Genomic DNA, 112,391 nt, shown 5'->3' with positions numbered 1-112,391 from the left:
GCAGTCCACGCTGATGTCGATGTTCGTCTTTTGCATGCAGCACGGCATGTTGTGGGTGGGCAACCCGATTCTTCCCGAGCAACACGATGGCGTTCCTTATGACGAAGCCGCCAATCGCTTGGGCTCCTGGTCCGGCCTGATGGCCCAGGCAGAAAAATCCTCTACCGGCGATGCCTTTGCGCCAGGAGATATCAAGACCGCCAGGATGTTCGGCAAGAACTTCGCTGCGACGCTCATGCGTCTGGACGCCGCGCAGTGCCCGGCGGAGGTCGGGTAGTCGAGATCCTGGTTCAGCTCACGATCTCATTGGCGTGTCTGGGAGTGGGAGGGCTCCGCGCCTGCGATGAGTGGCTGTTTGGCCGAAACGGGCAGTCCAATCGGTCCCGTCTCAATGCTGTCCGTCACTATCGAAGACGATCGGCCGGGCGGCATGACTGCCAACGCGGGCAGGGACGTCGCCCGAAAGCAAATTCGCCAACCTTTGCTTCACTACCTGCAGCAGCTTTGCCCCGATCCTTGAACGCTGTGCCTGGAAAGGACGGATGGGGCGGCTGCGCCGGGAGTTTCAACAGCCTCATCGGGGCTCCATGCCCTCATCAGCACAGCGTCCATCAAGGGAGAAACAGCCATGAACTACCAGGAAGTGGTGCAAGCGCTCGACGCCATCCTCACCGCAAAGAAACGCGAGATCGAAGGCTTCAGCCAGTACTCCGGTGGTTGGGAGAACTGGCTGAAGATCGAAATGACCGGCAAGTGGTCCTTTGGCCAGGTGTTTCCGGAACAGCATGTCTGGGACGATAAGCGCCAAATCGACCTGTGGTTCCCCGACACCCGCTTCGGCGTCGAGCTCAAGTGCCTTGGCCTCAATCGCATTGCGCACAAGGAACACATCATCAGCGAGATCGCCTCCACATACAGGTCGTTTTGCCAGGACGCGCTGGTGGACGTCGAAAAGGTCAGGACCATTCCGCAGGGCGGCACGGGCATGGCTGTGGTGATCATCCCGACCTGGGTGCCGGAGGATCGATTGGTCACGCTCAAGAGCGAGCTGAGCGGCGTGACCTATGCCTGGAGCTACATGGGCAATGGCGGCTTTGTCGTGGGGATCCATCGCAGCCACTATCTCTAGGTGGCTGCGGCCAAGGGAGTGGCGGCTATCGGCCAATTGCGGACACTGGGTTAACGAACTATCTCTGTGAAATTTGCATGCTGGCTGGCCAGGCAATCACGAATGAACTTCCCGGGCCAGCCGGTCGGCATATCGCATGACCGCCATGACCCTCTGCGATGGCTTTGACCACGGCGAGTCCTAGGCCGCTGCCACCATTCTTTCGAGAGCGCGAAGGATCTCCACGACGAAAGGCCTCGAAGATCTCGCTGGTCAGTTCGCTATCAATGCCGGGGCCATCGTCTTCCACGCTCAACTGACAGTCGTCGCCGACCTGTTCCAGACGCACTCGCAGGTTGCCTGGGTCGGCATGGCGCAGGGCGTTCTCCAGCAGCGCCATCAGCGCCTGGCGGATGCGCAGCGCGTCGCACTCCACCAGCAAGTTGGCATCCAGTTCGTCGTGCAGGTGAAAGCCCTTGGACGCCAGCGGCTCGGCGAAGGCCCTCAGCACGACGCTGAGTTCATCGGCCAGGCGGACCCTGGTGCGCTGTATGTCCAGGTGGCCACTGTCCCTGAGACTCAGCACGCGCAAGTCTTCGATCAAGCGGTTCAGTCCCCCCACCTGGCGCAGCAGCCCCTCGAACAGCTCGTTGCTGGGATCGAACACGCCTTCTGCCAGACCCTGCAGGCGACCGCGCAGTATGGTCACCGGCGTGCGCAGCTCGTGGGCGATGGCGGCGTTCCAGAACTCGCGCTCACGGGTCATGCTCTGCAGGCGCTCAGCCATGACGTTGAAGTCGCGTACCAGTTGGGCCGTCTCGCCGGTGGCCTGTTCGTCCAGCGGTGCGCGTGCCGTGAGATTGCCCTGGGCCACTTCGCGCAGGCTGTGTGCCACCGAGTTCAGCGGGGTGATCAGGCGTCGCGACAGGCGAATGGCGACAAACACCGACATAGCCAGTGCGGTGGCAATGGTGCAGCCAATCCAGATCATCTCTACCCGCGAGGGTATCCAGGTTTCTGAGATGCTGCCCGGCATGTAAGCCGATGCGATGGCGTAGAACGCGTAGGAGCCGAATACGGCGATGAAGATGATGCTCAGCCCCATCACCGCCAGGGACTGGATGAACTGCCGGCGCAGGCCCGGTGTTGGTTTCATTGCTCGACGCCAAAGCGATAGCCCACGCCCCAGACACTGGCCGGCACGCCCTGGATATCGAGCGCTTCAAGCTTCTTGCGCAGTTTGCTGATGTGGCTGTCCACGGTGCGTTCCTGGGTGTCACCTTCGGGCAGGCAGCTCTCCAGGAGTTCGGCGCGGCTGAACGCTCGTTTCGGTGCGCGCATCAGGCACGCCAGCAGTTTGAACTCGGTCAGGGTCAGCTCTAGCGCGTGTGTTTGGCCATGCTGCTGCACGCTGGCTTCATGGCTGTCCAGGTCGATCTGGAAGGCGCCGACGCGCAGCATCTGGGTCGCGACGGGTGCGCTCGCCCGCGTGCGCCGCAGCACCGCCTGAACACGTGCCACCACCTCAGCCGGGTTGAAGGGTTTGACCACGTAGTCGTCGGCGCCCAGGCGCAGACCCATGAGCTTGTCGATGTCCTGGTCGAGCGCGGTGAGCATGATCACCGGAGTGTCGCCGCGGGAGCGGATTTCACTCAGCACCTTCCAGCCATCGAGCACAGGCATCTGCACGTCGAGCAGCAACAGATCCGGCTTGAGTGCCTGGTGCAGGGCCAATGCCTGCTGGCCGTCACTGGCGTGCTGGGTGCGCAGGCCGTTGCGTTGCAGGTAGGCAATGAGGATGTCGGCGATCTCGGCCTCGTCCTCGGCGATCAGCACCAGTGCCGAGGCGTGGGAGGTAGGGCTGGTGCGCGCATTGAGATCGGACATGGACAGCCTCGCGGACGGTGGCGCTGAATTTTATAGCGCCCTCCATGCTTTCTCCACAAAGCCTCGAATCATTCGCAATAGCCACACCTCAGACTTCAGCCTCGATCAGCCCCCGGTCGACATCAGGTCACCTGGGCGTAGCGTGCAACGAGGAGTGGGTTATGGGCAGTAAACAGCGGCCTCTGGGCGTCGTGTTCGCAGGACTTGCCGTACTGGCACTGGCAGGTTGTGATGCGGCGCCACAGGAAGCCGAAGCTCCGCCGCCTGTTGCGGTGTCGGTACTGACACTGCAAGCGCACGAACTGGCGATCAGCGAGGTTCTGCCCGCGCGGGTGGCCGCCGTGCGCAGCGCCGAGATTCGCGCGCAGATCGGCGGCATCGTGCAGCGTCGCCTGTTCGAGCAGGGTGCCGAGATCGCGGCCGGTGCCGTGCTGTTCCAGATCAACCCGGCGCCGTTCAAGGCCGAGGTCGACAGCGCCGCCGCAGCGCTGCAGCGTACCGAGGCGGTTCTGGCACGGGCGCGCGTGCAGGTCGAGCGGCTCACCCCGCTGGTGCAGGCCGAGGCGGTCAGCCGCCAGGTGTATGACGATGCTGTGGCGCTGCGCGAGCAGGCCGCCGCCGATGTGGCTCAGGCCAAGGCGGCGCTGGCGCGGCGCAAACTGGACCTGCAGTTCGCCAGCGTCGAGGCACCGATTGCCGGGAGGATCGACCAGGCGCTGGTCAGCGAAGGTGCACTGGTGTCGCCGAGCGATGCCACGCCCATGGCGCGCATTCAGCAGATCGACCAGGTGTACGTCGACGTACGCCAGTCCGCTTCAGTGCTGGACGCGCTGCGTCAGCAGGCCGGCGCAGCGGCGCCGGAGCTGGGCGTGGACATCCTCGGCAGCGACGGTAAACCGCTGGGCATGCGCGGGCGCGTCCTGTTTTCCGGCGTCGAGGTGGATGCCGGCACCGGCGACGTTCTGTTGCGGGTGCTGGTGGACAACCCGCAACGCCGCCTGCTGCCGGGTCTCTACGTGCAGGCGCGGATTCCGCGAGCACATTACTCCGCCGCTCTCCGCGTGCCGCAGCAGGCGGTGACCCGCAGCGCGGGCCACACCAGCGTGTGGGTGGTGGATGCTCAGGGCCGGGTAAGCCCGGTGCCCATCGAACTCGGTGAACTGGTCGAGCGCCACTACCGCGTCGTGTCCGGGCTCAGCGTCGGACAGCAGGTGGTGGTCGAGGGCATCGAACGCCTGAGTCCCGACGCCCAGGTCGCCACGCGCCCCTGGCAACCCGCCGTCAACGGCGAACAACTTAGCGCCGTCGCGCGCTGAGTCCGGAGAAGCCGTCATGCCGCAGTTTTTCATCAACCGCCCGGTGTTTGCCTGGGTGATCGCCCTGTTCATCGTGCTGGGCGGCATCATCGCCATCCCGCAATTGCCCATCGCCCGATATCCGTCGGTGGCGCCGCCGTCGGTGACCCTCTACGCCAGCTATCCGGGGGCCACCCCGCAGACGCTCAACGACTCGGTGGTGAGTTTGGTCGAGCGCGAGCTGTCGGGGGTGAAGAACCTGTTGTACTTCGAGTCCTCGGTGGATACCTCAGGCTCCGCGCAGATCACGGCCACCTTCAAGCCGGGCACCGATACGGAGCTGGCCCAGGTGGACGTGCAGAACCGCGTCAAGGCCGTCGAACCGCGCCTGCCCCAGGCCGTAAGGCAGAACGGCCTGCAGGTGGAGTCCGCCGCCTCGAGCTTTCTGATGATGGTCGGTCTGACCTCGCCCAACGGTCAGTTCGATGAGGTCGCCCTGAACGACTACCTGGCGCGCAACATTGTCCAGGAGCTGCGGCGTATCGACGGCGTGGGGCGTGTGCAACTGTTCGGCGCAGAGCAGGCCATGCGCGTCTGGGTCGACCCGAACAAGCTCACCGCCTACGGCCTGACCATGAACGAGCTGGCCCAGGCCATCGAGCAGCAGAACGCGCAGATCGCCCCCGGCCGCATAGGTGACGAGCCTGCATTGCCCGGCCAACGCCTGACCGTACCGCTGACCGTGCAAGGGCAACTGACCACGCCGGAGCAGTTCGCTGCCATCGTACTGCGCGCGGGCGCCGACGGTGCCAGGGTGGTGCTCGGTGACGTGGCGCGGATCGAACTGGGCGCCGAGTCCTACGCCTTCTCCAACCGCGAGAACGGCTTGGCGGCGACCAGTGCCGCCATCCAGTTGTCGCCCGGTGCCAACGCCGTGCGCACCGCTTCGGCGGTGCGCGAACGCCTGGCTGAACTGGCGCCGAGCATGCCGGCCGGCATGGCCTACTCGGTACCGTTCGACACCGCGCCCTTCGTCAAGGTGTCCATCGAGAAGGTGATCCACACCCTGTTCGAGGCCATGGTGCTGGTGTTCCTGGTGATGTTCCTGTTCCTGCAGAACCTGCGCTACACCCTGATTCCGGCCATCGTCGCGCCCATCGCACTGCTCGGCACCTTCGCGGTGATGCTGCTGGCCGGGTTCTCGATCAACTCGCTGACCATGTTCGGCATGGTGCTGGCCATCGGCATCATCGTCGACGACGCCATCGTGGTGGTGGAGAACGTCGAACGGCTGATGGCCACCCAGGGGCTGTCGCCGAAAGAAGCCACCTCACGGGCGATGCAGGAAATCACCGGCGCGGTGATCGGCATCACCCTGGTGCTCACCGCCGTGTTCATCCCCATGGCCTTTGGCAGTGGCTCGGTGGGGGTGATCTACCAGCAGTTCAGCCTGTCGATGGCGGTGTCGATCCTGTTCTCGGCCTTCCTCGCCCTGAGCCTGACGCCGGCACTCTGCGCCACGCTGCTGCGCCCGGTGAACGCCGACCATCATGCAAAACGCGGCTTCTTCGGCGCCTTCAACCGCGGCTTCGAACGCCTCACCGCGAGCTATGGCGCGCAGGTGGCACGCCTGGTCGGGCGCAGCGGACGAATGATGGCGGCCTTCGCCGTGCTTTGCGCGGTGCTGGCCGTCGCGGCCGCGCAGTTGCCGTCGTCGTTCCTGCCCGAGGAGGATCAGGGCTACTTCATGACTTCCATCCAGCTGCCCACCGGCGCTACCAGCGAGCGCACGCTGGACGTGGTCAAGGCCTACGAGGCGCACGTCGCCTCGCGCCCAGGACTGGACGCCAACCTGGTGGTGCTGGGCTTCAGCTTCGCGGGCTCCGGCCCCAACGCGGCCATGGCCTTCACCATGCTCAAGGACTGGGATCAGCGTGATGGCGCCACGGCCGCCGAAGAAGCCGCGCTGGCGCAGCAGGCCATGGCCGACAACGTCGAGGGCACGGTGATGAGCCTGATGCCTCCGGCCATCGACGAGTTGGGCACGTCCTCCGGTTTCACCATGATCCTGCAGGATCGCGCCAATCGTGGCGAAGCCGCCTTGCAGGCCGCGCAGGCACAACTGCTGGAACTGGCCGCGCAGAGCAGCGTCGTCAGCGACGTCTACCCGGATGGCCTGCCGCCCGGCGAGAGCATCCGTCTGGAGATCGACCGGCAGAAGGCCGAGGCCATGGGCCTGTCCTTCGCGGCCGTGAGCAGCACGTTGTCGGCGGCCATGGGCTCGTTGTACGTCAACGATTTCCCCAACACCGGACGCCTGCAGCAGGTCATCCTGCAGGCCGACGCCTCCGCGCGCATGCAACTGGACGACGTGCTCGGCCTGCGTGTGCGCAACGCCAGCGGCGGCATGGTGCCGCTGCGCGAGGTGGTGACGCCGGTGTGGAGCGAATCACCGCAACAGATGCTGCGTTACCAGGGCTTCCCGGCGGTGCGTATTTCCGGAGGAGCAGCGCCCGGCGTGTCCAGTGGAGCAGCGATGGCTGAAATGGAACGTCTGGTCGCGCAGTTGCCCAAGGGCTATGCCGCAGCCTGGACGGGCGTGTCATTGCAGGAACGCCAGTCGGCGGCGCAGGCACCGCTGCTGATGCTGCTGTCGGCGCTGGTGGTGTTTCTGGTGCTGTCGGCGCTGTACGAGAGCTGGTCGATCCCGCTATCGGTAATGCTGGTGGTGCCGTTGGGCCTGCTCGGTGCGGTGGCGGCGGTGATGTTGCGCGGCATGCCCAATGACGTGTTCTTCAAGGTGGGGATGATCACCCTTATCGGCCTGTCGGCGAAGAACGCCATCCTCATCGTCGAGTTCGCCCGCCAGTTGCACGGTGAGGGACGCACGCTGATCGACGCCGCCGTGACCGCTGCGCGTCTGCGCCTGCGCCCGATCCTGATGACCTCGCTGGCGTTCACCCTCGGCGTGGTGCCGCTGATGCTCGCTTCTGGCGCCAGCGCGGAAACCCAGCACGCCATCGGCACCGGGGTGTTCGGCGGCATGCTTAGCGGCACCCTGTTGGCGGTTTTCTTCGTGCCGGCCTTTTTTGTCTTCGTCATCGGCACGCAGGAGCGATTCAGCGCCTGGCGTGCTCGGCGTGGCACTGCTGCGCTGACTCGGGAGAACCCGTGATGCGCCTGTTACTGACCCTGTCCCTACTCGGCTGCCTGAGCGCCTGCTCGATGACACCAACTCTGCAACGCACGGCCGCGCCGGTGCCGCCGAGCTTTCCCGTGGCCGCCGCAACACCGGCTTCGGCGTCGCCGGCCAGCGCACTCGGCTGGCGTACGATGTTTGGCGATCCGCGCCTGCGACGGCTGATCGACCTGGCCCTGAGCAATAACCGCGACCTGCGCCTGGCCACCCTCAACGTCGAGGCGGCGCAGGCGCAGGGGAACATCCAGCGCGCCGCGCGCCTGCCGGCCGTGGGGCTGGAGGCGACGCGCACGCGTGAACGCAGCGTGAGTGGTGATGGACACAGCCAGGCCAGCCGCGAGGTCAGCCAGCAGAGCGGCGTGAACGTCGCGCTCAGCGCCTTCGAGCTGGACCTGTTCGGCCGTGTGCGGGCGCTGTCCGATGCGGCATTTAACCGTTACCTGGCCAGCGAGCACGGGCGTGATGCGGCGCAGATCGCCCTGGTCGGCGCGGTAGCCGAGGCGTACTTCGCCCAGCGTCTGGCCGGCGAGCAACTGCAACTGACCGAGCGCACCCTGGCCGACTGGCGGCAGTCGCTGGAACTGGCGCGCCTGCTCAAGCAGGCCGAGCAGAGCAGCAGCCTGGACGTGGCCCAGGCCGAAGCGCAGGTAGCCCTGGCCGAAGCCGATCTCGAAGCACGCCGGCGTGCCCTGGCACAGGCGGATAACGCCCTGCAGCTGCTGGTGGGCAGCGAACTGCCGAGCGATCTGCCCGCCGCTTTGCCATTGCAGCGCCAGGTGGTGATCGCGCAGCTGCCGGCCGGGCTACCGGCCGACCTGCTGCTGAGCCGGCCAGACCTGCGCCAGGCCGAGCAGCTGCTGGTGGCCGCCAATGCCGATATCGGCGCGGCGCGGGCGGCGTTCTTCCCGCAGATTTCCCTGACTGCGTCGTTCGGCTATGCCAGCACCTCGCTCGGCAGTTTGTTCGACCCGGCAAGGCGGGTCTGGCGTTTCGCCCCGCAGATTTCCCAGCCGCTGTTCCAGGGCGGGCGCCTGCGCGCTGAGCTGCGCCTGGCCGAGGTACGCAAAACCGAGGCAGTCGCGCAGTACGAGCGCGCCATCCAGACGGCCTTCCGCGAGGTGGCCGATGCCCTCGCCGGTACCGCCACCTTCGACCGTCAAATGGAGGCGCAACTTCGCGCGGTAACCGCTGCCGAGCGGCGTTTGCAACTGTCCGACTTGCGTTACCGCGCAGGAGTCGATGGGCGTCTGGAACTGCTGGATGCCCAGCGCCAGTTGCACGCCGCACGGCAAGCGCTGCTGGAGCTGCGCCGGGAGGAAATCGCCAACCGGGTGGCATTGTACAAATCGCTGGGTGGTGGTCTGCACGAGCGCGATCTCGCGGAGACTGCCGCTGTCAGAGCGGCTCAGTAGAGCTGGCCGTCAGACGGCGTCGCCCACTGCGATCATGGGGTCGGTGGAAGCCAGTAACGGTGGGGCGGAGGGCTCGCTGGAAGCCACTGCGTACGAGTTGGGAACAGGCCTCGGGATCACCTTCTTCGGCGTATTCATCTCCAATATATTTAGCCGCACGATCTCACTACCAGTGGATCTTGCGAATCGACTAACAGAACGTTCGAGGATTCCAGAATGGTCAAACTCCTGAAGGCTAACGTAGGCACTCTCAGCGAGTTTAAAACTGCTCTCCAGGACTCGTTCCGCGTGGCAGCAGAAGCTGACTCAGGTCAGCCGCTTGAAGAGCCCATTCCTTCTGATGAGGACATAGAGCAGTCCATCGCTGTTGATGGGGCTGCTATCTACTGGATCATGGAAAACGATCAGCGTGTCGGCGGCGCGATTATAGTAATTGATGAAATAAGCAATCTAAACTCATTGTCATTCTTCTTCATTTCAACCAGCCAGCAGAGTCGTGGGCTAGGGTTACAAGCCTGGAGGGCAATCGAGAACGAGTATCCAAACACCAATGTCTGGGAAACCGTAACCCCCTATTTTGAGAAGCGAAACATTCACTTTTATGTAAATAGGTGTGGCTTCAAAATTGTTGAGTTCTACAACAAATTTCATCCGGATCCAAACCAGGCTTCGGTTCAGGTCCATCAAGAACGGGAGGGCAATGAGATGTTCAGGTTTATGAAGGTTATGGGCCACAAGTAACTTCTACCCCAATCCTTAAACGGCTGCTTCTGGCTGTAACCAGCCAGTCAATTTGTTACATGCCAATCCTCGCGCCAGGCAGAACCCTGTCCGCCCATCTTCAGGCCATAAATCCCACAAAGCACTTCTTGAACTTGCCGCCAATTTCACACGGGCAGCGAACGTTGCGACCGGCTTTCAGCGACGCCATGGGGGCGAGATATTACCAGCGTCCGGTAAAGGTGACGTGGGCGCGGAAAAGCGTCCCCGGAGCCGCTTCTTGGCTTTTCACGTTCCGCTCGAGCCACCGACTCTGCCGGCTCCACTGTTTGATGTAGGTGCGATCGAGGGCGGCTTGCTGGGCGCGCAGGATGCTGGTTATTTCGTGATCTGTCCACGATGGTTAGACCAGCAGATAATCTCTTCATGGCGGCTGTCAGGTCAGCCGGAATCTGAGGAAAAGCAATGCTGGCCGATAGGGTTTCAGTATCAGCGTGAAAGAGCATCGCAAAGTAGATCAAAAACTATACGTATGCATCGAGCTGTGCGTAGCTCCCTGTGGGTAACCAGCCAGATCGGAAATGCTACTGGTGGCACGTCCTCAAGCACTTGGACAACACCTACGGTGTCATTAGCAATATCCTCAATTTGAGCACCTATTCCAAAGCCGTGGCGTACCATTTCCCAATGAGTCGCGGTGTTGTCTGCAAAGCAGCGGAAATTAGCAGCTGTTACAGGCAGACCATGAGCTTGCAAGAATGCCAGGTAATTTCCGGAACGGTCTGCGCCAATAAAATCATGTTGCGCGATATCGGCTGCCGTGCGTGGATGGCCATTTTCGCGCACCCAGCTCTCGGCAGCATAAAAGTATCCAGATGCATTGCGAACCAATCGGCCAATTAACTCAGGTTCCGTGGGAGAAACATGGCGGATCGCAATGTCTGCCTCACGGCGAAGCAAGTCACTGAGGCCATCCGTTGGAACAACCTCCACAAATATTCCAGGCGCGAACTTACGGAGCCGAAGCAAGATTTTGGGGAGCAAGTAGGATGCAATCCCGTCGCAAGCCGATACCGAAACAACGCCCTCTAGGGATTCCGAGCGACCTTTAGCAGAAAGCCCCAGGTCTCTAGCCGCAGCACCCATCAGACGTGCATGCACCAATAGATCACTGCCCGTTGACGTCAGCACCATGGCTTTGCCTACCCGCTCGAAAAGCGTCACCCCCAGACTCTGTTCAAGCGCGGCGACCTGACGACTGAGAGTGGGTTGCGTCTGCCCGAGCTTACGCGCTGCTGCTGACAACGAGCCGGCCTCTGCTGTCTCCAGAAAAGCTCGTAGCTGATTCCAGTCGACCTTATCCATGCGTAAATGCATATGTTCTCTGCAATTTATCTCAATACCGTCAGGTGATTGGCCGGGATAGTATCAGCACTGTTGTCGGGTTTCGCCATATCCATGCAAAGGACGCACGCCCATGTACTCACCTCTCATCTCCGCCAGCGGCCGAGGTTCTGAAGATGCAACCTCTGCTGTCATGGCCAGCAAAGCACGCTTCTGGAATCGAGTGGCACGCAAATATGCGAGTGATCCTATTGCTGACCTAGATGGTTATGAAAGGACGTTGCTGCGCGTAAAAGAAATGCTGTCGACGGAGTATGAGGTACTGGAGATCGGTTGTGGCACAGGATCAACCGCACTGCGGTTGGCTCCTGCCACGCGACGATTGGTGGCCACAGATATATCCGAACAGATGATTGCCATCGCTTGCGAGAAACTCGCCAGCCACCCTGTGCCCCAGCTAGAGTTCAGTCTGGCAGATGCTGATGGGGCTTTATCGGAAGATAATGCTTTCGATATTGTCTTGGCATTTAACATGCTGCATTTAGTGTCGAGTTTGTCGCAGACGCTAAAATCGTTAGTCAAGTCTCTGAAGCCAGGTGGCTTACTAATCTCAAAGACACCCTGCCTGAGCGAGATGAACCCCTTTATACCAAACATTGCCTTGCCGCTGATGCGAGTTGTAGGCAAAGCCCCGCCTGTACTGTGTTTCACTGCTGCACAGTTAAAAAGCGCCATGGAAAAAGTTGGTTTAGATATTGTTTCTGTAGAGCGCCATGGGAGTAAGGGCAGGGACTTTCGTATTTTTATAGTTGCGCGAAATGTTAATTTCTGAAGCTAATTGCTGATTCCCTAAGTCTAGAATAGGTCGGCTTGGCCTCCAGTCGAGTTCCCATATAGCACAAGAGAATTCCTTAACTGGAAGTTATTTCTTGAGGCTTCACTTTGTCAAAAAAAGGAGCTTTAAAATGAAAAAGCATGCTTTTGCCTTTATGTTTAGCGTTCAATTTGCTTTGGCTGGCTGCGCCAGTAACGGCAATCAGTTTGGTAGCCATGCGATTCTGTCTGAACAAGGGCAACAGTCGCGGTTGAATGAGGTACGTGCAGGATCATCAAATAATCCTGATACTGGGATGAGCGCGCGGGACACTGTGGAAACAGTCCAGGATATTACTCAAACTGCTCGTGAAGCCAAATCTACCGTGTATGAGGTAAGGCGAACCCTCGATGAGCTTAAAGGACTTATGGAGGGTTGGTGAGTTGAAGGCTCATTCGGTTTCATATTGCGCAGCGTTAATGGCTCTTGTGCTTTTCCCGTTTTATGCCCAGGCTCGCCCATGTGTAGAGGGTGTTTGCCTGGGGGATTCAATACACGCGGTTGAAGAGTTCAGGTACGAAACTGTCGAGTCATTTGGTCGTCAATTATCTCCTCGCAAGAAGCGGGAGTTGGATGCTACCTACCCAAGGTACCCGGCGGAGTTGGCTATGCCACTTTTACAGGGTCGATTTGATAATAAAATACTTATGATGTTGCCTGCGGTGAACAAAGCATGCTCACCCAGGAGCATGATCGGAAAGACGCTTGAGTCTGCAGGTGTGCAAACACAATTCACACTGCAACTTGATACCGCTGGGAGTTGGAAGGTTGTGGGAATTGCGCAGATTTTCCCATCTCTAACTCGCGATGAGTTGAGCAGGCTAGCTGTTGAGCTGGACAAAAAGTATGGGAAGTATTCAATTCACTCTGCAAATAAAGCGCCACATTATACGTATGTCTTCAATCCTAATCTGGCGCAACCCTATTTCGTGCTGGCTCAACCCATGCCAGACAAAAAAATGATGGAAAAATACAGGCGTAGTTGCGCTTGATTAATATCCGGCGCTATCTGCTTTGTCGGTTTTATGGATATTAATTTCTATCAGGCGTTCAGCTCTCATGTCTGAGTTTTTTGATTTTTATCCTGAGCTGGAAGGTGAAATGGCCAAATATATTGGCCCCGGCTTCGGGAATTCTGGCAATAGCAATTTCTGTTTATCTGGTTGTGCCGGTCTCTACGCTATATGGCTGCATTGTTGGCGTTGAGCTTGTCTATGCCGAGTTTGAAATAAAACGATTAGAAGTCGATGGGTTGGAAGCTGAGTTTCTTGAAAAGTGGGGACAGGCCACGAGTTAATTAGTTATTTCGTGGTCTGTCCCCGATGGCTTCACAGCGTCCGGTAGTCAAGGATTCTGCGCTAGGCCGCTTTGGACTCATTCAATGGAATCCGCACCGTAAAGGTCGTTCCGCTACCGGCGCTGGAGTCGACGTCGATACTGCCCATGTGCGCGTTGACGATCGCCGAGGCGATGTAGAGGCCAAGCCCCAGGCCGGCGCCATATTCGAGGTTGCCGCTTTGCAGGTGGCGGACCATTGGGTTGAACAGGCTGCTTTTCGCGCTTTCTTCGATGGGCATTCCTGCGTTGTGCACTGCCAGCACGGCGTGGCCGTCGTCGCTACTCAGGTTGACGGTGACGGTCGAGCCTGGCTCGCCGTGCTGCAGGGCATTGCCGATCAGGTTGGCGATCACCTGCTCCATGCGCGATCTGTCGAAGTGGCCGAGGAGGCTGGGTTCGGACTGCAGCACTATCTGCCGGTCCGGGTTGTAGGCCCTGGCTTCCTCGACCATGCCTTCGCAAGCCTGCGCCAGGTCATCGTCGACCATGCGTACCGGGATGCCGGCGCCGGAATGGGTGCGGGTGAAGTCGAGCAGGTCGCCGACGATCTTTATCGCGCGATTCACGCTGGTGTAGATGCGCGACACGTTCTTGGTCGGTTTGGGCGCTAGATCGCCCGCGCGCAGCAGTACTTCCGAACTGAGCAGGATGGCGCCCAGGGGGCTGCGCAGGTCATGCCCGAGAATGCCGAGAAACACGTTGCGGGCGGCGTCCACGGCATCGGTATAGCTGACTACCGACTCGGCAATTGCCTGGTCGATGGCTTCGTTGAAGCGAACGATGTCCGACACCTTCTGCTCGGGGGTCACCTTCGCCGAGGGCATCCACAGCATCAGCACGCTGGTGCGCAGCGCGCGGTATTCGGCGAGCATCTGGCCGATGGTGAAGCCCGAGAAGTGGCGCAGGTCCGCGTGCGTTTCGGCAGCGGTGGTTGCGCGCGAATCCGGCGCTTCGCCCTGGGATTTGGAGATCCGTGCCTTGACCGTCTGGGTGGTGCGCAGATCGGCGGCGATGGTGCACAGCATCTGTTCCGCGTGGTCGCGCAGTTCCGCGGAGTCCATCCCGGAGGCTCCGGGGGTCATGGTCTTGGCGAAGTCTTCCCAGTGCTGCAGGATGGGCTCGATGTTTTCCAAGATGAAGTCGGCCAGGCGCATGGTTGCTCCCCTTTGGGTGTGTAGGTAGACGGCGACGCACTGATCAGTGCAGAGGAGCGAGTGGCGAGACTACAGGTACAAGGGCGTACCGCGGAAACTATAGGTGTCGTGCGCGCACGTGCTGCGCGCGTGGCCGCGGCAGGGGATGCATGTCTCTATCGGCATGTGCGGCGTCTTGCTTCCAGGTCCGCCGCCTGAGTTACGCCTGTGCGGACGCCACAGTTGGCGTTGGGCGGGTGGAGGATGCGATCCTGGGCCTGGGCTTGCTCGGTGCCGATCTGCGTGGATGCCCTGTTCTTAGCCCAGATAAGGCGCGCAGCACTTCTTGAACTTGCCGCCATTACCGCACGGGCAGGGATCGTTGCGGCCGGCTTTCAGCGGTGCGGTGGGGTCGATGAAGTACCAGCGACCGGCGCTCTGGACGAAGGCCGAGCGTTCGCGGTGGGCATGTTCGCCGCCGGCGTCGCGCCAGCGGGCGATGAAGGTGACATGGGCGTGCAGGGCGTCGCCGGGCACCGCTTCTTCGCTTTCCACGTCGAGGCCAAGCCACTGGCTCTGCCGGCTCCACTGTTCGATGCCGGCGCGGTCCAACGCGGCCTGCTGGGCGGGCAGGGTGGTGGCGATCAGGTAGTCGATCAGACCCAGTGCGTAGGCGCTGTAGCGTGAGCGCATCAGTTCGGAAGCGCAGTTGGGCAGCGCGCCGGCATGCAGGCGGCCGCAGCACTGAGCCAGCGCTTGCTGGCTGCCGCAGGGGCACAGGTTCGGCTGCAAGGTCATGTGCGCCTCACCACCAGTACTTCCCAAAATTCTCCGGATTGGCCCAGAACTTGGCGTTGAGCCAGTCGGGCACCTGCTTGTAGTCGAGCAGATCGTAGGTGAACAGGGTCAGGGTCTGTTCGTCGCGCTGGAAACGTTCGCTGGCCTGCAGGGCGAGGGCGAAGAAGTCGGTTTCCTGCCAGGGGCAGGCGTCCAGGTCGGCCAGCACGGCAACGCGGTTGGTGTTGAGGTTGCGGATGCCGCCGAGCAGTTCCTGGGCGTCGCGCTTGGGCATGTGCTCCAGGCAGTCGACCAGCAGGGCAAGGTCGTAGCGCTCGCCCGCGTGGTCGGCGCTGAGGGCGGCGGCGGGGTTGTGCGTCAGTTGCGCGGACGGGTGGGCTTCCAGCCAGGCGCTGAGCGCCGGCAGTTCGCTGGCGCCGACCAGCAGCACACGCTGCGGTGCGTAGCGGGCGAGCAGGGCAGCCAGCGCCTGCTGCGGGGTGCGTTGGGAAAGCGGAGCGCTCATGGATGTTCCTCGTGAAGCCGGAAAAGGCGGTTCAGAAACTCGGGCGGGCGACGGCGACGAATACCAGTACCACGCCGACCAGCAGGTTGGCGCCGACCATGCGGCGGATATCGCCCAGCGCGGCGCCGCCGGCCGGCCAGTCGCCTGCTTCGACCGCGCGACGCAGCGGTGGCAGAAGCAGCAGTTGCACGCGCAGGAACAGTGACAGCATCACCAGGTACAGGCCGATCATCAGCTGCACATGGAAGGGCATCTGCGCAAAGCCGCCGAAACCCATGTGCAGCATGCCCACACCGCTGATCGGCAGGATCAGCACCGCGGCCCAGACCCAGAGGAAGAAGCGCGGGAAGACATCGAACCACAGGCGCAGGCGCTCGGGCGGTTGCAGGGCCGAGACGGCGGCCGGGCGCAGGATCATCCAGGCGAAGAACATGCCGCCGACCCAGACCAGCGCGGCGAGGTTGTGCAAGGCGAGAAGCGCGTGAAACGGGGACATTCGGCAAACTCCGCTGGCGGTCGAAAAAACGCGCGCTATGATAGCCGCCCGTTGCCGATACTGAAAATTTGTCCAGTGCTTAGCCCAGAACTCAAATCCCAGATCCAGGGTGCCTACAGCCGTTTTCTCGAGGCCAAGGAGCTCAAGCCGCGCTATGGCCAGCGCCTGATGATCGCCGAGATCGCCAAGGTGCTCGGCACGATCAAGGTGGACGAGGAAGGGCGCCGCGCCGGCGAGCCGGCAGTGGTGGCGGTCGAGGCGGGCACCGGGACCGGCAAGACGGTGGCCTACAGCCTGGCGACCATTCCGCTGGCCAAGGCCGCCGGCAAACGCCTGGTGATCGCTACCGCGACGGTGGCGCTGCAGGAGCAGATCGTGTTCAAGGATCTGCCAGATCTGATGCGCAACAGCGGGCTGAATTTCAGCTTCGCCCTGGCCAAGGGGCGTGGTCGCTACCTGTGTCTGTCGCGTCTGGATGCGCTGCTGCAGGAAGGTCAGGCGCAGAGCGCCACCGCGCAGATGTTCGAGGAGGAAGGCTTTCGTCTGGATGTCGACGAAGCCAGCCAGAAGCTCTACACCCAGATGGTCGAGAAACTCGCCGGCAACCGCTGGGATGGCGACCGCGACAGCTGGGCGCAGGAGCTGGACGATGCGGCCTGGTCGCGGCTGACCACCGATCACAGCCAATGCACCAACCGGCATTGTCCGAACTTCCAGCAGTGCGCCTTCTACAAGGCCCGCGAAGGCATGACCAAGGTCGATGTCATCGTCACCAATCACGACATGGTGCTGGCCGACCTGGCGCTGGGCGGCGGCGCGGTGCTGCCCGACCCGCGCGACACCCTGTATGTGTTCGACGAGGCGCATCACCTGCCGGACAAGGCCATCGGCCACTTCGCCCATTTCACTCGCCTGCGCTCCACCGCCGACTGGCTCGGCCAGGTGGAGAAGAACCTGACCAAGCTGCTCGCCCAGCATCCGCTGCCGGGCGACCTGGGGCGGCTGATCGAGAAGGTCCCGGAACTAGCGCGCGAGCTGCGTAGCCAGCAGCAGTTCATGTTCGCGGCCTGCGAGCAGTTGGCCGACTTCAAGGCCGGCGAGGACATGAGCGGTCGCGAGCGGCCGCGGCATCGCTTCGTCGGCGGGCTGGTGCCGGAGCATCTGAGCGAGATGGGCCTGGAACTGAAGAAGGGCTTCGCGCAACTGAACGACGTCTTCACCCGGCTGACCGAGCTGCTCAAGCAGGCAATGGATGGCGAAGGCAGCGTCGGCCTGGCCAGCCACCAGGCCGAGGAGTGGTATCCGCTGTTTGGTAGCCTGCTGGCCCGCGCCCAGGGCAACTGGGAGCTGTGGACCGCCTTCACTACTGAAGATCCCGAGGACAGCCCGCCGATGGCGCGCTGGCTGACCCTGGCCGAGTTCGGCGATATCGAGGTCAACGCCAGCCCGATCCTCGCCGCCGAGACCCTGCGGCGCAATCTGTGGAACGTCGCCTATGGTGCTCTGGCGACCTCGGCGACCCTGACCGCACTGGGCACCTTCGACCGCTACCGCATGCGCGCCGGCTTGCCGCGCAGCGCTGCCACCGCGGTGGTGCCCAGTCCGTTCCACCATGCCGAGGCGGGGGTGTTGCGGATTCCCGATCTCAAGGCCGATCCGCGTGACGTGCCGGCGCATACCGCGGCCATCGTCCGCGAGCTGCCACGCCTGGTCGAGGGCTCGCGCGGCACCCTGGTGCTGTTCTCCTCGCGCAAGCAGATGCAGGACGTCTTCGACGGTCTGGAGCGCGAGTGGCGCAAGCGCGTGCTGATCCAGGGCAACCTGTCCAAGCAGGAGACGCTGAACAAGCACAAGGCGCGGGTGGATGCCGGCGAGCCGGGGGTGCTGTTCGGCCTGGCCAGTTTTGCCGAGGGCGTCGACCTTCCCGGCGCCTATTGCGAGCACGTGGTGATCGCCAAGATTCCCTTTGCGGTGCCGGACGATCCGGTCGAGGCGGCGCTGGCCGAGTGGATCGAGGCGCGCGGCGGCAATCCCTTCATGGAAATCGCCGTGCCCGATGCCTCGCTACGCCTGGTGCAGGCCTGCGGCCGACTGCTGCGTACCGAGGCCGACCGCGGCAGCATTACCTTGCTCGACCGGCGCATGGTCACCCTGCGCTACGGCAAGGCAATCCTCAACGCGCTACCGCCGTTTCGCCGCGAGATCGAGTAGGGCAGGCGGGGGAGGGTTCAGGCCACTCGCCGGCACGTCCAAACCTGGCCAGGCCGAGCTCCCTGCTGGTCTCGGCATTCCTTATCCGATTCGGTGCCGGCGCAGGTTGGAGGTGGCAATCGTAGGGTGGATCGCGCTTTACCGATCCACCGTTTTTGGTGGATGAAAAAGGCGTCATCCACCCTACGTTCCTGCGCACCGAGGCGGACCGGGCCAGCATCACGCTGCTCGACCGGCGGATGGTCACCCAGCGCTACGGCAAGGCAATCCTCAACGCGCTACCGCCGCTTCGCCGCGAGATCGAGTAGGGCGGGCGGGGGAAGGTTCAGGCAACTCGCCGCCGCGTCCAGCCAGGCCACGCCGAGCTCCCTGCAGGCCACACCATCCCTCATCCGTCGCTGCGGGCCACCTTCTCCCGGAGGGAGAAGGACAGCTGCAGGGCGCTGGCGCGATGTGGTTCTGAAGAGCTGCGAGCATGCACGGCTTTTCCCTCTACCTCCGGGAGAGGGTGCCGAAGGCGGGTGAGGGATGGTTCAGGCAGCTCGCTGTCGGGTTGTTGCTGATCCATCGCGACTTTCCTGTGCGGCATCAGCGCTTCCTTATCCGACGCACCCATTGCCTGACGCAGTGCTTGGACGTCATTCAGCCGCTCGATGAAGGTGCGCAAGCGGGGTCGAGCGGTTCCCTTCGCCTCCGTGCGCTGGAACAATGAGCCCTCTCCGAGAACAACAAGACAGAGGACCAGCCGTGCAGATTCAGGGTTATTTCGATCTGAAGTTCGAACCGGTGCGCGACGCCTTTGCCGCGCTTTTCGACAACCCACAGGAGCGCGGCGCCGCGCTGTGCATCCAGGTCGGCGGTGAGACGGTGGTCGATCTCTGGGCGGGCACCAGCGACAAGGCCGGCGGGCAGGCCTGGCACAGCGACACCATCCTCAACGTGTTCTCCTGCACCAAGACCTTTACCGCGGTGGCCGCGCTGCAGCTGGTAGCCGAGGGCAAGCTGGAGCTGGATGCCCCCGTTGCGAAAATCTGGCCGGAGTTTGCCGCTGCCGGCAAGCAGGCTGTGACGCTGCGCCAGTTGCTCGCGCATACCGCGGGCGTCACCGGCGTGCGCCAGCCGCTGGCACCGGAAACCCTCTACGACTGGGATGCGATGTGCGCGGCGCTGGCCGCCGAGGCGCCCTGGTGGACGCCGGGCCAGGCGCATGGCTACTCGCCGATCAGCTATGGCTGGTTGATCGGCGAGCTGCTGCAGCGCGTCGACGGCCGCACTCCGGGGCGTTCGATCATCGCCCGCACCGCTGCGCCACTGGGGCTGGATTTCCATATCGGCCTGGCAGATGGGGAGTTCGTCCGGGTGGCGGAAATTGCCCGTGGCAAGGGCAGCCTGGGCGATGCAGCGGCGCAGCGGTTGCTTGGGGTGATGCTCGGGGAACCGCAGGCGCTGAGCACCCTGGCGTTCAACAATCCACCGTCGGTAATGACCAGCACCAACAAGCCCGAGTGGCGGCGCATGGAACAGCCGGCGGCGAATGGCCACGGCAACGCGCGCAGCCTGGCCGGGTTCTACGCCGGACTGCTCGATGGTCGTCTGCTTGATACGGCGCTGCTGGCGGAGATGACCCGCGAGCAGGCCGTCGGCGAGGATCGCACGCTGCTCACTCGTACCCGCTTCGGTCTGGGCTGCATGCTTGATCAGCCGGGCGATGCGGGCGGCGGCACCTTTGGCCTTGGTCCGCAGGCGTTCGGTCATCCGGGCGCTGGTGGCAGCCTGGGTTTTGCCGACCCGGAGCGCGCGCTGGCCTTCGGTTTCGTCACCAATACCCTGGGGCCTTATGTGTTGATGGACCCGCGGGCGCAGACGCTGGCCCGCGCCGCCGGTCGCTGTCTCGCCGGCAAGTGAGAACCGCTGGTCGATTTGCGCCTCACAGGCTTTGCGAATCAAGCTGTTGCGTACAGAATCCAGAACGCGCATCAGCAGTGACCGGCGAAGCCGGCGCCGCTGCCGATGTTCCGCATGCGGCCAGGCCGGTGGCTCGTCGTTGTTGATCAAGCAGTCAAGACAATGGAAAACCCCATGACCCTGTTGAAGTCCTTACCCCTGTTCGTTTGCCTTGGCTTGCTGGCCGCCTGCAGCAGCCGCGAAGTTGAGCCGGAAGTTCCGCAGATGCCGCCGCCGGAAGTCTCCCAGGCCTGGCTCGACGAGTACGAACCGAAGGTGAAGGAAGCCATCGTCGGCAGCGGTTTCGAACTGGAGCGCAAGGAAAACGTTCTGCTGGTGATCGCGCCGGCAGACCTGACCTTCAACAAGGACCGTCCGAGCATGCTGATGCCTTCCACCCTCGGCCCGTTCAGCAAGATGGCCAAGCTGGTGGAAGCCGACGAGCGCGTCGGTATCCTGATTCTCGGGCACGCCGACAGCAGCGGCGCCTACCAGCTCAATCGCGACCTGAGCCGCGACCGGGCTGCGTCGGTAACTGCCATCTTTCGCCTCAGTGGTCTGAAGCAGGACCGTCTGCTGCGCCAGGGGGTTGGTTCGGATATGCCGCGGGCGGCGAATGACAGCAAGGAAGGCCGGGCGCTGAACCGTCGCGTGGAGATCATCCTGACCCGCAAGGACACCCTGGTTGCACTCATCAGTCAGTACAACCGCCCCTCCCCGGCGGTTGCGGCCACGGTGGCGGTGCCTGCGCCAGACAAGCCGGCTGAACCTGCGAAGAGCACCGCCAAGCCGACGCCGCGCGTGGTTGCCGCCAAGGAGCAATAGGCACGCGTCGGTCGCCGCTCAACTAAGTTGCGGCAGGTCAAGCCGCCGACGTCGGCAATGGTTAAGCTTGCCGCTCCTGCTGCCTGGAGACTCGAGCAATGACCCGCACCCTGGCCGACATGCGCCGCGACTACACCCGTGACGGCCTGAGCGAAACTCAGGCCCCCAGCGAACCTTTCTCCCTGTTCCACCAGTGGTTTGCCGAGGCTGTCGATATCGAACAGCACCCGGTGGAGCCCAATGCAATGACCCTGGCCACGGTGGACGAGCAGGGCCGCCCGCATTGCCGGGTGCTGCTGCTCAAGGCGCTGGACGAGCGCGGCTTCACCTTCTTCACCAACTACGACAGTGCCAAGGGCGCCGAGCTGGCCGCGCGTCCGTTCGCCGCTATGACCTTCTTCTGGCCCAGCCTGGAGCGCCAGGTGCGTATCGAGGGGCGAGTGGAGAAGGTGTCGGCGCAGGAGTCCGATGCCTATTTCCAGGTGCGGCCGCTGGGCAGTCGGCTGGGTGCCTGGGCCTCGCCGCAGAGCAGGGTGATCGCAGACCGCCAGGAACTGGAGCGTCTGCTGGCGGAAACCGAACAGCGCTTCCTCGATACGGCTCCGCATTGCCCCGAGCATTGGGGCGGGTATCGCCTACTGCCGGAACGCATGGAGTTCTGGCAAGGCCGCGCCAGCCGCCTGCATGACCGCCTCAACTACCGTCTCGCCGAGAACGGCTGGCAGCGTGAGCGCCTGGCACCCTGAGCCGCGCTGACGGGTGGATTACGCCGCTACGCGGCTAATCCACCCTGCGCATTGCCCTCCTTCGACCCGCATGCCCCGAAGAGCGCAGCGCATTGCGCCGTGGTGCCGAGCACGCTGCGGGTGGTGGATTACGCCGCTGCCGCGGTTAATCCACCCTACGGTGGCCGGATGTCCTCCGGTGCTTCGCATGCTCCTGTAGGGCGCAATAAGCGCAGTGCATTGCGCCGTAGCGCCTGCTCGGACCGCCATCATTCCTGAATGAACTAAGGCTGGTGGATTACGCCGCTGTGCGGCTAATCCACCCTACGAGAGCACCTACCACGTCTGCCGCGCTTCGAGTGCTCCGGTAGGCGTAGTAAGCGGAGCGCACTGCGCTGGCGTTCGGCAAATCCAGCCCACAAAAAAGGGGGACGCTTGCGCATCCCCCTTTTTATGTTGCAGCGACTGCTTACTGCTGCGGCTTGGGCTCTTCACCCGCTACCGTGGCGCTGTCATCGCTCTCGCTCACGCGCTCGCTGATCGGCTCGACCGGAGTCGCTACCTCTTCAGCGGCCACCTGGGCCGGGGCGGGGACCGCTTCGCTGGCCTGGTCGGCGGCAACCTCGGCTTCAGCCGCTACCGGCTGTTCCTCGACTACGGCTGGTTGGGCCTGCGGATTCTCGGCGGCTTCGCGGGCAAGGCGCTCGGCCTCGCGCTGGCGGCGTCGAACTTCGCGCGGATCGTTGGGTGCCCGGCCGCCGCTGGCGACAGGTGCTTCCACGACCGGTGCCGGTTCCACTACTTCAGCAATTGCCTCAGGGGCCGGCGCCTCGCTGACTACCTGCGCAGCGGGCTGCGCGATCACCTCGGCTTCGACCGCTGCAACCGGCTCTGCCTGAGGCGCGACGACTGCTGCCGGCTGCTCGAACGTCTCGGCAGGCTGCGCGACCTGGGCGGCTGCGGCCTGAGCTTCGACCACCTGAACTTCGCTGGCGACGACCTCTTCGTTGCGCTCGGTGACCGCTTCGATTTCGTTGCTGTCAACGAAAGCAGCTTGCGGCTGTGTAGTCTCGGGTTGAGTAACCTCTGGCTGAACGGCTTCGGACGGCTGAGCGCTGGCCTGGTCGGCAGCAATGGCAACCGCTGCGACAACCGGAGCTACCGGAGTAGCGTTCTCGTCCGGTGCGCTGTCTTCTGCACTTTCGATCAGGTTGCCGTCGGCATCACGCTGGCGTTCGCGACGGTTGCTGCGGCGGCGCTGGCCACGCGAACGACGGCGCGGACGCTCGCCATTCTCGTTGCCTTCGTTGCCTTCTTCATCGTTGCCGGCTTCGTCGTTCAGCAGTTCTTCATCGCTGGCGGACTCGGCAGCGGCCGGGCGCGGCTGGCGCTCTTCACGCGGAGGACGCGGCTGGCGCTCTTCGCGCGGCTTGCGCTCGACACGCTCCTCGCTCTGAGTCTCGGCGTTGACGTCGGTCGGCGCTTCGGTCTGTGCATCGAGCGGCTCGCGCAGTTCACGCGGACGACGCTCTTCACGCGGCTCACGCGGCTTGCGGTCTTCGCGTGGCGGACGCTCGCGACGGGTGGCTTCCTGCCCCTCACGCGGCTCGCGCACTTCGCGCGGCTGACGCTCTTCACGTGGCTCGCGGGCTTCACGCGGTTGGCGATCCTCACGTGGCTCACGCGGTGCGCGCTCCTCGCGTGGTTTGCGCTCTTCGTCACGACGGTTGCCACGGCTGCGGTTCTGTTGACGGCCGTTACGACGCTCGTCACTGCGCGGCGAACGTTGGCCGGCGGGCTTCTTCTCCGGAACAGCGGGCTTGACCGGCTCTTCCTTGGAGGCGAACAGGCCGACCAGGGATTTGACCAGGCCCTTCAGCAGGCCGGTCTCAGGAGCCTTGTGGGCAACCGGCTGCGCCTCTTCGGCAGCGGCTGCCACGACCGGAGCGGGTCGGGTCGGGGCGGTCTTGATCGCGGCTTCCTGGCGCACCAGGGTACGGGTGGAGGCGACGGTCGGGGCTTCTTCGACTTCGGCGGCGGCGATCTCGTAGCTGGACAGGCCGGTGAGGACTTCCGGGCTGTCGTCGCGCAGACGCTGGACTTCGAAGTGCGGCGTTTCCAGATGATCGTTGGGGATGATCACGATGCGCGCACGGGTGCGCAGTTCAATCTTGGTGATGCTGTTGCGCTTCTCGTTGAGCAGGAAGGCGGCAACCGGAATCGGCACCTGGGCGCGAACCTCGGCGGTGCGATCCTTGAGGGCTTCTTCCTCGATCAGGCGCAGAATGGCCAGCGACAGCGATTCGACGTCACGGATGATGCCCTGACCGTTGCAACGCGGGCAGACGATGCCGCTGGTCTCGCCCAGCGAGGGGCGCAGACGCTGGCGGGACATCTCCAGCAGGCCGAAGCGCGAGATGCGGCCAACCTGGACGCGGGCGCGATCGGCTTCGAGGCTTTCGCGGACCTTTTCTTCCACGGCGCGCTGGTTCTTCGCCGGCGTCATGTCGATGAAGTCGATGACGATCAGGCCGCCAATATCGCGCAGGCGCAGCTGGCGGGCGATTTCCTCAGCCGCTTCCAGGTTGGTCTGCAGCGCGGTTTCTTCGATGTCGCTGCCTTTGGTGGCGCGCGCCGAGTTGATGTCGATGGACACCAGAGCTTCGGTCGGATCGATGACGATGGAGCCGCCCGACGGCAGCTTCACTTCACGCTGGAAGGCGGTTTCGATCTGGCTTTCGATCTGGAAGCGGTTGAACAGCGGGACGCTGTCCTCGTAGAGCTTGATCTTGCTGGCGTACTGCGGCATCACCTGCTGGATGAAGGACAGGGCTTCTTCCTGGGCTTCGACGCTGTCGATCAGCACTTCGCCGATGTCCTGGCGCAGGTAGTCGCGGATCGCGCGGATGATGACGTTGGATTCCTGATAGATCAGGAAAGGAGCGGCGCGCTCTTCCGAAGCGCTCTTGATCGCCGTCCACAGTTGCAGCAGGTAATCCAGGTCGGCCTGCATTTCCTCGCTGGAACGACCCATGCCGGCGGTACGCACGATCAGGCCCATGTCGGCCGGTGCGTTCAGGCCGTTGAGGGCCTCGCGCAGCTCGTTGCGTTCTTCGCCTTCGATACGGCGGGAGATGCCGCCGGCGCGGGGATTGTTCGGCATCAGCACCAGGTAACGACCGGCGAGGCTGATGAAGGTGGTCAGGGCTGCGCCCTTGTTGCCGCGCTCTTCCTTCTCGACCTGGACGATGACTTCCTGGCCTTCACGCAGCACTTCCTTGATGTTCACCCGGCCTTCGGGGGCCTTGCTGAAGTACTCGCGGGAGATTTCCTTGAGTGGCAGAAAGCCGTGGCGTTCGGAGCCGAAGTCGACGAAGGCGGCCTCGAGGCTGGGCTCTACGCGGGTGATCTTGCCCTTGTAGATGTTGGCTTTCTTCTGTTCACGGGCGCCGGACTCGATGTCCAGATCGTAGAGGCGTTGGCCTTCTACCAGGGCAACACGCAACTCTTCGGGTTGAGTTGCGTTAATCAGCATTCTCTTCATGTTGTACCAATGGTTTCCGGGGCTGCCGGAAGCCGCGTTCGGTACACACGACGTTCAGGTCGGTGTCAGGCGCGTCAGAAACGGTCGTAAATCGTTCCAATGTCTAGCGACGGTGGGCTCTTGGCCGGGGTCGCGACGGACGTCTCCTGCATTCTGTGATGACACAGAAGCAATAAATCAGGAGGAGGAATCAGGCGCATCGGCAGCGGACGAAATGAAGCGTCTTGGTGAATCTACGCTGCTCGGCTTCTGTGCATCTCCACCCTACACGCATCTCTGAAAATCGGGCACCGCTCGCAGAATCCGCAGCGGGTTGGCTTCATTGCCCACGCTCGGAAGCGCAGGCGTCAGTGGCTCAAGGCTTTGTTCGTAAAAGAGCGCTCAGATGACGTCACTCGTTTTGCAGGATGGCCTTGCATCCTTGATGTTGTGCACGCGGTGGAGAGAGCTTGTTGCGATCATCCCCGAACCGGGCCGATTTTGGCGGCCTCGGGACTATATCAGCAATCATTAAGTGCTTCAAATCAATAAAAAATTGTTATCATCGCCGGCATGACGAATCCCGCCCCGGCTGCCTCTGCCGTCCAGTTTCTCGAAGTCGAACCCGAACTGGCCGGTCAGCGTATCGACAATTTCCTGCGTACCCGTTTGAAGGGTGTGCCCAAGACGCTCATCTATCGCATTCTGCGCAAGGGCGAAGTGCGCGTGAACAAGGGGCGGATCAAGCCCGACTACAAGCTGCAGGCTGGTGATGTGGTGCGGGTTCCGCCGCTGCGCATGAGCGAGCCTGATGAGCCGGCGCCGCTGGCGCAGGGGCTGCTGGAACGGCTCGAGGCTGCCATCGTTTATGAGGACAAGGGGCTCATCGTGCTGAACAAGCCGGCCGGTATCGCCGTGCATGGCGGCAGCGGGTTGAGCTATGGCGTAATCGAGGCGTTCCGCCAGCTGCGTCCGGATGCCAAGGAGCTGGAGCTGGTACACCGGCTGGATCGCGATACCTCGGGCCTGCTGATGATCGCCAAGAAGCGCAGCATGCTGCGCCATCTGCACGAGGCGTTGCGCGGTGATGGCGTGGACAAGCGCTATCTGGCGCTGGTGCGCGGCAGCTGGCCGACGTCGAAGAAGCGCGTCAGTGCGCCGCTTTTGAAGAACACGCTGCGCTCGGGCGAGCGCATGGTGGAGGTCAATGACGAGGGCAAGGAGGCGCTGACGCTGTTTCGTGTGGTACGGCGCTTTGGCGAGTTCGCCACGCTGGTCGAGGCCAGTCCGATCACCGGGCGCACCCATCAGATTCGTGTGCATGCCCGGCATGCCGGGCACAGCATCGCAGGTGATCCGAAATATGGCGACGAGGCGTTCGATCGCGAAGTCCGCGATCTCGGCGGCAAGCGCCTGTTCCTGCATGCACACAGCCTGCGTCTGACCTTGCCGGACGGCACTGAGCTGACGGTCGAGGCGCCGGTCGATGAGCTCTGGTCTGCCACGCTGGAGCGCCTGAGTGCCTGACTACAAGCTGCTGATCTTCGATTGGGACGGCACCCTGGTGGATTCCATCGGTCGTATCGTCGATTCGATGCGTGCAGCCAGTGATGCCTGTGGTTTGCCGCGGCTCGGTGATGCGCGCATCAAGGGCATCATCGGCCTCGGTCTGCCCGAGGCGGTCGCCAGTCTCTATCCCGAGCTGGATGACGCACGATGCATCGAGCGTTTCCGTCATCACTACAGCGAGCACTATCTCACTCTGGAAAGCCAGCCTTCGCCACTGTTTTCGGGTGTCGCCGAGGCTTTGGAAGATTTTCGCGCGGCGGGCTATCTGCTGGCCGTTGCGACCGGCAAGAGTCGTGCGGGTCTGGATCGGGTGCTGCGCGGCCGGGATTGGCAGGATTTCTTCGATATCACTCGTTGTGCCGACGAGACTGCGAGCAAGCCTGAGCCGCTGATGCTCGAACAGATCATGGCGCACTGCGCTGTGGGGCCTGCACATTCGTTGATGGTGGGGGATTCGATCTTCGATCTGCAGATGGCGCGCAACGCTGGGGTGGACTCGGTGGCTGTAGGTTACGGTGCCCAGTCTTTGGATGAGTTGCATCGGCACGGTCCGCGCCTGGCGATCAATGAGTTTTCGCAATTGCGCACCTGGCTGGAATCGCCGGTGCGTCAGTCAATCGAGGTGAGTGAGCATGTCGGATGAGTGGAAGGCGTCGGCCGGCGATGACAAGAGCTGGAAGCTGCTCGAAAAAACCCTGCTGGCCAGCGTTCAGGAGCAACGTCGTTCGCGACGCTGGGGCATCTTCTTCAAGGTGCTGACCTTCGTGTACCTGTTCGGTGCGCTGCTGATCTTCTCGCCGGCGATGAAGATGCAGGGCGCTGCGACTTCCGGTGATGGGCATACCGCGATCATCGAGGTGCGCGGCATGATCGCGGATCGCGAGCTGGCCAGTGCGGACAATATCGTTGGCAGCCTGCGCAAGGCATTCGAGGATGAAAAGACCAAGGCGATCATCCTGCGTATCAACAGTCCGGGTGGAAGCCCGGTGCAGTCCGGCTATATCTATGACGAGATTCGCCGGCTGCGCGCAGAGCATAGCGAGATCAAGGTTTACGCGGTGATCACCGATCTGGGGGCTTCCGGGGCTTATTACATTGCCAGTGCCGCGGATGAGATCTATGCCGACAAGTCCAGCCTGGTCGGTTCCATCGGGGTGACCGCCGCCAGCTTCGGCTTCGTCGAGACCATGGAGAAGCTGGGTGTCGAAAGGCGCGTCTATACCTCCGGTGAGCACAAGGCGTTCCTCGATCCCTTCCAGCCGGAGAAGGAAGACGAGCGGGTGTTCTGGCAGGGGGTCCTGGAAGCCACGCATCGCCAGTTCATCGACAGCGTGAAGAAGGGTCGTGGTGAGCGCCTCAAGGATGCCGAGCATCCCGAGCTGTTCAGTGGCCTGGTCTGGTCTGGTGAACAGGCGCTCGCGTTGGGCCTGGTGGACGGGCTGGGTAGTACCAGCTACGTCGCCCGGGAGATTGTCGGTGAGGCCAATCTGGTTGATTTCAGCGTGCAGGAAACGCCCTTCGATCGCTTCACCAAGCGCCTTGGTGCCAGTGTCGCCGAGCATCTGGCGATGTGGATGGGCTTCCAGGGGCCGACGCTGCGCTGATGCTGAAGGCGTGTCGATCAGGGGATTTGCACGCCTTCGGCCAATAGCATGTCGACCAGGCGAATCAATGGCAGTCCGATCAGACTGGTGGCGTCCTCGCCCTCGGTGCGACGGAACAGGCTGATACCAAGACCTTCGGCCTTGAAGCTGCCGGCGCAGTCGTAGGGTTGCTCGGCGCGCAGGTAGCGCTCGATGCGATCCTCCTCCAGTTCGCGAAAGTCCACATTGAAGCGGATGTGGTCGACCTGGCAGTGGCCCGTCCGGCTGTTCAGCAGTGCCAGTCCGGTGAGAAAGCTGATGCGCCGTCCGCTGGCGGCGAGCAGCTGATTGCGAGCACGCTCGTGATTGCCGGGCTTGCCGAGAATGTAGCCGTCGAGAACGGCTACCTGATCGGAGCCGATGATCAGGTGCCCTGGATGGCTCGCCGCCAGCGCTGTGGCTTTGTTCCGTGCCAGACGTGTGACCAGATCCTCTGCGGCTTCCCCGGCGAGCGGGCTCTCGTCTATGTCCGGTGATGCCGTGGTGAAGGGCAGGCGCAGGCGCTCGAGGAGTTCGCGTCGGTAGCGGGAGCTGGAGGCCAGCAGCAGGGGTGGCATGGAAGTCCTACCTATATATAAAGGAAAGGAATTCTAGCCCCGGCGACTCATCCGGCACAGGCGGAAATTCCTTTGACAGGGGCGGGGTGCATCCCTAGAATGCGGCGCCTATGTTGAATGGGCCGATTCCACCTCATGTCGATCCGCGCAAGCTGGCTGATCGCGGCACCACCCTCAAGGGGGAGATGCCGCTAGCCGGTTTCACGCGGCTTTGCGAAGCGATTGCTGAAGGCTCCGGGACTGTACGTGCGGAGTTGGAGTTCGATCGCGACGAACAGCACACTGTGGTCATTCGCAGTTCGCTGGATGTCGATGTGAAGATGGAGTGCCAGCGTTGTCTGGAACTGGTCACGCTGCCGATCCACAGCGAATGCGAATACGCGGTGGTACGCGAGAGTGCCAATACCCAGTCGCTGCCGAAAGGCTACGACGTACTGGAAGTGGGAGAGGATCCTCTGGATCTTCTGGAGCTGATCGAGGAAGAGCTTCTGCTCGCCTTGCCCATCGTCCCTGCCCATGCTCCGGAAGATTGCCAGCAGCCGGCGGGTCTCGAAGAGCCCGAACCGAGCGAGGACGAGGTGACCCGGTCCAACCCGTTCAGTGTTTTGGCGCAGTTAAAGCGTGACCCAAACGTTTAGGAGTTAATAAATTATGGCTGTTCAGCAGAACAAAAAATCCCGTTCCGCTCGTGACATGCGTCGTTCCCACGATGCCCTCGAGGCCAGCGCACTGTCCGTCGAGAAGAGCACCGGTGAAGTTCATCTGCGCCACCACGTCTCCCCGGACGGCTTCTATCGTGGCCGCAAGGTGATCGACAAGGGCGCCGACGAGTAACCTTGTCAGCTCCGGTTATCGCTATCGATGCAATGGGTGGGGACTTCGGTCCCCACTGCATTGTTCCGGCCTGCCTTCAGAGCCTGGCCGAATTCCCCTCGCTGCATCTGGTGCTGGTTGGCCAGTCATCCCTCCTGGAAGAACTTGTTTCTGCCGAGCCTTCGGTGGATCGTTCCCGTCTGCGAATCCTGCACGCTGCTGACGTTATCGGCATGGCTGAACGTCCGTCGCAGGCGCTGCGCGCCAAGGCTGACTCGTCGATGCGGGTTGCTCTGCAGTTGGTTCGCGATGGTGAGGCGCAGGCCTGTGTCAGTGCCGGCAACACCGGCGCGCTGATGGCTTTGTCGCGCTACGTGCTGAAGACCCTCCCAGGTATCGACCGTCCCGCAATGGTCACCGCCATTCCCACCGAGGCCGGCCACACCCATCTGCTTGATCTGGGCGCAAACGTCGACTGCAGTGCTGAGCACCTCTATCAATTCGCCGTCATGGGGATGGTGGCCGCCGAGGCGCTGGGGATCGAGCGTCCGCGGATCGCGTTGCTGAACATCGGTACAGAAGACGTCAAGGGCAATCAGCAGGTAAAGCTTGCCGCCAGTCTCCTGCAGCAGGCGCCAGGGCTGAACTATGTCGGCTTCGTTGAGGGTGATGGTCTTTACCGCGGAGAGGCCGATGTGGTGGTCTGCGACGGCTTCGTTGGCAACATTCTGCTCAAGGCCAGTGAAGGACTTGCCGGGATGATTGCCGGGCGAATCCAGCGGCTGTTCTCGTCGAGCCTGCTGGCACGCCTTGCCGGTGTGGTGGCGATGCCACTGCTACGCGGGCTGCAGGCCGAGCTGAGTCCGGCTCGGCATAACGGTGCCAGCTTTCTAGGGTTGCAGGGCATCGTCGTCAAGAGCCATGGCTCGGCGGGTGTGGAGGCCTTCCGCAGCGCCATCCGCCTGGCTCATCGGGAAATTCGCGAGGACCTGCCGCAGCGCCTGCATGGACGGCTGGAGCATCTGTTGCTGTAGGATGTGACCCCTGTTTCAGGTCGGCCATCCAAGCGACAGTCTGATCAACGGTCACCCGGCTGATCTTTCATCGAGTTCACAGGGATTTTTCTGCATGTCCGCTTCCCTCGCATTTGTTTTCCCCGGTCAGGGGTCCCAGTCGCTCGGCATGCTCGCAGAGCACGGTGCCGGCAGTTCTCTCGTTCTGGATACCTTCTCTGAAGCGTCCGCCGCCCTGGGCTACGATCTCTGGGCGCTGACCCAGCAGGGTCCTGAAACGGCGTTGAATCAAACCGACAAGACCCAGCCGGCCATTCTCACGGCCTCCGTGGCCCTTTGGCGTCTCTGGCTGGCAGAGCAGGGCGCCGAGCCGGCCTTCGTCGCGGGCCACAGTCTTGGCGAATACTCCGCGCTGGTCGCTGCCGGCAGCCTGCCGTTTGCCGCTGCGGTCAAGTTGGTGGAGCTGCGCGGGCAACTGATGCAGCAGGCTGTGCCTGCAGGTCAGGGGGGTATGGCTGCGATTCTCGGTCTGGAAGATGCCGATGTGCGCGCTGCTTGCGATGAGGCAGCGCAGGGCGAGGTGGTGAGCGCGGTCAATTACAACGCACCCGGCCAGGTGGTGATCGCCGGTTCTGCCGCGGCAGTCGAGCGGGCGATCGAGGGCTGCAAGGCTCGTGGTGCCAAGCGTGCCATGCCGCTTCCGGTCAGCGTGCCGTCGCACTGTGCGCTGATGCGCCCGGCAGCCGAGCGCTTCGCCGAGGCGGTCACTGCCATCGACTGGCAGCAACCGAAAATTGCCCTGGTGCAGAACACCAGCGCTGCAGTGGTTAGCGATCTGGATACCCTCAAGCAGGATCTGCTGGCGCAGTTGTATAGCCCGGTTCGCTGGGTGGAGTCCATGGTTGCGCTGAGCGCGCGTGGGGTTACCGATCTGGTCGAGTGTGGGCCCGGCAAGGTCCTGTCTGGGCTCAACAAGCGCTGCGTCAAAGGTATCGGTACCCATAATCTGGATACTCCGGAAGCATTTTCAGCGGCCCGCGCCGCCCTGGTTTGAGCAAGGAGATACGCATGAGTCTGCAAGGCAAGGTGGCGCTGGTTACTGGCGCAAGTCGTGGTATCGGTCAGGCCATTGCGCTGGAACTGGGCCGTCAGGGCGCTATCGTCATTGGCACCGCAACCAGCCCGACGGGTGCCGAACGCATCGCCGAGACGCTCAAGGCAAATGGCATCGAAGGTGCCGGGCTGGTTCTGGATGTCGGTAACGACGAGTCCGTAGCCAGTACGCTGGAGCATATCCAGCAGCATCTCGGGCAGCCGCTGATCGTGGTCAACAATGCCGGTATTACCCGCGACAATCTGATGCTGCGGATGAAGGACGACGAGTGGTTCGATGTCATCAACACCAACCTGAACAGCCTGTATCGCCTTTCCAAGGCGGTGCTGCGCGGCATGACCAAGGCACGCTGGGGGCGGATCATCAACATCGGCTCGGTGGTCGGAGCCATGGGCAACGCCGGCCAGACCAACTATGCTGCCGCCAAAGCCGGGCTCGAGGGCTTCAGTCGCGCTCTGGCGCGCGAGGTCGGCTCGCGAGCCATCACCGTGAATGCGGTCGCGCCGGGTTTTATCGATACCGACATGACGCGCGAACTTCCCGACGCACAGCGTGACGCTCTGCTGGGGCAGATTCCGCTGGGTCGTCTGGGGCAGGCCGAGGAGATCGCCAAGGTCGTGGCTTTCCTGGCTTCTGACGGCGCAGCCTATGTCACTGGGGCGACCATCCCGGTGAATGGCGGCATGTACATGAGTTGAATGTGACGAAAGTCACCAGAAAGTTGTCATACAGCCCGTCTACAATTCGCCATCGAGCCGCATCTGGTTGAAGATGGATGCCTTGAGGGGCGCAGGGTGGCAGGCGAGCAGCTTGAAATGCTGAAAACCCTTTCTATACACTAACCCGCAGACCAGCTGCTGGACTGTCCACTAGGAGTGAAAACTAGGTATGAGCACCATCGAAGAACGCGTCAAGAAAATCGTTGCCGAGCAACTTGGCGTCAAGGAAGAGGAAGTGACCAACAGTGCTTCCTTCGTTGAAGACCTGGGTGCCGACTCCCTTGACACCGTTGAGCTGGTGATGGCTCTGGAAGAGGAATTCGAGACCGAAATTCCGGACGAGCAGGCCGAGAAGATCACCACTGTCCAGGAAGCCATCGACTACATCACTGCGCACGCGCAATAAGTAGTCGATTCCTGTACGAAGAAAGCCGCACTGCCTTCATTGGAGTGCGGTTTTTCTTTCCGCTGGAGAAAGTTGGCTCCGTCCTTCCTGGCTGCTTCCGGCAGCTTCGGGTAGTCCGACGTGCGAGCTGAATCGAGAGCTGCAATAAATATCTGGTTTTGAGGAGATTGCTGTGTCGCGTAGACGCGTCGTGGTCACCGGAATGGGCATGCTGTCGCCGTTGGGCACCGATGTCGCAAGCAGTTGGGACGGCATTCTTGCCGGGCGCAGTGGCATTGCCCCCATCGAGCATCTGGATCTGTCTGCCTTTTCCACCCGCTTCGGCGGATCGGTGCGCGGGTTCGATGTGGAGCAGTACCTCTCTGCCAAGGAAGCACGCAAGCTCGACCTGTTCATCCAGTACGGCCTGGCTGCGAGTATCCAGGCAGTGCGTGATTCGGGCCTAGAGGTCACCGACGCCAACCGTGAGCGCATTGGCGTGGCCATGGGCTCGGGCATCGGCGGCCTGACCAATATCGAAAGTAACTGCCGCTCGTTGCACGAGCAGGGCCCTCGGCGGATATCGCCGTTCTTCGTGCCTGGCTCGATCATCAACATGATTTCCGGGTTCCTGTCGATCCATCTCGGCCTGCAGGGTCCCAACTACGCCATCGCCACGGCGTGCACCACGGGTACTCACTGCATCGGCATGGCTGCCCGCAACATCATGTACGGCGAAGCTGACGTGATGGTGGCCGGCGGCGCCGAGATGGCCGCCTGTGGCATCGGCATGGGCGGCTTTGCTGCGTCCCGCGCACTTTCCACGCGCAACGACGAGCCGACCCGGGCCAGTCGCCCCTGGGATCGGGATCGCGACGGTTTCGTGCTCTCCGATGGTGCCGGTGCGTTGGTGCTGGAAGAGCTGGAGCATGCTCGTGCGCGTGGCGCCACCATTCACGCCGAAATCATCGGTTTCGGCATGAGCGGCGATGCCTACCACATGACGGCACCCCCGGAAGATGGCGCCGGCGCGGCACGTTGCATCGGCAATGCCCTGCGCGATGCTGGACTGAATCCGCAGCAGGTTCAGTACATCAACGCCCACGGCACCTCCACTGCAGCCGGTGATATCGCCGAGGTATCGGCCATCAAGTCGGTGTTCGGCGACAGTGCCAGGAGCGTAGCGGTCAGTTCGACCAAGTCGATGACCGGCCACCTGCTGGGTGCGGCAGGTGCAGTTGAGGCGATCTTCAGCATTCTCGCCATTCGTGATCGCGTGGCGCCACCGACTATCAACCTGGACAACCCCGGTGAAGGTTGCGACCTCGACTTCGTCCCCCACGAAGCGCGGGCCATGCCGGTGGACGTGGTGCTATCCAATTCCTTCGGGTTTGGCGGTACCAACGGTTCGCTGATCTTCCGTCGCTTCAACGGTTGATGCCCCACTGGGTCGATGGTCAGCCCGCTGAAAGCCTGCCCCTGGAAGACCGGGGGCTGGCCTACGGTGACGGGCTGTTCGAGACCCTGGCTGTTCGTCACGGCCAGCCGCTGCAGTTGGAGCGTCATCTGTCGCGGCTGGCTGAAGGCTGCGAGCGCCTGGCCATTGCGGTTGATCTCGAACAGGTGCGCGAGGAACTCGAACTGTTCTGTCGACAGCTGGGCGACGGCGTAGCCAAGCTGATCCTCACCCGTGGCGATGGCTTGCGTGGTTACGCTCCGCCATCTCTCGCACGCTCGCGTCGCATCATCATGGGCGCGTCACAGCCGATTTACCCCGTCGGCAATGCGCAGGACGGCATCGAGCTGTACGAGTGCCGCACGCGCCTGGCCGAGCAGCCGCTGTTGGCCGGCCTGAAGCATCTGAATCGGCTGGAGCAGGTCCTGGCCCGTGCCGAGTGGCAGGACATGCGCTACGCAGAAGGTCTGGTTTGCGATGTTTCGGGCCGGATTGTCGAAGCGGTTTTCAGTAACCTTTTCCTGATCCGTGAGGGTGTCCTGCAGACCCCGGCTCTGACCCGTTGCGGCGTGGCTGGGGTGATGCGCGCCGAGCTGCTGGAGCATGCTGAAAGCCTTGGCGTCCCCTGTGTCGTGGGCGACTACGAACGGGCCGATTTGTTGGGGGCCGACGAGATATTCGTCTGCAACAGCCTCTATGGTGTCTGGCCTGTGCGGCGCTTCGCGGGGCGCGACTGGCCGGTCGGTCCACTCACCCGTACACTGCAGGCCTTTGCCCGCAGGCTGACGGACGGTTGACGGTGATTCGCAAGTTCTTTTCCCTATTGCTGTTACTGATTGTGCTCTCTGCGATGGCGCTGGGATATGTCGCCTGGGCTGTCGGCAACAGCGTGCGTCAACCGCTGTTGATCGACCAGGAGCAGATGCTCGAAGTCGCACCGGGCGCCACCCCCGGTGGACTGATCAATCGCCTTGCGGCCGACGGAATCCTTCAGGATCCGCTGTGGCTGCGTCTCTACTGGCGCCTCAACCTGGCCCAGAGCAAGTTGCACAGTGGCGAGTATCGGCTGGAGCCGGGCATGACCGCCGGCGATCTGCTGGATTCCTGGCGCAGCGGTGACGTCGTGCAATACAGCCTGACGCTGGTCGAGGGCTGGAATTTTCGCCAGTTCCGCGCCGAGCTGGCACGTCATCCCAAGCTTGCGCAGGAGCTGGCCAGTGCCAGTGACGCAGAGGTAATGGCGGCACTGGGGCAGGCGGGCGTTCATCCGGAGGGGCGTTTCTTTCCGGACACCTATCGCTACGTCAAGGGCATGCGTGACCTCGACCTGTTGCGCCAGGCCCACGCCAGGATGCAGCAGGTGCTTGAGCAGGAGTGGGATTCGCGCGATGAGGGGCTGCCCTACGCTGACGCCTATCAGGCGTTGATCATGGCCTCGCTGATCGAGCGTGAGACCGGAGTGCCTGAGGAGCGGCGCGAGATCGCCGGAGTATTCGTGCGGCGGCTGCGCATCGGCATGCGCCTGCAGACCGATCCCACGGTCATCTACGGCATGGGCGAAGCCTACAATGGGCGCATCACTCGAGCCGATCTGCGTCGTCCGACGCCGTACAACACCTACGTGATCGACGGGATGCCGCCTACGCCGATCGCCATGCCGGGGCGTGAGGCAATTCACGCGGCGCTGCATCCCCTGGCCGGCAGAAGTCTGTACTTCGTGGCACGTGGTGACGGTAGTCACGTATTTTCCGCAACGCTCGACGCGCACAATCGTGCGGTGCGCGAGTATCAGTTGAAGCGTCGCTCGGACTATCGCTCGAGCCCTGCGCCTGCTGGCCGATGAAGCAACGGGAGCAACACATGTTCATCACCCTGGAAGGACCGGAAGGCGCCGGCAAGAGCACCAACCGCGAGTACCTTGCACAGCGTCTGCGTGAGCAGGGTGTGACGGTATGCCTGACCCGTGAGCCCGGTGGCACGCCATTGGCCGAGCGCATACGCGAACTGCTGCTGAGCCCCAGTGACGAACCCATGGCCGCGGATACCGAACTGCTGCTGGTGTTCGCGGCCAGAGCCCAGCACCTGCAGGAAGTCATCAAGCCTGCACTCGCGCGTGGTGAGTGGGTGCTCTGCGATCGCTTTACCGATGCGACCTACGCCTATCAGGGCGGTGGGCGCGGGCTGTCTTCCGCACGCATCGCCGAACTGGAGCGATTCGTCCAGGGTGATCTGCGCCCCGACCTGACGCTGGTGTTCGATCTGCCGGTCGAGGTGGGGCTCGCCCGAGCAGCGGCTCGCGGCCGGCTCGATCGCTTCGAGCAGGAGCAGCGGGGCTTCTTCGAGTCCGTGCGCACCACCTACCTGCGTCGTGCCAGCGCAGCGCCGGAGCGCTATCGCATTCTGGACGCGGCGCAGTCGCTCGAGGACGTGCAGGCGGCCATTGATCGGTTGCTGCCGGCGATGCTGGAGCATCGCGGTGGCTGACGTTTTCCCGTGGCAGCAGTCGCTCTGGCTGCAGTTGGCAAAACGTCCGCAGCACGCCCATGCCTACCTGCTGCACGGCCCGGCGGGCATCGGCAAGCGTGCGCTGGCAACGGCGCTGGCGCACTTTCTGCTGTGCCAGGATCGACAGGATCTGCATCCCTGTGGACGCTGCAAGGGCTGCCTGTTGCTGGCAGCGGGTACGCATCCTGATCTTTACGAGTTGAAACCTGCCGAAGACAAGAAGAGCGTGGGTGTCGACGATGTCCGCGCGCTGATCGACTTCATCGCCAAGACCGCGCAGATGGGCGGGCACAAGGTGGTACTGGTAGCCGAGCCGCCGGCCGAGGAGATGACCCTGGCCGCGTCCAACGCCTTGCTCAAGAGCCTGGAAGAGCCCTCGCGCGACACGGTGCTGCTGCTGCTCTGCGACCAGCCCAGCCGGCTGCTGCCGACGATCAAGAGCCGCTGCGTGCAGCAGGCATGTCCCCTGCCAGGCGAGGATGAGAGTCTCGCCTGGCTGAATAGCCAGTTGCCAGAGGCCGGCGAGCCGGAGTTGCGCGAGCTGCTGAGTCTCGCTGCTGGCTCCCCGCTGAAGGCGCTGGGTCTTTCTGCGCAAGGTGTCCGCGAACAACGTGCCCTGGTGGTGGAGGGGATCAAGAAGTTGCTCAAGCGCCAGGTTACCCCCAGTCAGCTCGCCGAGGCCTGGGCGCAGGTATCGCTGGTGATGCTGGTCGACTGGTTGTTCGACTGGAGCCATGCGATCCTGCGCTATCAATTGACCGGCGATGAGGAGACCCTGGGGCTGGAAGACATGCGCAAGGTGAACCAGTATCTGGCGCAGAAGAGCCGCAGGGACAAGGTGCTGCAGATTCAGGCCGAACTGCTGCAGCAGCGGCAGAAGGTTCTCGGCAAGTCCAACCTCAATCGTGCGCTGCTACTCGAGGCCCTGTTGGGCCAGTGGGCAAGCCTGCCCGGACCGGGCTAGAATCGGCCACTGGAAAAATCAGCAAGGACACTGCATGAACCTGCCTCCGAATCTGGGACCGCGTAACGGAATCCTGTCCCTGACCATCAAGGACAAGTCGGTGCTGTACGCCGCCTACATGCCTTTCATCAGGAACGGCGGCCTGTTCATTCCTACCAGCAAATCCTACAAGCTGGGCGATGAGGTCTTCATGCTGCTCAATCTGATGGATGAGCAGGAAAAGATCCCGGTTGCCGGCAAGGTCGTCTGGATTACTCCCAAGGGTGCCCAGGGCAACCGCGCCGCCGGTATCGGCGTGCAGTTCGGTGACGGCGACAATACCGCCCGCAACAAGATCGAGACCTACCTTGCCGGTGCGCTGAAGTCGGATCGACCGACCCACACCATGTAACGGCTGCAATCTGCGGCAAGTATCGAGAGCGCCCTGACCGGGCGCTTTGTCATTTCAGGAGACTGCGCAATGCTGGTCGATTCCCACTGTCATCTTGATCGTCTGGATCTGTCTGCCCATGGTGGCTCCCTGGATGCGGCGCTGGATGCCGCTCGGGCTGCAGGGGTGGGTCATTTTCTCTGTATCGGCGTCAGCGCCGAGAATGCCGATGCAGTGAAGGCGCTGGCCGAGCGTTACGAGGATGTCGATTGCTCCGTCGGCGTGCACCCGCTGGACCTGGCCGCTGATGCCGAGCCAGCGCTCGACTGGCTGTTGGAGTCGCTTGATCACCCGAGGGTCGTGGCCATCGGTGAGACCGGTCTCGACTACCACTACGAGCCCGAGGCGGCCGAGTTGCAGCAGCGTGCCTTTCGTCTGCATCTGCAGGCGGCGAAGGTCACCGCAAAGCCGGTGATAGTGCATACCCGCGAAGCGCGTGCCGACACCCTGGAGCTGCTGCGCGAGGCTGCGCTGACCCAGGCCGGCGTATTGCACTGCTTCACCGAGGACTGGCCGATGGCCAAGGCGGCTCTGGACATGGGCTTCTATATCTCGCTGTCGGGCATCGTTACCTTCCGCAACGCTGATGCCCTGCGGGATGTTGCCCGCAAGGTTCCGGCGGATCGGCTGCTGGTGGAAACCGATGCGCCTTATCTTGCCCCGGTGCCGCACAGGGGCAAGGCAAATCTGCCGCAGTACGTGCGCGAGGTGGCGCAGTTCATCGCCGAGGTCCGTGGTGAACGATTCGAGACGCTGGCGGAGCAGACCACGACGAACTTCCGCCGTCTTTTCCCTCTGTCACGAGCCTGAGTACGCCGCGTGGCGTGATTTTGCTGTGCATAAAAAAACCCGGACTCTGGGGGAGAGGAATCCGGGTCAAGACCATTAGGAGTAAATCGAGATACCGAGGTCCGGGGTATCTCGGCCGATGCGGCGCCCGGGGGAAGGCGCGGCGCATCAGTGATCTTGAGTATTGGCGAAGATCGGCAGATTTCCACCCCCGATCCGCCACTTTTTAAACGTATTTGGAATACCCCGGCCGCTGCTCAGAGCACTAGCGCGCCAGTCGGGTGATCAACGCCAGGCTCTCATCCAGGACCTGCGCGCTCGTGTAGAAGTGCGGCGAGAGACGGATGCCACCGCCGCGCGGAGCGCACACCACCTGCTCGGCCATGAGCTGGCGGTAAAGCTGCTGCGGGTCTTTGCCTGCAACCGAAAAGGTGACTATTCCAGCCCGCCTGGTGCGGTCGGCAGGGCTTCGTACGGTCACGCCGGGGATCGCTCGCAAGGCTTCGTCCAGCCAGTCGATACGCTGCTGCAACTGTGCCGCTACTTCGCCCATGCCGACCTCCTCGAGCAGCGACAGACTGGCGTCCAGGGCCATCGTCCCCAGCAGGTTCGGGCTGCCGCATTCGAAGCGCCTGGCGCTGGCGGCCGGTTGCCAGTCGCGGCGCTCGTAGTCGCCGGAGTGCTCCAGCATGTGCCAGCCGTACTCGTGCAGTTTCAACTGCTGACGCAGGTCGCTGCGACAGTAGAAGACGCCGAGCCCCTCCGGGCCGAGCAGCCACTTGTGCCCGTCGGCCATGGCGAAGGCGCAGTCGCATTCCTGTACATCAAACGGCAGGGCGCCGATCTGCTGGATGGCATCCACGCACAGCAGCACGCCCTTCTGGTTGCACAGGCGGCCGAGCCGCGGCAGATCCAGTCGCAGACCACTGGCGTACTGCACTGCACTGACCGATAGCACGCGGGTGCGTGCTGTGCAGGCACTGATCAGATCCAGCTCCGGATCCGCGCCATCGAGCGCGACGGCGATGACCGCTACGCCGCGGTCCTTCAGGGCTTCCCAGACCACCCTGTTGGAGGGGAACTCCTGGTCGCTGATCACCACCTGATCGCCGTCGCGCCAGTCGAGGCCGAAGGCGACGAAGGAGAGGGCTTCGGAGGTGTTCTTCACCAGCGCGATGTCATCGCTCGACGGCGCATTGAGCAGCCTTTGCAGGCGCTCACGCAGACGCTGTTCGGTTTTCAGCCACTGCGGGTAGTCGCGTGCACCGCTGCGACTGTTCTGCTCGGCGAAGGCGGCAACGGCCTGGGTGGCACGCAGCGGCCAGGGCGCAACCGCCGCGTGGTTGAGATATCTCAGTCCGACTTCGTGGGGGAATTCGTTTTCGATGTTGAACATTGGTCGGTGATCCGTGCATTTTGGGACTGGACAGGCATAATACGCCCCCTTGATATCCTGACCGTGCCGCCATCATGCAGAAAGAGTCCCGTAAAGTTCGCGAGTTTCGTCGCCGCGAGCAGGAAATCCTCGATACCGCGCTCAAGCTTTTCCTCGATCAGGGTGAAGACAGCGTAACCGTTGAGATGATTGCCGATGCGGTCGGCATCGGCAAAGGCACCATCTACAAGCATTTCAAGTCCAAGGCGGAGATCTATCTGCGTCTGATGCTCGACTATGAGCGAGACCTGAAGGCGCTGCTCGACTCGCCGGACGTTGACCGCGACAAGGAAGCCCTGTCGCGTGCCTATTTCGAGTTCCGCATGCGTGATCCGCAGCGTTATCGTCTGTTCGACCGCCTCGAGGAAAAGGTGGTCAAGAGCAGCCAGGTACCGGAGATGGTCGACCAGCTGCACAGCATCCGGGCGTCCAACTTCGAGCACCTGACTGCGCTGATCAAGGGGCGCATTGCCGAGGGCAAGCTCGAGGACGTGCCGCCGTACTTCCACTATTGCGCCGCCTGGGCGCTGGTGCACGGCGCGGTGGCGCTCTATCACTCGCCCTTCTGGCGCGATGTGCTCGAGGATCAGGACGGCTTCTTCCAGTTCCTCATGGATATCGGTGTGCGCATGGGCAACAAGCGCAAGCGTGACACCGATCCAGCTGCGCTCTGAGGGGGCGAGGGCGGCACGGCTCGGTGCACCAGAGGTCGCTGGCGTCGATATACTTCGGGTGTCTGCCTGCCGGAGCCGCACATGATCGTTGATCGCCAGGGCCGGCGCTTCCGCAATCTGCGGATCAGCCTGACCGCCGCCTGCAACTACGCCTGCACCTATTGCGTGCCCGACGGCAAACGCCTGGTGGCAGCGCAGGATGAACTGTCGGCAGAGGCCATGGGGCGCGCCGTTGCCTATCTCATCGAGGCGGCGGGTATCGAACGCTTGCGCATCACGGGCGGCGAGCCCCTGGTCAGTCCACGGCTCGAGCCTTTCCTGCGTGTCATAGCAGGATTGGGGTTGCAGGATGTCAGCCTGACCAGCAACGGCCAGCTGCTGGCGCGCAAGCTGCCTGTTCTGCTGGATGCCGGCATCCGCCGCATCAACGTTTCGCTGGATACCCTGGACGCGAATGCCTTTGGCCGCATCGCTCGCGGCGGTGATCTGGCGAGTGTTCTGGAGGGCCTGGAGCAGGCGAGCGCCGCCGGCATGCGGATCAAGCTGAACATGGTGCCGCTGCGCGATGCCAACCTGGATCAGGTCCTGCCGCTGCTCGAGTACTGCCTGGAGCGGGGCTTCGAGCTGCGCTTCATCGAACTGATGCGCATGGGGCATCTGGCGCGTGATGGCGCCGGTTTCCAGCGTCAGTTCGTCGGGCTGGCCGAGCTGCTCGAGCTGATTGGCGAGCGCCACCCGTTTATCCAGGCCGAGTCGGCGCTGGACGCCACGGCCATGCGCTACGAAATTCCTGGGCAGGGCTTCTTCGGTGTGATCGCCAATGAGAGCGTGCCCTTCTGCCGGACCTGCTCGCGGCTGCGGCTGTCCTCCACCGGCTGGCTGCACGGCTGCCTGTCGTCCGGCAGTCGCCACTACATCGGCGATCTGCTCGACAAGCCCCGCCACCTGGCCCTGCCGGCAATGCAGCGGTTATTGGTGAAGGCCCTTGCGGACAAGCAGGAGCTGATCTTTTCCGGCGGTGCCACCGTGATGAAGATCATCGGCGGTTGAGTTCAACGTTTCCTGAGGATGTCTGTTCAAGATGAACGCGCGTGTCTTTCCCATCAGTTACATCGAGCCGGTATTTCGCCCGCCGAGTGAGGCGCATTCGCTGATCCTGCCGGTGACCAACGGCTGCTCCTGGAACAAGTGTGGTTTCTGCGAGATGTACACCGCGCCGCAGAAGAAATTCCGCGCGCGCGACGAGGCCGAGGTGCTGGAAGAGATTCGTCGCTGCGGACAGAGCCTGATCGTGCAGCGGATTTTCCTTGCCGACGGCGACGCGCTGGTTCTGCCGACCCGTCGGCTACTGACCATCCTGCAGGCAATCCGCGAGCACATGCCAGAGGTCGAGCGGGTCAGCAGCTACTGCCTGCCGCGCAACCTGCGTAAGAAGTCGGTGGAAGAGCTGCGCGAGCTGGCCGATGCGGGCCTGAAGATGGCCTATGTCGGCGCCGAATCCGGGGACGACGAGGTGCTGGCGCGGGTCAACAAGGGCGAGACCTACGCGTCGACACTGAGCGCGCTGGACAAGCTCGGGCAGGCTGGTATCACCCGCTCGGTGATGATCCTCAATGGCCTGGGTGGGCGTACGTTGAGTGATCAGCATGCGGACAGCTCGGCGCGGCTGATGAACGAGGCGCAGCCGGAGTTTCTCTCCACACTGGTAGTGAGCTTTCCCCAGGGCGAGGCGCGCTATCGCGAGCAGTTTGCCGACTTCGAGCCGCTTGGCCAGCTGGAGCTGTTCCGCGAGGTCGAGCGATTGCTGCAGCAACTCGAGCTGCGTGACACGGTGTTCCGCAGTGACCATGCCTCCAATTATCTGGTGCTCAAGGGCACCCTGGGTGAGGACAAACAAAGGATGCTGGCGCAGGTTCGTCAGGCCATCGAACAGCCGCAACGCGCCGGCTTGCGCCAGGAGTGGCAGCGCGGGCTCTGAGAGAGTGGCGCGGAAGCTGCATCGGAGCGCCATTCGCCGGTTTTCCGTCGCCGGCAGGAGAAGAATATGCGTGTTTTCCTCGTGCTCGTGCTGCTGGCGCTATCCGGTTGCATGAAGACCAGCGACCTTGCCGATGGCGCGCTGTACCAGTTGCGCGACGCCGGTTTCCTCGATCACAACCGTGCCCAGCGCAGTGCCAGCTGGCGACTGCAGGCGGACTCCTTCATCTTCATCGCGCAGAGCCACTTTGTCCCGCCCGGCAAGGCCTATCCGCGGCCGAACGTGGTCGCCGAGGAGGCATTTAAAGGGTTCGTCGAGTATTTCCCCCGGGTGCGCCGCGCGCCGGCGCCGCGCGGCCTGGACGAGGCGCTGCAGGAGGCTCGCGGCGTCGGGGCACACTACCTGCTCTACACGCGTTTCGCCGGGGCTGATGATCGAATTGGCACTTTCGAGGAATGGGAGGATCAAGAAGCTCTCGACCGTCTCGGCATCGATTCGGGTGTCATCCAGTTGATGCTGATAGAAATCGGCACCGGCTATCTGGTGGATAGCGCACGAATCCGCAGTCGTGGCGGCTTTCTGACGTTTTATGAGAATCGACCGGAGGACCTGATTGGCCCTGCATTTACCGACTATGCGCAGCGGCTGATCGGGTTTTCCCGTTGAGGAGGCTTGATGACTGAAACGGACAAGGCTGGCGGACTGCTGGCGCAGATACCCAAGGGCGAAGGCAAGGGGTTGCCACCGGTTCATCTGTGGAATCCGGATTTCTGCGGTGACATCGACATGCGTATCGCTCGCGATGGGACCTGGTACTACCTTGGCACGCCGATCGGTCGCAAGCCGATGGTGCGGCTGTTTTCCACCATCATCCGCCGCGACGGCGACGACTACTTCCTGATCACGCCCGTCGAGAAGGTCGGTATCAAGGTCGACGACGCCCCATTCGTCGCGGTGTCGGTAGTGGCTGAAGGGGAGGGCGAGCAACAGCGTCTGCGTTTTCTCACCAATGTCGAGGATGAAGTGGAGGCGGGCGCCGAGCACCCGATCCGGGTCGTCCTGGATCCCGCCACTCAGGAACCCTCGCCCTACGTGCATGTGCGCAGCAATCTCGAGGCGCTGATCGGGCGCAACGTTTTCTATCAGTTGGTCGAGCTGGCGGTGCCTCGGGAAATTGATGGCCAGACCTGGCTTGGTATCTGGAGCGGGGGAGAGTTTTTTCCGATCGGGCCGCAATCCTGACTGCCTGATCAGACTACGCCGCAGTGTCCCGCGCAGCGCCAGTGAGTACTTTCTTCGCGCCTCCCTGCCGTCGGATTTCCTGCACGGTGAGTCGTGGGCTTTCCGGCAGCCTGAGCTGACGGGGCGTCCGCAGGGTTTGTGCTGTGCTGGTTGGCAGATCTCAGTCGCGCGCTGATGGGCGAGTTCAAGCGCGAGCTCCGCTGAAACAACAAAGGCTCCCGAGGGAGCCTTTGTTGTTATGCAGCCGAATTACATGTTGGGGTAGTTCGGCCCACCGGTACCTTCCGGTGCGACCCAGGTGATGTTCTGCGCAGGGTCCTTGATGTCACAGGTCTTGCAGTGCACGCAGTTCTGGGCGTTGATCTGGAACTTCTTCTCGCCGTCTTCCTTGGTCACCACCTCGTAGACGCCAGCCGGGCAGTAGCGCTGCGCAGGTTCGTCGTACTTGGGCAGGTTGACGTTGATCGGGATGCTCGGATCGGTCAGCTTCAGGTGGCAGGGCTGCTCTTCTTCATGGTTGGTATTGGAGAGGAATACCGAGGACAGCTTGTCGAAGCTCAGCTTGCCGTCCGGCTTCGGGTAGTTGATCTTGGTGCACTGCGCGGCCGGCTTCATGTGCGCGTAGTCCGGCGTGGTGTCGTGCAGCGTCACCGGGATCTTGCCGCCGAACCAGTTCTGGTCGACATAGTTGAAGGCGCCGCCCATCAGTACGCCGAACTTGTGGATCGCAGGGCCGAAGTTGCGGCTGCGGAACAGCTCGTCATACAGCCAGCTGGCCTTGAACGACTCGACGTAGCTGTTGAGCAGATCGCCGCCCTCGCCACCGGCGAGCAGCGCATCGGCTGCGGCATCGGCTGCCAGCATGCCGGACTTCATCGCGGTGTGGCTGCCCTTGATCTTGGCGAAGTTCAGGGTGCCGAGATCGCAGCCGATCAGCGCGCCGCCGTTGAAAACCATCTTCGGCAGCGAATTCAGGCCGCCCTTGCAGATGGCGCGCGCGCCATAGGCTACGCGCTTGCCGCCTTCCAGATACTGGGCAACCACCGGGTGGTGCTTGTAGCGCTGGAACTCGTCGAAGGGCGAGAGGAAAGCGTTGGAGTAGGACAGGTCGACGATCAGGCCGACGACCACCTGGTTGTTTTCCAGGTGATAGAGGAAGGAGCCACCGGTGTTCTCGCTGTCGACCATCGACAGCGGCCAGCCAGCGGTGTGGACTACCAGGCCCTGCTCGTGCTTGGCCGGGTCGATGTCCCAGATTTCCTTGATGCCGATGCCGTAATGCTGGGCGTCGGCTTCGCTGTCGAGGTTGTACTTCTTGATCAGCTGCTTGCCGATGTGGCCACGGCAGCCTTCGGCGAACAGGGTGTACTTGGCGCGCAGCTCCATGCCCGGGGTGTAGTAACCCTCTTTCGGCTGGCCTTCGCGGTCCACGCCCAGGTCGCCGGTCAGGATTCCGCGCACTACGCCGTTCTCGTCAATCAGCGCTTCCTGGGCGGCGAAGCCCGGATAGATCTCGACGCCCAGGCCTTCGGCCTGCTGGGCCAGCCAGCGGCACAGGTTGCCCAGGGAGATGATGTAGTTGCCTTCGTTGTGCATGGTCTTGGGCACGAAAGCGTTGGGCACCTTGAACGCCTTGTCGGCGTTTTTCAGCATATAGATGTCGTCACGCTTGACCGGGGTATTCAGCGGGGCGCCGAGTTCCTTCCAGTTGGGGAACAGCTCTTCGAGCGCACGCGGCTCGAACACGGCACCAGAAAGGATGTGGGCACCCACTTCGGAACCTTTCTCAACCACGCAGACGCTAAGCTCTTTGCCCGCTTCGGCGGCTTTCTGTTTGAGTCGGCATGCGGCAGACAATCCGGCTGGGCCGGCGCCGACGATGACGACGTCGAATTCCATAAACTCGCGTTCCACAGGCTATCTCCTACTCAAGGCGCTTTCGTATTTTATCGGGGAAGGCTAGGCTCGGTTCCTTGAGCTGTGCGCCGCGCATTATATCCACGCGTCTTTATGTGGGCCAATACAAACGTTCGTTTGAATACTGGTGCAGCTCGGCTGAATCTGCTACGGGCACCCGCGCTGAGCGGGTCGGTTGTATTGACCCGCCACCTTGATGCAGTCAAGATACCGGCCGGTTTTGCGCTCGCCCAGGGCTTGCCGGTTCCTATCCGGTTGTCACGCATCACTGCCAGGCCCGTCTGGCGACTCCTTTAATTCACCGAGAGTAACGAGGAATCCATGAAGGTTCTTGTAGCTGTCAAACGAGTGGTCGACTACAACGTCAAGGTTCGCGTCAAGGCGGACAACTCCGGCGTTGACCTCGCTAACGTCAAGATGTCGATGAACCCCTTCTGCGAAATCGCCGTGGAAGAAGCCGTGCGCCTTAAAGAAAAAGGTGTGGCGAGCGAAATCGTCGTCGTCTCCATTGGCCCGAATACCGCCCAGGAGCAGCTGCGTACCGCTCTGGCGCTGGGGGCCGATCGTGCCATTCTGGTCGATACCAGTGAAGAGCTGAACTCCCTTGCCGTCGCCAAGCTGCTAAAGGCTGTGGTCGAGAAGGAGCAGCCGCAGCTGGTCATCATGGGCAAGCAGGCGATCGACAGCGACAACAATCAGACCGGCCAGATGCTCGGCGCGCTGACCGGTATGGGTCAGGGCACCTTCGCCTCCAAGGTCGAAGTCGCCGGCGACAAGGTCAACGTCACCCGTGAAATCGACGGCGGTCTGCAGACCGTTGCTCTGAACCTGCCCGCGATCGTCACCACCGACCTGCGTCTGAACGAGCCGCGCTACGCGTCGCTGCCGAACATCATGAAGGCCAAGAAGAAGCCGCTGGACGTGGTCACCCCGGACGCCCTGGGCGTTTCCGTGGCTTCCACCGTCAAGACCCTGAAAGTCGAAGCGCCGGCCGCTCGCAGCGCCGGTATCAAGGTCAAGTCCGTTGCCGAACTGGTCGAGAAACTGAAGAACGAGGCGAAGGTAATCTAAATGACTATCCTGGTTATCGCTGAACACACCAACGCCGCGCTGGCGCCGGCTACCCTGAACACCGTTGCTGCTGCCGCCAAGATCGGTGGTGACATTCATGTGCTGGTCGCCGGTTCCGGCGTAGGTGCCGCTGCCGAAGCGGCCGCCAAGATCGCAGGCGTTTCCAAGGTGCTGGTTGCCGACAACGCTGCCTTCGCCAACCAGCTGCCGGAGAACGTCGCTCCGCTGGTTGCCGAGCTGGGTAAGGCATACAGCCACGTGCTGGCTGCTGCTACCAGCAATGGCAAGAACATCCTGCCGCGCGTCGCCGCTCAGCTGGACGTCGACCAGATCTCCGAGATCATCTCGGTTGAAAGTGCCGACACCTTCAAGCGTCCGATCTACGCCGGCAACGCCATTGCCACGGTGCAGTCGTCCGCTGCCATCAAAGTCATCACCGTGCGTGCCACCGGTTTCGACCCGGTTGCCGCCGAGGGTGGTTCCGCTAGCGTTGAAGCCGTTTCCACTGGCGGCGACGCCGGCAAGTCGGCTTTCGTTGGTGAAGAGCTGGCGAAGTCCGATCGTCCCGAACTGACCGCTGCCAAGATCGTCGTTTCCGGCGGCCGTGGCATGCAGAACGGTGACAACTTCAAGCACCTCTACGCACTGGCCGACAAGCTCGGCGCTGCCGTGGGTGCCTCGCGCGCTGCAGTCGACGCCGGTTTCGTGCCGAACGACATGCAGGTCGGCCAGACCGGTAAGATCGTTGCTCCGCAGCTGTACATCGCGGTCGGCATCTCCGGTGCTATCCAGCACCTGGCGGGCATGAAGGACTCCAAGGTGATCGTCGCGATCAACAAGGACGAGGAAGCCCCGATCTTCCAGGTCGCCGACTATGGCCTGGTTGCCGATCTGTTCGAGGCTGTTCCCGAGCTCGAAAAACTGGTCTGACCCTTCCAGGTCGCACCCGAGAAGCCCGCTCTTGAGCGGGCTTTTTGCTTTGCGAGCGGCGCCTCGGCGTCGCTGCCGGCGCAAGCCTTCTGCTATTCTGGCGCTCGCTCATCTGCTTACAGAATGGAAACCACTCAATGCCTCTGTCTCTTCGGATGACGGCGCTCGTGGCTATGGCCGCGCTATCCGCTGCCCTATCCCCGGTACATGCCGCTGATCGCTGCGAGCGCCTTGTCGCAACGGGTGATCCTGCGCATCCGCCGTATCTGTGGCGTGATCCGCAGCAGCCCGAGAAGCTGCTGGGTGTGCACGCCGATCTGCTCGAGCGTCTTGCCAAGGAGCTGGGAGTCAGTATCGAGCTCATTCCCAGTGGTAGCCTCAGCAAGGCGCAGGCTGAAGTGGTCAGTGGACGCGCGGATCTGCTGCTGGGTGCGCAATTGAGCACTGCCGGGCTGCAGGCCATGGACTTCGTGCACCCGCCACTGCAGAGCACGCCTAGCGTGGTCTGGGTACGGCGCGATGCGGCGTTTGCCTACTCGGGCTGGAACGATCTGCGGGGGCGACAGGGTCTGTTGCTCAAGGATGCCGCGCTGGGTGCGCAATTCGAGACGTTCGCCCGGGCCAATCTGACGCTCAAGCAGGTCGATGGTCTCGAAGAGGCGCTGGACTTGTTGCGTCGTGAGCGTGCGGACTTCCTGATCTTTGATCGCTACAGCGGCTCGGCGTCCATTGCTGCAATGGGCTTTGCCGATGAGCTGCAGGCGCTGGACTGGCCCGTCGCCAGTCAGAACCTGCACCTTGCGCTGTCGCACAGCTCGGCGTGCAACGAGCCTTGGCTGCGTGGTCAGCTCGCGCTCAAACTGACCGAGCTGGCCGCTACAGGTGTCGCGGATGGTTTGCTGCAGATCAATCTGCAGCGCTGGATGCAGCAGCTGGCTCCGGTTGTCGAAATCGAAACTCCCCAGGAATAGTGTCGTGAGCCTTCGTTATCTCTTGTTGTCTGCCGTCGTTGGCATGGCAGGTTGCGCCAGTGATCCCGCTCCGTTCGAGCAGATGCGCTTGACCGAGCGAGCCCTGGAGCAGGCCGCAGCGGTGGGCGCCACGACCAGTACGCAAGAGTACCGGCTGGCCGAGGAGCGCTTCGCGCTGGCAAAAAAGAACATGCAGGAGCAGGACTATCGGCGGGCGCGCATGCTGGCCGAGCAAGCCGAGCTCGATGCGCGCCTGGCCGAGGCGTTGACCCTGAGAGGGGAGAGCGAGCAGGCCATCACGGTACAGAATGCCCGTATCGAGCGCCTGCGTAAGCAGTTGGGGAGCCTGCGATGAAGTGGTTTTTGTGGGTGGCGCCCGCGTTGCTGCTCTGTTCCGGTTGTACGGGAAGTCTTGGCAGGCAGGAGCTGGCGGACGCGCAGCTGTTGTTCGACCAGGTGAAGAGTGATCCCCAGGTACTTGAAAGCGCGCCAAGAGATGTGAGCCGGGCAGGCGAGTCGCTGGCCAGGGCCGAGGGTTTCGCTGCTCATTGGGGCACGGATGCGGACGTCGAGCACTACGCCTACCTCAGTCAGCGCTACAGCCAGATCGCCCGCGAGCATGATCAGCTCGTGCGCAATCAGCAACAATCACAACGTCTGCAGCGTGAGCAGGACCGCCTGCAGCAGATGCTGCGCGAGGCAAGGCTGCTCAGCGCTCAGCAGCGCAGCGAATGGCTGGACGAGCAGTTGCAGCGTCTGGCGACCATGGAGACCGAGCGTGGCCTGGTGATGATCATCGGTGACGTGCTCTTCGAGCCTGGTAGCAGCGAACTGAACCTATCCGCCAGTCGCACCGCCCTGCAGCTGGTGCAGTTTCTGCAGCTGAATCCGCGACGACTGGTGCGCATCGAGGGCTACACCGATAGTCGCGGCGAAGCAGAGGAGAATCGCGAGCTCTCGCGCCTGCGCGCCCAGTCGGTAGCCCAGACGCTGGTGGATATGGGAGTGGCCGCCGAGCGTCTGCAGGTGATCGGATACGGGGAGGCCCATCCTGTCGCTGAGAATGCCTCGGCCCGCGGGCGGGCAGCGAACCGGCGGGTGGAGATCGTCTTTTCCGACGAGAATGGGCAGCTGGGCGCCGAGCGCTGAGGGTCAGTGCGAGAGCTTCAGTCCTACCAGGCCGATCAGAATCAGCAGCACGCTGAGCAGGCGCGCCGGTGAAACGCTCTCGCCAAACAGCCAGATCCCGGCCACGACTGTGCCGACTGCGCCGATACCGCTCCATAGCGCATAGGCAGTGCCTAGGGGCAGATGCTTCATTGCCATTCCCAGCAGCGTCAGGCTGGTGATGAGCGCTGCCAGCGTCAGCGCGGTAGGAAGCGGGCGGCTGAAGCCGTCGCTGTATTTCAGGCCAAGCGCCCAGGCAACTTCGAACAGGCCGGCGAGAAGGAGCAGGAACCAGGACATGGCAGTTTCCTCAGTCGTGATGAACTGAGGGCCGTCCCTCGGAAGCGCTAGGCGCGGCAGGGTCGTCCCTGCCGCGCAGTGGATCCTCTCACCATTGGCGCTCCGTCGCCAACGCCGAGTCAGACGCCTTGCGGTATTTCCTCGCCACCGAGCGCGTCGAACAGGGCGGGGATGAAGTCGATCAGGGTCAGCATCATCAAGGTGAAGCTGGCGTCGAACTGGGCGTGGGCATCGTCGCCTGCGTCCTGATCGGCCTGTTCCTGCAGCAGGTCCTCGAAGCGCAGGCGCTTGACCGCCAGCTTGTCGTCGAGCACGAACGATAGCTTGTCCTGCCAGGCCAGCGACAATTGCGTGACCTGCTTGCCCGAATTCAGATGCAACTGGATTTCCTCGCCGGCCAGATCCTGACGCTTGCAGCGCACCAGGCCGCCGTCCTCATGGGTGTCACGCAGCTCGCATTCGTCGAGTACGTGGAAATCAGCGACTGCCTGGCGGGTCTTGAGCCATTCGGTGAGGGTGGCGCTGGGGGCGATCTTTACCGATACCGGGCGCAGCGGCAGCGAGCCGATGGCTTCGCGCAAAGTGGACAGGAGGTCTTCGGCGCGCTTGGGGCTGGAGGCGTCGACCAGAATCAGTCCCTGCTCGGGCGCGATTGCGGCGAAGGTGCTGGAGCGGCGCAGAAAGGCGCGAGGCAGCAGCGTCTGGACGATGTCGTCCTTGAGTTGGTCGCGCTCCTTCTTGTAGACCTTGCGCATCTGCTCCGCTTCGATCTCGTCGACCTTCTCCTTGAGTGCGTCGCGTACCACGCTGCCCGGCAGGATGCGTTCCTCCTTGCGCGCAGCGATCAGCAGAAAACCCTGGCTGGCATGTGCCAGAGGTGCGTCCGCGCCTTTACCCAGGGGCGCCACGAAACCGTAGGTGGTCAGTTCCTGGCTGGCGCACGGGCGGGCCGGCTTGCTGCCCAGCGCAGTTTCGAGCGCTTCGGCGGAGAAGTCGACCGGCTGGGTCAGGCGATACACGAGAAGGTTGCGGAACCACATGGGGGTGAATCTCCAAGATCGCGGGGGATGCATTATTCCCGCGTTGGAGTGATCGGCCAACCCTAAGCTAAGCCATTGGAAGATCGAAATTTTTTTTCACGCTGGGGGTTGCCAGCAGGGAAGTCGCTCCGTAGAATGCGCCCCACTTCGAGAGTGAAGGGTGATTAGCTCAGCCGGGAGAGCATCTGCCTTACAAGCAGAGGGTCGGCGGTTCGATCCCGTCATCACCCACCAATCTCGGGGTTACGCGCAGCGGTAGTTCAGTCGGTTAGAATACCGGCCTGTCACGCCGGGGGTCGCGGGTTCGAGTCCCGTCCGCTGCGCCATTTTTCCTCCCCAAAGTGACAACGCTACACCCCCTCGCATCACCCGTTCGGGTTCTTCTGAACTTCTCCACATTTCCTGGTTCATATCGCATAGCCTGCTGTCGCGCATGCCTGTTAAGCTCGCGCTCTCACCTGTGAGGCTCCCTGCACGTACAAGGAAAACAAATGAAGAAGCACCCTTTGGCCATTGCTGTGGCCGTCGTCGGCCTGGCACTCGTCGGCTGTGATTCCAAGACCGAACAACCCAAGGCAGCCATGGAGCTGACCACCATCGAGCAGAAGGTCTCCTATGGCCTGGGACTGCAGTGGGGGGACCGTCTGTCCCAGGACAAGTCCGTGCAGCTGGATGCCGATGCCATCGCCCTCGGGGTGAAGGACGCCATGGCGCGCAACGAGTCGCGTCTGAGTGATGAAGACATGCAGGACGCCTTCGACAAGCTGCGCAAGGCATCCGAAGAGAAGCTTGCCGAGCTCGACAAGCAGGCTCAGGAAGCCGGCAAGAAGTATCTGGAAGAGAACGGCAAGCGTGAAGGTGTCGTTACTACCGAGTCGGGCCTGCAGTACGAGGTCCTCGAGAAGGCCGAAGGCGAGCAGCCCAAGCCGGACGACGTGGTCAAGGTCAACTACAAGGGCATGCTCACCGACGGTACCGTCTTCGACGAGTCCGCCAAGCACGGTGGTCCGATCGACCTGCCGCTCAACGGTGGCGTAATCGCCGGCTGGCTCGAGGGGCTTCAACTGATGCATGTAGGCGAAAAAGCCAAGCTCTATGTTCCCTCCGAACTGGCCTATGGAGAGCAGAGTCCGAGCCCGGTGATCCCGGCCAACTCGGTGCTGGTGTTCGAGCTTGAGTTGCTGGCGATCAACCAGCCGCAAACGCTGTCCGATGAAGTGCCGGAGATCGAAGTCCCTGCCGAGCAGTGATGTCGGTTTGAATCACAACGCCCCGCAGGTCGGGGCGTTGTCGTTTTCGGCCTTCAGGGGCTTGAAGAGCGTCGCAAGCGTAGCAGTGTTACTGTTATGCACAATCGAGCAGGGGCTGAGGTTGCGCCTTATCGCTGCGCGTCCAGTGTCTTTATTTGTTTTCAAGTTATTGTTTTTAAAAGATTTTATTCGGTGAACAAAAAGTGCCCGATTTGACTGCAGGCCTTGTGGTTCGGGGCCTTGGGCAAATCATTCAACTTCTGTTCACAGTGTTATCCACAGCTTTGGTGGATAACTCCAGCAACCCCAGTCAGGCCGCGGCCTGGCAAGGAGTCCGAATGAAACTGCCTTCTTCCTTTCCTCGTTACCGTGAGTTGGCCAAGCGCTACCTGGCCGATGGACGACTCCCCCTGCTGCTGTCTGCTGTCTCGCTCAAGGGCGTCCGTCAGGGCGGGCGGCTAGGCAGCACTCGGGATGATCTGGCACTGCTGGGACGCCTCGCGGCAGCCTGGTGGCGCGGTGAGTACCGAGGTATCAGCCGGCAAGCTCTGTTGGCGGTGGTTGCTGCACTTATCTATTTCGTGTCGCCCCTGGATGCGGTGCCCGACTGGCTGTTCGCGGTTGGATTTCTCGATGACATCGCTGTCCTGGCCTGGGTGATGAAAACCTGGCGTGGCGAGCTGGACGTTTTCAGGGGCTGGCTGGAGCGGCGCAGCGCCGATCAGTTGAAGCAGCTGGAGGTGCTGCCGGCTGATCCTGCAGGCTCGTGAAGGGCGAGTTGCGGCGAAGCTGTTACCATGCCGACCGCTCGGCGGGTTTGTTCTAGGAGGAATTCATGAGTGTGCAGGTGATTCTGCGGGATGGAGAGCCCGAGTATGCGGTGCTGCCCTGGGCCGAGTACCAGGCGCTGCGTCGGGCGGCCGGGCAGGGCGGCGAGGCGCCGGGTGTCGAACAGCCCGCTTCGACGTATGCCCCGGCGCTGAGCGAGCTGGCCAGCCTGCGCGAATCCCGCGCGATGGAGGCGGAGCAACTGGCGCGCGCGGCCGGTATCAGTCCGGCCTATCTTGCGATGATCGAGAGCGGCGAACGACTGCCGGATACCGCTATCCGCCGCGCCCTCGCGGTTGCGTTGGGGGTCGATGGCTGGAGTGACGCACAGTGAGCCTGAGCATCAGTCGACAGCAATGGAATGCCCTGATCGAGGCGCTGGACGATGTGCGTCGCCAGCGTCACCTGGTCACCTATCGCGCTCTGCTCGAGCGCCTGGACCTGCCGGCCCCGGCCATGCGCACCCTGGCGCTGGCGCTGGAACATCTGGCGCAGTTGGATGCGAAGGCACAGCGGCCTTTACGTAGCGCGCTGGTGATCAGTCAGGGCGCGAGCCGCCTCCCGCGTACCGGTTTCTTCGAATGCGCCGAGCGTCTGGGTTGCTTCAGCGGGCCGGTGGATGGTCTCGCCGCCGCCTCCTGGCATGCGTCGGAAGTGGCCCGGGTTTTCGAGTTCGATTATCCGGAAGGTGTCTGATGCTCTGGAAGCTGCGTGCACGACTTGGCTACTGGCTGGCACGACGGCTGTTCCACTGGTCCTGGGCGATGCGCCAGCCCCGTCTCTGGCAATGGATACAGGGTCAGTTCGCACGTCTGGCGGCGCTGGGCGATCCCGCCGCACAGAGCTTCTACGGGCACATCCTGCTGTTTCGCGGGCAGGGGTTCGGTGCCCGGGAAGAGGGATTGCGCCTGCTGCGTCTGGCGGCCACGGCCGGGGATCCGAAAAGTGCCTATCAGCTGGGTGTTGTCGCTCTAACGGCTGACCTGAATTCCGAGAGCGATGCCGCCGAGACCGCGCGCTGGTGGCGAGTGGCTGCCGACGCCGGTCACCCGCTTGCCGCTAAGCGTCTGGCGCAGCTGCTGGAAAGTGGTGCGACGGGCCTTGCCGCAGACCCAGTCGCGGCAGCGGTTTATGCCGAGCGTGCCAAGCAGCTCGGTCTTTGAGCGCAACGATTCAGCCCGCCTGCTGCAGGGTGTCTATCAGGTGCATGCTGTAGCCGGGCACCTGCTTGGCACTGCGCTTGGCTTCCGAGGCCAATGCGGCCAGTGCGGCGGCATCCATCCCCACGGCCTGTTCTGCTCGCAGATGAACCACGCCGATCGAGAGGGACAGCAACGAGAACGTCTGGCGTCTGCCGTTGCGGTCGTACTCGAGGAAACAGCCAGCGGCCAGGTGCTCCGGATGATAGAAGCGCCGGCACTGTTGCTGAAACGCCTCCTGTAGTTGCTGTAGCCGTTCCTTCCAGTGATCGGGCCCGAGCACCATGAGAAAGTCATCACCGCCGATGTGGCCGACGAAGTCCTGGCTCGGATCGGCCCTTTCGCTGAGACAACGTGCCAGGCCGAGGAGTACCTCGTCGCCCTTGGCGTAGCCGTAGAGATCGTTGAAGGGTTTGAAGTTGTCGATATCGACGTAGCACACCAGCGCTTCGCGAGGCTGCTCCAGCAGACGGGCCAGGCATTGCTGGATGGGTACATTGCCAGGAAGCAGGGTCAGTGGATTGGCGTGCCTGGCCTGTTCTATCTTCAGCTCGGTGATCAGCTTGAGAACGTCGATGACACGGCCCAGACCGATATAGCGGCCGTTGTCGGTGATGACGAAGTCCTCTTCGATACGCTGTCGCGCGCGGCAGGTCAGCAGTCGGCTGACCTGCTGTATCGACTGGCTGACTTCCACGGCGAGAAAGTCGTTGCTCATCAGTCGGCTGACCGGCTTGCGTGCCAGCAGGTCCGCGGCAAATGGCTTGAGCAGCGCGTCCGAAAGCGCGTGCCGGTGAATGATGCCGACCGGCTGCTGAGCGTCGTCCAGCAGCGCGAGGGAATTCATCCGCGGTTGCTGGCGGAACAGATCGAGGACCTCCGCGATCGGGGTCTGGCGGCTGGCCGCCGGTTGCTCGATCAGCAGTGCCTGCAAGGGACGCTGCTGCTGATCGTGCTGACTGTCCACTGTTCTGGCGGGGCGCGGCAGCAGGCTGGCAACGTCCGTAGGCGGCACTTCCTGGGGGCGGCAGAGCAGGTAGCCCTGCACCAGGTCCACACCCATTTCCGTGAGCACCTGCAGCTCTTCGATCAGCTCGATGCCTTCGGCGATCACCTGGGCGCTGGAGACCCGTGCCATCTTCAGGATCGAGCCGACGAACTCGCGCTTTACCGCATCCAGATGAATGCCGTCGATGAAGTGGCGGTCGATCTTGACGTAATCAGGTCGCAACTGCGCCCACATGCGCAGGCTGGAGTAGCCAGCACCCAGATCGTCCAGGGCGATGGAAAAGCCCATTGCGCGATAGTGCCGCAGCGCGCTGTCGAGCAGATCGAAATCTTCGATCGGTGACTGTTCTGTCAGCTCGATCACCACCCCATCCGCGGCGATGCCGTGTTTCTGCAGCAGCTGGAGCGTACGTCCCGGTTGATGGGCGGGCTCCAGCAGCGTCTCCGGGGATACGTTGAGGAACAGCTTTCCGGGTAGCGCCATGCTGCTGAATCGACTGCAGGCCTTGTCCCGGCAGGCCAGCTCCAGTTCGCTCAGCCGTCCCGCCCGGCGCGCGGTGGCGAACAGAGTCAGCGGGGAGTGCAAGGGTCCGCTGGATGGGCCGCGGGTGAGCGCCTCGTAGCCGAGCAGTCGGCGCTCGGAGAGGCTGACGATGGGCTGGAAAAGGCTGTTCAGGTCGCCGTGAGCGAGGATCGAATCCAGCACGCTCAACTGCTCGGTGACGGTCATGGGGTATCTCGCCGACAGTGAAATGAGAAGGGCCGACATTTCGCCGGCCCTGCTCATTTCACGACAGCTTCATGACCCTTTGGTGACGGAGGGTCTCAGTGGCGCGCGACCCGTTCGCTGAAGTTGAGATAGTCCAGCAGGATACGACCGCTCTCGGTGAGATAGGCATCGTCTTCCGGGCGAGTCTTGTCGTCTTCCGCGAGCATGGCGGTTTCATCTTCCTCTTCGAGCTTGTTCAGCGGCTCTTCACCTCTGGCCTCGCGGCGAGCGTTCTCCAGCGCCAGTTGACGTGCATCGAAATCGGCGTGCTGGGCGCGTCGCTTGGCCTCGTTCAGACTCAGCCTGGTTTCGTTCATCAGCTCCCGGCTCAGGGCCAGACGCTCGCGGCTGTAGACGAAGTCGGGGTCGTTCAGCGTGCGTTGCTCGTGGCGCACCCGAAGCTCGCTCAGGAAGGGCTTGAACGGGTCGCCGGCACCCTTGATCGCCGGTTTGATGCTGTCCCAGGGCATGGCCTCGGGTAGCGCGCTTTCGCCAATTTCCTTGGCATCCAGCAGGCTCGGGTAATCGATGTCCGGCAACACGCCCTGATGCTGGGTACTCTGGCCGGAAACCCGATAGAACTTCGCCAGGGTCAGCTTGAGCTCACCATGGTTGAGCTCCTGAATGGTCTGCACCGTGCCTTTGCCAAAGGTCGGACTGCCGACGATCAGCGCTCGATGATAGTCCTGCATGGCGCCAGCGAAGATTTCCGAGGCGGAGGCGGAAAGACGGTTGACCAATACGGTCATCGGCCCCTTGTAATAGACGCCGGGGCTTTCGTCGGCAAGCACGTCGATCCGGCCGTCGCTGTTGCGTACCAGCACGGTCGGGCCCTCGTCGATGAACAGGCCGGTCAGCTCGGTGGCTTCCTGCAGCGAACCGCCGCCGTTGTTGCGCAAGTCGATCACCAGGCCGTCGACCTTCTCCTGCTCCAGTTCCTTGAGCAGGCGCTTCACGTCGCGGGTGGTGCTCTTGTAGTTCGGATCGCCGGCTCGGTAGGCCTTGAAGTCCAGATAGAAAGTGGGGATTTCGATCACGCCGAGTTTGTACGGCCGACCTTCGTGCTCCAGGGTGATGACCGATTTCTTCGCCGCCTGCTCCTCGAGCTTGACCGCCTCGCGGGTGATGACGACCTGCCTGCTGGTCAGATCGTTCGGCGCATTGCTCGCCGGAATGATTTCCAGGCGAACCTGCGAACCCTTGGGACCGCGGATCAGTTTGACCACCTCGTCCAGGCGCCAGCCGACTACGTCGACCATCTCGTCCTTGCCCTGGCCCACGCCGATAATCTTGTCGGCCGGGGCAATCTGCTTGCTCTTCTCCGCCGGACCTGCCGGAACCAGTCGGACGATCTTCACGTACTCGTTGTCGTTCTGCAGCACCGCGCCTATGCCTTCGAGCGACAGACTCATGTTGATGTCGAAGTTTTCGGCATTCTCCGGAGAGAGGTAGTTGGTGTGCGGATCGTAGGTCTGCGCAAAGGCGTTGACGTAGCTCTGGAACACGTCTTCGCTGCGGGTCTGTTCCAGCCGTGCAAGCTGGTTTCGGTAGCGCTTGGTCAGCAGTTCGCGAATGGCTTCGGGTTCCTTGCCGGCGATCTTCAGGCGCAGGACCTCGTCCTTGACCCGCTTGCGCCAGAGCTCGTCGAGCGCAGCGACGTCGCGTGGCCAGGGCGCGGTGTCACGCTTGACCTCGAGGCTTTCATCGACTGTGAAGTCGATCTTGTCCATCTGCTCGACCTGCTTGAGGGCGAACTTCAGGCGATCACTGAGCCGCGCCAACTGGCGCTTGTACATGATGTAGCCGGGCTGCAGTTCACCGCTCTTGAGGAAGTCGTCGAAGCGGGTGCTCCAGCGATCGAACTCGCGGATATCGCTGGCGGTGAAGTAGCTGCGCGACGGATCGAGCAGCTTGAGGTAGTTCTCGTAGATCTTCTTCGAGCGCTCGTCATCCAGCGGCGGCTTGTTGTAATGGTGGCGCTTGAGCAGCTCGACCACGTTGAGACTGGCGATTACCTGCTCGCGGTCGGGCTGCAGGTATTCCCAATGCTCGGGGCCGCTGGTCTTGGCACTGAGAGGCAGTGCGCCGAGCCCCAGCAGGAGTGCGAGGGTGCTGCGGGTAATGAAGTGCTTCATGCTGGATCGACGCGGGAGCTGGTGATAACGCATATTAGGCCGTCTTGAAGGGTGCCGGTTCCGTCAGCGGGAGCGGCGCACAGGGCAGAAACCTGACGCTGACGAATCGGATTCGGCGGGGTCAGAAGCGGCAAGGCCTGGATGAGTCTAGTGCATGGGCGAGGAATACTGCGTACCGCTTGTTCCACGTACAGCGCTTGCCGGGAATGACCGGACAGCCGTCCGGATCAGGTTCAATCGAAGCTCACTATGGGGGCACCGTGAAGGCATTGCAAGGCGTGAAAGGGGAGCTTGAGTGGTCGGAACACAGCGTTCCGGCTTGTGGTCCGGGTGAGGTTCGCATTCGTGTTGCGGCCGCCGGTCTGAACCGTGCGGACCTGCTGCAGAAGGCCGGTCTGTACCCGCCTCCGGCAGGTGTGGTCGACATTCTCGGGCTCGAATGCTCGGGCGTCATCAGCGAGGTCGGCAGCGGCAGTCGCTGGCAGGTGGGGCAGCGCGTCTGCGCGCTTCTTGCCGGTGGCGGCATGGCCGAGGAAGTGGTGATCGACGAGCGCAGCGTGATGCCGGTGCCCGAAGGGCTCGACCTGCATCAGGCCGCGGCGCTGCCGGAGGTCTATGCGACTGCCTGGCTGAACCTGTTCCAGCTGGCGGGACTGCAGCCGGGCGAGAAGGTCCTGCTGCACGCCGGCGCCAGCGGTGTCGGTTCGGCGGCGATCCAGCTCTGTCGGGCGTTCGGCAATCCCTGTTGGGTCAGCGTCGGCAGTGCCGAGCGGCTGGCCTACTGCGAGGCACTGGGCGCCGAGGGCGGCGCGTTGCGCGGCGAGTCGCTGGAGAGCCTGCGTGACTTCGCACCCTTCGACGTGATTCTCGATCCGGTCGGTGCCAGCTACGCGAAGCTGAACATGGAGCTGCTGGGCGAGGACGGTCGCTGGGTGCTGATCGGCCTGATGGGTGGGCGCGAAGCTGCGCTCGATCTGGCGCAATTGCTGGTGCGACGAATCCGTCTGATCGGCTCGACCCTGCGCACCCGTGATCTGGCGTTCAAGGGCCAGTTACTGGAATCGCTGGTCGACAAGGTCTGGCCGCTGTTTGCCAGCGGCGCGCTGAGTCCGCAGCTGGAAGCGGCCTATCCGATCAAGGATGCCGAGGCCGCGTTCGCCGCGCTGGCGAGCAATCAGGTCTCCGGCAAGCTGGTACTGGTGATCGATCCCGACCTGAGCTGAGTCAGTTGCGCAGCCGCGCCTGCAACCCGGCGCGCACGCTGGGCCATTCGCTGGCGATGATGCTGAAGATCACCGAATCGCGAATGCGTCCGTCGCGCATCACCATGTGGCTGCGCAGCAGCCCTTCTTCGCGTGCGCCGAGGCGTGCGATGGCGTTGCGCGAGGCGTGGTTGAGCAGGTCGGTCAGCAGCTCGACGCGGTTGACCTGCCAGTTCTCGAAAGCGTGCTCGAGCATCAGCAACTTGGCCTCGCTGTTGACGTGGGAGCGTTGCCAGCTACGGCCAATGAAGGTGAAGCCGATTTCCACCCGTCGATGCGCCGCCTCGATGCAACGAAAGCGCGTGCTGCCGGCGATGCGCCCGCTGCACTGGTCGATGGTGGCGAATGCCAGTTCGCGACCTGCCGCAAAGGCGCTCTGCGCTGCCTCGAGAAAGGCCGGCAGCTGCTCGGGGCGAGGGACGCTGGTGACGCCCAGGTTCCACAGTTCGCCATCGCTGATGGCTTCGGCCAGACCCGGCAGATGGCGCTCGTCCAGCGGCTCCAGCCGCACACGCGGGCTTTCCAGGGTGATCTTGCGCACGTCCAGTCGTTTGGCTTGCATGGGTTGCGGCTCCTTCGCTCATTGTCGGGGCTGATGGCAGGGTCTCACCAACGGCGTTGTCGCTGCCGGAACTTGCTCACGCTCGGCTACACTGAATGCCTCTGCGCAGGCGCGACCTGCCGCCCCGCATTCACCGCCCGGAGTTGTCCGCATGGCCAAGGTAATGCGCCTGGAACGGCGCCGGCTGGACGTCGACCAGTTGCAGCTGGGCATGTTCGTTTGCGAGCTGGATCGTCCCTGGGAGTCGACCGACTTCATGTTTCAGGGCTTCCTGCTGGATGATCGGGCTACCCTGGAAGCCGTTCGCGAATGCTGTCGTCATGTGTATGTCGACGACTTTCGCCAGGTTGAAATGCCCGCCGTGACAGTGGTCTCGACGGCACAGAGTGACCTGCCTGCCGTGCCGCTGCGTGACGAGATCGCTCCCGCCGAGCGCAGTCATGCGCGCAGTGCCGCGTTGGTCGAGGATGTGTTCGCCGCTGTGCGTATCGGCCGCGGAATCGACGCACGCGCTTGCCGCGAGGTCGTGCAACAAAGCCTGGACAGTCTGCTGCGCAACGAGAGTGCACTGCTCTGGCTGTCGCGTATCCGCTCGGTTGACGCCTACACCAGTCAGCACTGTCTGGCAGTCTCGGTGATGGCTATGGGCTTCGGCCGGCACCTGGGGCTTGAGCGCGCGGCGTTGGAAGAGTTGGGTATTGCCGGACTGTTGCACGACGTCGGCAAGATAGGCCTCGATCAGAGCATTCTCAATAAGCCCGGCCGCCTGGAGCCGGACGAGTTCGAGCACGTCAAGTCGCACGCCCAGCTCGGTTACTGGATGCTGCGCGGCAGCGCGGGGATGGCTGTTGCGGTGCTCGACGCCGCGCACGGCCATCACGAGCGGCTGGATGGGCAAGGCTACCCGCAAAGGCTGGATGAGACGCAGATCAGCCAGCCGACCCGCATCATCAGCATCGTCGACTGCTTCGATGCGATCACCAGTCACCGCGTCTACGATGCCGCGCGCACGGTCAAGGAAGCCTTTCAGATCCTCATGGACCTGCGTGGCTCTCACTTCGACACCTCGCTGGTGGTGCGTTTCATCGAATGGCTGGGAATCTTCCCGGTCGGCACCCTGGTCGAGCTGCACACCGGTGAGGTGGCGCTGGTGCTGGAGAAGCATCCGCGCTGGCAGCTGCGACCCAAGGTCGTGGTACTGCTCGACGAGCAGGGGCGGCGCTGCACCCCGCGGCTTATCGATCTGGCCAAGGTCAGCGCCGATGGGCTTTCGCAGCCCTATCGCATCACCGTCGGACTGGCCGACGGCGAGCGTGGTCTGAGCATGGCTGACCCGCAGTTGCAGGCACTGCTCGCCAGCCGCGAATTGCTCGCGGAGCTGGAGGATCAGCCCATCTCGAACGACCCTGCTCAAGGACAGCGATAGGGGCTTTCGCTGGCCAGTTCGACCCCGCTGTTGCTGTCGAAGATGCGGACCTGATGGACATTCGGGTTGCCGCACAGGCCCCGGCGCATGGAGTAGATCTGCGAGCCGTGCGCATGAATCATCATGTTCGGCAGGGCGGGCTGGCCGCGGCTGTCCTCGCCGTGGAGGCTGTACTGACCGGAGAGAGTGATACAGCCGCCGAGTAGCAGGCCGGCGCTGAGAGTGCAGATGGCTTTCATGTTTTCGTCCCTGAGTGTGTGGAGGCGCATCCATTGCGCCCGTCTCAGGATAGCCGGGAAATCCGCGTCTGCTCAGCCAACGAGGAAGCGTTCGCTCAGCCCGCCGAGTTGTCCTGCCAGCCGGTGCAGCCGTTCGCCCTGCTGCGCGAGATCGCCCGCCTGGCTGGCATTGCTCTGGGCTACCTGTTGCACGCTGTCCAGATGGCTGCCCATCTCGGCCGAGACGGCAGTCTGCTCATGGGTTGCCGCAGCTATCAGCTCGTTCATCCGGCTGATTGCTTCGATCTCTGTGGCCACTGCCTCCAGCAGCTCCATGGTCTTCTGGCTGTCCTCGACGCAGCGGCCAACGTTCTGGCGGCTTTCCTGCATCGCCTCGGCTGCCTTGCGGCTACCCTGCTGCAGGCGGCTGATGATGTCCTGGATTTCGGTGGTCGAGGTGGCGGTCTTCTGCGCCAGATTGCGCACCTCGTCGGCGACCACGGCGAAACCGCGGCCCTGCTCTCCGGCGCGGGCTGCTTCGATGGCGGCGTTGAGCGCCAGCAGGTTGGTCTGCTCGGCGATGCTGCGGATCACTTCCAGCACCCTGCCGATCTGCTCGGACTGGCCGGCGAGGTCCTGTACCAGCTGGTCCGTGCCGTCGATCCGAGTCGCCAGCAGACCGATCTCGTTGCGCGTCGCCGACACCGCCAGGCGACCTTGCTCGGCCTTGCCATTGGCTTCTCGTGCTGCCTGTGCGGCCAGGTCGGCGTGGCCGGCGACGTCGTCTATGGCGCTGCTCATCTGGCTCATCGCCGCTACCATGTAGGCCGTTTCGTCGAGCTGGCGGCTGGCGCCCTCGCGCAAGTGGCGGGTGGTCTGAGAGAGCCGGCTGGCGCTTTCGTCAAGGCTGCGGGTATCTCCCAGGACCACTCCAACCAGTTGTTCCAGCTGCTCGATGAAGCGGTTGAAGCGCAGGGCCATCGGACCCTGTGACGGGTTGCGCTGGCGCAGGTCGATTCGCTCGCCTTCGGTGAGACTGACGGTGGTCAGCATCAGCGCTTCGCCCTCGCGAGCCTCGATGTTGGCGCGCATGGCCAGATATATGAGGATTGCGCTCTCCAGCACCACGTAGAAGGCGTGCAGCCAGACGATGCTCCAGCTGCCCTGGGGGATCATGAAGACGTTGACGCCCTGCAACTGCAGGGCGAAGAAACCCAGATGGTGCATCGCGATGGTCAGGGCCGCGACCAGAATCGGCAGCCAGTCGCGGTAGTACACCAGGAAGGCGAGCAGGGCAAAGATGCCGAAGTGCATCTCCAGCATGCCGTGGGCCTGGTTGATGTGCAGCGCAGCCATGGCCATGAAGGCTATGCCGAACAGGCAGCGTAACAGGCGTTCGCCAGGGATCAGCGCCGTGAGCAGGCTCAGCGCCAGAGCACTCAGTCCACCTATTGTCAGTGCCTGGCCCCAGGAGCCGGTGAAGCCGGCCAGCACCAGCGCGTAGAGAAACAGGAACCAGAGCACGCCGAGCATGATCCGGTCAGCCTTCCGGTAGTGCTGCTGGAGGGTGACGGCGGCATGGCTCATCGGCTGTTCCTGGTCAGCATGACGTAGTCTCGAACAGGTGGCTGAAACGCGGCCCGCGCCAGGCGCGATCTCACGGAAGTGGCTTCTCGAACAGCGGTTCGCGGCGTGCCTGCGGCTTGGCCAGCAGCAGTTGTGCCGTGCCGATGCCGCGCTCGATGAAGCCGCCCTCGCAGTAGCACAGGTAGAACTCCCACATGCGGTAAAAGTAGTCGTCGTAGCCGAGACGCTCCAGTTCGTGGCGGGCGCGACGCAGGTTCTCGTGCCACAGGCGTAGCGTGCGCGCGTAGTGCTGGCCGAAGTCCTCCATGTGCAGCAGGTTGAGGTCACTGTCGCTGGTCGCGACCTCGAGCATGCGGTTGAGCGAGGGCAGGAAGCCGCCGGGGAAGATGTAGCGCTGGATGAAGTCCACCGAGCGCCGTGCCTGCTGGTAGCGCTGGTCGCGAATGGTGATTGCCTGCAGCAGCATCAGCCCGTCGGGCTTGAGCAGATGCGCGCACTGGCGGAAGTACTCGGGCAGGTAGCGATGACCGACTGCTTCGATCATCTCGATCGACACCAGCTTGTCGTACTGGCCGGTCAGGTCGCGGTAGTCCTTGAGCAGCAGGGTGACGCGATCCTGTAGACCCTGCTCGAGGATGCGCTGCCGGGTGTGGGCATACTGCTGCTGCGACAGGGTCGTGGTGGTGACGCGGCAGCCGTAGTGGGTGGCCGCGTAGAGCGCCATGCTGCCCCAGCCGGTGCCGATTTCCAGCAGGTGGTCGCCGGGTTTGAGATCGAGCTTGCGGCAGATGCGTTCGAGCTTGTTCAGCTGCGCCTGCTCCAGGCTGTCGTCGGCGCGTTCGAACATGGCCGCCGAGTACATCATGGTCGGGTCGAGGAACTGCTCGAACAGCTCGTTGCCCAGGTCGTAATGGGCGGCGATGTTGCGCCGCGAGCCGTCGCGGGTGTTGCGATTCAGCCAGTGCAGGCCGCGCACCAGGGGGCGGCCGAGCAGCGCCAGGCCACCCTCCATGGCATCCAGTACGTCGAGGTTGGCGACGAACAGGCGGATCACCGCGGTGAGGTCGGGGCTGCTCCAGTAACCGTGGATATACGCCTCACCCGCGCCGATCGAGCCGTTGCTGGCGATCAGGCCCCAGGCGGCGCTGTCGTGGACATGAATTTCCGCGCGCAGCGGCGCGTCGGCGCAGCCGAAATGCAGGTGTTCGCCCCCTTCATGGACCAGCAGGTGACCGGTTTTCAGGCTCGCCAGCTGACGCAGCACCAGGCGCCGCAACAGGCCGGCAACGATACCGCTGGCCGCCAGAGGGTTGGCTTTGACCGACAGGCTAGTGCTCTTCATGACTGCGCTCCTGAGGCGATGGGGTGGCCAGTCCGTAGGGGCCACGCGAAGGTTGGTGGTTGAACAGGGGAATGCGTTTGATGGCCAGGCGCAGGGCCTGCCAATAGATGGCGGCGAGGGTCTTGCCGGTCATCCAGGGAAAGCGCAGCAGCTGGCGATGCAGGCTGGCGCGGGTAAGAGCTTCGCGCTGCAGCGCAAGGCCCGCCTGGAACAGGCGCGTCTCGCCCTGCCAGTCTTCCATCTGCACCGTCAGGCGCTCGCCCGGCGGCCCAAGGCGCATGCGGTACTCCAGATCCAGCGGCAGGAAGGGCGAGACGTGAAACTGCTTGGCCAACGCAAAGCGCTGGGGCAACTCGGCGGTCACCGGCAGTACGTAGTGATAGCGCTGCCGCCAGGGCGTGTTGCTGACCTCGCAGAGCACCGCGCGCAGTTGCTCGTCGCGGTCGAAGCAGTAGAAGAAGCTCACCGGGTTGAACGACAGCCCCCAACTGCGTGCCTGGGTCAGCAGACGCACCGGGCCGTCGAATGTCTCGCCGAGGATCTCGCCGACCCGTGCGCGCACCGCGTCGACCAGACGCACGCCGGCGCTGGTGTAGTCGGGCAGGTAGTCGGTCTCGCGAAAGGCGAAGGGCTGCCAGCGGCCATTGCCGGCCAGCGGCGAGAGCGCGAACAGCGCCTGCTGCTCATCCAGATCCAGATACAGAAGCCCCATGCGGTAGCGGAAGGCGTGCACGCGCGGCGCAAAGCGGCGGTGCTGGACCCAGCCGCTGTACAGGGCGCTATGGCGGATCTCGCCGCTCACGGCTCGATGCCCAGTGCGCGGGCCACGCGCAGTCCGCTGACCACGCCGTCCTCATGGAAGCCGTTGGCCCAGTAGGCGCCGCAGAAGTAGCTGTGCTGCGGTCCCTGCAGCTCGTCGACGCGCGCCTGAGCCTTCAGCCCAGGCAGGCTGAACTGCGGATGGGCGTAGGTGAAGCGGTCGATCACCTTGGCCGGATCGATGGCGTCACTCTGGTTGAGGCTGACGCAGAAGGTCTCCGGCGCATCCAGACCCTGGAGGATGTTCATGTCGTAGGTCACCGCTGCCGGCTGCTGGCGCGGCCCGCCAAGGCGGTAGTTCCAGCTGGCCCAGGCCAGGCGCCGGCGCGGCAGCAGGGTGGTGTCGCAGTGCAGCACCACCTCGTTGTCGGCATAGCGCAGGGCGCCGAGGATTTCCTGCTCGGGCCGGCTGGGGGTGGCGAGCATCGCCAGGGCCTGATCGCTGTGGCAGGCGAAGACCACCTTGTCGAAACGTTCGCTGCCGGCAGTGCTGTGCAGGGTGACACCGTCCGCATCGCGCTCGACGCGCTGCACCGGACAGTTCAGCCGGATGGCTCCCGCGAAGCTGCGGGTCAATGGCTCGATATAGGCGCTGGAGCCGCCCTTGACCACGTACCACTGCGGCCGGTTGCTGATCGACAGCAGGCCGTGGTTCTTGAAGAACCGGACGAAGAACTGCAGCGGGAAGTCGAGCATGTCGGCCAGCGACATGGACCAGATCGCCGCGCCCATCGGCACGATGTAGTGATCGATGAAGCGCGTGCCGTAGCCGCCCAGCGTCAGGTAGCGACCCAGGGTGGTGTCGGCGGCAATGCGCCCGTGCTGCAGATCGTCCAGGGCTTCGCGGTTGAACCTGAGAATGTCGCGCAGCATGCCCCAGAAACCGGGCGAGAGCAGATTGCGACGCTGGGCGAACAGGCTGTTGAGGTTGTTGCCGTTGTACTCCAGGCCGCTGGCCGGGTCGTTCACCGAGAAGCTCATCTCGGTCGGCTGGTAGTCCACGCCGAGCTCGCCGAGCAGACGGATGAAGTTGGGGTAGGTCCAGTCGTTGAAGACGATGAAGCCGGTGTCCAGCGCATAGTCGCGTTCGCCCCGGCTAACCTTGACGGTGTGGGTGTGGCCGCCGATCCAGTCGGCGGCTTCGAATACGCTGACCTCGTGCTGGCGGGCCAGCAGGTAGGCGCTGGTCAGCCCCGAGATACCGCTGCCGATGATGGCAATCTTCATGCTTGAGGTTCCTTGGCGGGACGGGCCAGGCGTCTGCCCAGCGCCAGGCGCAGGCCGGCGGGCAGACCGCCGAGGGCCTTGAGAATCAGGATGAACAGGCCGGGGAAGGTGATTTCCAGCGGCTGCTGGTCCAGGCGTTCAGCGATGTGCCGGGCGGCGCGTTCGACCGGCCAGCGCATCGGCATGGGGAAGTCGTTCTGCCGGGTCAGCGGGGTGTCGACGAAGCCGGGGCTGACCAGGGTGACGGCGATGCCCTCGTCAGCCAGATCGATACGCAGTGATTCGAGCAAGTAGCGCAGCCCGGCCTTGGAGGCACCGTAGGCCTCGGCGCGTGGCAGGGCGAGAAAAGTCACCGAGCTGCCGACGCCGACCAGCTGCGGCCGATCTCCCTGGCGCAGCAGCGGCAGAGCGGCCTCGATGCAGTGTGCCGGCGCCAGCAGGTTGGTGCGCACCACGCGCTCGATCAGCGCCGCGTCGAAGTGCGCAGCGTCCAGGTATTCGCAGGTGCCGGCGTTGAGGATCACGCAGTCCAGTGCGCCCCACTCGCGCTGGATGGTCGCGCCAATCGCATGCACCTGGGCCGGCTCGGTGAGATCGCCCGGCAGCACCAGGACTTGTCCCGGGAAACGCGCGGCCAGGGTCTGCAAGGGCTCCTCGCGGCGGGCGCTGAGCGCCAGCTGATGGCCGTTCTGCAGCAGCTCTTCGGCCAGCGCCGCGCCGATGCCGCTGCTGGCGCCAGTGAGCCAGATGCGTCGTGCGTTCATGCCAGTCGTCCCTTCAGCCAGCGGATGATCCTGCCCAGCAGCGGCAGGTGTTCGTAGAGCAGGGCGCCGGCATCGAAGTAGTCACGATGACGCACGACCCTGCCGGCAGCGTTCCAGCGCAGGAAGGAGCAGCCCTCGACGCAGATCACCTGGCCGCTCGCCAGGCGCGGATGGCGAAAGCGCATGCTCCAGCGCAGGTAGCCTTCGCCGTCGCGTACCTGATCCATGCCGTGGAAGTCGAATTCGAGCGCTTCGACGTTGGCGTAGAGATGGTCGAAATAGTCCCGCAGGGCTGACAGACCATGCACCTCGTGCAGCGGGTCGGAGAAGTGCACCTGCTCGTCATAGAGCTGGCCCAGTCGCGCCAGGTTGTCGGCATCCAGCGCGGCGAAGGCGCGGGCGAAATCGTTGAGAAAGGTGCTCATGGACGCAGCTCCGCAAGGTGCTTGAAGGCGCTCAGCGCCCGTTCGCGCGAACGCGAAAGGTCGACGATCGGGCGCGGGTAGGCTGGTGCGTCGAACAGTCCGCCGAGGGCGGCCGGGTCGTGGATGTCGCGGGCAGAAAGATGGGCCAGTTCCGGTACCCAGGTACGGATGAAGCTGCCGTCCGGGTCGAAGCGGCGCGACTGGCTGAGCGGGTTGAACAGGCGAAAGTAGGGCACCGAGTCGGTCCCGGTGGAGGCGCTCCACTGCCAGCCGCCATTGTTCGCCGCGAGGTCGCCGTCGATCAGGTGGCGCATGAACCAGCGCTCGCCCTCACGCCAGTCGATCAACAGGTTCTTGCTCAGGAACATCGCCACCAGCATGCGCAGACGGTTGTGCATCCAGCCGGTGGCACGCAGCTGGCGCATGGCCGCATCGATCAGCGGGAATCCGGTATTGCCGGCCTGCCAGGCGGCCAGCTCCTCGGGGGCGTGGCGCCAGGGCAGGGCGTCGGTTTCGCGGCGGAAGGCACGGTGCATCGAGACCCGCGGGAAGCCGACCAGTACGTGCTTGTAGAACTCGCGCCAGAGCAGCTCGCCGATCCAGCAGACGACGCCGGGGCTGCCGCTGTCGAACTCGCCCTGATTGATGCGCAGGGCGGCGTGCAGGCACTGGCGCGGCGACAGCACACCGGCGGCGAGATACGGCGATAGCTGACTGGTGCCGTCCAGCGCGGGGAAGTCGCGGGTCGCCTGGTAGTCGTCGAGGCGTTGTTCGGCGAAGTCGTCGAGAGCACGCGAGGCGCCGTCCTCGCCCGCCGGCCAGTGCTGGTGGATCTGCGCGGACGTCGCAGCGAAGTGCTCGACGCCTTCGGGCAGCGGATCGCTGGCAATGGCCAGCGGCGCCTGCGCGGCGGGCTCGGCGAGAACCGCCGGTACACCGAGTTGCAGGCGAGCATGGCAGAGCTTGCGGAACTGGCCGAAGACCTGGAAGTAGGTGTCGCTGCGGGTCAGCAGGGTGCCCGGGGCGAACAGCAGCTGGTCGAGGTGGCTGTGCAGGGCAATGTTGTCGGCGCGCAGACGCTTCGCCACTGCGGCGTCGCGGCGACTCTCGTTGACGCCATACTCCTGATTCAGATGCACGGCACGCACGTCATGCTGCTGGCAGACCTGGGCGAGCACGGCGGGCACCCCGGACCAGTCGTCACTGTGTCGCACCAGCAGCGGCACATTCAGCCGCGCCAGGCGCTCTGCCAGCAGGCGCAGATTGCGCAACCAGAAATCCACCTTGCAGGGCGCGTCGTCATGCGCCAGCCATTGTTTCGGGGTGATGACGTAGAGCGCCACTGTCGGCCCGGCCGCCATGGCGGCGTTCAGCGCGGTGTTGTCGCGGCTGCGCAGGTCGCAGCGCAGCCAGAGCAGTTGGGTCATGACGGATTCACCTCGCTGGCGGCGAGCAGGCCGGCAGCCTTGAGCTGGGCGATCGCCTGCAGGGGATCGGCCGCGCTGGCGATGGCCAGGCGCTGCAGATCACTGGCGTGGATGCTGGCGGCGGGGCCGACGAAGATCACCGGGCAGCCGCTCTGCTGCAGCAGCCGCGGCAGCTGGCGCTGGAGGAACTGGCTGTCCTGCGCCTGGCTGGCATAGAGCAGCAGTGCGCGTGGACGCAGGCGCTCGATTGCCAGCTGCAGCTCGGTCGTCGGCACCTGCCACTCGAGCAGTTCGACCGGGCAGTCGGCGCTGGAGGCGAGCCAGGCGCACAGCCAGAGACCCGGCTCGACCGGCTGCTCGCCGAGGTTGGCGAGCAGCAGTGGCGCACCGCCGAGCTGACGGTTGTTGTGGTAGATGCGCAGGCCCAGTTTGCTGCGCAGCCAGCCGTGGAACAGCACCTGCTCCAGACGCGCGCCGAGCTGGCCCTGCCAGCGCTGTTCCAGCGCTGTGAGCAGCGGCATCAGCAACTGCGCGCAGAGGGTAGGCGGCGGGTACAGCGCCATGGCGTGGTTGAAGCGGTCGTCGAGGCTGCGTTCGGCGCACAGGCCGATTGCATCGAGCAGTTCGCCGCGCAACTCGCTCCAGGGGTTGTGCTCATCGTTCAAGGCCACTGGCGGCGCTTCCAGCAGGGTCTTCACCTGGCTCACCGCAACGCCGCGGTTGAGCCAGGTGAGGATGGTCTGCACGCGCTGGACGTGGCCGGCGTCGTAGAGCCGATGGCCCTTGCCGGTGCGCTGCGGCACGATCAGCCCGTAGCGCCGTTCCCAGGCACGCAGGGTGACTGGGTTGACGCCGGTGAGGCGGGCCACTTCGCGGATCGGCAGCCAGCCCTGGGCAAGCGCCTGCTGGTAGCCGTCCGCCTCTTCGAGAGGAATGCTCATGGTCAGATCGCGTTGCGCAGGCTGAGATCTTCGGGATGTGGCTGCAGGTAGGCCTGGCTTGCCACGTACTGATCGGGGTGACGGCGGAAGTGGTGCTTGAGCAGCGTCAGCGGTACCACCAGCGGGACGATGCCGCTGCGGTACTGCTCGATCAGCTGCTGCATCTCGTACTTCTCTTCGCGGCTGAGGGCCTTCTTCAGGTAGCCGACCAGATGCTGCAAAACGTTGCTGTGGGTGCCACGGGTGGCGGTGACGCGCAGGCCCTGCATCAGCTCGCTGAAGTAGCTTGCGGCCAGTGCCGGCAGATGCTGCTGTCCCAGGTCGGCGAGCAGTCGACCGAGCCTGCGGTAGTGCTCGGGGCTGTTGGCCATCAGCTGGTATTTGTAACGGCTGTGGTAGGCGATCAGCGCCTTGGGCGTGAGGCCGGCGGCGAGCAGACGGCGCCATTCGGCGTAGGCGAACACCCGGGTGAGGAAGTTCTCGCGCAGCACCGGATCGTTCAGGCGACCGTCTTCCTCTACCGGCAGATCGGGGCAGGCGCGCATCAGCGCGGCAGCGAAGATGCCACTGCCACCGCCCTCGGTCGGATAGCCGTTTTCCTGATACACCTTGACCCGCTGCATGCCGCAGGAAGGCGACTTCTGCATCAGGATGTAGCCGCAGATGTCCTGCAGTTCGCTGGCGACGCGGCGGCCGTAGGCATCCAGCTCGGCGGTCACGTCCAGCTCGGGTCGCCGGCTACCGCGGGCGCGCGGCGCGGCGGGGTCGCCCACCAGGCGAATCGCCTCGCGCGGTGTGCCCAGGCCGATGGCCACTTCCGGGCAGACCGGCACGAACTCGAAATGCCGGGCCAGCACGTCGCTGCACAGCTGCGACTGCTTGTGGCCGCCATTGAAACGAACCGGAGCACCGAGCAGGCAGGCGCTGATACCGATGCGAATGGGCTGGGAGCTGGGCATGATGCACCTCTTTTCTTGTACATGAAGTAATTCTTGTACAACTTGAGGTCATCATAGATGGCGCATTGTACAAGTCAATAGGCTTGTACAAGATTTGTATGGGCTGGCTGGTTTACTGCCAGCCGAGCTTCCAGGCACTGTCATCGCGCAGTGCGCGCCAGTCGATCCATTCGCTGCGGCCGCTGTGTACCGTCTGCAGCTCGACCTGCACCAGCACGCCCAGCTCGTCGTGTTGCAGGTCGATCACCATGAAGTGCTTCTCGCGATTGCGGGGCTGACAGGCGGTCCACTTGGACAGCCGCAGCTTGCCCGGAGCGAAGCGGTTCACAGGTTATCCAGCAGCCGGCGTGCCGCCTCCTGACCGCTCAGCCAGGCACCCTCGACCCGCCCGGAAAGGCACCAGTCGCCACAGGCATAGAGGCCCAGGTCGGTGTCGGCCAGGGCGCTCCACTCGTGGCTCTGCGCCGGTCGCGCATATAGCCAGCGATGGGCGAGGCTGAAGCGGGCGGCAGGCACCGGGCAGCCGATCAGCTCGGCGAAGGCGCCGCGCAACTGTTCCGCTACCTGATCCTTGGACAGGTCGAGGTTCCGTCGGCTCCAGGCGCTGGAGGCGTGCAGGGCCCAGGTGTCGAGGGCCTGTTCGCGGCCGGGCTTGCTGCGGTTGCGGGCGAACCAGGACAGCGCACCCTCCTTGACGAAGCAGCCGTCGACTTCGCTGTCCAGCGGCTCGTCGAAGCCCAGCGCCACCGCCCAGGTCGGCTCCATGAGCACGCCTGCGGCAATCGCCGCCAGGGTCGGCGCCGAGCTGAGCAGGGTGCTCGCCTGCGGCGCCGGCGTGGCCACTACCACCTGGTCGAAGGGGCCGTGGCTGCCGCCGTCGGCATCCAGCAGGCTCCAGTGCTGCTCGCCACGGAAAACCTCGGTAATGCGGCAGCCGAAGGTCGCTGGCAGTTCGCCAAGCAGGCCGCGGGTGAGGGCGCTCATGCGCGGGGTGCCGATCCAGCGCTGCTGTTCGTCCAGCGAGGGCGACAGGCCGTGTTGGTCGGCCTGGTAAAGCCTGGGCAGCCACTCTGCCACCCAGCCGAGGTTCTGCCAGTGATGCACCGCGGCGGCGAAGCGCCGGTCGCGGGCGGTGAAATATTGCGCGCCGAGATCCAGGCTGCCGGCCTCGCTGCGCTTGCTGGCCATGCGCCCGCCGCTGCCGCGGCTCTTGTCGAAGAGTTGTACCGATTGCCCCGCGTCAGCCAGTTCCCGTGCCGCGGAGAGGCCGGCGATGCCGGCACCGATGATGGCAATGCTCATTTTTCTACCTCACTGCAATTTCAGACAGGCTACGCTGAGCCTGAAAGCTGTACAATATTTTCGATCTGTACAGGATGATCGGTCGAGCCTTTCGACCGACCTCTTCACAGCAGGAGAATGCCATGCGAGTACTGCTCAGCGGAGGAACCGGCCTCATCGGTCGCGCGTTATGCGATCAATGGCGGTTGCAGGGACACGATCTGATCGTCTGGAGCCGCACACCGGAGCAGGTTCCGGCTTTGTGTGGCGAGGGCGTTCGCGGTGTGGCGCAGCTTGAGGAACTGGGTGATATCGAGCTGGATGCGGTGGTGAATCTCGCAGGCGCACCTATCGCCGACCGGCCCTGGACACGCAAGCGCAAGGCGCTGTTGTGGGATAGCCGGATCCATCTCACCGAGCGCCTGGTGGACTGGCTCGGCACGCTGAACCACACGCCGGCTGTTCTTGTTTCCGGCTCCGCGGTGGGCTGGTACGGCGATGGCGGCGAGCACCCGCTGAGCGAGGACTGCGCACCGATCAGCAACGATTTCGCCAGCCAACTGTGCGTGGCCTGGGAAGAGAGCGCCCAGCGCGCCGAAAGCCTCGGGATGCGCGTGGTGATGGTGCGAACCGGGTTGGTGCTGGCCGGCGACGGCGGTTTTCTTCAGCGCCTGCTGCCGTCGTTTCGGCTTGGCCTGGGTGCGCGCCTGGGGTCGGGACGGCAGTGGATGCCGTGGATTCACCTGCAGGATGAGATCGCCCTGATCGATTTTCTTCTGCAGCACCCTTCGGCAAGCGGTCCCTATAATGCGTGCGCTCCGCAGCCGGTACGCAACGCCGAGTTCACCCAGGCGCTGGCCGGGACGCTGCATCGTCCGGCGTTTCTCGCAGTCCCTGCGGCTTTGTTGCGTCTCGGCCTCGGCGAGATGTCCGGCCTGCTTCTGGGAGGCCAGAAGGCGCTGCCGGGAAGGCTGCAGGGTGAAGGCTTCGTGTTTCGTTTCAATGATCTGCAGGCGGCGCTGGCCGACCTGCTGGATTGACTAGTCGCCCCGCCGCTGGTGGGGCATAGGCATATGTGGTCAGGAAAATTGCATGACTGAGCAGGCGTTGTTGTTGGTCAACCTGGGTTCTCCGGCTTCCACCGAAGTGGCGGATGTGCGGCGCTATCTCAACCAGTTTTTGATGGACCCGCACGTCATCGACCTGCCGTGGCCGCTGCGTCGACTGCTGGTGTCGCTGATCCTGGCACGCCGACCGGCGCAGTCCGCGCATGCCTATGCCTCGATCTGGTGGCCGGAAGGTTCGCCCCTGGTAGTGCTTGGCCAGCGCCTGCGCGACGCCGCGCGCGAGCATTGGTCGGAAGGGCCGGTGGAGCTTGCCATGCGCTATGGCGAGCCCTCCATCGAGCGGGTTCTGCTTGATCTCGCTGGCCGGGGCATCCGCGATGTGGTTTTTGCGCCGCTCTATCCGCAGTTCGCCGACAGCACCACCACCACCGCGCTGGAGGAAGCGCGACGGATTTTGCGCCAACACGATCTGGATCTGCAGTTGCGCGTGCTGCCGCCGTTCTACGATCAGCCGGACTACCTGCAGGCGCTTGCGGAAAGCGCCCGGCCCTATCTGGAGCAGGGCTTCGATCATCTGCTGCTGAGCTTTCACGGCCTGCCCGAGCGTCATCTCAAGCGTAGCGACCCGAGCGGTCAGCACTGCCTGAATGGGCCGGATTGCTGTCAGCGCGCCGAGGGCGAGGTGCTTGCGCGCTGCTATCGGGCCCAGTGCCTGCGCACGGCCGATGGCCTGGCGCGCAGTGCCGGCCTGCGCCCGGAACAGTGGTCGGTGGCCTTCCAGTCGCGTCTGGGACGAGCCAAGTGGATCGAACCCTACACCGAGGCGCGACTGGAAGAGCTGGCTGCGTCGGGGGTGAAGAAGCTGCTGGTGATGTGCCCGGCATTCGTCGCCGACTGCATCGAAACGCTGGAGGAAATTGGTGACCGCGGGCGTGAGCAGTTCATCGCCGCTGGCGGCGAGGAGCTGCTGCTGGTGCCCTGCCTGAATACCCATCCGGCCTGGGTGCAGACCCTGGTGCAACTGGCGCGCAACGCGCCCCGCGCGTTGTAGGCCAAACCCGGCTCTTACCTGCCGTCTCCTCGCTTGTTGTACAAGCCCTGTAAAAACACGCTTCGGCTGTCTGGCGCTTTCGCCGGGCTGCCGGGAGCGCGTTTTGGCGCGAAATGTCTTTGCCTGAGCCGGGGTCTGCTAGCGGTGTTGGAACAAAAAGCTTGCACAAGATCGGCATAAAGCTATACAAAAGCTGTACAGATATTTTTCACGTACAGCTTTCGAGGAGCGCCCCATGCCGGAATACCGTGCCCCCTTGCGCGACATGCGTTTCGTCTTCGACGAAGTGCTCGATGCCTATGCCACCCTGCAGACGCTGCCCGCGCAGCGCGAGTTCGGCGACGATCTCGGTGGCGCCATCCTGGAGGAGGCGGCCAAGCTGGCCGAGAACGTGCTGGCGCCGGTCAACGCCATTGGTGATCGCCAGGGTTGCCAGTACGACCCGCAGAATCACAGCGTGAAGACTCCCGAGGGTTTCCGCGCAGCCTATCGTCAGTTCGCCGACGGCGGCTGGACCGCGTTGGCCTGTCCGACCGAATTCGGCGGCCAGGGCTTGCCGCACGTCCTGAACATGATGGTCGAGGAGATGACCTGCTCGGCCAATCTGTCGCTGGGCATGTACCCGGGCCTGACCCACGGTGCGATCAATGCGCTGGTCGCGCACGGCACGCCCGAGCAACAACAGAAATATCTGCCGCGACTGATCAGCGGCGAGTGGACCGGCACCATGTGCCTGACCGAGCCGCAGTGCGGTACCGACCTCGGCCTGATCCGCACCCGCGCCGTGCCGCAGGCGGATGGCAGCTACGCCATCAGCGGTACCAAGATCTGGATCACCGGCGGCGAGCATGACCTGGTCGACAACATCGTCCATCTGGTGCTGGCCAAGCTGCCCGATGCACCGGACAGCGTGAAGGGTATCTCGCTGTTCCTGGTGCCCAAGTTCCTCGACGACAGCAGCCGCAACCCGGCGTTCTGCGGTGGCCTGGAGCACAAGATGGGGATCAAGGGCTCGGCTACCTGCGTAATGAACTTCGAAGCCGCCCGCGGCTGGCTGATCGGCGAGCCGAACCGCGGCCTGGCCTGCATGTTCACCATGATGAACAGCGCTCGCCTGATGGTTGGCATGCAGGGCCTGGGCATCGCCGAGGCGGCCTGGCAGATCAGCCTGGGCTTCGCCCGCGAGCGCCTGCAGAGCCGCTCGCCGACCGGACCCAAGGCGCCGGACAAGGCCGCCGACCCGATCATCGTGCACCCTGACGTGCGCCGTAACCTGCTACGGCAGAAGGCCATGATCGAAGGCTGCCGCGCGCTGGCCTATTTCACCGGCCTGCACGAGGACGTCGCCCACGGCCACGAAGAGCCGGGCGTGCGCCAGCAGGCGGACGACCTGGTGCAACTGCTGACGCCGGTGGTCAAGGCCTTCCTCACCGACGAGGGGTTTGCCTGTGCCAACGACGCGCTGCAGGTGCTCGGTGGTTCCGGCTTCACTCAGGACTGGGGCATCGAACAACTGGTGCGCGATGCCCGCATCACCCGCATCTACGAAGGCACCAACGGCATCCAGGCGCTGGATCTGGTCGGGCGCAAGCTCAACCTTGGTGGTGGCCGGGCGCTGCGCGCCTACTTCGGGCTGATCCAGCAGTGGCTGGGCGAGCATGCCGACGCCCCGCACGCCAAAAGCGTGGCGCGCGCCCTCGAGCGCCTGCAGCAGGCCACTCTGTGGATCGCCACCCAGGGGATGCAGGATGCCGAGCAGGCTGCGGCAGCCGCCACGCCTTACCTGCGTCTGTTCGCCCTCACCAGCCTGGCCTGGATGTGGTCGCGCATGGCCGCGGTGGCGTCCCGCCAGCTGGCGCAGGGCAGTAGCGAGACGGCCTTCTACGGCGCCAAGCTGAAGACTGCAGATTTCTTCATGGCGCGCCTGCTGCCGGAAAGCGAGTCGCTGCTGGTCGAGATCCAGGCCGGCAAGGCCAGCCTGATGGCCTTCAGCGACGAGGAATTCGCCGCCTGAGAAGTGTTTCCCGGCTGGCGGCTCTCCCTCCCTGTTTGGAGTCGCCGGCTTTTTTATTGCCCCTTGGCGGGTGCCGTTACCGGTACCCGCCTTTTTTATGGCTCATCGCCGGTTGCGCGGTGGCAGCAGGGCTCCCCGGCGTGGCTCTTCAGCGATCGAAGAGGTCCTTGAAGAACGCCCGCATGTCGGCCCAGGAGCGCTCGTCCGCTTCCTTCTGGTAGCCCAGATCGAGACCATGGGCCTGGTGGGCGTCGGCGCCGGGGTTGGTGAAACCATGCTTGGCGCCGGGCAGGCTGACGAAGCGGTAATCGGCACCAGCCTCGTCCATCTCGGCCTTGAAATCGCTGATCTGCTGCTCGGTGATCATGCTGTCGGCTTCGCCATGTTCGACCAGGATCCTGGCCTTGACGCTGCCCTTGCTGGCCGGCACCGCCGGCACCAGCGCGCCGTGGAAACTGACCACGCCAGCCAGCGGCACGCCCTGGCGAGCCATGTCGAGCACCACCTTGCCGCCGAAACAATAGCCTATTGCCGCCAGGTGCTCGGTATCGGTCTGCTCCTGGGCCTTGAGCAGTTCAAGTCCGGCCATGAAACGCGTGTTTGCGGTCTCGGCGTTGGCGGTGGCGGCCTGCATGAAACCCATCGCATCCTTGGGATGGGTGGTGTTGCGGCCTTCGCCATACATATCGACGGCCAGCGCGCTGTAGCCCAGCTCCGCCAGGTCGCGGGCGCGGCGCTTGGCGTAGTCGTTCAGGCCCCACCACTCATGGACCACCACGATGCCTGGGCGCTTGCCCTCGATGGCATCGTCGTAGGCGTAGTAGCCGATCATCTGCGTGCCGTCCGGCGCGGTGTAGGGGATCTCGCGGGTCTGTATTTCCGCCTGGGCGACGGCGCTGACGGACAGCAGCAGGCCAAGCAGGCCGTGACGGGCGCAAGCAAGCATGATGATTCTCCTTCGGGGCGGGTGTCGCGCGGCGGCGACGGGAACAGGGACGCTACAAGCAAGGGCGCGTTCGAAGCAAGGCGTCTGCGCCGCGGGTCTGTCTCAGGATGAGACCTGATTGTCAGCGAGTGGCGGTGCGCAGCGCAGACGCGCTTCGGGATACTTAGCCGTTAGGCAGCGAGTCGCCTGAAACATCCCTCACCCGCCTTCGGCACCCTCTCCCGGTGGAGAGGGAAAAGCCGCGGCAATTCGGCACTCCGAGAGACTCATCGCGCTGTCGCGCGCAGCATTCCTTCTCCCTCCGGGAGAAGGTGGCGCGCTGCGCCGGACGAGGGATGCGTCAGCGCGCGGGGTGCCCGGCATGTCGCCGACGGCCTGCTTACCAGCCCGGCACCCCGCGCATGTCCGGCAGTTTGTGCGCGATGCCCTTGTGGCAGTCGATGCAGGTGGCTTCGCCGGCGGCCAGGGCGGTGGAGTGGAACTGCGCGGCGCGCGGACTCTGGCGGGTGAAGTCCATGTAGTCGAAGGCGTGGCAGTTGCGGCACTCCAGCGAATCGTTGGCTTTGAGCCGTGCCCATTCGTGTTCGGCCAGCTCACGACGCTTGTCGAGGAACTTCTCGCGGGTGTTGATGGTGCCGAAGATCTTGCCCCACACCTCCTTGGATGCCTGCATCTTGCGGGCAATCTTGTCGGTCCACTGATGGGGTACATGGCAGTCCGGGCAGGTGGCGCGCACGCCGGAGCGGTTGCTGTAGTGAATGGTTTCCTTCATCTCGGCGTAGACGTTGGCTTCCATCTCGTGACAGGAAATGCAGAAGGCCTCGGTGTTGGTCACCTCCAGGGCGGTGTTGAAGCCGCCCCAGAAAATGATGCCGGCGACGAAGCCGCCGAGGGTCAGGGTGCCGAGGCTGTAGTGCACGCTCGGCCGGCGCAGGACGGTCCAGTAGCGCTTGAGCAGCGCGCGCAGGGCTTTCATTCGCGGCTCCTCACTGGCGGTCTTGCGGCAGCTCGTGCTGCAGCAGGACGTCGATGTTCTGGAAGTTGTTCTCCACCAGGGGCTTCACGTCCTGCTGGGGTACATGGCACTGGGTGCAGAAGTAGCGCCGCGGAGCCACCGCCGCGAGGGTCTGGCCGTCGCGGTCGGTGTAGTGGGTGATGCTGATCATCGGCGCCTGCGCCTTGCTGCTGTTGGCGCGGCTGTGACAGGCCAGGCACTTGTTGCCGTTGATGTCGACGTGATACCCGCGAATGCTGTGTGGAATGGTCGGTGGTTGCTCGGGGTAGTTGCGCTCGCGACGGACGTCCTTGTTTTCGTCGTCCTGCAGCTTGGGCGGGGTGAACTCGTGGGTGATGGTGCCGCCGGGACGCCGACCATCCGGCGCCGGAGCATCCAGGGGGAAGTCGATCTCCGGCTGGGCGTTGGGTGCTCGGGTGGCAGTACCGGTTTCGGCAGCGACGGCGAGGCCGAAGGTCGCCAGGAGCACGATGGGCAGTAAGCGATAGTTCATGTCGGCGCTCCTCAGGCAATGCTGACCACTTCGATCTTCACGGCACACTTCTTGAAGTCGGTCTGCTTGGAGATCGGGTCGGTGGCGTCCAGGGTGACCTTGTTGATCAGCTTGTTGGCGTCGAAGAAGGGTACGAAGACCAGGCCGCGTGGCGGCTTGACCCGGCCGCGGGTTTCCACGCGCACCTGCACCTCGCCGCGTCGGCTGATCACCTTGACCACACTGCCGCGTCGCGCGCTGAGCGCCTTGGCGTCATCCGGATGCATGTAGATCAGCGCATCGGGCACCGCCCGGTGCAGTTCGTCGACGCGCTGGGTCATGCTGCCGGTGTGCCAGTGTTCGAGTACGCGGCCGGTGCTGAGCCAGAACGGATAATCGTCATCGGGCATTTCCGCCGGTGCCTCGTAGGGCAGGGCGAAGATGATCGCCTTCTTGTCCGGGTAGCCGTAGAACTGCACACCGGTGCCCTTCTCGACGTAGGGGTCATGGCCCTCGCGATAGCGCCACTTGGTCTCCTTGCCGTTGACCACCGGCCAGCGCAGGCCGCGCTCCTGGTGGTAGACGTCGAAGGCGGCGAGGTCGTGGGCGTGGCCGCGGCCGAACTCGGCGTACTCCTCGAACAGTCCCTTCTGGATGTAGCAGCCGAAGGCAGCGGCATCGTCGTTGCGATAGCCCTTCTCGATGTCCTCGAGCGGGAAGCGGTCGACCTGGCCGTTGGCGAAGAGGATGTCGTACAGCGTCTTGCCGCGGTAGGCAGGCGACTTGTCGAGCAACTCCGCGGGCCAGACTTCCTCGACCTTGAAGCGCTTGGAAAACTCGATCAGCTGCCATAGGTCGGAGCGCGCCTCGCCGGGTGCCTGGACCAACTGGTGCCAGAACTGGGTGCGGCGTTCGGCGTTGCCGTAGGCACCTTCCTTTTCCACCCACATGGCGCTGGGCAGGATCAGGTCGGCGGCCTGAGCCGAAACGGTGGGATAGACGTCGGAGACGATGATGAAGTTCTCCGGGTTGCGCCAGCCCGGCAGGATCTCCTTCATCACGTTGGGGCCGGCCTGCATGTTGTTGGTGACCTGGGTCCAGTAGACCTTGAGCGCGCCACCGTTGAGTTCGCGACTCTGCTGCACGGCGTGGAAGCCGGGCTTTTCCTGGATGGTGCCGGCGGGCAGTTTCCAGATTCGCTCGGTGCTGGCGCGATGCTTGGGATTGGTCACCACCATGTCCGCCGGCAGGCGATGGGAGAAGGTGCCGACCTCGCGTGCGGTGCCGCAGGCGGACGGCTGACCGGTCAGCGAGAAGGGGCTGTTGCCCGGTTCGCTGATCTTTCCGGTGAGCAGATGGATGTTGTAGATCATGTTGTTGGCCCAGACACCGCGGGTGTGCTGGTTGAAGCCCATGGTCCAGAACGACATGACCTTGACCTTCGGATCGGCATACAGCTCGGCCAGCGCCTTGAGCCGCTCCGCTGGCACGCCGGATTCTTTGGCGGCATGCTCCAGGGTGTAGGGTTTGAGGAACTCGGCGTACTCGGCGAAGCTGATGTCGCTCCAGCTGCCGGCGACCGCGGCGTTTTCCGCCTTCAGTTCGCGCGGGTCGGTCGGGCGCAGGCCGTAGCCGATGTTCTGCGCGCCCTTGGCGAACTTGGTGTGCTTTTCGACGAACTCGCGGTTCACCGCTCCGCTCTGGATGATGTGGTTGGCGATGTAGTTGAGGATCACCAGATCGGTCTGCGGGGTGAAGACCATCGGGATGTCGGCCAGCTCGAAGCTGCGATGCTCGAAGGTCGACATGACGGCGACCTTGACGTGCGGCGCGCTCAGCCTGCGGTCGGTCACGCGGGTCCAGAGCACCGGGTGCATCTCGGCCATGTTCGAGCCCCAGAGGACGAAGGCGTCGGCCGCCTCGATGTCCTCGTAACAGCCCATCGGTTCATCCATGCCGAAGGTGCGCATGAAGCCGACGGCGGCCGACGCCATGCAGTGCCGCGCATTGGGGTCGAGGTTGTTCGAGCGAAAGCCCGCCTTCATCAGCTTGTTGGCGGCGTAGCCTTCCCAGATGGTCCATTGCCCCGAGCCGAACATGCCGATGGCCTCCGGACCGCCGGCCTTGAGCGCCGCCTTGTATTTCTCGGCCATGACGTCGAAGGCCTGGTCCCAGCTGACCGGTTGGAATTCGCCCTGCTTGTCGTACTTGCCGTCCTTCATCCGCAGCAGCGGTTGGGTCAGCCGGTCGACGCCATACATGATCTTCGACAGGAAGTAGCCCTTGACGCAGTTGATGCCGCGGTTGACCTCGGACTTCATGTCGCCATGGGTGGCAACCACGCGATTCTCGCGGGTGGCGACCATGACGCTGCAGCCGGTGCCGCAGAAGCGGCAGGGCGCCTTGTCCCATTTCAGGTTGGTGGCTTCGGGTTCGGTGATCAGGTTGCTGGCGCTGGTGGCAATCGGCAGGCCGGCGACGCTGGCGGCGATGGCGGCGGCGTTGGCCTTGGCGAACTGGCGGCGGGTGAGACTCATCGGTTTTCTCCTTCGAGATTGAGGAGTTCGTGGTAGATCAGGACGGCGTTGAGCACGCCGGGCAGGTTCTGGATCTGGTCGATGGTGTCGAGGATCTGGCTTTCGTGCTCCGTCTCCAGAACCACCACCAGTTTCCCCAGGGGACTTTCCTGATGCAGTTCCAGGTGCGGCAACAGGCGCAGATTGGCGCTGACTGCCGGCATGCTTTCAGGACGGCAATGCACCAGCAGGCTGGCGATGTGCAGGATCTCTTCCATGCTCGATTCCTTGGGGTAATCGGAGGCGGCGTGCGGTGGGTGTCAGCTCACAGGGCCGGGCGGACCGAAGATCATCTGGATGATCCAGACGGCAAAGCCGTAGCCGCTGACCAACACCACGCTGAGCATGGGAAACAGGAACACGATGAGGAAGATGTACAGCCTGGTTTCTTCGCGCTTGCCTTGCGGCTCGGTTTTTTGTGGGGCTGTGTTCATGGGGGCGCTCCGCAGAGTTCGTTTTCAGCCTATATGCCAAACGCGATATCGGCAAAGTTACCTTCCGATCTTTGTGGATATTTGACGGGTATGCGACCTGAGGTCATTGCTGCTGGGTGAAATCGTGCCGTGAGGCGGCTTTCCCAGGCGCCGAGGACGTTCTCTGGTGCTTTCGGTGCGGCTGGCCAGCCGCGCGTCGTCTGTGCCGGTACTCCCTCATCTGCCTCGGGTCGAGAGCGACAAGGTTCACCCCAACGGCGACCCTCGGGCGTTCGAGCCCTACAGCAGCGCGAGTCGTAGCGCATCAACGCAACCTGCCAGGGCGGCGCCGGCCGCGGCGGTGGCGCCAGCTGCTGGTTGGGGGGCTGGAGCATCCAGCAGCCTTTGCCGCTTAGGCCGAGTCAGGCGAAGTTGCGCCCGCCATTGCCCAGGGCAAGATTGGCAGCCGGGCAGGGCCTTGCGTAGTGGTAGCCCTGGGCGAAGTCGCAGCCGAGCGCTTGTAGGGCCTCGCCGGTCAGTTGGTCTTCCACGCCCTCGGCCAGTGTCTGAAGCCCCAGTGCCGTCGCCATCTGGATGATGGCGCTGACAATCGCGACTCCGTCAGCAGCATGCAGGTTCTGCACGAATGTGCGATCGATCTTCAGCATGTCTACCGCTAGACGCTGCAAGTAAGCCAGCGAGGAGTAGCCGGTGCCGAAGTCGTCGATGGACAGGCGAACACCTAGACGTTTGAGACGATCAAGTTTTTCCAGAACCTGCGTGGTATTGCGGATCAGGCTTGATTCGGTCAGCTCCAGCTCCAGGCAGGAAGCGGGCAGGGCATGGCGCTTCAACGCCCCGGTAACCGCGCTCTCGAGGTCGCCCTGGTAGAGCTGGACCGCGGAGATATTGACTGCTACGCAGGCAATCTCCGCGCCTTCGGTCCGCCAGCGGGCCATCTGCCGGCAGGCTTCGTCCAGCGTCCAGGCACCGATGGAGACGATCAGGCCGCTGTCCTCGGCGAGCGGAATGAACTGATCCGGTGGGACCAGGCCGCGGGAGGGATGCTGCCAGCGTATCAGTGCCTCAACGGCGATGATGGCGTTGCTGCGCAGATCAATCTGCGGCTGGTAGTACAGCACCAGTTCCTGGTTGCCGACGGCCTGGCGCAGATCGTTGATCATCTGCAGGCGCTGTTGCATCTCCGAATCCATCTCGACGTCGTAGTAGCGCCAGGTGCGGCGCCCGGATGCCTTGGCGCGGTACATCGCCATCTCCGCATTGCGCAGCAAGCCCGCGAAGTCCTCGGCGTCGCCCGGTGCAACTGCCGCTCCCAACGAGACGCTTATCTGCAGTCGCTCGCCGGCGATGACGAAGGGCTCTTCGAGGCCGGCAAGAATCTGCTGGACCCGATTGGCAACGGCGTCGGTATCTTCCAGGTCGGCTAGCAGAATGACGAACTCGTCGCCTCCTGATCGGCTAGGCGTCGCGCTTTCCGGGATCAGTGACTCCAGTCGTCGAGCCATGGCGCGCAGCAGTGCATCACCCTGGCCATGGCCCAGGGCATCGTTGATCAGTTTGAAGTCATCCACATCCAGAAAGAGCATCGCGATCAGCCCACCCTTGCGTTGCGTGCGGCTGAGCGCCTGGCGGGTCCGGTCCTTGAGCAGCGACTGGTTCGGCAGGCCGGTCAGGCTGTCATGGAACGCCAGAAACTCAACCTGGCGCTCGGCGGCCTGCCGCTCGTTCATCTCCTGCGACAGCCGTTCGTAGGGCGCGCGGATGCTGGCGACGAACACTACCTGATAGATGAAGCAGTAGGAGATGATCTTGTAGATGTGCCCGAGCAGACTGTAGAAGCTGTTGACGTTGCCGTAGAAGGTGAAACAGAGCTCCGAGAGGATCGAGATCAAGGTCGCTGCCAGCATGCCGCGGGCATCGTATGGCAGGTCGGCGTTGCGCAGATACCAGAAGCGCGCCGCCGCGATGCCGAGCAGGGCGATCAGCAACCACTCGACGGCGATCTTGAACGCCGTCAGCCCCTGACCTTCGATGAAGGTTCGTGGCCAGATCTGTGGTTGGTACAGCTTCAGGTACAAGGTCAGGGCTACCGTCGCGAGGCTTGCGACAAGCAACCCAAGGCGCGATCGGCCGGCTTGTCGATTGCTCCAGCGAATGGCCACCAGCAATAGCGCGGCGGCGGTGAACAATCGCGCCACCAGCCAGAAGCCGATAGCTTTTTCCGGCGAGGCCGGAGTTACGAAATCCGGCATGCCCTTGTAGGAAAGCAGATGCGCGAGATCGAGCAGGGCGATCGCAAGAAAGGCACAGCCGAGCAGGGGGTTCGAACGGCTCTGTGAGTGGTTACTGTGCCAGGCCACGGCAAACACCAGCACTGCAACCGTGATCGAGAAGACTTCAGTGATGCTGTGCAGCCATACCGGAAACCACGCCGGGCTGCCTCGCAGGTCGGCCAGGTCATCGATCAGCCAGACGCCCAGCAGGCCTAGCGCGAGAGCGGCCACCAGCAGCGCGGCGGGGGTGAGGCGGGATGCACTGGATCGGTCGGAAAGAGGCCTGGACACGTCGGCGAACAACCGAGGGGCGGATTCGGGGAAAAGAATGTACACCTGCGAGGGCGCTATAGCCATACAGAAGATATGGACTTTAGTAGGGCCGGCCGTCCCTGCCGTAGTGGATCAGGACCCAGCGGGCGCCTGGTTCAGGTCTGCTGCTGTCGTCCACTGAAGCGCAGTGTCTGTTCACAGCGCCGGCAATAGTAGCGACGCCCCTTGGCCACCAAGGCATGGCGCTGGGCGCTGAAGGGGAACTCGTTGCGTTCATCGCAGCGGCACAGATAGACGTAGCTGGTTCGGGGGCGGCGCTCGATGGCGTAGTCGTGACAGCGTTTGGGTTGCAGCCCATAGACCCCGAGCATGATCGATTGCCACTCACTGCCGTGCGGCTGGATGCGGGCACCGAACACCTGGTGGGCGATCAGGTGAGCCACTTCGTGGGGCACGGTCTGCAGCAGGAAGTCCTCGCGATTCTCCGCGTACAGGCGGGGATTGAAGCGCAGCAGGTTTTCGGTGAGGTGGGCGACGCCGGCCTTCTGTCCGCGCAGGCGAAAGCTCACCTCGGGAAGCACGAAGCGGCGCTGGAAGAAATCTTCCGCGAGCTGGTAGCAGTGCTGGACGCGAGCGTGCAGTTGTTCGGGCATGGGCTGATCCGCAAAAGAGCCGCGCGATTATGCCCAATGCCTGGACTGATCGCAGCCCGGAAACGACGAAGCCGCCCTGAGGCGGCTTCGCAGATGCGGGAGGGGAATCAGCTGGTGTAGACCGGGCCTATTCCCACGCCCCAGAGGATGACGCTCATCGCGATCATCGCCACCAGCAGGACCAGGCCTACTGCCAGTACCGAGCTGGAGAACAGGAAGCCTTCCTCGGGTGGAATGTTCATGAAGGTCGGCATGCCGACGTAGAGCAGGTAGACGGTGTAGCAGATGGCGGCGGTGCCGACGATCATCGCCAGCCAGATGTTCGGATAGAGCGCGGCGAGTCCGCCGATGAACAACGGCGTGGCGGTGTAGGCGGCGAATACCACGCACTGGGAGATGCTCGGGCTGGCGTCGTAGGTGCGTGCCATCCAGTGGATGAAGGCACCCATGATGGCGACGCCGACCAGCATCGCCAGGTAGGACAGCACGGTCATCTGCAGCGCGCTGGACTCGGTGAGCATTACCGGCGCGCGGGTGCCTATGCTCCAGCCGACCTGGGTGGTGCCGATGAAGGCGGATAGCGCGGGTATGGCAGCAAGAATCAGAACGTGGGTCAGGTACATGTGGCTGATGCTCTCTTCCTCGCCACGAATCTCCTGCCATTCCTGATCGGGATGGGTAAATAGCCCCCAGACATGATTAATCATTTCAGACACCTCCTCTTATTATTGGCCGACCTGGCTCTGCGCCCGGCGCGCCTGCGAGCGCCACCGGGTGCGAGGGCCGTTCTCTGCGACCTTATGCCGCAGTATAGGCAGGCGCTGGAGGCCGCGCCGGTTCTGGCTTAGAGCAAATTGCTCTTGGCAAGCTAGCGGTAATAGCGTTGCAGTATTTCCATGGCCAGATTGATCGACTTCAGGCGTTCGGTGCTGCCGCCCCGGTCGGGGTGATGCAGGCCGACCAGTTGGCGATAGCGTTGCTTGATTCGAGCGGCGGTGACCGGTACGTCTTCCTCCATCTCGAACAACTCCAGGGCGGAGCGTTTCTCGTCGCCGCCCTGCATGCGCGTCCAGAAGCTGCTGAGCAGACGGGCGACGTCGGCGTCGCCGGTTTCGCGCAGCTGATTCAGATCGAGGTAGTAGTCACGCAGCGGATCCTGTTCGGCCAAGGCGTACTCGCCCTCGGTGTAGGGCAGCAGGCAGATGCACATGGGGTCGATCTGCAGATGCCCGCTGGCGTCGTGCCAGAGTCTGTCGCGCAGGCGGTAGAGCGCGTTGAACAGCAGGAAGTGGCTGCGAAACAGCACCAGACGATCGCTCAACGGCAGCGATGGCAGATGGCTGCAGCGACCTTCGCGCAGCGTCTGCAGCAGCCGGTACTCGCTGACACCGCCGGGCACTTCCTGGAGCAGGCCATACAATTGGTCGGCGAGGTCGAGTGCTGGGTCTAGATCAGGCATGCGAGTCCTGGCTGTGGTGGGCAGTCGATCGGATCTTAGAGCGCTGACCGGGAAAAAGCAGGGCGCTCGTTCCGAGTGATGACGGGCAGTTGCTGCCGGCTGCCGCTGCGATGCTCATTGAGTGCGACAGCGTATGGGTCGCCTGCGGAAAACAACATGCACGCCGCTGTCAGTCCGCTGGCTGGATGTTGGCTGTGCTGTGGCGCCGCTTACAGCTGAGGCTTTCGCGGAATGTCGAGGTACATCCGGTCGGGATTTCCCGGATGAGTTGCCATGGGCTGCGACAGCAGCTGCTTTGCGCGTAAAATGCGCGCCTTTCGCATCTTCCGGACTTTCGCGCGCCATGGGCACCCTCTCGGTCAATCAGAACAAGCTGCAGAAACGCATTCGCCGCCTGGCCGGTGAAGCGGTCACCGATTTCAACATGATCGAGGACGGTGACAAGGTGATGGTCTGCCTGTCCGGCGGCAAGTTATAACCAAAAAAATATTTGTAAAGCCTATAAACCTGTAGACATTGCCTGTAAGCCCCGCCTTCCGTCGCTTTTCCTTTCCTCTCGTTTGACAGAACTCATTTGTGGACTAGTTTGTAACTAAATCGGTTATTGGACTAGCTTTTTTGTCAATCATGAAAGTCAAACGATACCAATTCAATTCGTTGCCCTTCGTGTCGATAGTGGACGAAGCGGATTGCCCTATTGATCCGTATGTTTCCTGCTACCTCAATGGTGCTTTATCTGCTAAATCGGCCAATACGAGATTTAGGTACGCAAATGAACTGCTGTTCGTGCTGCAGTACTTTTCGGAAAAAAATATTGACCTACCCGAACGAGTTGCGTCGGGCATTTTTATCTCCCAGATGGAGTACGTGCAGTTCTATGACAGATGCTGCTTAAGTAAGGGTTCTGGTGATGAAGGTATAAATATAAGATTTCTAGATATAAATGATAAACATCTAAGGAACATCATTGTTGCCAATCAGAAAGGGATGGCAAAGGTCGCTAGCGAAACCTTGCAAGGTCGCATCAGACGACTTCGACAATTTCTTTTATGGTTGTTCGATGAGTTTCACGAAGTGCAAGATGCTGACGAAAAAACAAAAAATAAATTTAATGGGCTTATTGCAAAAATTAGGTTAGATGAAGATGCCCTTGGCAAGAATGGAGGGCAACATGTTGGCGATCCTGAGGAATCGGTGATCCCGGATGACGTTTTCGTAAAGTTTTTAGAGATGGTGATGCCGTCCTCTCCTAATAATCCCTTTAAAGCATCTAGGGTGAGGAATTACTTGATCGTCAATTTGCTAGTCCTAAGCGGCATCAGAAGAGGTGCGCTGGCAAAATTGAAGATTTCTGACTGTCTATTTCATGGCACTAACGATCAGCTAGCTATTTATCGATCTGCAAATGATCCAACAGATCTGCGCTCTGAAAAACCCAATCAAAAGACAAAAGCACACTTCGCCTCGGTTGATCCAGGTTTTTTGGAGAAGGTTAAGTTCTATATTGACAACGTTCGTATTGCCTTTCCTCGTGCGCAATTCCATGACTTCGTGTTTGTCAGCGAAAATGACTCTAAAGGCACTGCGGGTCAGCCTCTTTCTTTAAAGGCAATAAATGCAATATTTCAAAAGCTCTCTAGGTCGCTGGGCTTTCATGTCCATCCTCATTTGTTGCGCCACAAATGGAATGAAATTTTTGATAAGAAAGGGGAGTCGCTTGGGGTCAATCCGGCTTTGCTTGAGGATGCTAGAAAATATGCCATGGGCTGGTCGCAAAATACGACTCAGAACAGACGATATAATGAAAAGCGAATTGCGCTGAAGACGAGAGAGATATCAATGGCGCATCAAAAAAGAGTGGATCCGCAAAAATGACTCGCGAGAAGAGGCGGGAAGTTTTTAAGTCTCTGACTAATGAAGGCTCATGGATTACGGCCAAATCTGGCCTGATGGTGAATACCTCGGAGGATGTATGGATATTACTGCCGAATAATGGAAAAGGAAAACGGTTGTGCGTTGACTGGGTTCATTCGTCTAACATGCCAGATGATGATAAAAAATTAATTCTGAGTGTATTTGTGGACTACGTTCGAACCAAGGCTGCGAGTACGGCGTCAGGTATCGTTTGCAATGTAAAGCCATTTATGTTGAATGGCATTCCGTCCTTAGCCAGAGTTAAATCTATATGGAGTGGGCTGCAGACAAACAATAAGAAGGGGCTCAATCAGTTCTTTGGGACGCTCTCTAGGCAAGGTAATACACGGTATGAAGAATATCACAAGTATACGCGGACACATTTGGACAAGGGTAAAGACAATGCTCTTGATCCTTCCATTGGGGCACTAAGCGATATTGAGTTTGACTCGTTAGCCAGGCAGATCAATGAAAATATACAAGAGTTCGACTGGGGCGCCAGTCGGGATCTTTTGTTTTTTCAGTCGCCGAGGCTATATGCGCGGCTCAGAAATATAGTCACTAACAAGTTGTTGCTCTCCATCGTAAGGCGGCCAATTCAAATTGCGCTATTGAAATGGTCTGATTTGATCCCCTCGGGTGCGAGTTTTCGCGACGCGGGAATTCTTCCTGTGGACGAAATCGGCACGGTAGGGGGGCAAACATTGCAGCTTAGAGTGTTCATAGTTAAGTCTAAGGGCGCACAATTCTCAAGGGAGCGGCCCGAGCGCTATCCAATACATCTTTCCGAATATATCTCAGGGGTTCTTATAGACTATAAACGGGTGGTATTGGAAGGGCTCAGACTAGTGATGGACTCAGCAGAGATTCAAGTGGATCAATCTGAACTCTTGAGCCTCATGAATGATATGCCTATGTTTCCAGCGGTTGATTTTTTTGAAGTGCGATTTGACTCTTTAGATTTGTTCAAAAGCATGTTTACGCCAAAGTCTACTGCCTACCACATATCGGAGACTGCAGTTGCACACGCCATGAGATGGGTTCCGGTTGCCTCTGATCGAACTGTCGAATGTATGGCTACTTCCAATAGAATTCGTCACACCGTATTAACTCGCGGTGCTCAAAATGGTCTGCCCGCCGTTCAATTGGCCAAGATGACAGGTGTCACCGTGCCGGCTGCAAGGCATTACATAGATTTGGATTATGTATCTAGGAGAGAGATTGACACAAAGTATATCGGAAATGAGTTTCTAAAGAAGGCTTTTAGCCATACCTTAACTGTCGTTCCGGAAGGCGATGAGGTCATTGTCGACAATAAGTTCAACCCTGTTGGTGGGGCACTCAACAAGCATTCCTGCGCGACCTGTTCAACTGTTTTAGGGAGACCATTGGGGTGTTATGGGTGCCCAAACTTTCGTCCGATGCTAGAAGCTGATCACAGGTCGGTATTGGCTGATGCAGAGGGCAAGCTTGCTGCAAACCGCAACTCCCTAGTTAGTCCTATTTACGCCCGAAGTATTGAAAAACTGGAGAGACAGATTGTTTGGGTGAAGCAGACAATAATGGTTTGCGATGAAGAACTCGCAAGGCAGCGCACAATCAATGCTTAACAAATACCTTGGCCGATTGGAGCGGCTCATCAACGAATATCGCGAAGCCGAGCTAGCGCAATTTGAAGGACATGGCGGCAAGAAGGCGAAGTTTGATGATTTGGTCTGGTATCACGTGGACCCCAATACTGGCCGCCGAACCAGATTCTTGTGTGGTGTACATGGGCGTAAGGGCAAAGGCAACGCCGGCAACCATCCCATATACGCCCTTCCTTACCCCTATGACCACCTGATAAAAGTGTGGATCATAGAAACAACGAACACACCACTTTCCGTCAACGAGAAAAAAACTCGGACGTCGGTAGCTAGGAAATTGTTGTCACTCATGGATGGTGATCTCTATGAGCAATCAGAGTGCACAATCACCAGTCTTAATTTGGGGGCGCGTTCAGCTGACCGCTTGCGGCCGTTTCTCGCGTTCTGCGCTGAAAAGGGGGTGATGCGAAAGGTCAACCTGAAGGGCAGCGACAGCAGAGACAGGACGGGACATGCCACGTTTGACAATACGCTGGAGAAACTTCCAGATATCCAAGCAGTGCTTGCGCTAGCCGACATCTTCTCTACTGTATTTGAGTATGTGGATGAACATGGCTCGCTGCGCCCTGGTAAAGAGATAAAAATCCATGATGCCTTAGTAGTGACTTTTGGAACGCTGTCGCTGGCGTCGCCTAATCGAACTTCTGCGGAAATACCTGTTCTTCCTAAACAAAGACTGCATTGTTACTCTGAAAGCAATGGAGAGCCAGTTTATTACCTCGACTGGATTGGAAGTAAAGGCTACGGGAACAACAAGAACCACATACTTGCGGTGCTCGCTGATCCGATAAAGAAAGCCATGAACTTCTTTTACAAAGCATGCGAGCCAGCGAGAATTCTATGTCGATTCTACGAGAACCCGGACCAAAGCTTGAAAGCGTTGCTTGGTGGGTTCGAGATAGCGCCAGAACTAAAGAGGAATTTAAATTTAGCCCAGCGGCCCAATCTTTTCACATTGGGTTATGCATTAGGGTTCTATGGGGCTAATGATTGCGTTCCGATCCTTAAGGAAGGAGTTGATCTGACTTCCACCTATAAAAGTCAAAGAGGCCATTTTTTCGAAAAAAAACCGATTTATTCATTGCGGCCTAAAGATCAGTTGTCCGTGTCGCAAACAAGAAGTGCAGCTTTAGCAGGATTACCCCACTTGTTCGGGTACGCCAATATGCCAAAAGTTTTTTCCGATAAGTCTGTCGTTTCGGTTGAAGAAGTGCAGGAGTGGTGGATTGCTTTCTATAGGACATCAATTTTGCCGGAATTTCCACTCTCATTTTCAAGCGGAGAATCAAGTATCAAGCTTAAGGATGCCATGTTCTGCTTCTTGGGGAGTTGGCTTTATGGTGCGCCCGAGAGTGTCGGAAGTGGTGGGAAAGTTTTTCAAAAGACAAACTATGCGGTGGTGCCATTAGCGTCGCTAGGCGCCTCGGTTCTTACTCGACTGGTCGGCCAGGGGCGCTACACGACATCGATTTTTCAGGATTACGGATTTTCGTCAGAATTAATTCTGCGACCGCATAGTCTGCGGCACTTATCTAACACCCTTGCTGATTTAAGTAGCATTCCAGTTGAAATTATCACTGCTTGGTCTGGCAGAAAGAATCCCGAGCAAACCCATACTTATATTCATACGACTCACGACGAGAAAGCCAGTCGTGTGAGTGCGATATTGAATTCGCCAGATATCGACAGGCGGGATATTCGAGTCGTTTCCCAAAATCAACTTACACAAACCACCAACCTGCCGGCATCTGTCACCTCCACCGGTCTTTGTACTCAAAATCTTAATGTAACGCCTTGCAATTATTTGAACGATTTCGTCTCGCAGTGCTTCATGTGTCCGGAGACTTGTCACATAGCAGGCGATGTGAAGACAATCGAGTTTTTTGAGAAAGATTTATCGTTTCAAACTTTGAGATTAGAATCGGTAGCGTGTGATCCACGCTTACCAAACTCCCAGGCGATGAGGCAGTGGTATCTAATTCACTCGCGAAATACCCATATTCTATCCATGCTGAATGATTTGATGAAAAGTAAGCCTGTCGGAACGATGATTCGTTACTCAAATAAAAATTCTGAGTTCAGTTTGACCGATCTAAATACCAAGATCATTACAAAGGTCGCGTGTGCCCTACCGGATTTTGAGGCTCGCCTGAAGGGTATTATTGAAGATAAGACTGCCAGAACAGCATCTGATGCTAATCCCGAGTTGCGCTCTCTTTTATCCTCTTTCGGTCTGTCTGAAGGGGAGGTGTGATGTGGTAGTACCAAAAATATCAGCTCAGCAACAGCGTAAAATTGAGATTATGTTAGCTAAGTGGGTAGGTAAGCTGACTTGGGACGCGCTGGTCGCTAAGGTAGAGCTTGAGCTTGGCATAAAAACAACTAGACAAACCCTATGCACTTATGTCGGTATCAATACATATTATAAGAATAAAAAAGCTCAACTTCGTGGCGCAACTCCTTCCCTGCTCACAAAGATAACTGCTTCTGAAGTAAAGCTTGTGGAGCAAATAGAGCACTTGAAGGCTGAGGTTGCGGTTCTCAAAAGAAATAATGCAGAGCAACTGCGTATGATTGAGAGGATGCTTTTGAACGCCAATGCCATTCCCAACCTTGATCTCTATGCCTTGATCAAGAAAAGACCTGAAGAGATACAAAATGGCTAATCATTCGTACACCTCCTCGACTATGCCGTATTGGGCACACGCTTGGTGTGCAATCCAAGGGGGCATCCAGGAGAGAAGACTTGCTTTCTCCCGGATATGACCATCACGCTTTAATTGCCCCTTCGCTGACTAGGCGAGCTGTTTGCGGGTCATACGCAAAACCGGTAATCGACCCATCTCGAATGCGCTCAACCGCCTCATCAATCACATGCAGCGGCACCAGAAACCACTCCCTAGGTTTGACCGGATGGCCGAAGCGGTCTTCGATGGTCAAGTCCAGCTGCGCCGCGCCGAACAGGCGGTGGAAGATGTTTTCCAGCCGGGTGCGGTTCAGGTTGTGCAGCTTGTAAGTAGCGACCACCTCCACATCAGCCAGCAGGTAGGTGGCGTCTTTGTCTGCGCCTGCGATGCGGGTTTCCACTCGGCCTCCGGTTACGCCGATCTTGTGGATCAGCTCGCGGTGCTCGGCCACGAAGGGGTGGTTAGACTGGCTGCGCAGCACATAGATAGTGCCGCTTTCTATGTCGTCCGGCTCGGCGATGTCGCTGAACAGTGGGCCTGAGTCGACCTTGATCAGCCGAGATCCGGCACGCCCCTCACTGTCCTTGTAAAGCGCCCGCTGTAGGGATCGTAGCAACAGATCACTTTCCGTCTCATTGGAGTAGATGACGCGCAAACGCCCGTTCGTCTCCGCATTCGGCGTTTTGTAGGTGTCCCCGACTTCGGCGACGTAGGCAATGAGCCCGCTCAGAATGAAGAAGTCTCCAGCCTCAATGCTGGCGTTCTTGCCAAAAGGCTTGGTCACCCAGCGCTTTTGCTTGAGGCCTACTTCCACTTCATCAAACAGCGGCTTGAAATTCTCGAAGTCTTTACAGGGGTTCCGAGCGGCCATCTCTTCAGCCGCTTTTATTGCCGCACTGGAACGCACATGCCTCAGTACCGTTATGTCGTCCTGCTCGACGGACTCACTACCGATGCCCAGCTCGGCGAGCAAGGCGTCCTCATCCAGGTCATCCACATTAGTCGTGGTGACCGCAGTACCTGACAGTAGGCCGTGAGTATCCAGACCGGCCAGTAGGGTTTGTGCCTCTGGCAGTTTGCGCAGTTGATCCAGGCGCACGGCATACAAGCGCTCAAAAATGTCGCGGTCTTCGCCATGCAGCGGAGCGCGGCCGTGGGTCTGATAGAAGCGCTGAATGTCCTCGAAACCAGCGATGATGCGCTCTTCGCGAGGAGTTCGAGTGGCTGTCTTGAGCGTGGGGACTTCTACCCCCAGCGCCTCCAGCAGGTCGTCATCGTTCATATCAGCCATTGGCGGATTCCCCCTGCGCCGCTTTGGCTTGGGCGCGGTAGCGTGCCAATGCTGCTACGCCTTCAGCCAAGCGTTTTTCCCAGGCATCGGCAGAGTTGATGTCGGGCAGGCGGCCGCGCTCGTTCTTGAACTGCAGGGCACGCTTGGCCAGCTCTCGCGCCTCATCTTCGGGGATGCTCACCTTCTTGGCGGCAATGCTGGCCTGAACCTGGCGCAGAGACTTTTCATCCATTGCCTTCGCCAGTACCGCATAGGCGGCATCGAAGGGGTTGATGCGGTCGATCAGGTCAATGTCCAGCTCGCGCACGTTAACGAATTTGCGCACGCCATCAAGCAGTGCTGTGCTGCCCTGCACGTTGTCGCTACCGTTTGCATCTGCCTGCGCCAGAGCCAACTTGGCCTGCTGGGTAATGTTCATGGCGGCGATGGCGTGCTGGCGGATGGCTTCCTGGTCGACGTCGCTCAAATCGGGGTACCGCTCGCGCACGATCTTGCCCATGCGCAGTTGAGTCAGCTCTTCCGGCAGGGTGTTCTCCTTATCGAACAGGCCGCGCTCCAGCACGGTTTTGTCCTGCAGGAAGCTGGTCACTACTTCGTTCAAGTCTTCTTTGCAGATGCGCGTGGCTTCTGTGCTTTGCGGCGTGGTCAGGCCGTTAATCTCGACATGGAACTGGCCCGTGGTTTCATTCACACCCAGGTTGGTGCCGCCCGGTTGATACCCCTCCGGGCCATAATTGAAGCCTTCTTTCGGCCCGGTATCTTTCGGGGTGAACTCATAGCGCGGGGCGAGCACCTGTTCCATCAGCAGGCTGGCAGAAATGGCCTTGAGCATATCGTTTACCGCTTCGGCTACAGCTGCTTGATCAGCCATTGGCTCTGCGATCAGGTTGGTGAAGCGTGAGCGCTCTTTACCTTCTGCATCGCGGGTGGCACGGCCAATGATCTGCACGATTTCGGTCAGGCTCGAACGGTAGCCGATGGTCAGCGCATGCTCGCACCAGATCCAGTCAAAGCCCTCCTTCGCCATGCCCAGAGCGATGATCACATCGACGTTGTCGCGGTTGTTTTTCTGCGCCGGGTCTTTCAATGCGCCGAGCACTTTGGAGCGTTTGCCTGGGTCGCTGTCATCCACCAGGTCGGCCACTTTCAGCGTGCGGCCGTCCTTGGCTTTGATCAGGTGAAAGCCGGTGGTCGGGTCTACACCTTGCCAATCGCCGAGCGCGCTCATGATCTCGTTGACCTCGCGCTCTTTGTCCTTGAGGCTCTCGCGGGCATTTACGTTTGGAATGTGGACGATGGTTTTCAGTGCCGGGTCCAGCACCTTGGCGACCGCATCCACGTACCGGCCGGTGTAGAAGAAGTAGCCAATATCCAGCGACTTGAGCCAGCGGTAGCCGTTGAGCTGCTCGTAGTAGGTGTAGGTGACTGTCTCAAATTTGTTCTCTTCCGACGGGGCCAGCACGGCCTCGCTGTCACCACGGAAGTAGGAGCCGGTCATGGCAACCAGATGCACCTTGTCGCGGTTGATAAACGCGCTCAGTTGGCTACCCAATTTGTTGTCCGGGTTGGCGGAAACGTGGTGGAACTCGTCGATGGCAATCAGGCGGTTGTCGAAGGCGTCAATGCCCAACTCTTCCACGGCAAAGCGGAAGGTGGCATGGGTGCAGACCAGCACCTTGTCGCTGCTGTTCAGGAAGGCGCGCACTGCATCTACCTTGGACTTGGCCACACGCGGCTCATCGATGCCTGGGGCATTGCACAGGTTCCACTGTGGGGCTACTTGCCAGTCCCAGTAGAAGCCATGTTGGCTCAGAGGCTCATCGGCAAAGCTGCCGCCAATGGAACGTTCCGGCACTACGACTATGGCCTGCTGCAGTCCCTGGTTGTGGAGCTTGTCCAGAGCGATAAACATCAGGGCGCGGGACTTGCCTGATGCCGGTGGCGATTTGATCAGCAGATACTGTTCGCCGCGCTTGGTATAGGCGCGTTCCTGCATGGTACGCATGCCCAGCTCATTGGCCTTGCTGGATGCCCCAGTATGCGCGGTAGCAATGGATACCGACGGCACTGTGTAGCTGTTGGTCGGGTTGGTAGTGTTAGTCACTGTGATTCTTCCTCCATGAGAGTGCCGTCGCCTGGGCATTTCGGATGCGGGCTTTGAGATCACCTAACCACTCGCCGTAGCTTTCGGGGGGCGTGGTCAGGCTAGCAGGGGTATTGCTCATGCCTTTTTCCCTCGTGGCTTTTTCGGCGCCACCTTCGATGTATCTGCTGTCATCTTGGTGTAGAGGTCAAACAGCTTTTCCAGTCGTTCGGTATCGTTTCTAAAACGCCGACCGATGTAGATGCGCTCCAACACTTCATCGTTGCGCTCGTGGGCGTGGCGCAGGTTGTCAGGCATAGCTTCTGGATCGTACAAGTCGGCAATGGTGGCGGGGAAATGGGCTTCGCGAGCCAGCAGGATGTCCTCGGCGCAACGGGTCAGATCGGCCTTGTTCTGTTCGGTGAGCAGTGGAACTGGGAAGGTGTTCCAGCCTAGGGTATTAGAGTATCGGTAGTCTGTTCGTAGCCTAACGCAAACCGTTGCAATCCATTGCTGGTGCAATCGGCTTGCAACTAGTGCTAAGCACCAGATCGGGGCCTCATAAATGACTGCAGCTGTATCAGCTACGACCGTGCCTCCATCGACAAAACCGCAAGGCAAATAAGGCCTGTTCTCTGAAGTGACACGAGGAACAATCAGGGCTACGCCATCTTTATGGGGTGTATAGACAAAGCGGTGTGGTGTATTTGCGTTGTCATTTGACTGTTTACCCTTACTGGCACTACGCACCTTTCTGACTAGATCAAAGCGCATTTTGATAGGCGGGATTAACTCAGCTAACTGCAACGTTTCGGATTCAATCCATAAGCAATGACGCGCAGTCGATCGAACAAATTCTTGTGAGCCCATGTAACGCCGGATAAGGGGAGATGCTTCCGGATACTCTTGGAGGATGTTCTGGATTTCTTCCTTGCCCTCAAAGATCAGGTTTCCGCCATCTGATGGTTTGTTGCCGTAGTCCATGGTTGGTAAGTCATCAGGACGTCGTGGGCGTTTTTCCACGATGACATTGGGCATGCCAATTAGGTAGGGCCCAATATTGCTGACCTCTTTAAGGGTATCCCCGTCGAACAGTCGTTGAAATTGCCTTCTTCTTTTGGAAACGCCAACAATGACACATGTCACACCAGCTTTATCTTTTGCCAAGTTCCCCCATGTAAATGGCCGGTGGGCAAAGAATATTGACAGTCCTCGATCCAGAATTAGCGGCCATAACATAGCCACCTGAATGCCTTGGCAAATTGTTTTCGTCGCTACTAGCGCAAAGTCTGCGTCTTGCTCAGCGCAGTACTGAGCAGCCTTTAAATACCAGGCTGCCACATAGTCAAGATCCTTGTAGCTCTTGGTTTCTTTAGAGAAAACGGCATCCATGTCGCTCTGTTGGGCTTCATCGCGCCACTGACTTCCAAGATATGGGGGGTTGCCGCAGATATACGTCTCACCACCTTCGTTGGCGAAATCGATTTCCGTCTGGTTGAGTGGCGTTCCGAACAAGTCATCGGCCACCACTTTTACCCCTGTCCCGGTTGGTGGGCAGATGCTTAGCCAATCCAGCCGAAGCGCGTTGCCGCACACAATCCAGTTTTGCGTGTCCAGCGGTAAAAACTCTGCCAGTGCATCCTGCTGGCCGCGATACAGCACGTCGCACTGAAACTCGGCGATGATTAGCGCCAAGCGGGCAATCTCTGCCGGAAAATCGCGTAATTCAATGCCTCGGAAGTTGGTCAGCGGTATTTCCGACTTATTGTGAGCCTCGCCCCGCCGACGATTGATTTCTGCCTCGATCTCGCGCATCTGCTTGTAGGCGATAACCAAGAAGTTGCCGGAGCCGCAGGCCGGATCAAATACGCGAATATGTGCCAAACGCTTGCGTAGGTTGAGCAGCTTGGCTTTATTGTCACCGGCTGCTTCCAGTTGCGCTCGCAGATCATCCAGAAACAGCGGATTCAGCACCTTGAGGATATTGGGCACGCTGGTGTAGTGCATTCCCAGTGCGCCACGTTCTTCATCATCGGCAACTGCCTGGATCATGCTACCGAAAATATCTGGATTGATTTTTTTCCAGTTCAGGTTACCTGCGTGCAGCAAATATGTGCGAGCCATACGCGTAAAGCGTGGCACCTCGGTGCTGCCTGAGAACAGACCACCATTCACATAGGGAAAGCTATTGGCCCAACCAGGAAGCCGAGGCTGTGTGATGGTGCGCTCGGCGTCCTTGATGTTCATTGCGCGGAAAATTTCCGACAGCACCTGATGGGTATTGGAGCCGTCGCGCTCGCTGTAACGCTCCATAGTGCGTGTGAACAGGCTTTCGCCTCTGAATATGTCGGTGTCTTCGGCAAAGAAGCAGAATACCAAGCGCGCCATAAAGTGGTTCATGTCAGCGCGGCGTTCGGCTTTGGCCCAGTCCGGATTCTCGTTAAGCAGCTCGACGTAAAGCTTGTTTAGGCGGCTGGTGGCGCGCACGTCGATGGGGTTGTCCTTGATCTCCTTGATGGTGGAGATGCCGGCCAGCGGCAGCAGGAAACCGAAATGGTTGGGAAAGTCCGGGTAGTCGCAGGTGATGGTTTCACCCGTGATCAGCTCTTCGGCCTCCAGCGTTTGCCCGTCGGTGGCAAGGATGAACTTGGCCTTGGCTTTTGTGGTGGCCGAGCTGGTGCGCAGCGCCTTGAGCGTTTCGCCCACGGTGCCGGGCTCGCAGGCGGCGATATGAATGTTATTGCGCAGTAGTACGCCGCCGGGTACGTCCGAAGCGTTGTTGTTGCCAGCGCGTAGACGCTTGATCTCTGCGTCTTTTCTGCCAAATGCAGCCATGAAGGAGAACGGGAATTCTGCCGCGTCAAAGGGCTCAAGAGCCAGGTCCGATATGGCGGACTCAATTTCTACTGCATTCATGGTTTACCACTGTCCAGATCGCTGATGCGCGAAGGCGGCGACTTTGGCCGCAAAAATTTTGGGTAATGGCTACATCCCCTGGCCGGCACATGTTGCTCTGTCGGCTTGGCGTCAGCATCGGCAACTCAGCTCTGTTCAGCAGAATTGGCGTATGCCTAATGCCATCGGCGGCGACAGCCGAGCGCCCTGAGCCAGTGACCGGGAAATCAACCACTACACGATGCCGGGGGATGATAAAGGAAGGCGCTTCTTTAATGCGAAAAAGCCGCAGACCTCCAAGTGTTGTCTGCAGTTGCAGGGGCCATCCGAGAGCGAAGTTCGGCCCGGACTGGTCAGGCCTTCTTGAACACCGCTCTCGATCAGATGCGGAGCTACAGCTCTGACAACTGAGGCAGAAGGCAGGATGGATCGCAAGCGAGCTCGCTTGCAATGCGATAGAGCTTCTCGACGGTGATGTTTACTTCGCCACGCTCGATTCGCCCCATATAGCTACGGTCCATACTGCAGGCCAGCGCTAGAGCATCCTGAGAAATCCGACAGGCCTTTCTCTGCGTCCGGATGCGTTCCCCTAACGCCTTCGCCAACTTATCCATGACCGTCTCAATTCCAGTTGAGGCGGCACTATCGTGTGTTTGCGGACGTAGGAGCCACGGATTATAATCCGCATTTCCTCTGCGTTAACTCTTCTGGTGCCTCAATGAAATCGGCCTCGTTTACCTTCGACAGGCGTCTGTATGAGCTGCTTCAGGAGGAAGGGCGTTCAAGGTTCACGACGCGTGAACTGCGTGATGCCTATGCCAAGCGCCTGGATGGCATGACTTTCCGTATCGGTGATGTGCGCCGCTATGTGTATGAGCAGATCCGCCGAATGCTGCGCATGGGTTGGGTTGTGCTCGATGAAGAGCGCCGTTCGCGGGGACAGGTCTACCACTTGCAGCCGATTCCGGCACATCTGCAATTGGAGCTGATCGACAACGGGTTCGAGAACAGCCATAAGACTGCTTGTGAGCCAGAGCAGGAGCCGTCAGCGTTCGATAATGCGGCGGTGCCGCAACCATCAGTCGATGCGGATCAGCACCTGGAGGCGCTCCTCAAGGAAATCAGGCTGGACTTCCTCGCATCGATGGGCGAGGCGGAGCGATACAAGCTGCTCCTCGATGATATGCCGCATCTCCGGGATAAGGTCGAAGGCGAGTACCTAGAAGCTAGAGACCGAAGCTCGCGCCTGCTGGGCCATCTTCGCGCCATCGAGAAGACACTCAAGACGCTTGCCTCCGCACGATGACCACACTGCTGCGAAACTGGCAACGCCGCTGCATCGACGCGGCACTGGAGCACTTTACTGCCACGCCGCACTTCTTCTGCCAGGCAACGCCGGGTGCCGGTAAGACGCGTATGGCGGCAGAGCTGGCCAGCAGGCTGCTTGAGCAGGACCGGATCGATCTGGTGCTCTGCTTCGCACCATCCTGCCAAGTTGTCGAGGGCTTTCGCTCGTCCTTTGCTGCGGTGCTCGGCAGACGCTTGGATGGCCAACTCGGCGCAGTTGGGGCAGCGTTCACCTATCAAGCCATGGAATACCGAGATGAGGCGTTCTGGCGACTCCTCGATGACTACCGTGTATTCGCGGTTTTTGACGAGATCCACCACTGCGCCGGCCACGATGTACTCCTGAGCAACACCTGGGGCCAACAGATTCTTCAGCGGGTACAGGACAGGGCCACCTTCACCCTGGCCCTCTCCGGCACCCCATGGCGTTCGGACGATAGGGCCATTGCCCTGGCCCGCTACTCGACGCCCGAGGGGCACCTGATCTGCGACTACCGCTACGGATTGAAAGAGGCCATTGCTGATGGTGTGTGCCGCTCCCCTCGCATTGTCCTGCTCGACAACCAGAAGGTGAAACTTACCGAGGAGCTGGACACAGAGAGCACTGTCAGGATGTTTCCCAGCATTGCCAAACTATTGGGGGAGTCCCCTGTCACCTACGAAGAGCTGTTGCGTCATGACGAGGTGATTGATCAGTTACTCGGTCTCGGGTGCAGCAAGCTGGATGAGCTTCGCCTGATCAAGCCTGATGCGGCAGGCTTGGTGGTTGCCACCGACATCGAGCACGCCCAGCAAATTGCCTTAGCCCTGGAAACCCTGGGTGAAGGTTGCCGCATCGTGACCAACAAAACCCCGGCTGCGCAGCAGGTTATCAATGCGTTCAGACACAGCGCCTGCCGTTGGATTATCGCAGTTGGAATGATCAGCGAAGGCACGGACATTCCTCGACTCCAGGTGTGCTGCTACCTCAGTCGCATCCGCACTGAGCTGCATTACCGACAAGTGCTGGGGCGAGTGCTTCGGCGCACAGGCGAGCCCGATAATCAGGCGTGGCTGTTCATGTTAGCGGAGCCGACACTGCAGTGCTTGGCTGAGAGAATTGCAGATGATCTACCGGATGACCTGGCAGTGCTGAACGAGGTAGGGATGCCAGCCTCCACTTCAGGTTCAATATCTGGCTGGATTGGGGCTGCTGGCAATATCGATGTCGTGGATGACAGTAATGGAAGTGGCATTGCGCAGGTAATTGGGGCAGGTGCTACATGCACCTTATCCCTGGGGGGCTCTGCCGCTGAGCCAAACCATCTGGTCAGCTTTTCCAAGCACTACCGGCAACAGTTGCTGGCTTGCTTTTGATGCTTGTATGGAGGACAGAATTCAAGCGTCGGCAGACGTGCTTGACTGAATCAGGAGATAGCCGCATTGACCCTTCCTCACGAAAGAACCCGCAGCGTCATCAAGACCGAAGAGTTCCTGCGAGAACTCGCCCGTAACACTGAGCTGCCTCAGGATATCCGCAGCTATGCGAAAAGCCTGCTCAGGCACTACCCGTCGGCCGACCAGATACTCTCGTTGGGGCGCCTTGAAGAGTGCCTGTTGAGCGATGCACCGGATGATGAATATCGACGGCGGGTGATCGCTTTCCATCAGCCGCTGTTCAGCTCGTCATTGGACTTCACGCGATAGAAATGAGAGCCGCAATGTCCAGCACTGATTTTGCTCTGTCGGTATCCACCCGCATTGCGCAACGGGTCAAGCGCTTACCCAAAGGGCAACCCTTCTGCATCAGCCGCTTTGCGGAGCTTGGAGCGCGTGGCGCCATATCCAAGGCGGTAGCTCGGCTGGTCAGCCAAGGCGAACTTGAACGGGTGCATCGAGGAATTTACATGCGCCCGAAATCCAGTCGATACGTTGCACGGGTTCGCCCAAATGTATGGGAAGTAGTGAGCTTGATCGCTAGGCAGAACCGCCATGTTCTACAGATTCATGGCGCTCATGCGGTCAGGTTGTTTGGACTGAGCACCCAGATGCCGCTCATTCCGATCTATTACACCAGCGGACCCAGCCGATCATTTTTTATAGGTAAGGGTGAGGTCCGGTTGGTACATGCGGCACCAATGGTCATGCAGCGTGCCGGGACCGAGGTAGGGGCGGCTATCAGCGCACTATTTTATCTCGGTAAAGACGGCTCGACCCCGGAATGCATTGCCGCGATCAAGAAGGTGCTCAGGCCTGAAGACCTAACCACATTAATGGCCTGCAAAATGCCGAAATGGATGCGCATGGCGTTGGAGCAGTCAGCGCGCATACACACCGTCAACACGCTTGCTCCTTAACGCTCTGTCAGGCAGATTTCCGTTGCTGGCCGAGTCCGACCAAGCGACATCGGCGGCATCCCTTCACCCCTTGACCAAACGAAGATGGGCACCTGATTTCCCACCAGAGTCGGATGGGTTAGCGCTCTGCCCCTTCAACACGTTCAACATCAATCCGAACGTCAATTCATTGATCTCCTCAGGACTGATTGCCAGTTCTCCCGCGACGCCAGCTTTCCCAACCCCATCTGCACGTAACGCGGCGAAAATCTTCTCCAGGATCACTGACCGCTCATGAGCAATAGATTCCGGCTCTTCGGTGCGATAGCCCTCTTGAGCAATCTGAATACACAGCGTTCGGTAAGTCCACTCCGTGGAAAGCCCCAGGCTATGAAGCCGGTAATTTAAGGCTGCCACAGAAACGGACCAGAGCTTCTTGTATTTGATGAGGCTTTTGATAGTGATCGAACGTGGAGCCATTGCTAGAACGCTTGCACGTGGCATTAGAAAAGCCGACGCAAAGGCATTCGCCTCACGCTCTAAATCAGGTCCTTGTGGGTGGGCATGCTGGTGCATAACCAAATGTCCTAATTCATGAGCTGCGTCAAAGCGGCAACGCTCGGCCGACTTAAAGGTATTCAAGAACATAAATGGGCGGCCGCCACTCCACATCGAGAACGCGTCGACCTCCTTTGCATCAATTGCAAGTGAGTAGACACGAACGCCTTTCGACTCAAGAAGCGCAATCATGTTCTTAACCGGCTGCTCACCTAAACCCCAGTGTGCCCTCAGCATCTCCGCAGCGGCCTCTGGCGCTTGGGCACTGCGTGATAGTGCCAGCTTATCGAGCGCCTCAAAATTCGTCAGTGCAGCGCGTTCGGACCCCAGGTCCGGAAGATCTGGCTCTGGCAAATCGAAACGTTGCTCGATCCAGTCATTCAGCAGGAGCGCAATTGCGCCTGCACCGAGAGCTGAATCCCTAAGGCCAGCAGTCATCTTTGAGAGCGACCGGAAACTGGCAACATCCGGCGTTGGCACCTCAGGATCATCACCAAAGAAAAACGCTTCGGGGAACCGAAGCGTTTTAGCGATTTTTGCCAGGGTTCCAGGCTCAGGCTCCTGCGTGCCACTCTCGTAGCCGGAGACTGATCGCTCCGTTACTCCTATATGAGTGGCAAGCTCACGCTTTTTCATACCTCGCCGGCGACGGGCGAGCGCAAATCGTTGTGGATTAAACATGATCTATCACGAGCTTTTACGGCGAATTTCGATGTCGATATCCGGACCGCCTGGGGAGGTAACCTCAAAGAAATCATCATCAAGAGCAAGGGTGCCAAGCATGATGCGTTCAGACCAGAAATTGATCTTGCCGCCTTTACCCATTCCCGATGGACGTGAGAGCTCGATGCGGATTTCCTTCTTCACCGTGTCGGTGTGGTGGAGCAGGATCCAGGTCTCATGAGGGCCTGATTCAGGCAGCTCCTCCGGATCGGGCAGCAAGTCATCAAACATGTCGAACTGGCAGTTCCGCTCAACAGCATCAACTGTATTTTTACCCTTCCTGGATCGGCTGCTCGGCATCCCCAGCAGATTTCCAACATAGCTATCTCCCGATGCGACAGCAATCGCGAGATTGAGCGCCGAGTGAACGGTAAGAGGGTAGTTCGACTGTTCATGCGCGACCCACCCTAGTGGGCGCAGCTGATCGCGCACCGCTCCTACCAACCAGCCCCACATTTCAAGGCCGGGAAAAATGCTGGGATGGTTAGGAGTCAGGCGAACCCGCTGTAGGTGAGCTTGATTGATAGCCTCACGCAGTGGCTCGCGCTCCAGACTCAACTGTTCAAGACGGGCGGCGATTTCATCCTGATCACTGAATACCTGGCAAGCCTGCATCTGAGGACTCCTAACACAACGGTGACTTCCGGTTATTCTTCCTCAAATGAGGTAAAAAAACAAGAAGCACACGTCGCGGAGGGAGACCGAGAGGACGTTGCAGCATGCGTGTTGCCGCCTGTGCATTTTCCACCCACATGCCGGAATTTCATTGACCCAGTTTCGAGCACCAAGCGAGTTGTAGAATTTCGCTTTCAGACTGCTGGGTTAGGGCAGAATAGCGTCGGCACCTGGGTTAAAAATGCACTGGCGATAACATTTGATGTTTGCGGCAGTACCGCCTCCCGTTCCGGATTGGCACAGTAATAGACTTGATTCAAATTCGGAGGAAGCATGGGTATTTCGTATTACCTCGCATGTTTGGAGACCCGGCAATATGTCTGGGTTGGCAGGCTTGACCCACAGGGGGAGGTGCCGGCGGTGGACGTCGAAGGCTCCATCGCCATGTTCGCGCTGGAGAATCGGAACAAACCGTTGATCGTCGTTAGTGAAAGCCATCCGATCCTCGAAGAGGGAATGGAGTGGTCGCCGCCCGCAACGCAAGAAACGTGCAGCGGACAACCATGACGAACCACCGCCAACCGCATCTGTCGAAGACCTGCCATATCCACCGCCGGCATGGCACACCAGACCATGCTTGAGCTAACGCAGCGGGGCTGGAAAACTGGCAAAAGGCGCTCCGTTGCGCAGTGCCCTCGGTTACTCTTTTTAATACGAAGATGAGGTCTGCCCGGTGACAGAGAGCCATAAAGACACCATTTGCGATGTATGCGCTACCAGTACGAGGGTGCCGGGGTACGGCGAGCAGTTCGGGACGCTTCAGGCGCTCTGGGGCTATGGCGCAGGGCATGATGGCGAACGCTATCGAGTCAATCTATGCGAAAGCTGCTTTTTCGCGGCACTAGCGTTTTTGAAGCAGGAGCGCCGCACGCAGAATCTGTTCAGCGATGAGCAGCCCTGCGAGGAGCGCCCATTCGGACTAGTCGCCCGCGATGACTACTTTGGTGATTCGTAGCCATATCGCAGAGATGAGGTTATTGGCTCGCCAGCATCGAACTCAGGCCATGTCTGCACGACTTCTCGGTACAATGGCGTCACCGGCAATCGCTCTAGGGATCTCGCTTGACTGACGCAAAACTCACTGAAGTCGAGATGCGGCGCGCGCTTGGCCTAGACCTCGCGCCTTCGAAATCGAAGCAGCCCATACCCAAACAGCACTCTACCGTCACACTCGTTGAATTGAGCGTGCGTAAGAACGGTGGTTCGCCATTCCGCTTCGAGCACCGCTCCCGTTCCATCAGTACTCTCGCTGCCCAACTCGAGGCCGAGAAAACAGCACGGGAGAAAGGGTATGAGGTCTGGGTCGTGTTGGATATCAGGCAGGTTTCATCATAGAGCCGCAACAGCCGTCAGTCAGTCCACGCCTCGCTGATTGCTCTGGGGCAGTGAACGCTTGAGTCAACTAGATCGAGTCAGTTCGCACTCGGGCAGCTCTTGGCCGGCACCTGTCTCTTCCAGGGTAAGCCGCCTCAAGCCCTTACGTTACCGTCCATAACTGATCAATCCGCGTCGTATAGCTCGGGCTCATCATCTCCCGACGCATGCCCCAGTCCGGTTTCGCCGGCACCCCTGCAGGTCGCATCGTTCCACGCCCCCATCGTGCATTGATCGCATCCATCACCCCCATCACCCGCTCGGCAGCCATCGGCGGTGTCGCGACGAACAGGTCATCAGTGAACTCGCCACGCTGGCGCAGATCGAGCAACAGGATCTCCGCCTTACTGAATGCAAAGCCGGCCCGGAAGATCAGTTCCAGCCCCGCGGAGGCGGCTTTGGTTATCAGTCGGGTATCGTCGGTCGGATAGGGCAACTCACAGATAATGCCCTTGGTGAACTTCGGCTCGTCCGGGTTGAACATGCCAGTACGAATGCTGATCCGTACCTTCTTGCACAGGGAGTGCTGCGCGCGCAGCTTTTCACAAGCCCGAGCGGTGTAGGAGGCGACCGCTTCGCGGATCGGCGGCAGTTCATGTAAACGCTTGCCGAACATCCGGCTGCAGCAGATCTCTTGCTTCGGCGGTACTTGCTCCTCGAGCGCCAGGCAGGATGTGCCACGCAGCTCACGGGCCGTCTTCTCCACCACTACCGAGAACTTGCTGCGCAGTGTCCAGGCGTCAGCCTGGGCAAGATCCCAGGCAGTACGAATGTTCATGTCGGCCAGGTGGGCGGTCATCTGCCGGCCGATGCCCCAGACCTCGCTGACATCCATCACCTGCAGGAGCCTGTTGCGCTTTTCGGGCTTTCGGATGTCCACGACCCCACCGGTCTGCCGTTGCCATAGCTTCGCCGCACGATTGGCCAGCTTGGCCAAGGTCTTGGTCTGGGCAATGCCCACCCCCACCGGGATGCCAGTGCAGCGCAGCACCCGTGCACGCATCTCCCGCCCCAACCTCTCCAAACTGCCAGGCATACCGGTCAGGTCGGCGAACGCTTCATCAATGCTGTACACCTCAAGCACCGGAGCCATCCCCTCGAGAATGGTCATCACCCGCTGACTCATGTCGCCATAAAGCGCGTAGTTGCTGGAGAACGCAAAAATGCCGTGCTGCCGAAGCTTTTGCCTGATCTGAAAATACGGCTCACCCATCTTGATGCCCAGCGCCTTGGCCTCGGCCGAGCGGGCGATCACGCAGCCGTCGTTGTTCGACAGCACGACGATAGGCGTACGCAGCAGGTCCGGGCGAAACACCCGCTCGCAACTGGCGTAGAACGAGTTGCAGTCGATCAGGGCAATTGCCGACTCAGCCTGGGGCATGGCAGCGCACGCTGTGGGTGGGGTCGTCTCAGAAAACGGAAAATAAAGCACGCTAAGCCGGTTGCAGCGGCCGTAGCGGCCTGAACTTGCCCGCGCCGATCTTGGCGCTGCTGCGCCAGAGGTAATCGCCGGTCAGGTTGATGTGCTCCCAGCCGAGCGGCGACAGGTACTGCAACAGGCCGTCATCGACGGCTTGACCGTGGCCACGCAAGGCGTTCGCGGCCCGCTCCAGATAGACCGTGTTCCATAGCACGATGGCCGCCGTCACCAGGTTGAGGCCGCTGGCCCGGTAGCGCTGCTGCTCGAAGCTGCGGTCGCGGATTTCCCCCAGGCGGTTGAAGAACACGGCGCGGGCCAGCGCGTTGCGCGCCTCGCCTTTGTTCAGCCCGGCATGCACGCGGCGGCGCAGCTCGACGCTTTGCAGCCAGTCCAGGATGAACAGTGTGCGCTCGATGCGTCCCAGCTCACGCAGGGCGACGGCCAGGCCGTTCTGGCGCGGGTAGCTGCCAAGCTTCCTGAGCATCAGCGAGGCCGTCGCCGTGCCCTGCTTGATCGAGGTGGCCATCCGCAGGATTTCATCCCAATGGGCGCGGACGTGCTTGATGTTGAGCGTGCCGCCGATCATCGGTTTCAACGCCTCGTAGGTGGCATCGCCCTTCGGGATGTAGAGCTTGGTGTCGCCCAGGTCACGAATGCGCGGGGCGAAGCGGAAGCCCAGCAGGTGCATCAACGCGAAGACGTGGTCCGTGAACCCTGCCGTGTCGGTGTAGTGCTCCTCGATCCGCAGGTCGGATTCGTGATACAGCAGGCCGTCGAGCACGTAGGTCGAGTCGCGCACGCCGACGTTCACGACCTTGGTGTGGAACGGCGCGTACTGGTCGGAGATATGGGTGTAGAACGTCCGCCCTGGGCTGCTGCCGTATTTCGGATTGATGTGGCCGGTGCTCTCGGCCTTGCTGCCGGTGCGGAAGTTCTGGCCGTCCGACGATGACGTGGTGCCGTCGCCCCAATGCTCGGCGAAGGGATGTCGGAACTGCGCGTTGACCAGCTCGGCCAGTGCCGCCCCGTAGGTTTCGTCGCGGATGTGCCAGGCTTGCAGCCAGGCCAGCTTGGCGTAGGTCGTGCCGGGGCACGATTCCGCCATCTTGGTCAGGCCCAGGTTGATCGCGTCGGCGAGGATCGTGGTCAGCAACAGGTTTTTGTCCTTGGCCAGGTCGCCTGACTTCAGGTGGGCGAAGTGCCGGGTGAAGCCCGTCCATTCGTCTACCTCCAGCAGCAATTCGGTGATCTTGACGTGCGGTAGGATCATCGCCGTCTGGTCGATCAGGGCCTGTGCGGTATCGGGCACCGCCGCATCGAGCGGCGTGATCTTCAGGCCCGACTCCGTGATGATGGCGTCCGGCAGCTCGTTGGCCAGCGCCATGCGGTTGACGGTGGCGAGCTGCGTTTCCAGCAGCGTCAGCCGGTCATGCAGGTACTGGTCGCAATCGGTGGCCACGGCCAGCGGCAATTCGCTGGCCTGCTTGAGGCTGGCGAATTTCGCGGGCGGCACCAGGTAGTCCTCGAAGTCCTTGAACTGGCGCGAGCCTTGCACCCAGATGTCGCCGGAGCGCAGCGCGTTCTTCAGCTCCGACAGCGCGCACAGTTCGTAGTAGCGCCGGTCGATGCCGGTGTCGGTCATCACCAGCTTCTGCCAGCGCGGCTTGATGAACTCGGTCGGCGCGTCGGTGGGCACCTTGCGGGCGTTGTCGCTGTTCATGCTGCGCAGCACCTCGATGGCGTCGAGTACGTCCTTGGCGGCGGGCGCGGCCCGCAACTTGAGCACGTCGAGAAATTCCGGCGCGTAGCGGCGCAGCGTGGCGTAGCTCTCGCCGATGCGGTGCAGGAAATCGAAGTCCTCGGGTTGCGCGAGCCGCTGCGCTTCGGTGACGCTCTCGGCGAAAGCATCCCAGGACATGACGGCCTCGATGGCGGCGAACGGATCGCGGCCCGCTTGCTTGGCCTCGATCAGCGCCTGGCCGATGCGCCCGAACAGCCGCACCTTGGCATTGATCGCCTTGCCGGATGCCTGGAACTGCTGCTGATGCTTGTTCTTGGCGGCATTGAACAGCTTGCCCAGGATGCGGTCATGCAGGTCGATGATTTCGTCGGTGACGGTGGCCATGCCCTCGATGGCGAGCGCCACCAGGGTCGCGTAACGCCGCTGCGGCTCGAACTTCGCCAGGTCGGCGGGCGTCATCTGGCCGCCCTCGCGGGCGATCTTGAGCAGCCGGTTCTGGTGAACCAGCCGCTCGATGCCGGAGGGCAGGTCGAGCGCCTGCCACGCCTTGAGGCGTTCGATGTGTTCCAGCATGTGCCGCGAGTTCGGTTTGACCGGGGATTGCCGCAGCCAGGCCAGCCACGTCGTCTTGCCGTTGTCGCGGCGCTTGAGCAGATCGTCGAGGCGACGGCGATGCACGTCCGTCAGCGGCTCAGCCAAGGCGTCGTAGAGACGCCGGTTGGCGCGGGTAATCGCTTCGGCGCTCGCCCGCTCGACGGCGTTGAGGGCGGGCACAATGACCGACTGCCGCCGCAGGTGCTCGATCAAGGCTCTGGCCAGCACGATGCCCTTGTCGGTTTGCATGGCCAGCTCGGTCAGCAACTGGACAGCCTGCCGGTAGTGGCCAATCGTGAACGGCTGGAAGCCGAACACCGTTTGCAGCTCGACCAGGTGCTCGCGTCGGGTCTGCTCACGCTGCCCGTACTCGTCCCAGCTTTCGATGCCGACCTTGAGCTGGTTGGCGACCAGTCTCAGCAATGGCGGGAACGGTGGCTCATCAGCGCCAAGGATGACGCCGGGAAAGCGCAGGTAGCAGAGCTGCACCGCGAAGCCCAGCCGATTGGCCGGGCCGCGCCGCTGCCGGATGATGGAGAGGTCGCTTTCGCTGAACGTGTAGTGACGGGCTCTGTTGCAAAGATTGGCGGCAGTCAGAGGTAGGCTGTCGCTCTGCGCCGATCAGGCGGCTGCTGCGAAATGGTGGTTGAGCATGCCCATGGCCTCCGTCAGCGCCGAGGGCCCAATGCCAAAAGCTCTCTCCACAAGGCGCACCTCGCCCCTGATGCCGGGCTGCAGGCACCAGGGGCGAGCCTGTCCTTTGCGCAGGGCTCGCATGACTTCGAATCCCTTGATCGTGGCATAGGCCGTGGGGATCGATTTGAAACCGCGCACCGGCTTGATCAGTATCTTGAGCTTTCCGTGATCGGCCTCGATCACGTTATTGAGATACTTCACCTGCCGGTGGGCCGTCTCCCGGTCCAGCTTTCCTTCGCGCTTCAATTCGGTGATCGCTGCACCATAGCTCGGCGCTTTGTCGGTATTGAGCGTGGCAGGCTTTTCCCAGTGCTTCAGGCCTCGCAGGGCCTTGCCCAGGAACCGCTTCGCTGCCTTGGCGCTGCGGGTCGGCGACAGGTAGAAATCGATCGTGTCGCCCCGCTTGTCGACTGCCCGGTACAGGTAGGTCCACTTGCCCCGCACCTTGACGTAGGTTTCATCCAGGCGCCAGCTCGGATCAAAGCCACGCCGCCAGAACCAGCGCAGCCGCTTCTCCATCTCCGGGGCGTAGCACTGGACCCAGCGATAGATCGTCGTATGGTCGACCGAAATGCCGCGTTCCGCCAGCATTTCCTCAAGGTCGCGATAGCTGATCGGATAGCGACAATACCAGCGCACCGCCCACAGGATCACATCACCCTGGAAATGGCGCCACTTGAAATCCGTCATCGTTCCGTCCGTCCAATCTCCGCCAAGCATGCTCAAGCTTCACGATTTTTGCAACAGAGCC

Annotated in this window: 107 protein-coding genes, 2 tRNA genes and 2 pseudogenes (1 of these 111 running past the window's edge); 63 read left to right on the top strand and 48 right to left on the bottom strand. The window is 61.7% G+C overall.

Annotated features, from left to right (window positions below):
• On the top strand, nt 1-277 hold the end of the coding sequence (locus DBO85_RS03455) for a flavodoxin family protein (protein ID WP_108105268.1). 311 nt of this gene lie to the left of the window's left edge; 277 of the gene's 588 nt are visible here — the last part of the coding sequence; the start codon falls outside the window, past its left edge; the stop codon is at nt 275-277.
• Between the two features lie 351 nt (nt 278-628).
• Nucleotides 629-1,129: a hypothetical protein gene (locus DBO85_RS03450; RefSeq protein WP_108105266.1), complete on the top strand. Its 501-nt coding sequence runs from the start codon at nt 629-631 to the stop codon at nt 1,127-1,129.
• 58 nt (nt 1,130-1,187) lie between these two features.
• On the opposite strand, the gene DBO85_RS03445 is transcribed toward DBO85_RS03450, so the two are convergent.
• The gene (locus tag DBO85_RS03445) at nt 1,188-2,264 is read right to left on the bottom strand and encodes an ATP-binding protein (protein ID WP_108105265.1); all 1,077 of its coding nucleotides are present in this window, start codon (nt 2,262-2,264) and stop codon (nt 1,188-1,190) included.
• Nucleotides 2,261-2,995, bottom strand: coding sequence for a response regulator (locus DBO85_RS03440; RefSeq protein ID WP_108105263.1), 735 nt, complete (start codon nt 2,993-2,995; stop codon nt 2,261-2,263). Before DBO85_RS03440 ends, DBO85_RS03445 begins: the two co-directional genes overlap by 4 nt.
• Before the next feature lie 161 nt (nt 2,996-3,156).
• On the opposite strand from DBO85_RS03440, the gene DBO85_RS03435 reads away from it, so the two are divergent.
• From DBO85_RS03435 to DBO85_RS03415, 4 genes are all read left to right on the top strand, one after another.
• Nucleotides 3,157-4,311: an efflux RND transporter periplasmic adaptor subunit gene (locus DBO85_RS03435; protein ID WP_108105261.1), complete on the top strand. Its 1,155-nt coding sequence runs from the start codon at nt 3,157-3,159 to the stop codon at nt 4,309-4,311.
• Nucleotides 4,312-4,327: 16 nt separating this feature from the next.
• Nucleotides 4,328-7,465 (top strand): multidrug efflux RND transporter permease subunit, encoded by a 3,138-nt coding sequence (locus DBO85_RS03430; protein WP_108105259.1) that lies wholly within the window; start codon nt 4,328-4,330, stop codon nt 7,463-7,465.
• Entirely contained in the window at nt 7,465-8,901 is a 1,437-nt protein-coding gene (locus DBO85_RS03425; protein ID WP_108105257.1) for an efflux transporter outer membrane subunit, read from the top strand. The genes DBO85_RS03430 and DBO85_RS03425 overlap by 1 nt, the downstream gene beginning before the upstream one ends.
• Nucleotides 8,902-9,117: 216 nt before the next feature.
• Nucleotides 9,118-9,642, top strand: a complete 525-nt coding sequence (locus tag DBO85_RS03415; protein WP_108105255.1) for a GNAT family N-acetyltransferase — start codon at nt 9,118-9,120, stop codon at nt 9,640-9,642.
• Nucleotides 9,643-10,110: 468 nt separating this feature from the next.
• Here the strand turns inward: DBO85_RS03415 and DBO85_RS03410 are convergent, their stop codons facing one another.
• Nucleotides 10,111-10,986, bottom strand: coding sequence for a LysR family transcriptional regulator (locus DBO85_RS03410; RefSeq protein WP_108105557.1), 876 nt, complete (start codon nt 10,984-10,986; stop codon nt 10,111-10,113).
• Nucleotides 10,987-11,098: 112 nt separating this feature from the next.
• On the opposite strand from DBO85_RS03410, the gene DBO85_RS03405 reads away from it, so the two are divergent.
• The 3 genes from DBO85_RS03405 (at nt 11,099) to DBO85_RS19015 (ending at nt 12,831) form a co-directional block, all read left to right on the top strand.
• Nucleotides 11,099-11,797: a class I SAM-dependent methyltransferase gene (locus tag DBO85_RS03405; RefSeq protein WP_108105253.1), complete on the top strand. Its 699-nt coding sequence runs from the start codon at nt 11,099-11,101 to the stop codon at nt 11,795-11,797.
• 133 nt (nt 11,798-11,930) lie between these two features.
• Nucleotides 11,931-12,221 carry a hypothetical protein gene (locus DBO85_RS19020; protein WP_146168159.1) on the top strand — a complete coding sequence of 97 codons (291 nt, stop codon included), beginning with the start codon at nt 11,931-11,933 and terminating at the stop codon, nt 12,219-12,221.
• Nucleotides 12,190-12,831, top strand: a complete 642-nt coding sequence (locus DBO85_RS19015; RefSeq protein WP_146168158.1) for a hypothetical protein — start codon at nt 12,190-12,192, stop codon at nt 12,829-12,831. The genes DBO85_RS19020 and DBO85_RS19015 overlap by 32 nt, the downstream gene beginning before the upstream one ends.
• A gap of 366 nt (nt 12,832-13,197) precedes the next feature.
• On the opposite strand, the gene DBO85_RS03400 is transcribed toward DBO85_RS19015, so the two are convergent.
• From DBO85_RS03400 to DBO85_RS03385, 4 genes are all read right to left on the bottom strand, one after another.
• Nucleotides 13,198-14,331 (bottom strand): sensor histidine kinase, encoded by a 1,134-nt coding sequence (locus DBO85_RS03400; RefSeq protein ID WP_108105251.1) that lies wholly within the window; start codon nt 14,329-14,331, stop codon nt 13,198-13,200.
• Nucleotides 14,332-14,628: 297 nt separating this feature from the next.
• Nucleotides 14,629-15,108, bottom strand: a complete 480-nt coding sequence (locus DBO85_RS03395) for a YchJ family protein (protein ID WP_407681440.1) — start codon at nt 15,106-15,108, stop codon at nt 14,629-14,631.
• Nucleotides 15,109-15,115: 7 nt separating this feature from the next.
• Complete coding sequence (locus DBO85_RS03390) at nt 15,116-15,613, bottom strand: DUF6231 family protein (RefSeq protein ID WP_108105249.1); 498 nt, start codon at nt 15,611-15,613, stop codon at nt 15,116-15,118.
• A gap of 31 nt (nt 15,614-15,644) precedes the next feature.
• Complete coding sequence (locus tag DBO85_RS03385) at nt 15,645-16,109, bottom strand: CopD family protein (RefSeq protein WP_108105247.1); 465 nt, start codon at nt 16,107-16,109, stop codon at nt 15,645-15,647.
• Between the two features lie 75 nt (nt 16,110-16,184).
• Here DBO85_RS03385 and dinG point away from each other — a divergent pair, with 75 nt between their 5' ends.
• Together dinG and DBO85_RS19185 are read left to right on the top strand one after the other, a co-directional pair.
• Nucleotides 16,185-18,320, top strand: coding sequence for an ATP-dependent DNA helicase DinG (dinG, locus tag DBO85_RS03380; RefSeq protein ID WP_108105245.1), 2,136 nt, complete (start codon nt 16,185-16,187; stop codon nt 18,318-18,320).
• A gap of 191 nt (nt 18,321-18,511) precedes the next feature.
• Nucleotides 18,512-18,628 (top strand): annotated as a pseudogene (locus DBO85_RS19185) (helicase C-terminal domain-containing protein); the annotation flags it as partial.
• 80 nt (nt 18,629-18,708) lie between these two features.
• Here the strand turns inward: DBO85_RS19185 and DBO85_RS19010 are convergent.
• Nucleotides 18,709-18,987, bottom strand: a complete 279-nt coding sequence (locus DBO85_RS19010) for a hypothetical protein (protein WP_146168157.1) — start codon at nt 18,985-18,987, stop codon at nt 18,709-18,711.
• An 80-nt stretch (nt 18,988-19,067) separates the two neighbouring features.
• Between DBO85_RS19010 and DBO85_RS03370 the strand changes: the two genes are divergently transcribed.
• The 3 genes from DBO85_RS03370 (at nt 19,068) to pdxH (ending at nt 21,835) form a co-directional block, all read left to right on the top strand.
• On the top strand, nt 19,068-20,225 hold the full coding sequence (locus tag DBO85_RS03370; RefSeq protein ID WP_108105241.1) for a serine hydrolase domain-containing protein: 1,158 nt from the start codon (nt 19,068-19,070) through the stop codon (nt 20,223-20,225).
• Nucleotides 20,226-20,399: 174 nt separating this feature from the next.
• The gene (locus DBO85_RS03365) at nt 20,400-21,089 is read left to right on the top strand and encodes an OmpA family protein (RefSeq protein ID WP_108105238.1); all 690 of its coding nucleotides are present in this window, start codon (nt 20,400-20,402) and stop codon (nt 21,087-21,089) included.
• A 98-nt stretch (nt 21,090-21,187) separates the two neighbouring features.
• Nucleotides 21,188-21,835, top strand: coding sequence for a pyridoxamine 5'-phosphate oxidase (gene pdxH, locus DBO85_RS03360; RefSeq protein ID WP_108105236.1), 648 nt, complete (start codon nt 21,188-21,190; stop codon nt 21,833-21,835).
• 448 nt (nt 21,836-22,283) lie between these two features.
• Here pdxH and rne read toward each other — a convergent pair whose 3' ends face one another.
• Nucleotides 22,284-25,358, bottom strand: a complete 3,075-nt coding sequence (rne, locus tag DBO85_RS03355) for a ribonuclease E (protein ID WP_108105235.1) — start codon at nt 25,356-25,358, stop codon at nt 22,284-22,286.
• A gap of 552 nt (nt 25,359-25,910) precedes the next feature.
• On the opposite strand from rne, the gene rluC reads away from it, so the two are divergent.
• The 3 genes from rluC to sppA are packed head-to-tail and all read left to right on the top strand — an operon-like array spanning nt 25,911 to nt 28,510.
• Nucleotides 25,911-26,864 (top strand): 23S rRNA pseudouridine(955/2504/2580) synthase RluC, encoded by a 954-nt coding sequence (rluC, locus tag DBO85_RS03350; protein ID WP_108105233.1) that lies wholly within the window; start codon nt 25,911-25,913, stop codon nt 26,862-26,864.
• Nucleotides 26,857-27,549, top strand: a complete 693-nt coding sequence (locus DBO85_RS03345) for an HAD-IA family hydrolase (RefSeq protein ID WP_108105231.1) — start codon at nt 26,857-26,859, stop codon at nt 27,547-27,549. Before rluC ends, DBO85_RS03345 begins: the two co-directional genes overlap by 8 nt.
• Nucleotides 27,539-28,510, top strand: coding sequence for a signal peptide peptidase SppA (gene sppA / locus DBO85_RS03340; RefSeq protein ID WP_108105229.1), 972 nt, complete (start codon nt 27,539-27,541; stop codon nt 28,508-28,510). Before DBO85_RS03345 ends, sppA begins: the two co-directional genes overlap by 11 nt.
• Nucleotides 28,511-28,527: 17 nt before the next feature.
• Here the strand turns inward: sppA and DBO85_RS03335 are convergent, their stop codons facing one another.
• Nucleotides 28,528-29,106, bottom strand: coding sequence for a Maf family protein (locus DBO85_RS03335; RefSeq protein WP_108105227.1), 579 nt, complete (start codon nt 29,104-29,106; stop codon nt 28,528-28,530).
• 110 nt (nt 29,107-29,216) lie between these two features.
• Between DBO85_RS03335 and DBO85_RS03330 the strand changes: the two genes are divergently transcribed.
• The 13 genes from DBO85_RS03330 (at nt 29,217) to DBO85_RS03270 (ending at nt 39,315) form a co-directional block, all read left to right on the top strand.
• The gene (locus DBO85_RS03330) at nt 29,217-29,744 is read left to right on the top strand and encodes a YceD family protein (RefSeq protein WP_108105226.1); all 528 of its coding nucleotides are present in this window, start codon (nt 29,217-29,219) and stop codon (nt 29,742-29,744) included.
• A gap of 13 nt (nt 29,745-29,757) precedes the next feature.
• Complete coding sequence (gene rpmF / locus DBO85_RS03325; RefSeq protein WP_108105224.1) at nt 29,758-29,940, top strand: 50S ribosomal protein L32; 183 nt, start codon at nt 29,758-29,760, stop codon at nt 29,938-29,940.
• A gap of 2 nt (nt 29,941-29,942) precedes the next feature.
• Nucleotides 29,943-30,953: a phosphate acyltransferase PlsX gene (gene plsX, locus DBO85_RS03320; protein WP_108105222.1), complete on the top strand. Its 1,011-nt coding sequence runs from the start codon at nt 29,943-29,945 to the stop codon at nt 30,951-30,953.
• Between the two features lie 94 nt (nt 30,954-31,047).
• On the top strand, nt 31,048-31,986 hold the full coding sequence (gene fabD, locus DBO85_RS03315) for an ACP S-malonyltransferase (protein WP_108105220.1): 939 nt from the start codon (nt 31,048-31,050) through the stop codon (nt 31,984-31,986).
• A gap of 14 nt (nt 31,987-32,000) precedes the next feature.
• On the top strand, nt 32,001-32,744 hold the full coding sequence (fabG, locus tag DBO85_RS03310; RefSeq protein WP_108105218.1) for a 3-oxoacyl-ACP reductase FabG: 744 nt from the start codon (nt 32,001-32,003) through the stop codon (nt 32,742-32,744).
• Between the two features lie 190 nt (nt 32,745-32,934).
• Nucleotides 32,935-33,171 carry an acyl carrier protein gene (gene acpP, locus DBO85_RS03305; RefSeq protein ID WP_017937819.1) on the top strand — a complete coding sequence of 79 codons (237 nt, stop codon included), beginning with the start codon at nt 32,935-32,937 and terminating at the stop codon, nt 33,169-33,171.
• A 172-nt stretch (nt 33,172-33,343) separates the two neighbouring features.
• Nucleotides 33,344-34,588 (top strand): beta-ketoacyl-ACP synthase II, encoded by a 1,245-nt coding sequence (gene fabF / locus DBO85_RS03300; RefSeq protein WP_108105216.1) that lies wholly within the window; start codon nt 33,344-33,346, stop codon nt 34,586-34,588.
• Nucleotides 34,588-35,403, top strand: coding sequence for an aminodeoxychorismate lyase (pabC, locus tag DBO85_RS03295; protein WP_108105214.1), 816 nt, complete (start codon nt 34,588-34,590; stop codon nt 35,401-35,403). Before fabF ends, pabC begins: the two co-directional genes overlap by 1 nt.
• 2 nt (nt 35,404-35,405) lie before the next feature.
• Complete coding sequence (mltG, locus tag DBO85_RS03290; RefSeq protein ID WP_108105212.1) at nt 35,406-36,449, top strand: endolytic transglycosylase MltG; 1,044 nt, start codon at nt 35,406-35,408, stop codon at nt 36,447-36,449.
• Between the two features lie 17 nt (nt 36,450-36,466).
• The gene (gene tmk, locus DBO85_RS03285) at nt 36,467-37,090 is read left to right on the top strand and encodes a dTMP kinase (protein ID WP_108105210.1); all 624 of its coding nucleotides are present in this window, start codon (nt 36,467-36,469) and stop codon (nt 37,088-37,090) included.
• The gene (locus DBO85_RS03280) at nt 37,083-38,075 is read left to right on the top strand and encodes a DNA polymerase III subunit delta' (protein WP_108105208.1); all 993 of its coding nucleotides are present in this window, start codon (nt 37,083-37,085) and stop codon (nt 38,073-38,075) included. Before tmk ends, DBO85_RS03280 begins: the two co-directional genes overlap by 8 nt.
• Before the next feature lie 34 nt (nt 38,076-38,109).
• Nucleotides 38,110-38,466 (top strand): PilZ domain-containing protein, encoded by a 357-nt coding sequence (locus DBO85_RS03275; protein WP_108105206.1) that lies wholly within the window; start codon nt 38,110-38,112, stop codon nt 38,464-38,466.
• A 69-nt stretch (nt 38,467-38,535) separates the two neighbouring features.
• Nucleotides 38,536-39,315 carry a TatD family hydrolase gene (locus DBO85_RS03270; protein WP_108105204.1) on the top strand — a complete coding sequence of 260 codons (780 nt, stop codon included), beginning with the start codon at nt 38,536-38,538 and terminating at the stop codon, nt 39,313-39,315.
• 244 nt (nt 39,316-39,559) lie between these two features.
• Here the strand turns inward: DBO85_RS03270 and DBO85_RS03265 are convergent, their stop codons facing one another.
• Nucleotides 39,560-40,690: an aminotransferase class V-fold PLP-dependent enzyme gene (locus DBO85_RS03265; protein ID WP_108105202.1), complete on the bottom strand. Its 1,131-nt coding sequence runs from the start codon at nt 40,688-40,690 to the stop codon at nt 39,560-39,562.
• Nucleotides 40,691-40,764: 74 nt separating this feature from the next.
• Between DBO85_RS03265 and DBO85_RS03260 the strand changes: the two genes are divergently transcribed.
• From DBO85_RS03260 to DBO85_RS03240, 5 genes are all read left to right on the top strand, one after another.
• Entirely contained in the window at nt 40,765-41,403 is a 639-nt protein-coding gene (locus tag DBO85_RS03260; protein WP_108105200.1) for a TetR/AcrR family transcriptional regulator, read from the top strand.
• 81 nt (nt 41,404-41,484) lie between these two features.
• Nucleotides 41,485-42,453 carry a GTP 3',8-cyclase MoaA gene (locus DBO85_RS03255; RefSeq protein ID WP_108105197.1) on the top strand — a complete coding sequence of 323 codons (969 nt, stop codon included), beginning with the start codon at nt 41,485-41,487 and terminating at the stop codon, nt 42,451-42,453.
• Between the two features lie 31 nt (nt 42,454-42,484).
• Nucleotides 42,485-43,381 carry a radical SAM protein gene (locus tag DBO85_RS03250; protein ID WP_108105195.1) on the top strand — a complete coding sequence of 299 codons (897 nt, stop codon included), beginning with the start codon at nt 42,485-42,487 and terminating at the stop codon, nt 43,379-43,381.
• 66 nt (nt 43,382-43,447) lie between these two features.
• Nucleotides 43,448-44,047: a DUF4823 domain-containing protein gene (locus DBO85_RS03245; RefSeq protein ID WP_108105193.1), complete on the top strand. Its 600-nt coding sequence runs from the start codon at nt 43,448-43,450 to the stop codon at nt 44,045-44,047.
• Between the two features lie 9 nt (nt 44,048-44,056).
• Nucleotides 44,057-44,623, top strand: a complete 567-nt coding sequence (locus DBO85_RS03240; protein WP_108105191.1) for a DUF1285 domain-containing protein — start codon at nt 44,057-44,059, stop codon at nt 44,621-44,623.
• 249 nt (nt 44,624-44,872) lie between these two features.
• Here the strand turns inward: DBO85_RS03240 and DBO85_RS03235 are convergent, their stop codons facing one another.
• Nucleotides 44,873-46,537 (bottom strand): electron transfer flavoprotein-ubiquinone oxidoreductase, encoded by a 1,665-nt coding sequence (locus DBO85_RS03235; RefSeq protein ID WP_108105189.1) that lies wholly within the window; start codon nt 46,535-46,537, stop codon nt 44,873-44,875.
• 324 nt (nt 46,538-46,861) lie between these two features.
• On the opposite strand from DBO85_RS03235, the gene DBO85_RS03230 reads away from it, so the two are divergent.
• From DBO85_RS03230 to DBO85_RS03210, 5 genes are all read left to right on the top strand, one after another.
• Nucleotides 46,862-47,611, top strand: coding sequence for an electron transfer flavoprotein subunit beta/FixA family protein (locus tag DBO85_RS03230; RefSeq protein WP_108105187.1), 750 nt, complete (start codon nt 46,862-46,864; stop codon nt 47,609-47,611).
• Complete coding sequence (locus DBO85_RS03225; RefSeq protein ID WP_108105185.1) at nt 47,612-48,541, top strand: electron transfer flavoprotein subunit alpha/FixB family protein; 930 nt, start codon at nt 47,612-47,614, stop codon at nt 48,539-48,541.
• 173 nt (nt 48,542-48,714) lie between these two features.
• On the top strand, nt 48,715-49,512 hold the full coding sequence (locus tag DBO85_RS03220) for a substrate-binding periplasmic protein (RefSeq protein ID WP_233356540.1): 798 nt from the start codon (nt 48,715-48,717) through the stop codon (nt 49,510-49,512).
• Between the two features lie 43 nt (nt 49,513-49,555).
• A complete protein-coding gene (locus DBO85_RS03215; protein ID WP_233356545.1) occupies nt 49,556-49,867 on the top strand; it encodes a DUF4398 domain-containing protein in 312 nt (103 codons plus the stop codon).
• Entirely contained in the window at nt 49,864-50,661 is a 798-nt protein-coding gene (locus DBO85_RS03210; RefSeq protein WP_108105179.1) for an OmpA family protein, read from the top strand. Before DBO85_RS03215 ends, DBO85_RS03210 begins: the two co-directional genes overlap by 4 nt.
• 3 nt (nt 50,662-50,664) lie before the next feature.
• Here DBO85_RS03210 and sugE read toward each other — a convergent pair whose 3' ends face one another.
• Nucleotides 50,665-50,979, bottom strand: coding sequence for a quaternary ammonium compound efflux SMR transporter SugE (gene sugE / locus DBO85_RS03205; protein ID WP_108105177.1), 315 nt, complete (start codon nt 50,977-50,979; stop codon nt 50,665-50,667).
• 119 nt (nt 50,980-51,098) lie between these two features.
• Nucleotides 51,099-52,019, bottom strand: coding sequence for a recombination-associated protein RdgC (gene rdgC, locus DBO85_RS03200; protein WP_108105175.1), 921 nt, complete (start codon nt 52,017-52,019; stop codon nt 51,099-51,101).
• Nucleotides 52,020-52,177: 158 nt separating this feature from the next.
• Here rdgC and DBO85_RS03195 point away from each other — a divergent pair.
• From DBO85_RS03195 to DBO85_RS03165, 7 genes are all read left to right on the top strand, one after another.
• Nucleotides 52,178-52,253, top strand: a tRNA-Val gene (locus tag DBO85_RS03195).
• 15 nt (nt 52,254-52,268) lie between these two features.
• Nucleotides 52,269-52,345: transfer RNA gene (locus tag DBO85_RS03190), tRNA-Asp, on the top strand.
• 165 nt (nt 52,346-52,510) lie between these two features.
• Entirely contained in the window at nt 52,511-53,269 is a 759-nt protein-coding gene (locus DBO85_RS03185) for an FKBP-type peptidyl-prolyl cis-trans isomerase (protein ID WP_108105174.1), read from the top strand.
• A gap of 338 nt (nt 53,270-53,607) precedes the next feature.
• On the top strand, nt 53,608-54,039 hold the full coding sequence (locus tag DBO85_RS03180) for a YkvA family protein (protein ID WP_108105172.1): 432 nt from the start codon (nt 53,608-53,610) through the stop codon (nt 54,037-54,039).
• Nucleotides 54,040-54,104: 65 nt separating this feature from the next.
• The gene (locus tag DBO85_RS03175) at nt 54,105-54,431 is read left to right on the top strand and encodes a helix-turn-helix domain-containing protein (protein WP_108105170.1); all 327 of its coding nucleotides are present in this window, start codon (nt 54,105-54,107) and stop codon (nt 54,429-54,431) included.
• A complete protein-coding gene (locus DBO85_RS03170; RefSeq protein WP_108105168.1) occupies nt 54,428-54,793 on the top strand; it encodes a hypothetical protein in 366 nt (121 codons plus the stop codon). The genes DBO85_RS03175 and DBO85_RS03170 overlap by 4 nt, the downstream gene beginning before the upstream one ends.
• Nucleotides 54,793-55,260 carry an SEL1-like repeat protein gene (locus tag DBO85_RS03165; protein ID WP_108105166.1) on the top strand — a complete coding sequence of 156 codons (468 nt, stop codon included), beginning with the start codon at nt 54,793-54,795 and terminating at the stop codon, nt 55,258-55,260. Before DBO85_RS03170 ends, DBO85_RS03165 begins: the two co-directional genes overlap by 1 nt.
• Nucleotides 55,261-55,270: 10 nt before the next feature.
• On the opposite strand, the gene DBO85_RS03160 is transcribed toward DBO85_RS03165, so the two are convergent.
• Nucleotides 55,271-57,034, bottom strand: a complete 1,764-nt coding sequence (locus DBO85_RS03160) for a bifunctional diguanylate cyclase/phosphodiesterase (protein ID WP_108105163.1) — start codon at nt 57,032-57,034, stop codon at nt 55,271-55,273.
• 95 nt (nt 57,035-57,129) lie between these two features.
• Nucleotides 57,130-59,208, bottom strand: a complete 2,079-nt coding sequence (locus DBO85_RS03155) for a carboxy terminal-processing peptidase (RefSeq protein WP_456107127.1) — start codon at nt 59,206-59,208, stop codon at nt 57,130-57,132.
• Between the two features lie 260 nt (nt 59,209-59,468).
• On the opposite strand from DBO85_RS03155, the gene DBO85_RS03150 reads away from it, so the two are divergent.
• Complete coding sequence (locus DBO85_RS03150) at nt 59,469-60,431, top strand: NAD(P)H-quinone oxidoreductase (RefSeq protein ID WP_108105160.1); 963 nt, start codon at nt 59,469-59,471, stop codon at nt 60,429-60,431.
• Nucleotide 60,432: 1 nt separating this feature from the next.
• Here the strand turns inward: DBO85_RS03150 and DBO85_RS03145 are convergent, their stop codons facing one another.
• Complete coding sequence (locus DBO85_RS03145; RefSeq protein WP_199286982.1) at nt 60,433-61,032, bottom strand: GNAT family N-acetyltransferase; 600 nt, start codon at nt 61,030-61,032, stop codon at nt 60,433-60,435.
• A gap of 151 nt (nt 61,033-61,183) precedes the next feature.
• Here DBO85_RS03145 and DBO85_RS03140 point away from each other — a divergent pair, with 151 nt between their 5' ends.
• Complete coding sequence (locus tag DBO85_RS03140) at nt 61,184-62,458, top strand: HD-GYP domain-containing protein (RefSeq protein ID WP_108105158.1); 1,275 nt, start codon at nt 61,184-61,186, stop codon at nt 62,456-62,458.
• On the opposite strand, the gene DBO85_RS03135 is transcribed toward DBO85_RS03140, so the two are convergent.
• The 12 genes from DBO85_RS03135 to DBO85_RS03080 all read right to left on the bottom strand — a co-directional run bounded on the left by DBO85_RS03135 (nt 62,443) and on the right by DBO85_RS03080 (nt 73,469).
• The gene (locus tag DBO85_RS03135) at nt 62,443-62,697 is read right to left on the bottom strand and encodes a hypothetical protein (RefSeq protein WP_108105156.1); all 255 of its coding nucleotides are present in this window, start codon (nt 62,695-62,697) and stop codon (nt 62,443-62,445) included. The two genes, DBO85_RS03140 and DBO85_RS03135, sit on opposite strands and share 16 nt — an antisense overlap.
• 72 nt (nt 62,698-62,769) lie before the next feature.
• A complete protein-coding gene (locus tag DBO85_RS03130; RefSeq protein WP_108105154.1) occupies nt 62,770-64,263 on the bottom strand; it encodes a methyl-accepting chemotaxis protein in 1,494 nt (497 codons plus the stop codon).
• Nucleotides 64,264-64,333: 70 nt separating this feature from the next.
• Nucleotides 64,334-65,605 carry an SAM-dependent methyltransferase gene (locus DBO85_RS03125; RefSeq protein WP_108105152.1) on the bottom strand — a complete coding sequence of 424 codons (1,272 nt, stop codon included), beginning with the start codon at nt 65,603-65,605 and terminating at the stop codon, nt 64,334-64,336.
• Entirely contained in the window at nt 65,592-66,407 is an 816-nt protein-coding gene (locus DBO85_RS03120; RefSeq protein WP_108105150.1) for a DUF1365 domain-containing protein, read from the bottom strand. Before DBO85_RS03120 ends, DBO85_RS03125 begins: the two co-directional genes overlap by 14 nt.
• A complete protein-coding gene (locus DBO85_RS03115) occupies nt 66,404-67,651 on the bottom strand; it encodes an NAD(P)/FAD-dependent oxidoreductase (protein WP_108105148.1) in 1,248 nt (415 codons plus the stop codon). The genes DBO85_RS03120 and DBO85_RS03115 overlap by 4 nt, the downstream gene beginning before the upstream one ends.
• Nucleotides 67,648-68,415, bottom strand: a complete 768-nt coding sequence (locus DBO85_RS03110; RefSeq protein ID WP_108105146.1) for an SDR family NAD(P)-dependent oxidoreductase — start codon at nt 68,413-68,415, stop codon at nt 67,648-67,650. The genes DBO85_RS03115 and DBO85_RS03110 overlap by 4 nt, the downstream gene beginning before the upstream one ends.
• Nucleotides 68,412-68,840 carry a nuclear transport factor 2 family protein gene (locus tag DBO85_RS03105; protein ID WP_108105145.1) on the bottom strand — a complete coding sequence of 143 codons (429 nt, stop codon included), beginning with the start codon at nt 68,838-68,840 and terminating at the stop codon, nt 68,412-68,414. Before DBO85_RS03105 ends, DBO85_RS03110 begins: the two co-directional genes overlap by 4 nt.
• Nucleotides 68,837-70,267, bottom strand: coding sequence for a deoxyribodipyrimidine photo-lyase (gene phrB / locus DBO85_RS03100; protein ID WP_108105143.1), 1,431 nt, complete (start codon nt 70,265-70,267; stop codon nt 68,837-68,839). The genes DBO85_RS03105 and phrB overlap by 4 nt, the downstream gene beginning before the upstream one ends.
• Nucleotides 70,264-71,208, bottom strand: a complete 945-nt coding sequence (locus tag DBO85_RS03095) for a MerR family transcriptional regulator (protein WP_108105141.1) — start codon at nt 71,206-71,208, stop codon at nt 70,264-70,266. Before DBO85_RS03095 ends, phrB begins: the two co-directional genes overlap by 4 nt.
• Nucleotides 71,209-71,210: 2 nt before the next feature.
• Nucleotides 71,211-72,167: a YbgA family protein gene (locus DBO85_RS03090; RefSeq protein WP_108105139.1), complete on the bottom strand. Its 957-nt coding sequence runs from the start codon at nt 72,165-72,167 to the stop codon at nt 71,211-71,213.
• Nucleotides 72,168-72,279: 112 nt separating this feature from the next.
• Nucleotides 72,280-72,495, bottom strand: coding sequence for a TIGR02450 family Trp-rich protein (locus DBO85_RS03085; protein WP_108105138.1), 216 nt, complete (start codon nt 72,493-72,495; stop codon nt 72,280-72,282).
• Entirely contained in the window at nt 72,492-73,469 is a 978-nt protein-coding gene (locus DBO85_RS03080) for an NAD(P)/FAD-dependent oxidoreductase (protein ID WP_108105136.1), read from the bottom strand. The genes DBO85_RS03085 and DBO85_RS03080 overlap by 4 nt, the downstream gene beginning before the upstream one ends.
• A 122-nt stretch (nt 73,470-73,591) precedes the next feature.
• On the opposite strand from DBO85_RS03080, the gene DBO85_RS03075 reads away from it, so the two are divergent.
• The 3 genes from DBO85_RS03075 (at nt 73,592) to DBO85_RS03065 (ending at nt 77,580) form a co-directional block, all read left to right on the top strand.
• Entirely contained in the window at nt 73,592-74,488 is an 897-nt protein-coding gene (locus tag DBO85_RS03075; protein WP_108105134.1) for a TIGR01777 family oxidoreductase, read from the top strand.
• A gap of 52 nt (nt 74,489-74,540) precedes the next feature.
• Nucleotides 74,541-75,566: a ferrochelatase gene (gene hemH, locus DBO85_RS03070; protein WP_108105132.1), complete on the top strand. Its 1,026-nt coding sequence runs from the start codon at nt 74,541-74,543 to the stop codon at nt 75,564-75,566.
• Nucleotides 75,567-75,801: 235 nt separating this feature from the next.
• Entirely contained in the window at nt 75,802-77,580 is a 1,779-nt protein-coding gene (locus tag DBO85_RS03065) for an acyl-CoA dehydrogenase C-terminal domain-containing protein (protein WP_108105131.1), read from the top strand.
• A 148-nt stretch (nt 77,581-77,728) separates the two neighbouring features.
• On the opposite strand, the gene DBO85_RS03060 is transcribed toward DBO85_RS03065, so the two are convergent.
• The 10 genes from DBO85_RS03060 to DBO85_RS03015 form a co-directional block, all read right to left on the bottom strand.
• Entirely contained in the window at nt 77,729-78,526 is a 798-nt protein-coding gene (locus DBO85_RS03060) for a dienelactone hydrolase family protein (RefSeq protein ID WP_108105129.1), read from the bottom strand.
• A 379-nt stretch (nt 78,527-78,905) separates the two neighbouring features.
• Nucleotides 78,906-79,502: a cytochrome c3 family protein gene (locus DBO85_RS03055; protein ID WP_108105127.1), complete on the bottom strand. Its 597-nt coding sequence runs from the start codon at nt 79,500-79,502 to the stop codon at nt 78,906-78,908.
• A gap of 10 nt (nt 79,503-79,512) precedes the next feature.
• Nucleotides 79,513-80,034, bottom strand: coding sequence for a nitrate reductase cytochrome c-type subunit (locus DBO85_RS03050; RefSeq protein ID WP_108105125.1), 522 nt, complete (start codon nt 80,032-80,034; stop codon nt 79,513-79,515).
• Between the two features lie 11 nt (nt 80,035-80,045).
• Nucleotides 80,046-82,550 carry a nitrate reductase catalytic subunit NapA gene (gene napA / locus DBO85_RS03045; RefSeq protein ID WP_108105123.1) on the bottom strand — a complete coding sequence of 835 codons (2,505 nt, stop codon included), beginning with the start codon at nt 82,548-82,550 and terminating at the stop codon, nt 80,046-80,048.
• Nucleotides 82,547-82,807: a chaperone NapD gene (locus DBO85_RS03040; RefSeq protein ID WP_108105121.1), complete on the bottom strand. Its 261-nt coding sequence runs from the start codon at nt 82,805-82,807 to the stop codon at nt 82,547-82,549. Before DBO85_RS03040 ends, napA begins: the two co-directional genes overlap by 4 nt.
• A gap of 42 nt (nt 82,808-82,849) precedes the next feature.
• Nucleotides 82,850-83,023 (bottom strand): periplasmic nitrate reductase, NapE protein, encoded by a 174-nt coding sequence (locus DBO85_RS03035; protein ID WP_108105119.1) that lies wholly within the window; start codon nt 83,021-83,023, stop codon nt 82,850-82,852.
• A 401-nt stretch (nt 83,024-83,424) separates the two neighbouring features.
• Nucleotides 83,425-85,587 carry a putative bifunctional diguanylate cyclase/phosphodiesterase gene (locus DBO85_RS03030; protein ID WP_158268868.1) on the bottom strand — a complete coding sequence of 721 codons (2,163 nt, stop codon included), beginning with the start codon at nt 85,585-85,587 and terminating at the stop codon, nt 83,425-83,427.
• A gap of 137 nt (nt 85,588-85,724) precedes the next feature.
• Entirely contained in the window at nt 85,725-86,222 is a 498-nt protein-coding gene (locus tag DBO85_RS03025) for a SprT family zinc-dependent metalloprotease (RefSeq protein WP_108105115.1), read from the bottom strand.
• 107 nt (nt 86,223-86,329) lie between these two features.
• The gene (locus tag DBO85_RS03020; RefSeq protein WP_108105112.1) at nt 86,330-86,929 is read right to left on the bottom strand and encodes a Yip1 family protein; all 600 of its coding nucleotides are present in this window, start codon (nt 86,927-86,929) and stop codon (nt 86,330-86,332) included.
• Nucleotides 86,930-87,090: 161 nt separating this feature from the next.
• Nucleotides 87,091-87,681 (bottom strand): DNA-J related domain-containing protein, encoded by a 591-nt coding sequence (locus tag DBO85_RS03015; RefSeq protein ID WP_108105111.1) that lies wholly within the window; start codon nt 87,679-87,681, stop codon nt 87,091-87,093.
• A gap of 343 nt (nt 87,682-88,024) precedes the next feature.
• Here DBO85_RS03015 and DBO85_RS03010 point away from each other — a divergent pair.
• From DBO85_RS03010 to DBO85_RS19005, 5 genes and pseudogenes are all read left to right on the top strand, one after another.
• Nucleotides 88,025-88,153: pseudogene (locus DBO85_RS03010) on the top strand (tRNA 2-thiocytidine(32) synthetase TtcA); the annotation flags it as partial.
• A 203-nt stretch (nt 88,154-88,356) separates the two neighbouring features.
• Nucleotides 88,357-89,556 (top strand): site-specific integrase, encoded by a 1,200-nt coding sequence (locus DBO85_RS03005; protein ID WP_228846169.1) that lies wholly within the window; start codon nt 88,357-88,359, stop codon nt 89,554-89,556.
• Entirely contained in the window at nt 89,553-91,205 is a 1,653-nt protein-coding gene (locus DBO85_RS03000) for a hypothetical protein (RefSeq protein WP_062832652.1), read from the top strand. The genes DBO85_RS03005 and DBO85_RS03000 overlap by 4 nt, the downstream gene beginning before the upstream one ends.
• Nucleotides 91,168-93,495, top strand: a complete 2,328-nt coding sequence (locus DBO85_RS02995) for a hypothetical protein (protein WP_062832653.1) — start codon at nt 91,168-91,170, stop codon at nt 93,493-93,495. Before DBO85_RS03000 ends, DBO85_RS02995 begins: the two co-directional genes overlap by 38 nt.
• Nucleotide 93,496: 1 nt before the next feature.
• Entirely contained in the window at nt 93,497-93,907 is a 411-nt protein-coding gene (locus tag DBO85_RS19005; protein WP_052649197.1) for a hypothetical protein, read from the top strand.
• A gap of 103 nt (nt 93,908-94,010) precedes the next feature.
• Here DBO85_RS19005 and DBO85_RS02990 read toward each other — a convergent pair whose 3' ends face one another.
• The 4 genes from DBO85_RS02990 to DBO85_RS02975 form a co-directional block, all read right to left on the bottom strand.
• Nucleotides 94,011-95,219 (bottom strand): GIY-YIG nuclease family protein, encoded by a 1,209-nt coding sequence (locus tag DBO85_RS02990; protein ID WP_023082699.1) that lies wholly within the window; start codon nt 95,217-95,219, stop codon nt 94,011-94,013.
• The gene (locus tag DBO85_RS02985; protein ID WP_177429728.1) at nt 95,212-97,323 is read right to left on the bottom strand and encodes a DEAD/DEAH box helicase; all 2,112 of its coding nucleotides are present in this window, start codon (nt 97,321-97,323) and stop codon (nt 95,212-95,214) included. Before DBO85_RS02985 ends, DBO85_RS02990 begins: the two co-directional genes overlap by 8 nt.
• A 117-nt stretch (nt 97,324-97,440) precedes the next feature.
• Complete coding sequence (locus tag DBO85_RS02980; RefSeq protein ID WP_062832655.1) at nt 97,441-100,218, bottom strand: class I SAM-dependent DNA methyltransferase; 2,778 nt, start codon at nt 100,216-100,218, stop codon at nt 97,441-97,443.
• Between the two features lie 371 nt (nt 100,219-100,589).
• Nucleotides 100,590-100,811, bottom strand: a complete 222-nt coding sequence (locus DBO85_RS02975) for a helix-turn-helix domain-containing protein (protein WP_041106964.1) — start codon at nt 100,809-100,811, stop codon at nt 100,590-100,592.
• Between the two features lie 104 nt (nt 100,812-100,915).
• Here DBO85_RS02975 and DBO85_RS02970 point away from each other — a divergent pair, with 104 nt between their 5' ends.
• The 4 genes from DBO85_RS02970 to DBO85_RS02955 all read left to right on the top strand — a co-directional run bounded on the left by DBO85_RS02970 (nt 100,916) and on the right by DBO85_RS02955 (nt 103,880).
• Nucleotides 100,916-101,503, top strand: a complete 588-nt coding sequence (locus tag DBO85_RS02970) for a hypothetical protein (protein ID WP_062832656.1) — start codon at nt 100,916-100,918, stop codon at nt 101,501-101,503.
• Entirely contained in the window at nt 101,500-102,900 is a 1,401-nt protein-coding gene (locus tag DBO85_RS02965; protein WP_062832657.1) for a DEAD/DEAH box helicase, read from the top strand. Before DBO85_RS02970 ends, DBO85_RS02965 begins: the two co-directional genes overlap by 4 nt.
• Nucleotides 102,901-102,966: 66 nt before the next feature.
• On the top strand, nt 102,967-103,230 hold the full coding sequence (locus DBO85_RS02960; RefSeq protein WP_062832658.1) for a BPSL0761 family protein: 264 nt from the start codon (nt 102,967-102,969) through the stop codon (nt 103,228-103,230).
• 14 nt (nt 103,231-103,244) lie between these two features.
• A complete protein-coding gene (locus DBO85_RS02955; RefSeq protein ID WP_079767685.1) occupies nt 103,245-103,880 on the top strand; it encodes an AbiEi antitoxin N-terminal domain-containing protein in 636 nt (211 codons plus the stop codon).
• A gap of 63 nt (nt 103,881-103,943) precedes the next feature.
• Here DBO85_RS02955 and DBO85_RS02950 read toward each other — a convergent pair whose 3' ends face one another.
• Together DBO85_RS02950 and DBO85_RS02945 are read right to left on the bottom strand one after the other, a co-directional pair.
• Nucleotides 103,944-105,098, bottom strand: a complete 1,155-nt coding sequence (locus DBO85_RS02950) for a helix-turn-helix domain-containing protein (RefSeq protein ID WP_062832659.1) — start codon at nt 105,096-105,098, stop codon at nt 103,944-103,946.
• A gap of 6 nt (nt 105,099-105,104) precedes the next feature.
• Complete coding sequence (locus DBO85_RS02945; protein WP_045428535.1) at nt 105,105-105,755, bottom strand: hypothetical protein; 651 nt, start codon at nt 105,753-105,755, stop codon at nt 105,105-105,107.
• A 333-nt stretch (nt 105,756-106,088) separates the two neighbouring features.
• Here DBO85_RS02945 and DBO85_RS02940 point away from each other — a divergent pair, with 333 nt between their 5' ends.
• Together DBO85_RS02940 and DBO85_RS19375 are read left to right on the top strand one after the other, a co-directional pair.
• Entirely contained in the window at nt 106,089-106,322 is a 234-nt protein-coding gene (locus tag DBO85_RS02940; protein ID WP_031653269.1) for a hypothetical protein, read from the top strand.
• A gap of 166 nt (nt 106,323-106,488) precedes the next feature.
• Nucleotides 106,489-106,770 (top strand): hypothetical protein, encoded by a 282-nt coding sequence (locus DBO85_RS19375; protein ID WP_041106953.1) that lies wholly within the window; start codon nt 106,489-106,491, stop codon nt 106,768-106,770.
• A gap of 522 nt (nt 106,771-107,292) precedes the next feature.
• Here DBO85_RS19375 and DBO85_RS02925 read toward each other — a convergent pair.
• The 3 genes from DBO85_RS02925 to DBO85_RS02915 are packed head-to-tail and all read right to left on the bottom strand — an operon-like array spanning nt 107,293 to nt 112,330.
• Nucleotides 107,293-108,570 (bottom strand): Y-family DNA polymerase, encoded by a 1,278-nt coding sequence (locus tag DBO85_RS02925; RefSeq protein ID WP_045428530.1) that lies wholly within the window; start codon nt 108,568-108,570, stop codon nt 107,293-107,295.
• A 52-nt stretch (nt 108,571-108,622) separates the two neighbouring features.
• The gene (locus DBO85_RS02920) at nt 108,623-111,541 is read right to left on the bottom strand and encodes a Tn3-like element ISPa38 family transposase (RefSeq protein ID WP_049339758.1); all 2,919 of its coding nucleotides are present in this window, start codon (nt 111,539-111,541) and stop codon (nt 108,623-108,625) included.
• A 24-nt stretch (nt 111,542-111,565) separates the two neighbouring features.
• Complete coding sequence (locus DBO85_RS02915; RefSeq protein ID WP_001389365.1) at nt 111,566-112,330, bottom strand: IS6-like element IS6100 family transposase; 765 nt, start codon at nt 112,328-112,330, stop codon at nt 111,566-111,568.
• Between the last annotated feature and the right edge of the window lie 61 nt (nt 112,331-112,391).

The organism is Pseudomonas mangrovi (assembly GCF_003052585.1).
GTDB lineage: Bacteria > Pseudomonadota > Gammaproteobacteria > Pseudomonadales > Pseudomonadaceae > Aquipseudomonas > Aquipseudomonas mangrovi.
The sequence above is the reverse complement of the archived record's forward strand: the minus strand, read 5'-3'. Positions and strand labels throughout refer to the sequence as shown.

Bases quoted from the DNA above. Each gene is read 5' to 3' on its own strand.
- DBO85_RS02945 (WP_045428535.1), bottom strand. From the start codon at position 105,755: ATGCAGGCTTGCCAGGTATTCAGTGATCAGGATGAAATCGCCGCCCGT.
- DBO85_RS03255 (WP_108105197.1), top strand. From the start codon at position 41,485: ATGATCGTTGATCGCCAGGGCCGGCGCTTCCGCAATCTGCGGATCAGC.
- phrB (WP_108105143.1), bottom strand. From the start codon at position 70,267: ATGACCCAACTGCTCTGGCTGCGCTGCGACCTGCGCAGCCGCGACAAC.
- DBO85_RS03175 (WP_108105170.1), top strand. From the start codon at position 54,105: ATGAGTGTGCAGGTGATTCTGCGGGATGGAGAGCCCGAGTATGCGGTG.
- DBO85_RS03165 (WP_108105166.1), top strand. From the start codon at position 54,793: ATGCTCTGGAAGCTGCGTGCACGACTTGGCTACTGGCTGGCACGACGG.
- DBO85_RS03365 (WP_108105238.1), top strand. From the start codon at position 20,400: ATGACCCTGTTGAAGTCCTTACCCCTGTTCGTTTGCCTTGGCTTGCTG.
- DBO85_RS03250 (WP_108105195.1), top strand. From the start codon at position 42,485: ATGAACGCGCGTGTCTTTCCCATCAGTTACATCGAGCCGGTATTTCGC.
- DBO85_RS03430 (WP_108105259.1), top strand. From the start codon at position 4,328: ATGCCGCAGTTTTTCATCAACCGCCCGGTGTTTGCCTGGGTGATCGCC.
- DBO85_RS03160 (WP_108105163.1), bottom strand. From the start codon at position 57,034: ATGACCGTCACCGAGCAGTTGAGCGTGCTGGATTCGATCCTCGCTCAC.
- DBO85_RS03055 (WP_108105127.1), bottom strand. From the start codon at position 79,502: ATGAAAGCCCTGCGCGCGCTGCTCAAGCGCTACTGGACCGTCCTGCGC.
- DBO85_RS03405 (WP_108105253.1), top strand. From the start codon at position 11,099: ATGTACTCACCTCTCATCTCCGCCAGCGGCCGAGGTTCTGAAGATGCA.
- DBO85_RS19015 (WP_146168158.1), top strand. From the start codon at position 12,190: ATGAGCTTAAAGGACTTATGGAGGGTTGGTGAGTTGAAGGCTCATTCG.
- DBO85_RS03450 (WP_108105266.1), top strand. From the start codon at position 629: ATGAACTACCAGGAAGTGGTGCAAGCGCTCGACGCCATCCTCACCGCA.
- rdgC (WP_108105175.1), bottom strand. From the start codon at position 52,019: ATGTGGTTCCGCAACCTTCTCGTGTATCGCCTGACCCAGCCGGTCGAC.
- DBO85_RS03180 (WP_108105172.1), top strand. From the start codon at position 53,608: ATGAAACTGCCTTCTTCCTTTCCTCGTTACCGTGAGTTGGCCAAGCGC.
- DBO85_RS03130 (WP_108105154.1), bottom strand. From the start codon at position 64,263: ATGAGCCATGCCGCCGTCACCCTCCAGCAGCACTACCGGAAGGCTGAC.
- DBO85_RS02965 (WP_062832657.1), top strand. From the start codon at position 101,500: ATGACCACACTGCTGCGAAACTGGCAACGCCGCTGCATCGACGCGGCA.
- DBO85_RS03125 (WP_108105152.1), bottom strand. From the start codon at position 65,605: ATGAAGAGCACTAGCCTGTCGGTCAAAGCCAACCCTCTGGCGGCCAGC.
- DBO85_RS02940 (WP_031653269.1), top strand. From the start codon at position 106,089: ATGGGTATTTCGTATTACCTCGCATGTTTGGAGACCCGGCAATATGTC.
- DBO85_RS03240 (WP_108105191.1), top strand. From the start codon at position 44,057: ATGACTGAAACGGACAAGGCTGGCGGACTGCTGGCGCAGATACCCAAG.
- DBO85_RS03445 (WP_108105265.1), bottom strand. From the start codon at position 2,264: ATGAAACCAACACCGGGCCTGCGCCGGCAGTTCATCCAGTCCCTGGCG.
- DBO85_RS03265 (WP_108105202.1), bottom strand. From the start codon at position 40,690: ATGTTCAACATCGAAAACGAATTCCCCCACGAAGTCGGACTGAGATAT.
- DBO85_RS03080 (WP_108105136.1), bottom strand. From the start codon at position 73,469: ATGAGCATTGCCATCATCGGTGCCGGCATCGCCGGCCTCTCCGCGGCA.
- DBO85_RS03065 (WP_108105131.1), top strand. From the start codon at position 75,802: ATGCCGGAATACCGTGCCCCCTTGCGCGACATGCGTTTCGTCTTCGAC.
- DBO85_RS02990 (WP_023082699.1), bottom strand. From the start codon at position 95,219: ATGGCTGATATGAACGATGACGACCTGCTGGAGGCGCTGGGGGTAGAA.
- DBO85_RS03440 (WP_108105263.1), bottom strand. From the start codon at position 2,995: ATGTCCGATCTCAATGCGCGCACCAGCCCTACCTCCCACGCCTCGGCA.
- DBO85_RS02970 (WP_062832656.1), top strand. From the start codon at position 100,916: ATGAAATCGGCCTCGTTTACCTTCGACAGGCGTCTGTATGAGCTGCTT.
- DBO85_RS03390 (WP_108105249.1), bottom strand. From the start codon at position 15,613: ATGAGCGCTCCGCTTTCCCAACGCACCCCGCAGCAGGCGCTGGCTGCC.
- DBO85_RS03115 (WP_108105148.1), bottom strand. From the start codon at position 67,651: ATGAAGATTGCCATCATCGGCAGCGGTATCTCGGGGCTGACCAGCGCC.
- DBO85_RS19020 (WP_146168159.1), top strand. From the start codon at position 11,931: ATGAAAAAGCATGCTTTTGCCTTTATGTTTAGCGTTCAATTTGCTTTG.
- DBO85_RS03335 (WP_108105227.1), bottom strand. From the start codon at position 29,106: ATGCCACCCCTGCTGCTGGCCTCCAGCTCCCGCTACCGACGCGAACTC.
- DBO85_RS03060 (WP_108105129.1), bottom strand. From the start codon at position 78,526: ATGCTTGCTTGCGCCCGTCACGGCCTGCTTGGCCTGCTGCTGTCCGTC.
- DBO85_RS03220 (WP_233356540.1), top strand. From the start codon at position 48,715: ATGGCCGCGCTATCCGCTGCCCTATCCCCGGTACATGCCGCTGATCGC.
- DBO85_RS03140 (WP_108105158.1), top strand. From the start codon at position 61,184: ATGGCCAAGGTAATGCGCCTGGAACGGCGCCGGCTGGACGTCGACCAG.
- DBO85_RS03400 (WP_108105251.1), bottom strand. From the start codon at position 14,331: ATGCGCCTGGCCGACTTCATCTTGGAAAACATCGAGCCCATCCTGCAG.
- DBO85_RS03215 (WP_233356545.1), top strand. From the start codon at position 49,556: ATGGCAGGTTGCGCCAGTGATCCCGCTCCGTTCGAGCAGATGCGCTTG.
- DBO85_RS02975 (WP_041106964.1), bottom strand. From the start codon at position 100,811: ATGGATAAGTTGGCGAAGGCGTTAGGGGAACGCATCCGGACGCAGAGA.
- DBO85_RS03275 (WP_108105206.1), top strand. From the start codon at position 38,110: ATGAACCTGCCTCCGAATCTGGGACCGCGTAACGGAATCCTGTCCCTG.
- DBO85_RS03155 (WP_456107127.1), bottom strand. From the start codon at position 59,208: ATGAAGCACTTCATTACCCGCAGCACCCTCGCACTCCTGCTGGGGCTC.
- pdxH (WP_108105236.1), top strand. From the start codon at position 21,188: ATGACCCGCACCCTGGCCGACATGCGCCGCGACTACACCCGTGACGGC.
- DBO85_RS03435 (WP_108105261.1), top strand. From the start codon at position 3,157: ATGGGCAGTAAACAGCGGCCTCTGGGCGTCGTGTTCGCAGGACTTGCC.
- DBO85_RS02980 (WP_062832655.1), bottom strand. From the start codon at position 100,218: ATGAATGCAGTAGAAATTGAGTCCGCCATATCGGACCTGGCTCTTGAG.
- DBO85_RS03110 (WP_108105146.1), bottom strand. From the start codon at position 68,415: ATGAACGCACGACGCATCTGGCTCACTGGCGCCAGCAGCGGCATCGGC.
- DBO85_RS03225 (WP_108105185.1), top strand. From the start codon at position 47,612: ATGACTATCCTGGTTATCGCTGAACACACCAACGCCGCGCTGGCGCCG.
- DBO85_RS03230 (WP_108105187.1), top strand. From the start codon at position 46,862: ATGAAGGTTCTTGTAGCTGTCAAACGAGTGGTCGACTACAACGTCAAG.
- DBO85_RS02925 (WP_045428530.1), bottom strand. From the start codon at position 108,570: ATGCCCCAGGCTGAGTCGGCAATTGCCCTGATCGACTGCAACTCGTTC.
- fabD (WP_108105220.1), top strand. From the start codon at position 31,048: ATGTCCGCTTCCCTCGCATTTGTTTTCCCCGGTCAGGGGTCCCAGTCG.
- fabG (WP_108105218.1), top strand. From the start codon at position 32,001: ATGAGTCTGCAAGGCAAGGTGGCGCTGGTTACTGGCGCAAGTCGTGGT.
- DBO85_RS03260 (WP_108105200.1), top strand. From the start codon at position 40,765: ATGCAGAAAGAGTCCCGTAAAGTTCGCGAGTTTCGTCGCCGCGAGCAG.
- sppA (WP_108105229.1), top strand. From the start codon at position 27,539: ATGTCGGATGAGTGGAAGGCGTCGGCCGGCGATGACAAGAGCTGGAAG.
- napA (WP_108105123.1), bottom strand. From the start codon at position 82,550: ATGAGTCTCACCCGCCGCCAGTTCGCCAAGGCCAACGCCGCCGCCATC.
- DBO85_RS03025 (WP_108105115.1), bottom strand. From the start codon at position 86,222: ATGCCCGAACAACTGCACGCTCGCGTCCAGCACTGCTACCAGCTCGCG.
- tmk (WP_108105210.1), top strand. From the start codon at position 36,467: ATGTTCATCACCCTGGAAGGACCGGAAGGCGCCGGCAAGAGCACCAAC.
- DBO85_RS03410 (WP_108105557.1), bottom strand. From the start codon at position 10,986: ATGGATAAGGTCGACTGGAATCAGCTACGAGCTTTTCTGGAGACAGCA.
- rne (WP_108105235.1), bottom strand. From the start codon at position 25,358: ATGAAGAGAATGCTGATTAACGCAACTCAACCCGAAGAGTTGCGTGTT.
- DBO85_RS03050 (WP_108105125.1), bottom strand. From the start codon at position 80,034: ATGAACTATCGCTTACTGCCCATCGTGCTCCTGGCGACCTTCGGCCTC.
- hemH (WP_108105132.1), top strand. From the start codon at position 74,541: ATGACTGAGCAGGCGTTGTTGTTGGTCAACCTGGGTTCTCCGGCTTCC.
- DBO85_RS03245 (WP_108105193.1), top strand. From the start codon at position 43,448: ATGCGTGTTTTCCTCGTGCTCGTGCTGCTGGCGCTATCCGGTTGCATG.
- DBO85_RS03415 (WP_108105255.1), top strand. From the start codon at position 9,118: ATGGTCAAACTCCTGAAGGCTAACGTAGGCACTCTCAGCGAGTTTAAA.
- DBO85_RS03040 (WP_108105121.1), bottom strand. From the start codon at position 82,807: ATGGAAGAGATCCTGCACATCGCCAGCCTGCTGGTGCATTGCCGTCCT.
- DBO85_RS02915 (WP_001389365.1), bottom strand. From the start codon at position 112,330: ATGACGGATTTCAAGTGGCGCCATTTCCAGGGTGATGTGATCCTGTGG.
- DBO85_RS03395 (WP_407681440.1), bottom strand. From the start codon at position 15,108: ATGACCTTGCAGCCGAACCTGTGCCCCTGCGGCAGCCAGCAAGCGCTG.
- DBO85_RS02950 (WP_062832659.1), bottom strand. From the start codon at position 105,098: ATGTTTAATCCACAACGATTTGCGCTCGCCCGTCGCCGGCGAGGTATG.
- DBO85_RS03385 (WP_108105247.1), bottom strand. From the start codon at position 16,109: ATGTCCCCGTTTCACGCGCTTCTCGCCTTGCACAACCTCGCCGCGCTG.
- pabC (WP_108105214.1), top strand. From the start codon at position 34,588: ATGCCCCACTGGGTCGATGGTCAGCCCGCTGAAAGCCTGCCCCTGGAA.
- DBO85_RS03105 (WP_108105145.1), bottom strand. From the start codon at position 68,840: ATGAGCACCTTTCTCAACGATTTCGCCCGCGCCTTCGCCGCGCTGGAT.
- DBO85_RS03425 (WP_108105257.1), top strand. From the start codon at position 7,465: ATGCGCCTGTTACTGACCCTGTCCCTACTCGGCTGCCTGAGCGCCTGC.
- acpP (WP_017937819.1), top strand. From the start codon at position 32,935: ATGAGCACCATCGAAGAACGCGTCAAGAAAATCGTTGCCGAGCAACTT.
- DBO85_RS03210 (WP_108105179.1), top strand. From the start codon at position 49,864: ATGAAGTGGTTTTTGTGGGTGGCGCCCGCGTTGCTGCTCTGTTCCGGT.
- DBO85_RS03145 (WP_199286982.1), bottom strand. From the start codon at position 61,032: ATGCAAGCCAAACGACTGGACGTGCGCAAGATCACCCTGGAAAGCCCG.
- rpmF (WP_108105224.1), top strand. From the start codon at position 29,758: ATGGCTGTTCAGCAGAACAAAAAATCCCGTTCCGCTCGTGACATGCGT.
- sugE (WP_108105177.1), bottom strand. From the start codon at position 50,979: ATGTCCTGGTTCCTGCTCCTTCTCGCCGGCCTGTTCGAAGTTGCCTGG.
- DBO85_RS03185 (WP_108105174.1), top strand. From the start codon at position 52,511: ATGAAGAAGCACCCTTTGGCCATTGCTGTGGCCGTCGTCGGCCTGGCA.
- DBO85_RS03035 (WP_108105119.1), bottom strand. From the start codon at position 83,023: ATGAACACAGCCCCACAAAAAACCGAGCCGCAAGGCAAGCGCGAAGAA.
- DBO85_RS03015 (WP_108105111.1), bottom strand. From the start codon at position 87,681: ATGCCTGATCTAGACCCAGCACTCGACCTCGCCGACCAATTGTATGGC.
- DBO85_RS02995 (WP_062832653.1), top strand. From the start codon at position 91,168: ATGAAGAACTCGCAAGGCAGCGCACAATCAATGCTTAACAAATACCTT.
- DBO85_RS03135 (WP_108105156.1), bottom strand. From the start codon at position 62,697: ATGAAAGCCATCTGCACTCTCAGCGCCGGCCTGCTACTCGGCGGCTGT.
- DBO85_RS03075 (WP_108105134.1), top strand. From the start codon at position 73,592: ATGCGAGTACTGCTCAGCGGAGGAACCGGCCTCATCGGTCGCGCGTTA.
- DBO85_RS02955 (WP_079767685.1), top strand. From the start codon at position 103,245: ATGTCCAGCACTGATTTTGCTCTGTCGGTATCCACCCGCATTGCGCAA.
- DBO85_RS03095 (WP_108105141.1), bottom strand. From the start codon at position 71,208: ATGAGCATTCCTCTCGAAGAGGCGGACGGCTACCAGCAGGCGCTTGCC.
- DBO85_RS03330 (WP_108105226.1), top strand. From the start codon at position 29,217: ATGTTGAATGGGCCGATTCCACCTCATGTCGATCCGCGCAAGCTGGCT.
- DBO85_RS03270 (WP_108105204.1), top strand. From the start codon at position 38,536: ATGCTGGTCGATTCCCACTGTCATCTTGATCGTCTGGATCTGTCTGCC.
- DBO85_RS03090 (WP_108105139.1), bottom strand. From the start codon at position 72,167: ATGCCCAGCTCCCAGCCCATTCGCATCGGTATCAGCGCCTGCCTGCTC.
- DBO85_RS03020 (WP_108105112.1), bottom strand. From the start codon at position 86,929: ATGATTAATCATGTCTGGGGGCTATTTACCCATCCCGATCAGGAATGG.
- rluC (WP_108105233.1), top strand. From the start codon at position 25,911: ATGACGAATCCCGCCCCGGCTGCCTCTGCCGTCCAGTTTCTCGAAGTC.
- DBO85_RS03000 (WP_062832652.1), top strand. From the start codon at position 89,553: ATGACTCGCGAGAAGAGGCGGGAAGTTTTTAAGTCTCTGACTAATGAA.